Source organism: Aequorivita echinoideorum (assembly GCF_018476645.1).
GTDB lineage: Bacteria > Bacteroidota > Bacteroidia > Flavobacteriales > Flavobacteriaceae > Aequorivita > Aequorivita echinoideorum.
Map to the genome: position 1 here is coordinate 576717 of NZ_JAHCTB010000002.1, position 91995 is coordinate 668711.

Annotated in this window: 88 protein-coding genes, 1 tRNA gene and 2 pseudogenes (1 of these 91 cut by a window edge); 47 read left to right on the plus strand and 44 right to left on the minus strand. The window is 39.8% G+C overall.

Features of this window, described 5'->3' with window-relative positions; genetic code table 11:
• The 3 genes from KIV10_RS06450 to KIV10_RS06460 form a co-directional block, all read left to right on the plus strand.
• Positions 1–342: the 3' end of a chloride channel protein gene (locus tag KIV10_RS06450; protein ID WP_214112657.1), read on the plus strand. It extends 1458 nt beyond the left edge of the window; the window shows 342 of its 1800 coding nt (coding positions 1459–1800); the start codon falls outside the window, past its left edge; it ends in the stop codon at positions 340–342.
• 20 nt (positions 343–362) lie between these two features.
• Positions 363–608, plus strand: coding sequence for a hypothetical protein (locus KIV10_RS06455; RefSeq protein ID WP_214112658.1), 246 nt, complete (start codon positions 363–365; stop codon positions 606–608).
• A gap of 96 nt (positions 609–704) precedes the next feature.
• Complete coding sequence (locus KIV10_RS06460) at positions 705–902, plus strand: cold-shock protein (RefSeq protein WP_214112659.1); 198 nt, start codon at positions 705–707, stop codon at positions 900–902.
• A 49-nt stretch (positions 903–951) separates the two neighbouring features.
• Here the strand turns inward: KIV10_RS06460 and KIV10_RS06465 are convergent, their stop codons facing one another.
• Positions 952–1401, minus strand: a complete 450-nt coding sequence (locus KIV10_RS06465; protein WP_214112776.1) for a nucleoside deaminase — start codon at positions 1399–1401, stop codon at positions 952–954.
• Between the two features lie 101 nt (positions 1402–1502).
• Here KIV10_RS06465 and KIV10_RS06470 point away from each other — a divergent pair, with 101 nt between their 5' ends.
• Positions 1503–3281: a 1-deoxy-D-xylulose-5-phosphate synthase gene (locus KIV10_RS06470; protein ID WP_214112660.1), complete on the plus strand. Its 1779-nt coding sequence runs from the start codon at positions 1503–1505 to the stop codon at positions 3279–3281.
• A 48-nt stretch (positions 3282–3329) separates the two neighbouring features.
• On the opposite strand, the gene KIV10_RS06475 is transcribed toward KIV10_RS06470, so the two are convergent.
• Both KIV10_RS06475 and KIV10_RS06480 read right to left on the minus strand, forming a co-directional pair.
• Complete coding sequence (locus tag KIV10_RS06475) at positions 3330–5951, minus strand: T9SS-dependent M36 family metallopeptidase (RefSeq protein WP_214112661.1); 2622 nt, start codon at positions 5949–5951, stop codon at positions 3330–3332.
• Positions 5952–6097: 146 nt separating this feature from the next.
• Complete coding sequence (locus KIV10_RS06480; RefSeq protein WP_214112777.1) at positions 6098–7432, minus strand: deoxyguanosinetriphosphate triphosphohydrolase; 1335 nt, start codon at positions 7430–7432, stop codon at positions 6098–6100.
• 175 nt (positions 7433–7607) lie between these two features.
• Between KIV10_RS06480 and KIV10_RS06485 the strand changes: the two genes are divergently transcribed.
• Together KIV10_RS06485 and KIV10_RS06490 are read left to right on the plus strand one after the other, a co-directional pair.
• A complete protein-coding gene (locus KIV10_RS06485) occupies positions 7608–10433 on the plus strand; it encodes a TonB-dependent receptor (RefSeq protein ID WP_214112662.1) in 2826 nt (941 codons plus the stop codon).
• A gap of 345 nt (positions 10434–10778) precedes the next feature.
• A complete protein-coding gene (locus tag KIV10_RS06490; RefSeq protein ID WP_246516215.1) occupies positions 10779–11795 on the plus strand; it encodes a hypothetical protein in 1017 nt (338 codons plus the stop codon).
• 79 nt (positions 11796–11874) lie between these two features.
• Here KIV10_RS06490 and KIV10_RS06495 read toward each other — a convergent pair whose 3' ends face one another.
• A complete protein-coding gene (locus KIV10_RS06495; protein WP_214112664.1) occupies positions 11875–12234 on the minus strand; it encodes a toxin-antitoxin system YwqK family antitoxin in 360 nt (119 codons plus the stop codon).
• 409 nt (positions 12235–12643) lie between these two features.
• Between KIV10_RS06495 and KIV10_RS06500 the strand changes: the two genes are divergently transcribed.
• Positions 12644–13843: a porin gene (locus KIV10_RS06500; protein ID WP_214112665.1), complete on the plus strand. Its 1200-nt coding sequence runs from the start codon at positions 12644–12646 to the stop codon at positions 13841–13843.
• A 79-nt stretch (positions 13844–13922) separates the two neighbouring features.
• The gene (locus KIV10_RS06505) at positions 13923–16166 is read left to right on the plus strand and encodes an inorganic phosphate transporter (RefSeq protein WP_214112666.1); all 2244 of its coding nucleotides are present in this window, start codon (positions 13923–13925) and stop codon (positions 16164–16166) included.
• 76 nt (positions 16167–16242) lie between these two features.
• On the opposite strand, the gene KIV10_RS06510 is transcribed toward KIV10_RS06505, so the two are convergent.
• From KIV10_RS06510 to KIV10_RS06550, 9 genes and pseudogenes are all read right to left on the minus strand, one after another.
• Positions 16243–18657: a ribonucleoside-diphosphate reductase subunit alpha gene (locus KIV10_RS06510; RefSeq protein ID WP_214112667.1), complete on the minus strand. Its 2415-nt coding sequence runs from the start codon at positions 18655–18657 to the stop codon at positions 16243–16245.
• A gap of 136 nt (positions 18658–18793) precedes the next feature.
• Positions 18794–19069 (minus strand): annotated as a pseudogene (locus KIV10_RS06515) (four helix bundle protein); the annotation flags it as partial.
• A gap of 204 nt (positions 19070–19273) precedes the next feature.
• Positions 19274–20251 (minus strand): ribonucleotide-diphosphate reductase subunit beta, encoded by a 978-nt coding sequence (locus KIV10_RS06520; protein WP_214112669.1) that lies wholly within the window; start codon positions 20249–20251, stop codon positions 19274–19276.
• Between the two features lie 375 nt (positions 20252–20626).
• Positions 20627–21898: a serine--tRNA ligase gene (gene serS, locus KIV10_RS06525; protein ID WP_214112670.1), complete on the minus strand. Its 1272-nt coding sequence runs from the start codon at positions 21896–21898 to the stop codon at positions 20627–20629.
• A 36-nt stretch (positions 21899–21934) separates the two neighbouring features.
• Positions 21935–23272 carry an HTTM domain-containing protein gene (locus KIV10_RS06530; protein WP_214112671.1) on the minus strand — a complete coding sequence of 446 codons (1338 nt, stop codon included), beginning with the start codon at positions 23270–23272 and terminating at the stop codon, positions 21935–21937.
• Positions 23265–24197 (minus strand): bifunctional riboflavin kinase/FAD synthetase, encoded by a 933-nt coding sequence (locus tag KIV10_RS06535; protein ID WP_214112672.1) that lies wholly within the window; start codon positions 24195–24197, stop codon positions 23265–23267. The genes KIV10_RS06530 and KIV10_RS06535 overlap by 8 nt, the downstream gene beginning before the upstream one ends.
• A gap of 2 nt (positions 24198–24199) precedes the next feature.
• A complete protein-coding gene (gene pth / locus KIV10_RS06540) occupies positions 24200–24832 on the minus strand; it encodes an aminoacyl-tRNA hydrolase (protein ID WP_214112673.1) in 633 nt (210 codons plus the stop codon).
• An 81-nt stretch (positions 24833–24913) separates the two neighbouring features.
• Positions 24914–25549, minus strand: a complete 636-nt coding sequence (locus KIV10_RS06545) for a 50S ribosomal protein L25/general stress protein Ctc (protein ID WP_214112674.1) — start codon at positions 25547–25549, stop codon at positions 24914–24916.
• Positions 25550–25680: 131 nt separating this feature from the next.
• Positions 25681–26619 carry a ribose-phosphate pyrophosphokinase gene (locus tag KIV10_RS06550; protein WP_214112675.1) on the minus strand — a complete coding sequence of 313 codons (939 nt, stop codon included), beginning with the start codon at positions 26617–26619 and terminating at the stop codon, positions 25681–25683.
• Between the two features lie 122 nt (positions 26620–26741).
• Here KIV10_RS06550 and KIV10_RS06555 point away from each other — a divergent pair.
• Positions 26742–26823: transfer RNA gene (locus tag KIV10_RS06555), tRNA-Leu, on the plus strand.
• Positions 26824–27024: 201 nt separating this feature from the next.
• Here the strand turns inward: KIV10_RS06555 and KIV10_RS06560 are convergent.
• Both KIV10_RS06560 and KIV10_RS06565 read right to left on the minus strand, forming a co-directional pair.
• Positions 27025–27237, minus strand: a complete 213-nt coding sequence (locus KIV10_RS06560) for a VF530 family protein (protein WP_214112676.1) — start codon at positions 27235–27237, stop codon at positions 27025–27027.
• Position 27238: 1 nt separating this feature from the next.
• The gene (locus tag KIV10_RS06565; protein WP_214112677.1) at positions 27239–27925 is read right to left on the minus strand and encodes a T9SS type A sorting domain-containing protein; all 687 of its coding nucleotides are present in this window, start codon (positions 27923–27925) and stop codon (positions 27239–27241) included.
• An 89-nt stretch (positions 27926–28014) separates the two neighbouring features.
• Here KIV10_RS06565 and KIV10_RS06570 point away from each other — a divergent pair, with 89 nt between their 5' ends.
• The 3 genes from KIV10_RS06570 (at position 28015) to KIV10_RS06580 (ending at position 30761) form a co-directional block, all read left to right on the plus strand.
• The gene (locus tag KIV10_RS06570) at positions 28015–28593 is read left to right on the plus strand and encodes a HupE/UreJ family protein (RefSeq protein WP_214112678.1); all 579 of its coding nucleotides are present in this window, start codon (positions 28015–28017) and stop codon (positions 28591–28593) included.
• A gap of 131 nt (positions 28594–28724) precedes the next feature.
• Positions 28725–29156 (plus strand): deoxycytidylate deaminase, encoded by a 432-nt coding sequence (locus KIV10_RS06575; RefSeq protein ID WP_214112679.1) that lies wholly within the window; start codon positions 28725–28727, stop codon positions 29154–29156.
• Between the two features lie 6 nt (positions 29157–29162).
• Positions 29163–30761 (plus strand): S41 family peptidase, encoded by a 1599-nt coding sequence (locus tag KIV10_RS06580; protein ID WP_214112680.1) that lies wholly within the window; start codon positions 29163–29165, stop codon positions 30759–30761.
• Here the strand turns inward: KIV10_RS06580 and KIV10_RS06585 are convergent.
• Positions 30758–30961 (minus strand): hypothetical protein, encoded by a 204-nt coding sequence (locus KIV10_RS06585; protein WP_214112681.1) that lies wholly within the window; start codon positions 30959–30961, stop codon positions 30758–30760. The two genes, KIV10_RS06580 and KIV10_RS06585, sit on opposite strands and share 4 nt — an antisense overlap.
• Before the next feature lie 36 nt (positions 30962–30997).
• The gene (locus tag KIV10_RS06590; RefSeq protein WP_214112682.1) at positions 30998–31579 is read right to left on the minus strand and encodes a MarC family protein; all 582 of its coding nucleotides are present in this window, start codon (positions 31577–31579) and stop codon (positions 30998–31000) included.
• Positions 31580–31703: 124 nt separating this feature from the next.
• Between KIV10_RS06590 and KIV10_RS06595 the strand changes: the two genes are divergently transcribed.
• From KIV10_RS06595 to KIV10_RS06660, 15 genes are all read left to right on the plus strand, one after another.
• The gene (locus KIV10_RS06595) at positions 31704–32285 is read left to right on the plus strand and encodes a DUF3109 family protein (RefSeq protein ID WP_214112683.1); all 582 of its coding nucleotides are present in this window, start codon (positions 31704–31706) and stop codon (positions 32283–32285) included.
• Positions 32286–32394: 109 nt separating this feature from the next.
• On the plus strand, positions 32395–34176 hold the full coding sequence (locus KIV10_RS06600) for a tetratricopeptide repeat protein (protein WP_214112684.1): 1782 nt from the start codon (positions 32395–32397) through the stop codon (positions 34174–34176).
• Positions 34177–34235: 59 nt separating this feature from the next.
• Entirely contained in the window at positions 34236–34547 is a 312-nt protein-coding gene (locus tag KIV10_RS06605) for a DUF4286 family protein (RefSeq protein WP_214112685.1), read from the plus strand.
• The gene (gene rsmA, locus KIV10_RS06610; protein ID WP_214112686.1) at positions 34544–35332 is read left to right on the plus strand and encodes a 16S rRNA (adenine(1518)-N(6)/adenine(1519)-N(6))-dimethyltransferase RsmA; all 789 of its coding nucleotides are present in this window, start codon (positions 34544–34546) and stop codon (positions 35330–35332) included. Before KIV10_RS06605 ends, rsmA begins: the two co-directional genes overlap by 4 nt.
• Complete coding sequence (gene mgtE / locus KIV10_RS06615; RefSeq protein ID WP_214112687.1) at positions 35313–36665, plus strand: magnesium transporter; 1353 nt, start codon at positions 35313–35315, stop codon at positions 36663–36665. The genes rsmA and mgtE overlap by 20 nt, the downstream gene beginning before the upstream one ends.
• Complete coding sequence (locus KIV10_RS06620) at positions 36662–37057, plus strand: acyl-CoA thioesterase (RefSeq protein WP_214112688.1); 396 nt, start codon at positions 36662–36664, stop codon at positions 37055–37057. The genes mgtE and KIV10_RS06620 overlap by 4 nt, the downstream gene beginning before the upstream one ends.
• 74 nt (positions 37058–37131) lie before the next feature.
• Positions 37132–38637 carry an oligosaccharide flippase family protein gene (locus KIV10_RS06625; RefSeq protein ID WP_246516216.1) on the plus strand — a complete coding sequence of 502 codons (1506 nt, stop codon included), beginning with the start codon at positions 37132–37134 and terminating at the stop codon, positions 38635–38637.
• A gap of 59 nt (positions 38638–38696) precedes the next feature.
• On the plus strand, positions 38697–39143 hold the full coding sequence (gene dut / locus KIV10_RS06630; protein ID WP_214112779.1) for a dUTP diphosphatase: 447 nt from the start codon (positions 38697–38699) through the stop codon (positions 39141–39143).
• Between the two features lie 48 nt (positions 39144–39191).
• Complete coding sequence (locus KIV10_RS06635; protein ID WP_214112689.1) at positions 39192–40208, plus strand: sugar nucleotidyltransferase; 1017 nt, start codon at positions 39192–39194, stop codon at positions 40206–40208.
• Positions 40209–40218: 10 nt separating this feature from the next.
• Complete coding sequence (locus KIV10_RS06640) at positions 40219–40518, plus strand: nucleotidyltransferase family protein (RefSeq protein ID WP_214112690.1); 300 nt, start codon at positions 40219–40221, stop codon at positions 40516–40518.
• Positions 40511–40858: a HepT-like ribonuclease domain-containing protein gene (locus tag KIV10_RS06645; protein ID WP_214112691.1), complete on the plus strand. Its 348-nt coding sequence runs from the start codon at positions 40511–40513 to the stop codon at positions 40856–40858. The genes KIV10_RS06640 and KIV10_RS06645 overlap by 8 nt, the downstream gene beginning before the upstream one ends.
• On the plus strand, positions 40851–42224 hold the full coding sequence (locus KIV10_RS06650; protein WP_214112780.1) for a tetratricopeptide repeat protein: 1374 nt from the start codon (positions 40851–40853) through the stop codon (positions 42222–42224). Before KIV10_RS06645 ends, KIV10_RS06650 begins: the two co-directional genes overlap by 8 nt.
• Positions 42225–42226: 2 nt before the next feature.
• A complete protein-coding gene (locus KIV10_RS06655) occupies positions 42227–42991 on the plus strand; it encodes a DUF4292 domain-containing protein (protein ID WP_214112692.1) in 765 nt (254 codons plus the stop codon).
• Positions 42992–43219: a hypothetical protein gene (locus KIV10_RS14035; RefSeq protein ID WP_317194707.1), complete on the plus strand. Its 228-nt coding sequence runs from the start codon at positions 42992–42994 to the stop codon at positions 43217–43219.
• A 21-nt stretch (positions 43220–43240) separates the two neighbouring features.
• A complete protein-coding gene (locus KIV10_RS06660) occupies positions 43241–44269 on the plus strand; it encodes a murein hydrolase activator EnvC family protein (RefSeq protein ID WP_317194708.1) in 1029 nt (342 codons plus the stop codon).
• 10 nt (positions 44270–44279) lie between these two features.
• On the opposite strand, the gene KIV10_RS06665 is transcribed toward KIV10_RS06660, so the two are convergent.
• Both KIV10_RS06665 and KIV10_RS06670 read right to left on the minus strand, forming a co-directional pair.
• Positions 44280–44792, minus strand: coding sequence for an acyl-CoA thioesterase (locus tag KIV10_RS06665; protein WP_214112693.1), 513 nt, complete (start codon positions 44790–44792; stop codon positions 44280–44282).
• Positions 44793–44888: 96 nt separating this feature from the next.
• Complete coding sequence (locus KIV10_RS06670; protein ID WP_214112694.1) at positions 44889–45824, minus strand: HU domain-containing protein; 936 nt, start codon at positions 45822–45824, stop codon at positions 44889–44891.
• A 108-nt stretch (positions 45825–45932) separates the two neighbouring features.
• Between KIV10_RS06670 and dprA the strand changes: the two genes are divergently transcribed.
• On the plus strand, positions 45933–47036 hold the full coding sequence (gene dprA / locus KIV10_RS06675) for a DNA-processing protein DprA (RefSeq protein WP_214112695.1): 1104 nt from the start codon (positions 45933–45935) through the stop codon (positions 47034–47036).
• Positions 47037–47051: 15 nt separating this feature from the next.
• Here the strand turns inward: dprA and trpS are convergent, their stop codons facing one another.
• Entirely contained in the window at positions 47052–48020 is a 969-nt protein-coding gene (gene trpS, locus KIV10_RS06680; RefSeq protein WP_214112696.1) for a tryptophan--tRNA ligase, read from the minus strand.
• 73 nt (positions 48021–48093) lie between these two features.
• On the opposite strand from trpS, the gene KIV10_RS06685 reads away from it, so the two are divergent.
• Positions 48094–48834 carry a lysophospholipid acyltransferase family protein gene (locus KIV10_RS06685; protein WP_214112697.1) on the plus strand — a complete coding sequence of 247 codons (741 nt, stop codon included), beginning with the start codon at positions 48094–48096 and terminating at the stop codon, positions 48832–48834.
• Positions 48835–48916: 82 nt separating this feature from the next.
• Here the strand turns inward: KIV10_RS06685 and KIV10_RS06690 are convergent, their stop codons facing one another.
• From KIV10_RS06690 to recA, 3 genes are all read right to left on the minus strand, one after another.
• Entirely contained in the window at positions 48917–50476 is a 1560-nt protein-coding gene (locus tag KIV10_RS06690) for an outer membrane beta-barrel protein (protein WP_214112698.1), read from the minus strand.
• Between the two features lie 62 nt (positions 50477–50538).
• The gene (locus tag KIV10_RS06695; protein WP_214112699.1) at positions 50539–51075 is read right to left on the minus strand and encodes an RNA polymerase sigma factor; all 537 of its coding nucleotides are present in this window, start codon (positions 51073–51075) and stop codon (positions 50539–50541) included.
• Between the two features lie 124 nt (positions 51076–51199).
• Positions 51200–52207 carry a recombinase RecA gene (gene recA, locus KIV10_RS06700; protein WP_214112700.1) on the minus strand — a complete coding sequence of 336 codons (1008 nt, stop codon included), beginning with the start codon at positions 52205–52207 and terminating at the stop codon, positions 51200–51202.
• Positions 52208–52373: 166 nt separating this feature from the next.
• Between recA and trhO the strand changes: the two genes are divergently transcribed.
• The 6 genes from trhO (at position 52374) to KIV10_RS06730 (ending at position 59208) form a co-directional block, all read left to right on the plus strand.
• Positions 52374–53405 carry an oxygen-dependent tRNA uridine(34) hydroxylase TrhO gene (trhO, locus tag KIV10_RS06705; protein WP_214112701.1) on the plus strand — a complete coding sequence of 344 codons (1032 nt, stop codon included), beginning with the start codon at positions 52374–52376 and terminating at the stop codon, positions 53403–53405.
• Positions 53406–53603: 198 nt separating this feature from the next.
• Positions 53604–54842, plus strand: coding sequence for a PSP1 domain-containing protein (locus KIV10_RS06710; protein ID WP_214112702.1), 1239 nt, complete (start codon positions 53604–53606; stop codon positions 54840–54842).
• A complete protein-coding gene (locus KIV10_RS06715; protein ID WP_214112703.1) occupies positions 54835–55320 on the plus strand; it encodes a gliding motility lipoprotein GldH in 486 nt (161 codons plus the stop codon). The genes KIV10_RS06710 and KIV10_RS06715 overlap by 8 nt, the downstream gene beginning before the upstream one ends.
• Before the next feature lie 5 nt (positions 55321–55325).
• A complete protein-coding gene (locus KIV10_RS06720) occupies positions 55326–57638 on the plus strand; it encodes a penicillin-binding protein 1A (protein ID WP_214112704.1) in 2313 nt (770 codons plus the stop codon).
• A 123-nt stretch (positions 57639–57761) separates the two neighbouring features.
• The gene (locus tag KIV10_RS06725) at positions 57762–58460 is read left to right on the plus strand and encodes a CoA transferase subunit A (protein WP_214112705.1); all 699 of its coding nucleotides are present in this window, start codon (positions 57762–57764) and stop codon (positions 58458–58460) included.
• A gap of 91 nt (positions 58461–58551) precedes the next feature.
• The gene (locus KIV10_RS06730; protein ID WP_214112706.1) at positions 58552–59208 is read left to right on the plus strand and encodes a CoA transferase subunit B; all 657 of its coding nucleotides are present in this window, start codon (positions 58552–58554) and stop codon (positions 59206–59208) included.
• Between the two features lie 387 nt (positions 59209–59595).
• Here the strand turns inward: KIV10_RS06730 and KIV10_RS06735 are convergent, their stop codons facing one another.
• The gene (locus tag KIV10_RS06735; protein ID WP_214112707.1) at positions 59596–61284 is read right to left on the minus strand and encodes an ABC transporter ATP-binding protein; all 1689 of its coding nucleotides are present in this window, start codon (positions 61282–61284) and stop codon (positions 59596–59598) included.
• 163 nt (positions 61285–61447) lie between these two features.
• Between KIV10_RS06735 and KIV10_RS06740 the strand changes: the two genes are divergently transcribed.
• A complete protein-coding gene (locus KIV10_RS06740; protein WP_246516217.1) occupies positions 61448–64795 on the plus strand; it encodes a GEVED domain-containing protein in 3348 nt (1115 codons plus the stop codon).
• A 76-nt stretch (positions 64796–64871) separates the two neighbouring features.
• On the opposite strand, the gene KIV10_RS06745 is transcribed toward KIV10_RS06740, so the two are convergent.
• The 8 genes from KIV10_RS06745 to hemB all read right to left on the minus strand — a co-directional run bounded on the left by KIV10_RS06745 (position 64872) and on the right by hemB (position 70915).
• Positions 64872–65264: a hypothetical protein gene (locus KIV10_RS06745; protein ID WP_246516218.1), complete on the minus strand. Its 393-nt coding sequence runs from the start codon at positions 65262–65264 to the stop codon at positions 64872–64874.
• Between the two features lie 51 nt (positions 65265–65315).
• Positions 65316–66029, minus strand: coding sequence for a 3'-5' exonuclease (locus tag KIV10_RS06750; RefSeq protein WP_214112708.1), 714 nt, complete (start codon positions 66027–66029; stop codon positions 65316–65318).
• Between the two features lie 44 nt (positions 66030–66073).
• On the minus strand, positions 66074–67222 hold the full coding sequence (locus tag KIV10_RS06755; RefSeq protein WP_214112709.1) for a serine hydrolase domain-containing protein: 1149 nt from the start codon (positions 67220–67222) through the stop codon (positions 66074–66076).
• Positions 67223–67699 carry a methylated-DNA--[protein]-cysteine S-methyltransferase gene (locus KIV10_RS06760; RefSeq protein WP_214112710.1) on the minus strand — a complete coding sequence of 159 codons (477 nt, stop codon included), beginning with the start codon at positions 67697–67699 and terminating at the stop codon, positions 67223–67225.
• The gene (locus tag KIV10_RS06765; protein WP_214112711.1) at positions 67696–68811 is read right to left on the minus strand and encodes a CNNM domain-containing protein; all 1116 of its coding nucleotides are present in this window, start codon (positions 68809–68811) and stop codon (positions 67696–67698) included. The genes KIV10_RS06760 and KIV10_RS06765 overlap by 4 nt, the downstream gene beginning before the upstream one ends.
• Before the next feature lie 105 nt (positions 68812–68916).
• Entirely contained in the window at positions 68917–69390 is a 474-nt protein-coding gene (locus KIV10_RS06770; protein ID WP_214112712.1) for a hypothetical protein, read from the minus strand.
• A gap of 89 nt (positions 69391–69479) precedes the next feature.
• Positions 69480–69839, minus strand: coding sequence for a hypothetical protein (locus KIV10_RS06775; RefSeq protein WP_214112713.1), 360 nt, complete (start codon positions 69837–69839; stop codon positions 69480–69482).
• An 89-nt stretch (positions 69840–69928) separates the two neighbouring features.
• Entirely contained in the window at positions 69929–70915 is a 987-nt protein-coding gene (gene hemB, locus KIV10_RS06780) for a porphobilinogen synthase (protein ID WP_214112714.1), read from the minus strand.
• A 57-nt stretch (positions 70916–70972) separates the two neighbouring features.
• Here hemB and KIV10_RS06785 point away from each other — a divergent pair, with 57 nt between their 5' ends.
• Positions 70973–73624 (plus strand): DEAD/DEAH box helicase family protein, encoded by a 2652-nt coding sequence (locus tag KIV10_RS06785; RefSeq protein WP_214112715.1) that lies wholly within the window; start codon positions 70973–70975, stop codon positions 73622–73624.
• A gap of 5 nt (positions 73625–73629) precedes the next feature.
• On the opposite strand, the gene hemF is transcribed toward KIV10_RS06785, so the two are convergent.
• The 11 genes and pseudogenes from hemF to hemA all read right to left on the minus strand — a co-directional run bounded on the left by hemF (position 73630) and on the right by hemA (position 83588).
• Complete coding sequence (gene hemF / locus KIV10_RS13900; RefSeq protein WP_246516227.1) at positions 73630–74532, minus strand: oxygen-dependent coproporphyrinogen oxidase; 903 nt, start codon at positions 74530–74532, stop codon at positions 73630–73632.
• 291 nt (positions 74533–74823) lie between these two features.
• Positions 74824–75174: pseudogene (locus KIV10_RS13905) on the minus strand (transposase); the annotation flags it as partial.
• 29 nt (positions 75175–75203) lie between these two features.
• Positions 75204–75992, minus strand: a complete 789-nt coding sequence (locus KIV10_RS06795; RefSeq protein WP_214112717.1) for an EI24 domain-containing protein — start codon at positions 75990–75992, stop codon at positions 75204–75206.
• 93 nt (positions 75993–76085) lie between these two features.
• Positions 76086–76580 (minus strand): DUF6973 domain-containing protein, encoded by a 495-nt coding sequence (locus KIV10_RS06800; RefSeq protein ID WP_214112718.1) that lies wholly within the window; start codon positions 76578–76580, stop codon positions 76086–76088.
• 6 nt (positions 76581–76586) lie between these two features.
• A complete protein-coding gene (gene hemE / locus KIV10_RS06805; protein ID WP_214112719.1) occupies positions 76587–77615 on the minus strand; it encodes a uroporphyrinogen decarboxylase in 1029 nt (342 codons plus the stop codon).
• A 125-nt stretch (positions 77616–77740) separates the two neighbouring features.
• Positions 77741–78100, minus strand: a complete 360-nt coding sequence (locus tag KIV10_RS06810) for a four helix bundle protein (RefSeq protein WP_214112720.1) — start codon at positions 78098–78100, stop codon at positions 77741–77743.
• A gap of 112 nt (positions 78101–78212) precedes the next feature.
• A complete protein-coding gene (locus KIV10_RS06815; RefSeq protein ID WP_214112721.1) occupies positions 78213–78893 on the minus strand; it encodes a uroporphyrinogen-III synthase in 681 nt (226 codons plus the stop codon).
• Positions 78871–79575, minus strand: a complete 705-nt coding sequence (locus KIV10_RS06820) for a potassium channel family protein (protein WP_214112722.1) — start codon at positions 79573–79575, stop codon at positions 78871–78873. The genes KIV10_RS06815 and KIV10_RS06820 overlap by 23 nt, the downstream gene beginning before the upstream one ends.
• Before the next feature lie 28 nt (positions 79576–79603).
• Complete coding sequence (locus tag KIV10_RS06825) at positions 79604–81355, minus strand: TrkH family potassium uptake protein (protein ID WP_214112723.1); 1752 nt, start codon at positions 81353–81355, stop codon at positions 79604–79606.
• Positions 81352–82323: a hydroxymethylbilane synthase gene (hemC, locus tag KIV10_RS06830; RefSeq protein ID WP_214112724.1), complete on the minus strand. Its 972-nt coding sequence runs from the start codon at positions 82321–82323 to the stop codon at positions 81352–81354. The genes KIV10_RS06825 and hemC overlap by 4 nt, the downstream gene beginning before the upstream one ends.
• Complete coding sequence (gene hemA, locus KIV10_RS06835) at positions 82320–83588, minus strand: glutamyl-tRNA reductase (RefSeq protein WP_214112725.1); 1269 nt, start codon at positions 83586–83588, stop codon at positions 82320–82322. The genes hemC and hemA overlap by 4 nt, the downstream gene beginning before the upstream one ends.
• Positions 83589–83780: 192 nt before the next feature.
• Between hemA and KIV10_RS06840 the strand changes: the two genes are divergently transcribed.
• Entirely contained in the window at positions 83781–84689 is a 909-nt protein-coding gene (locus tag KIV10_RS06840; protein ID WP_214112726.1) for an AraC family transcriptional regulator, read from the plus strand.
• Positions 84690–84880: 191 nt separating this feature from the next.
• On the opposite strand, the gene KIV10_RS06845 is transcribed toward KIV10_RS06840, so the two are convergent.
• The gene (locus KIV10_RS06845) at positions 84881–85636 is read right to left on the minus strand and encodes a hypothetical protein (protein ID WP_214112727.1); all 756 of its coding nucleotides are present in this window, start codon (positions 85634–85636) and stop codon (positions 84881–84883) included.
• Between the two features lie 38 nt (positions 85637–85674).
• On the opposite strand from KIV10_RS06845, the gene KIV10_RS06850 reads away from it, so the two are divergent.
• From KIV10_RS06850 to KIV10_RS06890, 9 genes are all read left to right on the plus strand, one after another.
• A complete protein-coding gene (locus KIV10_RS06850; RefSeq protein ID WP_214112728.1) occupies positions 85675–85854 on the plus strand; it encodes a hypothetical protein in 180 nt (59 codons plus the stop codon).
• A 133-nt stretch (positions 85855–85987) separates the two neighbouring features.
• Complete coding sequence (locus KIV10_RS06855) at positions 85988–86155, plus strand: hypothetical protein (RefSeq protein WP_214112729.1); 168 nt, start codon at positions 85988–85990, stop codon at positions 86153–86155.
• Positions 86156–86228: 73 nt separating this feature from the next.
• Positions 86229–87845 carry a tetratricopeptide repeat-containing sensor histidine kinase gene (locus KIV10_RS06860; protein WP_214112730.1) on the plus strand — a complete coding sequence of 539 codons (1617 nt, stop codon included), beginning with the start codon at positions 86229–86231 and terminating at the stop codon, positions 87843–87845.
• 13 nt (positions 87846–87858) lie between these two features.
• Positions 87859–88515: a helix-turn-helix domain-containing protein gene (locus KIV10_RS06865; protein ID WP_214112731.1), complete on the plus strand. Its 657-nt coding sequence runs from the start codon at positions 87859–87861 to the stop codon at positions 88513–88515.
• A 71-nt stretch (positions 88516–88586) separates the two neighbouring features.
• Positions 88587–89090 carry a hypothetical protein gene (locus KIV10_RS06870; RefSeq protein ID WP_214112732.1) on the plus strand — a complete coding sequence of 168 codons (504 nt, stop codon included), beginning with the start codon at positions 88587–88589 and terminating at the stop codon, positions 89088–89090.
• Positions 89091–89136: 46 nt separating this feature from the next.
• Positions 89137–89871 (plus strand): hypothetical protein, encoded by a 735-nt coding sequence (locus KIV10_RS06875; protein WP_214112733.1) that lies wholly within the window; start codon positions 89137–89139, stop codon positions 89869–89871.
• A gap of 187 nt (positions 89872–90058) precedes the next feature.
• Entirely contained in the window at positions 90059–90433 is a 375-nt protein-coding gene (locus KIV10_RS06880; protein WP_214112734.1) for a hypothetical protein, read from the plus strand.
• A gap of 309 nt (positions 90434–90742) precedes the next feature.
• Complete coding sequence (locus KIV10_RS06885; protein ID WP_214112735.1) at positions 90743–91087, plus strand: hypothetical protein; 345 nt, start codon at positions 90743–90745, stop codon at positions 91085–91087.
• Positions 91088–91166: 79 nt separating this feature from the next.
• Positions 91167–91715, plus strand: a complete 549-nt coding sequence (locus KIV10_RS06890; RefSeq protein WP_214112736.1) for a toxin-antitoxin system YwqK family antitoxin — start codon at positions 91167–91169, stop codon at positions 91713–91715.
• Positions 91716–91995: the final 280 nt, after the last annotated feature.

Here is a 91995-nt window from a genome sequence, read left to right on the forward strand (position 1 = left end):
ATGGTGCACGAGGCAATCGTAAAATCGAAACGGAATATTTTTCCCGTCTTAAACCGAAATACCAAGACACTGGAAGGAATTATTCTGCTGGACGACCTAAGACCGGTCATGTTTGATCAAGCCCTATACAAAGAATTAAAAGCCAGCGAATTAATGCACAGCGCGCCCGATACTATACTTTTAAATAAAGATAAAATGACCGATGTTATGAAGAAATTTCAAGATACGGGCGCTTGGAACCTTCCCGTAATCAATGATGGCGTATATTTTGGTTTCGTATCAAAGTCAAAGCTTCTTACGGCATACAGAAGGAAGTTGATTGATTTTTCGGGAAGACAATAGTAAATTAGAATAACATAAAAATGAAATACATAATTTCTATCCTATTTATAGCTGTGCTTATCGCTTTGGCAATAGGTTTTTATATTCAATCTGAAAATGAAACCACGGGAAATTTAATAATCGGCCTGTCGCTGATGGTCGGCTTTTTTGTCGTTATGCCCTTATTTATTTATCATCGCTGGCGCGGAAAAAATGTGAAAGACTACATGCTCACGAAAGAAAACATTGAAAAAATGCAGGCATACCAAAGAGACAACAAAAAATAATTCAATTTTTTATCCAAAAAAAAATTATAATTTCATTAACATTTCAAAAGAGATTTATTATACATTTGTAGCTAATTATTAATTTATTTTTTTACAATGGAAGGAACAGTAAAGTTTTTTAACGAATCTAAAGGGTACGGTTTTATTACCAACGATGAAACCGGAAAGGACATTTTTGTACACATTACGGGCCTTAACGGCGAAGCTTTAAACGAAGGTGATAAAGTGGAATATGTGGAAGAAGAAGGCAGAAAAGGACGTGTAGCGGCGCAAGTTCGCGTAATCCACGATTAAATATATAGAATTTTATTTTTACAAAAAGCTCTTCAAACGAAGGGCTTTTTTAGTTAAGATTTCTTTTTTCGATAAAAAAACGCTTCAATAACTGAGAGCACTCTTCGCTTAAAATTCCGCCAATCATATTCGTTTTAGGATGCAGCTGGGTATTTAGATTTATACATCCTCTTTTTTCATCGCGCGCACCATACACGATTCTCGATATTTGGCTCCAAAATAATGCTCCCGCGCACATTTGGCAGGGTTCAATGGTAACATAGAGCGTGCAATCAATCAAATATTTTCCGCCCAAAAAATTCGCAGCGGCGGTTATTGCTTGCATTTCGGCGTGGGCGGTTACATCGTTTAAGGTTTCGGTTAAATTATGGGCACGAGCGATTATTTGGTTATTGACAACAATAACGGCACCAATGGGAATTTCATTTTTTTCAAAGGCCGTTTCCGCTTCCTGCAAGGCCCGCTTCATAAAAAACGTATCGTCAAATGGTTCAATAATACTCACAAAAAATTCTTTTGAATCGCAAAACTACAAATTAACTTTCCATAAATTATTCGGTTAATAAAAAAGTAATTTCGCAATAAACGTATCTTTACATCGTGCCAAAAAATATATTAGATACCATACAATCCCCAAAAGATCTTCGCAAAATTCAGAAGCAAAAATTGCCACAACTGGCACAGGAACTTCGCGACTTTATTATCAACATTGTTGCAACAAAAGAAGGACATTTGGGCGCGAGCCTTGGGGTTGTAGAACTTACCCTGGCACTCCATTATGTTTTTAATACGCCCGAGGATTTATTGGTCTGGGATGTAGGCCATCAAGCATACGGACATAAGATTATTACCGGCCGAAAGGATATTTTCCACACCAATCGTCAACTGCGCGGAATTAGTGGTTTCCCGAAGAGGGACGAAAGCGAATATGATACTTTTGGGGTGGGCCATAGCAGCACCGCGATTTCTGCTGCGTTGGGAATGGCCATTGCATCTCAATTTAAGGGAGATTTTGCCAAACAACATATTGCAGTGATAGGCGATGCATCCATTGCCAGCGGGATGGCGTTTGAGGCATTGAACCACGCAGGGGTTACAGATTGCAATCTACTTGTTATTTTGAACGATAATGCTATTGGAATTGATCCTAGCGTAGGGGCTCTAAAAAATTATTTTACCAAAGTGAATTTGGATGTCGCCCCGGAAACCGATAATATTTTTGAAGCGTTAAATTTTGATTATTCCGGGCCTGTTGATGGCCACGATCTCGACATTCTGATTTCTGAATTGGAACGTTTGAAAAAAATTACGGGGCCTAAATTGCTTCACGTAATTACAAAAAAGGGTAAGGGGTTAAAACAAGCCGAAGAAAATCAAGTAGTGTATCACGCACCCGGAAAGTTTGATGCGTTGACCGGGGATTTGGAACCAAAAAGCAATGATTCTCTTCCCCCGAAATTTCAGGATGTATTTGGAATAACCCTCGTAAAGTTGGCCGAAAAAAATGACAAAATCATAGGCGTGACCCCGGCAATGCCCACAGGGAGCTCACTTAAATTTATGATGGATGCATATCCGAAGAGAGCTTTTGACGTAGGCATTGCAGAACAGCACGCCGTTACATTTTCTGCCGGGCTTGCCACGCAGGGATTTACGGTATTTTGTAATATCTATTCCACTTTTTTGCAACGCGCTTACGATCAAGTGATCCACGATGTGTGCCTACAAAAAATTCCAATCGTATTTTGTTTGGATCGCGCCGGACTTGTGGGAGAAGATGGAGCAACGCACCACGGAATTTTTGATTTGGCATTTTTGAACTGTATCCCAAACGCAATTATCTTCGCTCCGCGGAATGAGGTTGAACTACAAAACATTATGTACACAGCCCAGCTCGGCTTACCGCTGCCCATTTTTATTCGATACCCGCGTGGCAGAGGACGAATAATTGATTGGGAAAAGCCATTTCAGAAAATGGAAATTGGTAAAGGTGAAGTTTTAAAAGAAGGTTCAGAAATCGCTATTGTTTCAATTGGAACCATTGTAAACAATGCCCTTGAAGCTATTTATCGGCTTTCAGAAACTGAAAATGAAAAGGTTGGAATTTTCGATATGCGCTATTTAAAAACTATTGATGAAGATTTGCTGCATCATATTTTCAGAAATTACAAAACCATAATAACGCTGGAAGATGGGACTATAAAGGGCGGTCTTGGCAGCAGCATTTCAGAGTTCGGCGCAAAAAATATTTATAAAAATAGGATTGTACAACTGGGTATTCCAGATATTTTTCCGGAACATGGAAGCATTGAAGAGTTGCAGGATATTTGCGGGATTTCTTCAGAAAAAATCTTAAGCACCATTCAAAGTTTTATATAAAAAAAGAGGCCCGAAGGCCTCTCTTTTTTATTCTCAAAAGCTTTAATCTTAATTAATTATAAGCTTACTGGTGTGCGAATAATTTTCACCATCTATTTTGATTAGATAAATACCAGATTTTAAACCACCTGCATTGATATTCACAACGTTGTGCATTTCAACTTGCTGGTTGAAAACTTCTCTTCCATTCATATCAAAAATAGATATTGTAGCATCACCTGCAGCGTATTTCGCTTTAATGTTCACCTCACCATTTGAGGGGTTTGGATAAATTATGAAGTTATTATCAAGGTTGCCCTGATCGTCAACTCCTAATACGCAATCTGCAGGAACATCAAACGCTTGTGCTCCATCGCTTCTACTAAATGAACTACCTTGGTTAGCGCTTAACCCCAGACCTCTTCTTGCAAAAGCCCTCCAAATGATACATCTATTGGCGCCACCATTTGCAATTTCATCAGCCTCAAGAATGGCATCACGTCCTGATACAAAACCTGGATTACAAGGTTGTAGTTTAAGACCATCAACTACTAACTGCAAAGCAATGTTATTGCCACCAGTTCCATTGTAAATATCAGGATCAAAACCATATTCATCAATTAAATCCCAGGTAAGATCCCATAACATTGTAGCCCAAACTGAACCAACACCGTGTGGTATAGATATAGATGGGGATTTAATATTATCATAGGTAAAGTTATTTACTGTAAAATCTGTACTATAACGTTTTGTTCTTAAACCTAATCCATTTAAAGGTTGGCCCAAAACGTATGTTGCGAAACCTCTACCATCTTCTCCAGCATCACCCTCTTTCATAGTTAAAATAAGTCCAAAATAATCACTCCATCCTTCTCCCATTTGCTCATCATTTTGAAGGCAACCGGCAGCATTTGGACCGCCTGTAAGACGATTGGAGATTCCATGTCCGTACTCATGAGCAATTATACTGTTGTCAACATCTCCATCAATTTGAAATGGTCCCGCTTCAACCAATGTTCCATTTACGGTTGCCGGAGCTAAAAGCTGAGCAATAATAGCATCTCCATCTGCTTGCGAAACCATTATCGAGGGAATAGTAACTTGGTCACCCGCAGCTCCTGGCCCCATTGCTATTGGTGCTCCAGCTACATTGTTTACCACAATAACCGCTATGGCACCTGCATTTTCAGCATTTAAAACCTTTACGCCGAATTCACAGTCGCCTCTTCTAAGAACTGCAATTTTATTATTAATAGCGGCCGCGTTTGTAATTACATCGCAACCATCGTAAATATCTGTGGAAGTCCCACCAGAATTATCATCTACAACCAAAACCAAATCACTTGTTATTGGAACATTTGTAAGAGGAGCGCCAAATTGTGCAGGCACGCCGGTATAACCACCGGCAAGCGGACCATTGTTTATAGTCAAAGGTTCCCCCGGAGGGCCATTAGCATTCCATAAAAACATTTGCATTCTGCCTGATCCGCCATCTGGAGGTGTTCCAAAATTTGCGTTATTCAAACCGCTTCCATCCTGAGCATCCGCGATTACAAAATCCCCGGCATTACCGCCATTTCCATAATTATTTTGCTGAAAATTACCGCTTGCCTCATCAAAGCCATAACGATACCAAACATCGTGCATGATATTATTCAAATAAAACAGGTTCACTGTAGCGGCATCAAGCATATTTACTGGTTGTGTACTGAAATTGAAATCGTAATCGAAATCCAAATCAGCACCACCATCAGGGGCAGAACCAAATCCATTGTTCCCGTTAATATCATCCTGTGCATATACATTATTTCCCCTAGTTATCGTAAATTCTGCTCCCGTGGCGCCGTTGGTATCATGCCATCCAAAAGGAGATGCTATAGGGTCTGCTGGTTCAGAAACCAAAGCAGCGACACCGTGATTGGGAGATTCTACCGGTATTGGAAAAACCCTGTACTGGGAGCCATCAACCATTATGGATTGTTTAGCTGGGGCAAATAATATGCTCTGAGAATTGATATTTTGTGAACTTACTTCTGTTGAATGTGAATGTTCCTTGTTGGGATCATCAAAATTACAGCTCACTACCCAATCATCCGTAGCAAGTATAGTTCCCGTTTGAGCATCTACGCGCACACTGTAATAATGGCTTCCATCCAAAAGATAAATACTTAAATTCCAAGCAAGTTTTAGCGTATTGGAATCTTCTAATTTTTGATAGACCAATTCTACCGGAATATTTTCCAACGATATATTTCCATTGGTAAAAATATAATTATTGTCATCGCCTGTTTCTAATAACGATAGACCACTAGGTGCTTGCAAACCCAATTGATTGGCGGCATTTGTTATTGCCGAAGCTGCAGAAATTGTTGGAGTTGCAGCATTTGCCTTTGAAGCAATGTTCTGGATAAAAGAAACCTTCGCGCTTATGACCTGACCATTTTTTAAAACAAATGGCGAAACGGAATTAAAGATTCTTATATCCTGATAACGTTGCTCAACATATACGTTATCTGCATTTAAGCTCTTCGAAAAACTTTGGGAAGCGATAGATATTTCTGAAATGTCTTGGGACTGAAGCTGTAATTGCGTTCGATTGTTTTCAAGATAAGACTTTATTGGAATCTTAGATTCTTGTCCCGTTACAAGAGAAACGGTAAAAAATAATAATAAGTAAAAAAATTTTTTCATGTCTTTTATTGAATTTAAATTATGGAGTTTAACCAAAAGTAGGTTTGAGATTTGTTCGGCACATCCTTGTACCGAATTCATAAAAATATAACAAAAAATATAAAAAACACTTTCAATCCGTCGGATTTAACACAAATGCCTTATTTTCAAAGACTTCCTTTTATCTTATGGAATATTTGTAGAGCATTCCCATCCGTAAGTTTTGAAATATAGAAACAACTCTCCATAAGGTAGTCATAAACAGATATTTCATCCTTATTAAAATTTCCAACCAATTTCAAAACGAGTTTATCGTAATGGGTTTCGCTACTATTTTGCTTATTTTCAAAAGCAGTAGTAATTGCGTGCAAAAGCGTATTTAGAATAGTGTAACCAGCAATTTCCTTCTCCAGCACTTCCTTGCTTTGATAAATTTTTGCAACACTCAATTTAATGATGTCATCTATCTGCGCTGTGTATTTGCTTTTGGATAGCAAAGGCACAGAAAATTCCCCTTTTAAAATTGATTCTTCATTCTCAATAAAAATGGAGGCCGCTTCCTGAATCAATGTACTTATGGCTAGGGAACGAAGGTATGCCAATCGGTCTGCAGTGTGTTTCAATTCTTGGTATTTGGAAGTATTTATATTTTCCTTTACCAAATTTATCAAATACTCCAGCGCAAATTCCTCTTCAATTAAACCCAGGTTTATTCCGTCTTCAAAATCAATAATAGTATAGCAAATATCGTCCGCCGCCTCAACCAAATATGCTAGCGGATGACGGGAAAAACTAAGTGAATTCCCATTTCTTTTAAGCATTCCCAAATTGGTGGCCACCTCTTCGAAAAATTCCTTTTCAGATTGGAAAAAACCAAATTTTTTATCGGCTACGTGTGCGGTTGGTTTCTTCGGAAGTGATTCTTTGGGATATTTCATAAATGCCCCAAGCGTTGCATACGAAAGCCGAAGGCCGCCCTCCACACCATTTCTGGTCTCGGTCAATATTTTGAAGCCATTGGCATTTCCTTCAAAATCTACTAAATCTTGATATTCCTTTTCAGTTAAATTATCCTTGAAACGTTTTCCTTCACCATTTAAAAAATAACTGCCCATAGCCTTCTCGCCGCTATGTCCAAATGGCGGATTTCCAATATCGTGCGCAAGCGCCGCTGCGGCTACAATAGCGCCGAAATCGTTGAAATGATGTCCGTGGATTTTTGAAAGGTGTGGATGCTTCTCAATAATTGCCTTTCCCACCGTTCGCCCTAAGGAACGGCCAACAACCGAAACTTCCAGACTGTGTGTTAACCTGGTGTGTACAAAGGATGTTTTGGACAACGGAATTACTTGTGTCTTGTCCTGTAAGCTTCGGAAAGCGGAAGAAAATATTATTCTATCATAATCCACTTCAAACCCTAGCCGGGTCTCATTTTCCTCGGTTCGCAAGCGCTTGTTTTTAACTCCCTGTTTTTGGAGGGAGAGCAACCTTTCCCATTGCATCATATTTTTCAGATTTTGGAAAAGCAAGATACTATTTTAAGCCATGAAACCAATGGCCGCAAGCAAAGTTGTTGTTAACGTTTAGCTAACACTATGGTGACGAATTGGTAATGCGCAATTAACATCGTCTTTACATAGCAGAAGTTCCTTTGCACCATAAAATCAAACGACAAAAATGAAAACTTTAGTACAATTATTTTTCTTTCTTTTTACTGTAATTTCAGTAGCCCAAAACGGCTCTATCGTTGGGAAATTGACCGACACAGATTACAATAACGAGCCGCTTCCATTTGCAAACATTTTTATAAAAGGAACTACAAAAGGGGTGACGTCTGACATTGACGGACTTTATTCCATTGAAAATGTGGGACCCGGTACTTATACCGTAGTGTACAGTTTTGTAGGGTATGAAACCGTTGAAATACCGAATGTAAAGGTTGTAGCCGATAAAGTTACGAATGTAGATGTACCTATGGGTGCAAGTGCGGCAGCCCTAGATGAAGTTGTAATTAAAACCACTACGCGCCGCGAGAGTGCGGTTGCACTTTTATTGGAACAAAAAAAGGCCGTGGGAATTACACAATCTATTGGTGCTGAAGATTTATCCCGCAAAGGAGTGGGCGATGCGGAAAGTGCGGTAACCAAGGTTACGGGTATTAAAAAGCAGGCCGGAATAAAAAATGTTTTCGTCCGTGGATTGGGCGATCGTTACAACTCTACTACTTTAAATGAATTGCCTTTGCCATCAGAAGATCCAGAGTATAAGAATATTTCATTGGATTTCTTTGCTTCCGATATAATTGAGAGTGTTGGTATTAATAAAACATTTTCTACTCCAATTTATGGTGATGTTGCAGGAGCGAATATCAATATTGTAAGCAAAGAACTCAATGGTTCCGGCAGCTTGCAGTTTTCAATTTCTCCGGAGGTTAACTCACGTGCCATCGGCAAGACCTTCCTTACAATGGATAACGCCAAGTATATTGGGAATATCCACAATGTTTCGGTTCCTATTAAAGATTTAGGTGTGCATTCTTTCGACAATAATTATAAGCCAGAAATGCAAAATGCGCAGTTGAACTCGAGCTACTCTCTTTCTGGCGGAAAGCGCTTCGCTTTGGGCGATAATAGCTTGAGCGTGTTTTTTGTCGGAAAATTTGATAACAAATATGAATTCAGGGAAGGAACTTCAGATAGGATCAATGCATCCGGAAATTACAGACAACAGTTTGACCGGACTGAATATATCTATAATGTTTCCAAACTTGGAATGGGAAATATAAAGTACCGCTTCGCCGGTGGTGATTATATTGCCGTAAATAGTCTTTTCATAAAAAATAATGGACAAAGCGTTGCTGATTATTATGGCCTTAGAGCAGGTTTAACTGAAAATGACGAGCCTGGAAACCCCGTACGCGCGCTTATTAGAAGGCAACAAGAAAATGAAAACAACCTTTTTGTAAACCAACTTCTTACCTCATTTACGCTTACCGAAAAATTAAGCCTGGAAGCCGGCGCTTCTTATAATACCATACGCGGTTATGAACCGGACAGAAGAACAAACACGTATGTTATCGATGTCAACGAAAATATAGCACGTGCTGCTTCCGGTAGTGCGCTTAACAACAGATTTTATTCAAATCTTGAAGAAAATGACCTTGCCGGCAAGCTCTACTTAGATTATGCCCTCAATGGCAAAAACGAGGACAGTAATAACAGTCGCGTACGTTTGGGCTACAATTATCGCGATACCGATAGAACTTTCAACTATACGCAAATCAATTACCTTTTCGACAGCCCAGCCGTTGTGGATATTGACAACCCGGACACGTCGCTTTTCAATCAGGAATCACTTAATGCCGGAATTTTCAGGCTTACCACAAACCGTGGCGATGGCCGTGATGGCACTGATCCTTTCAGACCATTTTCATATAGTGGTGATAGAAAAATTCATGCAGGACTGGCCGAGGTTGCCTATGATTTTTCAGATAAATTTTCAGCGAATGCCGGGGTGCGTTACGAGCAAGTGAAGCAAGAAGTAACTTTTGATACAAACCTTGCCAGCACGGACGATCCCAACACAGATCCTTCACTAATTGACGAAAATTTCATACTGCCAAGCTTCAACTTAAAATATAATTTCAACGAAAACAGTATCGTGCGTATGGCAGGTAGTAAAACCTACACGCTTCCGCAGTTTAAAGAGGTGGCGCCATTTTTATATGAAGATGTAACCTTCAACAGTTTTGGTAATCCTTCATTATTAACTGCTGAAAATTACAACGTTGACCTTAAATATGAATATTATTTCAGTCCAGGTGAAATAATCGCGGTAACTGGTTTTTACAAGAATATCAAAAATGCGATCAATAGAATTGAAGTAAACTCTGCCGCAAGTGAACTTTCTTATGTAAATACTGGTGATGCAAATGTGGGTGGAATTGAATTCGAACTCAGAAAAGACCTAATTCGATTTGCAGATGAGTCTGGAGCAGAAAAATCCTTGACATTTGGATTGAATGGTTCCTATCTCTATTCAAATCAAAAATTGGAAGATGTTCCTACGGATGATTTAACTGTTCGTTTTACGAACCAAGAAGATGAACTTGAAGGTTCTTCACCTTTGGTAATCGGGTCAGATTTAACGCTCAATCTTAAAAAAGGCTCTACTGGAATTACCAGCTCGTTGGTTTTCAATTATAACAGTGAGAGTATCTATTCTTTGGGAACTGGTGGTGATGATGCCAATCCAGGATCGGGTAAAAACAATATCATGCTTTCATCTATTGCCACTTTGGATTTCATAAATAGAATAGCAATCAATGAAAACTTTGGAATCAAATTGAATATTAAGAATATCCTCGACCCGGAGTATAAATTGAGCCAGGACGTAAATAACATTGGGGTAGCAAATCCCACTTTGCCAGATGGCCAAGAAACCACAATCGAAACGTTTAAACGTGGGGTATTGTTCAGTGCTGGAGTATCATACAGTTTTTAATTAGCAATTAACAAAAGCATAATATTAACCTAAACGTGACGAAACAACACAATTGTTTCTTTGCACCAAACTTTTAAAATCAGACAAAAAATGAAAAAAATTCTTTTATCCAGCCTTTTATTAGCAGCCTTAGCAATCTCCAGCTGCAGTAAAGATGATGATGGCGGAACACCCGAACCGGTAGCAACTTGTAATGACGGAATTCTTAATGGGGATGAAACTGCTGTAGACTGCGGTGGTTCTTGTGAGCCTTGTGAGATCGCTGCCGAAAAAGATGGTATTATCGCTGGACAGGACGATCCAGATTTAGATCCAGAAGATCTTAAAGGAGATGTTACTGCAAATGTGTGTTTAACTTCAGATACAGTATGGACTCTTAATGGACCACTAAGCGTTAAAAACGGAGCAACCCTTTGTATTGAGCCGGGAACAGTAATCAGGGCTACCGCAGGGGGAACTGATGTATATGTAGCTATTGAGCAAGGTGCAAAAATTGATGCTCGCGGAACTGCCAATTCACCTATTACATTTACTTCCAATGCCGGAAATCCAAGATCTGGTGACTGGGGTGGTATTTTGATTATTGGTAAAGCACCTATCAGCGGTGGTGGAACAGCTACAACAGAGGTTGTAAACTTAACCTATGGTGGTACAGATGCAAGTGACAATTCTGGTGTAATGACTTATGTACAGGCATTATATACTGGCGCGCGTATTAACGGTGATAAGGAATTCAACGGTATCACTTTCTACGGAGTTGGTAATGCAACTGTTGTTGAAAACGTAGGTGTATTCTTCGGTGATGATGATGCCTTTGAGTGGTTTGGCGGAACGGTAAACGTTCGTAATGCAATTGCTGTAAACATTAAGGATGATATGTTTGACTGGACACAAGGATGGACCGGTACTGCTACAAATCTTTATGGATTAAGAGAAGCTAGCTATACCGCTATAACTGAAGACCCGCGTGGTATTGAAGGAGACGGTAACCTTGACGGACAAAATCCTGGAGATTCAGGTCAATCTAACCCAACAATCAATGGACTTGTATTGATTAATGGAGCTCCTGTATCTATGGCAGATATGATCAAAGTACGAAGAGGAAGCGGTCTTACCTTAACAAATGGCTACGTTGCATTTGCAAATGAAAATGCTGAGGCAAGTGATTTTATCGATCTATTGGACGGTGCTGGTGATGCAAACGGTGCAAACATCAATATGTCTTTAGTAGGTGATGCAGCTTCAGGATTGGATATTACAGATATTAAGTCAGTTTCTGGCGCAACAATCAATGTAACTGAAGGAACAACACCAACAGTTGACAGAAACATCTTTAACTGGACTGGTTACAGTTTTGAATAAATAGTGGATTAGCAAAAAATAAAATCCCCGGGCCAAAGGATGACCCGGGGATTTTTATTTATGCAATAAAGAAATTTAACTAGTTTGATACAATTTGGGTATTTTCAGATTTCCAGGTAACCACTTTCGCAATACGCGCATCCGCATAGGTTACTTCTTGAATATTTTTATTTGAAAAGAAATACCAAGTGCCAGTTTTAGCGCCATTGTTATATTTAGCTACGGCAGTTTTGTTTCCATTTCTATCAAAACTTACCCACTCACCGTGAAGTTTGTTTTCTTTTGTGTAAAAACCAGTTTGTGCAACCTCACCATTATCGTGGTAAAGTGTAGCTTGAATAACATCACCATCTAGATAGAAAGTGTCTTTATTGTTTTCTTGTGCCAAAGCAACTGAAGAAATAAGTGCTATAACCAAAAGGGACAATATATTTTTCATACGTTTAATTTTTTTAAATTTTCTGAATACTCAAAGTTAAAAAATTAACCCTAATTAAACAATTACATAACGTTGAATTAACATTAAGCCTATAATACATTCATTATAAGATATTTAATAATTATAATATTCAATATATTCAAAAAATTTTATCTCTTAATGATTTAGTAAACATCTGTTTACGGTAAAGGAACATTGAAAGTTTTCCTTTGTAACCGCCTTATAATAGGCAACATTTAAAATCGTTTAGTTTTTGTCGACTAGATTTTAAAAACTGGGCTGTCCATTTGGGCAGCCCTTTTTTCATTTGAAAAGTAGTAAATTGTCCCATCACTTAACATTAAGGAAACATTAGAGACGTTAAAAATTGTGTTCTTTGCTCCCGACAAAAACTAAAATTCGAAATTAAATGTACCGCACCAGTTGTCTTCTTGGCCTAATGCTTCTTTTCGCCTACACCGTACCGGCACAGGAAACCTCTTCAAAATTCGGCAACGGAATGGTGAATTATGTGGCGAAGGATAGTTCCTGGAGCGTAAAATTTGCCCCCCGTATCCAGTTTAGAGCAAACTCATTGTGGCTGTATGAAGGCACACAATTCGGCAAACCAGAGCAAGATTATCAAATTCGCCGGGCGCGATTAAAGTTTGATGGCTTCGCTTATACCCCAAAGCTTCGATATAAATTTGAGCTTGGCCTTTCCAGTTTAGATATGGCTGGCGCTTCAGAATTTACCGCCAACGCGCCACGTATTATTTATGACGCCGTCATAAAATGGAAATTTTATAAAAATGTGGAATTATGGGCCGGACAGACCAAACTTCCCGGAAACCGTGAACGCGTAATTTCTTCGGCAGATATGCAACTGGTTGACCGTTCGGTTTTAAACCGGGTTTTCAATATAGATCGTGATGTTGGTTTTCAACTTCGACACTTCTTTTCAATTTCAGAAGAAATAATTATCCGCGAAATTTTTGCGCTTTCACAAGGTGAGGGAAGAAATGTGGTTACGGGAAACCTGGGAGGCCATCAATATACGGGCAGGATTGAAGTGCTGCCTTTTGGAAACTTCACAAAAAGGGGTGATTATATTGGCGGTGATATTTATAGGGAAAAAAATCCTAAATTGTCAATCGGCGCCACATATGATTATAACGACAATGCCGTAAAAACCCGAAGTAATATGGGTGCGTATATGCGAAACGACATCGGTTTTTTTGAAACGGATATTTCAACAATATTTGTGGATGCCATGTTTAAATATGAAGGATTTTCATTTATGGGAGAATATAGCCATAGGCAAGCGGATAATCCCATAGCAACCAATAGTGATGGCACTTTGACAGGACAGGAGGTTTACGAAGGAGATGGGCTTAATCTGCAATGCGGTTATCTTTTTGATTCAAATTGGGAAGTAGCCGGAAGATATAGCACCGTACTTCCGGATACCGAATTTTTTCCCACTGAAAGCATCAATGAATATACCTTTGGAATTTCAAAATATATTGTGGGCCACAAGCTCAAATTCCAAACTGATATAACGTATGGAACCATAGGAAATACAAGCAACTTAATTGAATACAGAATGGGTTTTGACCTCCATTTTTAACCAAAAATACAGTTAACAATTTGGTAACAATCAATCCTAATTTATATGGGAAATTTGTGCCAGTTTAATAAAACGAGCAATGGATAATATTTACTTAATGATGATTATTGCCTTGGGGGTTCTAGCCATCGCAGACTTGGTGGTAGGCGTTAGTAATGACGCTGTTAACTTCCTGAATTCGGCAATAGGTTCAAAGGCTATCCCCTTCAAAACCATTTTAATCATTGCCAGTATAGGCATATTTATTGGCGCCAGTTTTTCCAGTGGAATGATGGAAGTAGCCCGAAAGGGAATTTTTGTCCCTGGCGAATTTTACTTCGATGAGATCATGATCATTTTCATGGCTGTCATGATTACGGATATCCTCCTTTTGGATTTTTTCAATACGTTGGGCCTTCCCACCTCTACCACTGTTTCTATTGTATTTGAACTTTTGGGTGCGGCCGTGGTTATGGCATTAATAAAGGTTGGATACTCAGACACCGAAAATATTACCAACCTTGCAAAGTACATCAACACAAGCAAAGCTTTGGAAATTGTCACGGGTATTGTTGTCTCCGTCGTGGTCGCGTTTACGGCGGGTAGCATTGTTCAATATATTTCGCGTCTTATTTTTACCTTTCAGGCAGAACCCCGGATGAAATATTTTGGCGCAATATTCGGTGGTATCGCGCTCACGTCCATAAGCTATTTCATTTTTATGAAAGGTTTGAAAGGCACACCCTTCTACGGAAGTTTTGAAGGAATTGTAGACGGAAATACGTGGCTTACCATAGGTTTAAGTTTTATATTCTGGGTAGTGTTCTCCCAACTTTATATGATGATTTTCAAAAGAAATGTTTTGGTAATCGTAATTGCCGTTGGAACTTTTGGTCTTGCACTTGCATTTGCCGGAAATGATTTGGTGAATTTTATAGGAGTACCTATGGCTGCCTACCATAGTTATGAAGCCTGGGTAAATTCTGGCGTTGCAGCTACGGATTTTGAAATGACCAGTTTGGCGAATGCCGTTCCCGCAGAACCCATTTTGCTTTTTATAGCTGGAGGCGTTATGGTTTTAACGCTTTGGTTTTCAAAAAAAGCACAAACTGTTTCTGATACGGAAATCGATTTGGCACGCCAAGGCGAAGGACATGAAAAATTCAACCCGAATATGCTCTCCCGCTTGCTGGTAAAAGGAGGAACGCAACTCGCATATTTCTTTGAAGCCATTATCCCACAAAGCTTGCAGGCCAAAATAGATAAACGTTTCGAAAAACCTGTTGTGGCACTTCCAAAACATAAAACGTATGAACTACCTGCGTTTGATATGATTCGTGCCTCAATAAATCTTACCGTTGCAGGGGTACTTATTTCTACCGCAACGTCTTTAAAACTTCCGTTGTCCACAACCTACGTAACCTTTATGGTTGCCATGGGTACTTCGCTTGCAGACCGTGCTTGGGGCCGTGAGAGCGCCGTTTACAGAGTTGCGGGTGTATTGAACGTAATTGGCGGTTGGTTTTTCACAGCATTTGTGGCATTTGTGGCAGCGGGAACATTGGCGTACCTCATTTACATAGGAAGAGGGGCTATGATAGCCGTTTTATTGCTTCTTGCGATATTGCTATTGGTTCGCAATTATATTTCACATAAAAATAAAGTGCAGCTTAAACTGAGCAAATCAAAATTGAAGAAGACTGAAAGCAAAACAGTACAGGGAATTATCCAGGAAAGTGCCGAAAACATTAGCAATGTTGTTTCGCGTTCCAATAAAATCTATACTGATATGCTTCGTGGCCTCGCAAAACAGGACACCAAAAAGTTGAAGAAAAGCAAGAAAGGCGTCAAGAAGCTTAATGATGAGGTTGAGGAACTTCGGGACAATATTTTCTATTTCATAAAAAATCTTGATGAAAACAGCGTCCGCGGAAGTAATTTTTACATAGTGGTACTCGGATATCTCACCGATGTTGTACAATCGCTGGAGTTTATTTCAAAAGCCAGTTATAAGCACGTAAACAATAATCATAAAGCGTTACGATTCAATCAAATTAAGGATCTTCAAGAAATTGATCAGCATTTGGAAGCGTTATTTAAGGAAATTGAAGATATTTTTGAAAAGAAAGATTTTATCAGAATTGAAAAAGTGCTTCAAAATCAAGATAAGATTTTTACGAGTCTTACTAATAAAATTGAAAAACAGATTGCCAGAACAAGAACTGAAGAATCAAGTCCAAAAAATACGACCCTATACTTCAGTCTTCTGTTAGAAACAAAAGATTTGGTCACTGCACTTATGAATTTGATGGGAGAGTACTACGGTAGCTATAAAAAATCATAACACCCAGAAAATACAATGCAAAACAAAACCCTTACTTTTCGGTAAGGGTTTTTTATTTGTTTCAATATTTAAGAAATTAAGACCCACACATCAAGCAATCATCATCTGCCCCATTTTTGGATTGCGCCAACATTTCACGAAGTTCCTGCGGAGTTATAGGTTTTGTTGAAATTTCTTCCGCTACAACTGCTTCAACCTGCGCGCCCACCGTTTCCTTCTTTTCTTCTTTTTTGAGGGTGAATTTAATGGCATCCACCGCGCTCTTCGTGCGCAAATAGTACATTCCAGTTTTAAGGCCACTTTTCCAAGCATAGAAATGCATTGAGGTCAGTTTCGCCATATTTGCATTCTCCATAAAAAGGTTCAATGATTGGCTCTGGTCTATGAAATACCCGCGGTGGCGGCTCATATCTATAATGTCTTTCATTGAAAGCTCCCATACGGTTTTGTACAATTCCTTCAAATCCTGCGGAATAATTTCTACATCCTGAATAGAGCCGTTCGCACGCATAATTTCTTCCTTTAAGTCATCATTCCAAAGCCCAAGTTTCACTAAATCTTCCAGTAAATGTTGATTCACTACAATAAATTCTCCAGAAAGTACGCGGCGTGTGTAAATATTTGAAGTATAAGGTTCAAACGCTTCGTTATTGCCTAAAATCTGTGAAGTTGAAGCTGTTGGCATCGGCGCCACCAAAAGTGAATTTCGCACGCCGTGCTTCTTTACATCTTTTCTCAGTTTTGCCCAATCCCAACGGCCGCTCAATTCCTCATCTTTTATTCCCCATAAATTATGTTGAAATAATCCTTCGGAAATAGGCGATCCCTTATAGCTTTCATAAGCGCCGTCTGCTTTGGCTTCTTCCATAGACGCTGTGACAGCCGCAAAATATAGCGTTTCAAAAATTTCTTGGTTCAGCTTTTTCGCCTCATCGCTGGTAAAAGGCATTCTAAGCATAATAAACGCATCTGCCAAGCCTTGTATTCCCAGACCAACGGGACGGTGGCGGAAATTCGAATTTTGCGCTTCAATCACGGGATAATAATTTCTGTCAATTACCCGATTCAGGTTTTTGGTAACGCGTTTTGTTACTTTAAAAAGTTCTTTGTGGTCAAATTCGCCATTTTTGACGAACATTGGCAATGCAATGGAAGCCAAATTACACACCGCAACCTCATCCGGCGATGTATATTCCATAATTTCCGTACACAGATTCGAGGATTTTATGGTTCCCAGATTTTTCTGATTGCTCTTGCGGTTTGCCGCATCTTTGTAAAGCATATATGGCGTACCGGTCTCTATCTGCGATTCCAAAATTTTCTCCCAGAGCTCACGCGCTTTTACGGTTTTTCTACCTTTATTCTCTGCTTCATATTTTTGGTAAAGCGCCTCAAATTCCTCACTATGGCAATTGTGCAGTCCGGGACATTCATTTGGGCACATAAGTGTCCAAGTGCTATCTTCCTCCACACGTTTCATAAATAAATCTGGAATCCACATGGCATAAAAAAGATCGCGGGCGCGCATTTCCTCTTTTCCGTGATTCTTTTTCAGATCCAAAAAGTCAAAAATATCGGCATGCCAGGGCTCCACATAAATGGCGAAGGATCCTTTTCGCTTTCCGCCGCCCTGATCCACGTAACGCGCGGTATCATTGAAAACACGAAGCATTGGTACAATTCCATTTGAAGTGCCATTGGTGCCAGAAATATAGGATCCCGTTGCACGAACATTGTGTATTGAAAGCCCAATTCCACCGGCAGATTGCGAGATTTTTGCAGTTTGCTTCAGCGTGTCATAAATTCCATCGATGCTATCATCTTTCATTGCAAGCAGAAAGCAGGAAGACATTTGCGGCTTTGGCGTACCACTGTTGAAAAGCGTTGGTGTGGCGTGGGTAAAGAATTTTTTCGACATTAATTCGTAGGTTTCCTTGACCGCCGCAAGATCATTCAAATGAATTCCAATGGAAACGCGCATCAACATATGTTGTGGGCGCTCCACAATTTTCCCGTTCAATTTCAACAAATAAGAACGCTCTAAAGTTTTAAAGCCAAAATAATCGTACCCAAAATCACGATTATAAATTATGGTGGAATCCAGTTCTTCAGCATTGTTTTTTATAACCTCGTAAACCTCATCGCTCAGCAATGGTGCCTTTTTCCCGGTACGCGGATTAACATATTCGTAAAGATCCGTCATTACTTCAGAAAAAGTTTTCTTGGTGTTTTTATGAAGGTTTGAAACAGAGATTCTAGCCGCCAAACGCGCATAATCTGGATGCGAAGTGGTCATTGTTGCGGCAATTTCAGCCGCAAGATTATCCAGCTCGCTTGTGGTTACGCCATCGTAAAGTCCTTCAATAACGCGCATCGCTACTTTTACGGGATCTACCAATTCATTTAAACCGTAGCACAGTTTGCGCACGCGTGCCGTAATTTTATCGAACATTATAGGTTCTTTGCGGCCGTCTCTTTTTATTACATTCATAATTTTGGGTTTATGGGGTTAGATACTTTTGATTCTATTGTGACTATTGATACTATGAATTCTATTGTCTTAATTGAAATGTATAAATCTTAAAATAATATCCAACTTAGCATCCATAGTACTAATAAACATCATATTATTCATCAAACTTATTGTGATTCTTTTCGATGCTTTGCAAAAAATTATTTATTTTAATTCCTAACTGCTGGGATCTTTTATGTAGATCTTTGAATAAATCTTCATTATTTAAAGATTTTGTTTCAAATAAAGTTTCTAAATGGACAATAGTTTCATCATTTGAAGAAAGTGCAAAAACCATAAATCGAATATATTCTTGCTTATATCTTCTTCTGCCATAACCTTCAACAATATTTGATTTCACAGATTTTACTGACCGTCTAATTTGACTTCCAACTTCAAATTTTTAAAAAGAGGGCAAATTCAGCGACATATTATGAACGTCAATCACCAGCAATCTTGAAAGTTGCCATATCTGTAAATTCCTATAACTCATTTTGAAATGATACTATTTATTCTATGGATACTATTGTCGCTATTGTTTTTTCAAACTATAGTATCCACTAAGAATCTATAGTATCAACTTAGAAACAATAGTTTAAAAATCCGCGTCGAAACTGATTTTGTTCGAATCTTTGTCCTTATTGGTAACACCAGCTTTTTGATATTCGCCTACACGTTTTTCAAAGAAATTGGTTTTTCCCTGAAGTGAAATCATATCCATAAAATCAAACGGATTGCCCACATTATACTCTTTTTCACAATTCAATTCTACCAAAAGTCTATCGGTTACAAATTCAAGATATTGCGTCATCAATTTTGAATTCATCCCGATTAAACTCACGGGAAGTGATTCAGTAATGAACTCGCGCTCAATGTTTAAAGCGTCCACGATAATTTCACGGATGCGCTCCTTTGGGACTTTGTTTACCAAATGGTGGTTGTGCAGATGCACGGCAAAATCGCAATGCACGCCTTCGTCGCGGGAGATCAATTCATTGGAAAAGGTAAGTCCGGGCATCAATCCGCGTTTTTTCAACCAAAAAATAGAACAAAAAGCACCCGAAAAGAAAATGCCCTCTACTGCCGCAAAGGCTATCAATCGCTCAGCGAAGGAATCGCTTTCAATCCATTTTAAAGCCCAATCTGCTTTCTTTTTGATTGCGGGAAACGTTTCGATTGCGTTGAAGAGTTGGTCTTTTTCCTTGTCGTCCTTCACATAAGTATCAATCAAAAGCGAATAGGTTTCACTGTGAATGTTTTCCATCATAATCTGGAAACCGTAGAAGAATTTTGCCTCGCTATACTGAACTTCGTTTACGAAATTTTCGGCTAGATTTTCATTTACAATTCCATCCGAAGCGGCGAAAAATGCGAGAATATGCTTTATGAAATAACGCTCGTCGTCTGTTAGTTTTGAGTTCCAATCGGTAAGGTCCTGGTGCAGATCAATTTCCTCAGCTGTCCAAAAACTAGCTTCGCTCTTTTTATACCAATCCCAAATATCGTGATGCTGGATGGGGAATATTACGAATCTGTTTTTATTTTCTTGAAGAATTGGTTCAATTGCACTCATTTGTCCTTTGTTTTTAGATTAAAATTTGTCGCTACTCGGGACTAACAAATATGAAAAAATTAAAAGGGAAATGCGGAGAAAATTCGTTAAGGTTTTTAACAAAGTTTTCAACACGTGAAAATCAAATGTTTACAAATTTTTTAAAATTATAAATTGCAACTAATTTATTTTTAATTAATTACAAATTTTTTACTGGCTTTGCGCAGGCAAAAAGTTTACAAAAAATGATAACAGAAATCATTTTTTTTGAAACTTTGGAAAGTGTTGTAAAAGGGGAATTTTTTGAATGTAAGACAATACAAATTCACGAATTTTATTTCTTAAGAGAAGCATATTTGAAGCCCTAAAAAAATATTCGTGAATTCGTGTTAAAAATTATTTTATAAAATCAAATCCACAATACGGCACCAAAACCTCGGGGATTTTTATTCCATCCTCGGTTTGGTAATTTTCAAGAATCCCCGCCAAAACACGCGGCAGAGCCAAAGCGCTTCCGTTTAAGGTGTGGGCAAGTTTATTCTTTCCGTCGGTATCCTTAAAGCGAAGTTTCAATCTATTCGCCTGAAAGGTTTCAAAATTTGAAACAGAGGAAATCTCCAACCAACGATCCTGCGCGGTAGAAAAAACTTCAAAATCATACGTCAACGCTGAAGTGAAACCCAAATCGCCTCCGCAAAGACGAAGGATTCGGTATGGCAATTTCAATTCGCGAAGAATTCCTTTTACATGTTCAACCATTCCGTCCAACGCTTTATAGGAATTATCGGGATGCTCGATGCGTACGATTTCCACTTTATCGAATTGGTGCAAACGGTTCAACCCGCGCACGTGCGCGCCGTAGCTGCCAGCTTCTCTTCGGAAACAAGGCGTGTAACCCGTGCAGGTAATGGGCAGCTCGGAATGGTTCAGTAAATCGCCACGGAACATATTGGTAACGGGAACTTCGGCCGTTGGTATTAAATACAAATCGTCCATTTCCACGTGATACATTTGCCCTTCCTTGTCCGGCAATTGCCCAGTTCCGTAGCCCGAAGCTTCGTTCACCAAATGCGGAACTTGGTATTCGGTATATCCTGCGGCGGTGTTTTTATCCAAAAAATAAGCAATCAAAGCACGTTGCAAACGTGCACCTTTCCCTTTATACACTGGAAAACCTGCGCCAGTGATTTTTACGCCGAGTTCAAAATCGATGAGATCGTATTTTTTTGCAAGTTCCCAATGCGGAAGCGCGCCATCAATCAATTTAGGTATTTCGCCTTCTTTGTAAACTTCCTCATTATCATTTTCATCGGTTCCGGCGGGCACCAAATCATTCGGGATATTGGGCAAAGTGTATAAAAGTTGCTGCAGTTTTTCTGCCGCAGCAATCATTTGTTCGTTAAGCTGTTTTGAAGATTCCTTCAGCGCTATGGTTTTTTCCTTTAATTCGTTGGCTTTTTGTGCTTCACCACTTTGAAAAAGTTTCCCGATTTCCTTGGAATAGGAATTGCTTTGCGCCAAAACCTCATCCAGTTGTGCTTGAAGACCACGGCGTTCTTCGTCCAGCGACAATACTTCATTTAAAACATTTTCAGTTTGCAGTCCACGTTTTGCCAAGCTTTGTACATACTTGTCCTTGTTTTCACGGATATCGGTTACTTGTAGCATATTAATTATTTTGAAAGCAAAGTTAGAAAATAGCCGTTATTCTTTTACGGGCTTTTTATTATAATCCTCTGGCGAAGGTAAAATCCAATCGTGATGTTTAAATGGATGCCATTCTTCTGAAGCCAAATCTACATTAGGGTCTATAAATGGGAAATAAACACCATTGTTTACCATCACCAAACAATCCATGTATACCGCAACGTCATTACCCTTTTCGGCCTCCACTTTTTTTATACGCTGCGCAAGCTGCCATAGCAAATCCGGTTTGGTCTTTACCGCTCTCGCCTGTTTATCTCCCAGCAATTCCTGGTAATTATAGCGCTTCTTGACGCCACTTTCTTTATCCTTGACGTAAACGGTAAGATTTCCACTCTTCGAGCGCAGCATCATGCGCCAACTCAACCTATGCCCTTCCTCCGTCCACAATACGTCATCCTTAAAAAACCAATGCCGTAGTGGAAGACCAATTTGTACCAAAAAATAAATTGAAAATACACCAATGATGATATTTCTATTTTTCGGAATAATCACTTCACCTTCCGTGTATAATTTTTTCTTCGGAAGAAAACGTTTCTGAAGCGTTTCCGGTGAAAAGAAAAATAAGGCAAAAGCAATAGACATATACGGGAATATTCCTATTTGGAACACAATGGAATTAAAAAGATGGAAAAACACCGAAATAACGAAGCCCAAAAGGCGGGTGCGCTTCCAAAGCATGAGCGGGACGATCAACAGATCGAAAAGGATGCCTACATAGGCAATGCTCCAGTGCACCCAATTTTTTTGAAGAAATTCGCCAATAAGCCAATAGTGTTTTTTCCCCTGCATAAATAGTGCGGGAACGCTGGCATTCAACCATTCTGGATACCACTTTGCCACGCTGGCGTAGGTATAGACTATCCAAACCTGTAAGATTAAAATCAATAATACCCATCTGGGCATGGCTGGATTCTTAATCCCAGGATTAATCTTTGCGTCCAGTGAAAACCATCTATTTGCGGGCAAAAACGCCATAATCCAGCAAAGCAGCATCATTAAATAATAATGATTGTTGTAGCTACTTTTCTGCATTAAATAAACACAGGTCCACATAAGCGCATACGCCACCATGCTGAAACGGTATTTGAACCCTAGCATCACGAAGATGCCGAAAAGCCCCATCACCACAAAATAATAATAAAGCAGCGGCCCTTGCAGATTTTGTAAAAAATCGAACCCAATAAAGTTGAAAGTAAAGGGCGTATCTACTAAAGTCCTGCGCAACCAGCCCGTAAAAATAGCGCCAAATGCTTCGGTTGCAATGAGCGCACCAAATACTACCCTAAAGAGAACAAGGCCAGTGTTATCAATATACTTGAAGAGAAATTTATTCACGGTTTCTTAAAAATTCTTTAGCAAAAGATTCGTCTTTTATAATTGCCTGTCGTAAAATTTCAATGGATTCAAAATTTTCTTCATCACGGATGTTTTTCAGAAATTCGATGGTCAAATTATTCCCATAAAGATCTTCATTGAAATCAAGAAAATGTGTTTCTATGGTCCTATCTATTCCGCCAACGGTAGGATTTGTACCGATGCTTGTAATACCAAAAACCTTGCGTTCGGCGATTTGCGCCTCTACTATATAAACTCCATTTTTCGGAATAAGCTTATATTTTTCTGCGGGTTTCAGGTTTGCGGTTGGATAATTTATTGTTCTTCCCAGTGCTTTTCCTTTTACAACTTCGCCGGAAATCATAAAATTATAACCCAAAAAACTATTGGCCGTTTCAATATCGCCAGCATCGAGTGCCTTTCTTATTTTTGTGGAACTTATGGCAACGTCATCTATTTCCTTAGCGGAAATTTCCTCGACTTCAAAATTGAATTTCTTCCCATATTCCTTTAAATCTTCAATATCAGCATTCCTATTCCTTCCAAAGCGATGGTCGTACCCAATGATTATCTTTTTCGCCTTTAAGTTTTTTACCAAAATATCACGCACATATTCCAGTGCCGTCAAACGTGAAAATTCCTGGGTAAAAGGGTGGATTACCAAATGGTCTATACCGGTTTCTTCAAGCAGATTGGTACGTTCATCAATAGTATTTAGCAATTTTATTTCCGTGTTTTGCTGAAGCACCATACGCGGATGCGGAAAAAACGTGAGCACCACGGAATCCAAATAGTCATTTTTTGCGGTGGCCACCAACCGTTTCAAAATAGCGTTGTGACCTTGGTGCACGCCATCAAAAGTACCAATGGTAACAACACTTGGCCGTTCATTTTTATAGGTTGAAGCTGCGGAATGTTTCTTCAAAATTATTTACCGTTAAATGTGTTCATGGTTGTATTCATTCCTGCCAGCGCGAAGGATTCAATAATTTCAGCACTAAGCTCCAAACGTTCGGGCAGTTGCTTTTCTTCCTCTGCCTCCCACTCGCCCAACACGTAATCTACCTGTCTTCCTTTAACAAAAGCGTCGCTAATCCCAAAGCGAAAACGGTTGTAATTGGTGGTCTGTAACATTTGCTGAGTATCCTTCAAACCATTGTGGCCGCCGTCGCTACCTTTTGTTTTTATGCGAATGGTGCCAAATGCCAAATTCAAATCATCTGTAATTACCAAAATATTCTCTAAAGGAATTTTTTCCTTTTCCATCCAGTATTTTATAGCCTTTCCGCTTAAATTCATAAATGTGCTCGGTTTCAGAAAAATGAAAGTTCTTCCCTTTAATTTATTCGAAGCAATGTCACCCAACTTTTCCGTTTGCCACGAAAGCAAATTTTTTTCGGCGTAAAAATCAAGGATTTTGAAACCAATATTGTGGCGGGTGTTTGCATACTTGGGGCCTATATTACCGAGGCCAACAATAAGAAATTTTTTCATTGGATCTATTTCTGAAACAATACTGGCGGGTTTTGTCCGTAAAATTTTTTTGAGAAATGGGAACATACTGCCGTTAATCTTCTGTAAAAATAAAAAAAGCACCCCGAATTAATGGGATGCTTTTCAGTTATATTTAAAAAGAAAATGTTATGCTTCAGCGGCTGCTTCTGCATTTTCCTCGGCACCTTCAGCGGCTGCCTCATCTCCTTCTTCAGCTTCTTCCTCAACATCAGCCACAGCAGTACGTGAAGTTCTAATCTGGCAGATAACGGTGTTTTCTGGGTGCATGATTTTGTAGTCTTCCGTTTTTAGCGATTTTGTGTACATTTTGTTGCCAATACGCATTTCAGTAATGTCCGCTTCAATAAAATCAGGAAGGTTTTCTGGCAATGCCTTCACGCGAAGTTTTCGGTTTACTACACGTAAAACCCCGCCGTTACGAACACCGCGAGAGTTACCAACGGTGCGAACAGGAATTTCCATAGTTACTTCCTTATCATCAAAAATTTGATAAAAATCGATGTGGAGAATACGGTCAGTCACTGGGTGAAATTGGATATCCTGCAGGATAGCGTTGATTTTTTTGCCGCCCAAATCGATTACAACTGTGTGTACGTCTGGAGTGTAAACCAAGTCTTTGAAGGCAATTTCATCTGCTGAAAAACTGATTGGCTCTTCTCCTCCGTAAACTACGCAAGGAACCATTCCAGCATTACGTAGGGCTTTGGTCGCCTTTTTGCCCACGCTTTCTCTTTTTGATCCTTTAATTGTAATAGATTTCATTTTTCTTAAAATTATTTATGAATAAAAACTCCCTAAAAAGCTGTTTTTTAGGGAGTGCAAAGATAAATTTTATTTTGGATTATCTATTTTGTATTTCAATTTTTTACTTCTGAAATATAGTTTTCCATACATTACATCAAGAACTTTGAACTGATTGATTTATTTGCGTTTACACTTAGCATCACGTCGGCAAATAATTTGGCACAGGTAAGAACCCTAATTTTACTATGTGGTTTCGTGGGAATGGAATCTGATACAATCAATTCCAACATTTTTGATTTTTCGATTCGCTCATACGCATTTCCGGATAGAAGTGGATGCGTACATACGGCGCGCACGCTCAAGGCACCGCGCTCCATCATTAAATCTGCAGCCGTGGTAAGTGTTCCCGCAGTGTCTACCATATCATCAACCAACACGACATTTTTCCCTTTAACGTCTCCAATCAATTCCATATATGAAATGACATTCGCTTTTTCCCGCTGTTTGTAGCAGATTACGACATCACTTTCAAGAAATTTTGAATATGCATAGGCCCTTTTTGAACCTCCCATATCTGGCGAGGCGATGGTAAGATTATCAAGATTTAGGCTTCGCAAGTATGGCAGAAAAATACTTGAAGCAAAGAGGTGATCTACAGGCTTTTCAAAAAATCCTTGAATTTGGTCTGCGTGCAAATCCATAGTGATTATTCTAGTAGCGCCGGCCGTTTCCAGCATTTTCGCTACCAATTTTGCTGCAATGGGAACACGCGGCTTGTCCTTTCTATCCTGTCTGGCCCAACCAAAGTAAGGCAAAACCGCCGTAATATGTCTTGCCGAAGCGCGTTTTGCAGCATCAATCATCAGCAAAAGCTCCATTAAATGGTCGCTATTGGGGAATGTAGACCCGATCAAGAAAACCCTGCTTCCACGTACAGACTCCTCAAAAGAAGGCTGAAATTCACCATCACTGTAATGTGATGTTATAATTTTTCCCAATGGAATCCCGAAGGATTTGGCAATATCCTGAGCGAGCGCCTCGCTTTGTTTACAGGCAAAAATCTTTGGTTCGGGAGTGGCGGAAGACATAGTTTTATGTTTTTGGAAGGTTTGGCTGCAAAGGTAAAAATTTATGGCACTAAATTTTTAAAAAATACCATTTCAAAATATAAAGCATATTCTAAATAATTGTTTATTTTTGCCTCCCGCTTGCTCGAGTGGCGGAATTGGTAGACGCGCTGGATTCAAAATCCAGTTCTTTCGGGAGTGTGGGTTCGATTCCCACCTCGAGTACAAAGCCCTGACGGATATGTCGGGGCTTTTTTTTCTAAAAATTCCAAACCAAACAACACAAAAAATACCGTGGCGGTCCCGATAGCTATCGGGATGGTAGACGCGCTGGATTCAAAATCCAGTTCTTTCGGGAGTGTGGGCTCCCCCGAAGTCTCGGGGCCACCTCGAGTACAATGCCCTGACGGATATGTCGGGGCTTTTTTATTTTAAGCTTTTCAGATAAAGAGCTTCCACTTTATCCCTTGCCCAAGGTGTCTTTCGAAGAAAAACCAAACTCGATTTAATGGAGGGATTGTGCGTAAAACAGCGAATATTTATTTTTTCGCCTAAATATTCCCAACCGTATTTTTCTTCTAAGTGCAATAAGATATCGGCTAATTTTACTCCGTGTAATGGATTATTGGGCTGTTGCATTTCAATTTTTAATGAATTTTTTGATAGTTTTTCCTTCAGCTGAAATAATCTCCAAAAAGTACATTCCTTTTGGAAATGAAGAAACATCAATATTATTTTCATTTGAAATTTCCATCATTTTTTGGCCTGTCATTGAATAAACAATCAAGCTTTCCAACAAAGATTTTTTAGATGAAATGAATAATTTATCTGAAACAGGGTTTGGGTAGATTTTGAATTCACTTATGAAATTATCAGAAATTGACAGCGGCTCGTTTTGGTAAACCAGATCAAACCCGGGAGAAAATGAAAGAACCAATTGCATAATTCCAGAGTTAAACTCGCTTATATCAAATTCATAGCTATAGTCCACCTGAAAATAACTGAAATAATCAACCTCAAAATTATTATGCTCTTCAAAATTGCAAAGTCCTAAAGTAGAATCGAAACTATTAAGTATTAATTCATTTGAATTTGAATCAAAAGCAAAATTTCCAATGTAGGAATTGCATGCTCCTTCTCCCAAAAATTCTAAATTTTCATCAATAATTATATATGGAGATACTGGTGGTTGTATTGCTGAAATAAAATTAGGATCCTCCATGTCTGCCGTATAGGAGGCTAAATACCACGTCCCAAACAATTCCGGGTCTTGCGCAAAACCTTCAAAAGCACAAAGCGTAAGAGCGAAGAGTATAAATTTTTTCATCTTTTAAAAATTATTATTCCTTTAACAAGATAACAAAATCTTCAATACAATCATTATATTTGGGCAAACCTTGAAAACCCAAATCCCCAATGTCAGATTTCTGGTTGTATTTTAACCTTGGCCTGCACCACGTTCTAGATTGGCAGGCGTACGATCATATTCTTTTTCTTATTGTTCTCTGTGCCGCCTACACGTTTTCTTCTTGGAAAAAAATATTGATCCTTGTAACCATGTTTACCATTGGGCACACGCTTTCACTAGTTTTGGCCAGCTATGGCGTAGTGAAAGTCTCCAGCAGTCTTATTGAATTTTTAATACCTATCACTATTTTAATTACCGCTCTTTTCAATCTTTTTACCGCTGGCAAAGAGAAAAAGGTAGAGAAACTGGGAATTTTTTACATGGTGACCATTTTCTTCGGAATCATCCACGGACTGGGCTTTGCCTCATTTTTTACGGCTTTGGACACCGGCGGGGGAATCTTGAATTTGCTTGAATTTGCCCTTGGGATTGAGGCCGCCCAAATAATAGTTGTCATTTTAATCCTAATAATCGCCTTTATTTTCCAAACCATCTTTCGTTTCAATAAAAGGGATTGGGTGTTGGTGGTCTCCTCACTTGTAATTGGTATGATAATCCCAATGCTTATTGACAATTGGATTTTCTGAAATTAAAACTTTATACATAAAAAAATCCACTTTCAGAATTATAACCTTATTACCCACTTTGGCAAATAGTTAACAGCATTTTTTTTGGCAGTGCTGTAACTTCCTTTTAATTTCGTTGCCTATTTATTAGAATGAAAGACAGCAAACAAAGGCAATACGATGTTGCTTATCTACGGATGGCGCTTGAGTGGAGCAAACTCTCTTACTGCAAGCGAAGACAAGTTGGCGCGCTTATTGTTAAAGACAAGATGATTATAAGCGATGGGTACAATGGTACGCCTACCGGTTTTGAAAATATATGCGAAGATGATGAAGGGTACACCAAGTGGTACGTACTCCACGCCGAAGCGAATGCAATTTTGAAAGTGGCCTCCTCAACGCAAGCCTGCAAAGGTGCAACGCTCTACATAACCATGTCGCCCTGCAAGGAATGTAGCAAGTTGATTCACCAAGCCGGAATTAAAAGATTGGTGTATGCTTCAGAATACAAAGACAATTCCGGCATTTCTTTTTTGGAAAAAGCAGGCGTAGACATTCAGCATATTACAGATTTGGAACTTTAATATTTTATGGGAAATCAAAAAAAATACTTGCCTTTGTGGATTGGTTTGGCGCTGGCCGCAGGTGTTTTTATTGGCTCTAAGCTCAATTTTAACGATACCACAGAGAAAATCTTCGCTACAAATTCCAAAAAAGACAAGCTCAATAGACTTATAGACTACATTGATTATGAATATGTGGACAATGTAAATACGGATAGTATTGTGGACGTTACCGTAAACGGAATACTCGAAAATCTGGATCCGCATTCCGTATATATTCCCAAAAGCGAATATGCCCACAATGCAGACGATATGCGCGGGGCTTTTACGGGAATTGGCGTAAGCTTCTACGTTTATAATGATACCATCGCCGTAATTAGGCCTATTGAAGGCGGTCCAGCCGAGCGGGCCGGAATTAGGGGTGGCGATAGAATTCTATATGCAGATGGCAAAAAACTATATGGCCAGCTGGTTGAGCGGGATAGCATTACCAATTATCTGAAAGGTGATATAAATAGCAAGGTTGAACTGCAAGTATACCGCCCCAGCGAGAAGAAAATTCTTGATGTAAAGGTGAAAAGAAAACAGGTGCCATTGGTAAGCGTTGATGCTTCCTATAAAATTACAAATGACCTTGGCTACATAAAAGTGAATCGTTTTTCTGAAACAACCTATAAGGAATTTGAATCTGCACTTGAAAAACTGAAAGACCAAGGCATCAAAAAATTGGTTCTCGATCTTCGAAACAATCCCGGGGGCTATATTTCCACTGCGGAAAGAGTGGTTGATGAATTTTTGGAGGACGATAAATTGGTGCTCATCACAAAAAACAAAAGCGGGGACATCAATAAAACTTTCGCCACTGGGCGTGGCGATTTTGAGCACGGCAAATTATATGTGCTGATTAATGAAAATTCGGCTTCCGCCAGTGAAATTGTGGCGGGAGCGCTTCAGGATAATGACAAAGGGACTATTATCGGCAGGCGGTCCTTCGGGAAAGGCCTTGTGCAGCGCGAGATGGCTCTCGGCGATGGGAGTGCAATTCGCTTAACAATTGCCCGCTACTACACGCCTACCGGCCGTTCCATTCAGCGCCCGTACGGAAAAGGGAACGAAAATTATTACAGTGATTATGAAAAACGGTACCGAAACGGCGAACTTATTCACGCAGACAGTATCAAAGTTGCCGATTCTTTGAAATACAAAACCCCAAAAGGAAAAGTGGTATACGGCGGCGGCGGAATTATCCCAGATGTTTTTGTGCCGAAGGATACTAGCATCGAAAACGAAACGCTTCAGTATGTTTCGCGAAGCGGGTTTATGAGTTATTTCATCTTTGAATATCTTGAAAAAAACCGAAAGATTTTCAAAGGAATGAGTTTTGAAGATTTTAAAAACACCTATACTGTTGACGACAAACTTTCGAAGGAATTTATTGAATATTCAAAATTCAATGAAGCTCAGATTGATCTTTCAAATTATACCGAAGAATTGAAAAAAACACTGAAAGCCAATCTTGCCCAGCAACTGTACGGCCCAAATGAATATGAAATAATCTTAAATGACGGTGACCCTATGCTCTTGAAGGTCCTAGAGCTTGAAGCCGAAAATCATTTGGACAATTAAATTTTTCGCTTGCTCTTTTTAGCAATTTTCTGCGAGATAAGTAAAATTACCAACAACAAAATAGAGCAAAATCCCGCCAGAATGCTTATCACGGCAATGGAACTGTCATCCTGCAAAAGATTGTTAAAATCAAGCTGAAATGCATTATAAATCACTAATGCAGCAGCTGCGGCGATAAGTATGTAGATTAAAGTTTTCATTTTGTTTCTTTAAAAATTTTCTCGGATTGTTCAACCTTACGCAAACAATTCCTGAATGTTTGAGGTAAATAACTTTACCGCTATCGCCAACAAAATTACACCAAATATTTTTTGGATAATAGCAATTCCGGCTTTTCCAAGCCAATTTTGCAGCGTTCCGGACGTTCTCAAAACCACAAAAACCACAACAATATTTACGATAATTGCGATGATAATATTTAAAATATCATATTCCGCACGCAGGGACAATAGCGTGGTCAAACTTCCGGGTCCCGCCACAATTGGGAATGCAATGGGAAAAACCGTGGCAGAAGTGGGCGCATTTTCGCCTTCCTTAAACAAAGTGATATTCAAAATCATTTCAAGCGCAATAAAGAATAATATAAATGAACCTGCCACCGCAAATTCATTCACGTTGATGCCTATCAATTTCAAGATTTCCTCCCCTAAAAAAAGAAACACAATCATAACAACGGCGGCAATAATCGCCGCCCTGCCACTGCGAATATTTCCAACCTTTGAACGTAGCGAAATCACCACCGGTATACTGCCAATAATATCAATAACCGCAAAAAGTACCATAGTTGCAGTCGCCATTTCCTTAAAATTGAATTCCATGCCAAAAAATTTGAGCCGGCAAAAGTAAGTCTATTGTTTTGTCTTGCGAAACAAAAACCACTTTGTTTATTCAGTTTTAAATTGAATCGGTTATTCTTAGCTGGTAATTTTATAGTTTTGCGCCATGTTTCAATTAGGCAAAACAATAGTTTCCGAAGAAATTATAGAAAAGGATTTTGTGTGCAATCTCAATGCATGCAAAGGCGCTTGTTGTATTGAGGGCGAGGCCGGTGCTCCCCTTACGGAAGAAGAGGTCGGAATTTTGGAAAACATCTATCCCCAAGTCAAACCATTTTTGCGTCCGGAGGGCATCAAGGCAATTGAAGCGCAGGGGACCTCCATAAAAACCGATCTTGACGAACTGGAAACACCGCTCGTGGACGGAAAGGAATGTGCCTACGTAACATTTACTGATAAAGGTATTGCCAGTTGCGGTATCGAGGACGCTTTTAACGCTGGAGCGATAGACCTGATAGCTAAGGGCTTCAGAAAACCGATTTCCTGCCACCTTTATCCAGTTCGGGTTCAGGAATATAGCGAGTTTTCTGCGGTAAATTACCACAAATGGCCCATTTGTAATGATGCTTGCACCTTGGGCAAAGAACTTCAGGTTCCCGTTTATAAATTTGTAAAAACAGCACTCATTCGAAAATTCGGTGAAAACTGGTATGCCGAACTGGAAAAGGTGGCCACTTCACTTAAATAATTGTCTTTTTTCTTATCTATTTCTGAAATATGAAGAACAACACGGCGTTGTTTTTGATAAATATTCTTTGAAACCAAAAGCTCTCCGGGCATTTGCTTATATTTACCCCATGCGGAATTTTCAATTTATCATTCTTCTTTTTTCTTTCTCCACGGGCATTTCGCAGAGCGATATGCTTGCCAAAAATTATTTTGAACAGGGCGAATACGAAAAAGCGCTCGTTATTTATAAAAAACTGAACGATGAAAACCCGTATCGTCTGGACTATTTTATGGCGTTGGTGGAGACCAACCAACAACTTGAAAATTTTTCGGAAGCGGAAAAACTGCTGAAGGATAAATTGAATTCTGGTAGAAGCTATCCGCAATTGTACGTGGAATTGGGCTATAATTTTTCGCTTCAGAATAAAACTGAACTTGCCAATGATAGTTACGCCAAAGCGATCCAGAGCTTGGATGAAAACCCAAGTTTTTCGTACACCGTTGGTTCAACGTTTGAAAAATACAGCCTTTTGGACGAAGCAGTAAATACGTACGAAAAAGCGATGTCACTCGATGAAAAAATGGATTTCAATTCACAGTTGGCGCGTATTTACGGTGAACAGGGAAAACTGGAAAAAATGTTCACCAGCTATCTGGATATTGTTGAAAAAAACCGAAGCTACAAAGGTCTGGCGCAACGGTATTTCAGCCTTTATGTCACGGAAGACCCTTTAAATGAAGCTAATGGAATTCTTCGAAAAACGCTTTTGATGCGCTCACAGGAAAATCCAGATCTGCTCTATAATGAATTATTGAGCTGGCTTTTTATTCAGCAGAAAGAATACAAAAAGGCTTTTACGCAGGAAAAGGCCATCTACAAACGTACCGATGAAGACATCACTGGCGTGCGTGACCTTGCGTACATTACCATTGCAGATGAAGATTACGAAACCGGACGGGAAATTGTAAATTTCATAATTGAAAATAGTTACACTCCTGAAGCACGCCTGCAAGCCTACCAAATTTTAATGAATATTGAAATTAAAACCGCTACTGCTAAAGATTATCCGCAAATTGAGAAAAAATTTGAAGATCTTTTAAATGAATTCGGCCGCGGTCGCGAAACGTATTTGCTTCAAACGGATTACAACCATTTTCTTGCATTTCAGAATAACAAAAAAGATTTGGCAATTTCAAATTTAAAAGAACTTTCTAGGCAGCAACTTACCGCCTACCAAGAGGCGCACGTAAAAATGGAACTGGCCGATATTTTAGTTTTTGATGAAAAATTCAACGAAGCGCTAATCTATTATTCCCAAATCCAAAAGAAAGTCCAAAACGATGTCCTAGCCCAAGAAGCCCGATTTAAAGTGGCACGAACCAGTTATTTTAAAGGGGATTTTGAGTGGGCGCAGGTGCAACTGGATGTATTAAAAAAATCCACTTCGCAATTAATGGCAAATGATGCCATGCAGTTGAGTTTGATGATTCGGGATAATTCCTTGGAAGACAGCACACAAACAGCGCTGAAAAAATACGCGCGTGCAGATTTGCTTGAATTTCAGGAAAAACACACAGCTGCCATCGCCGTTTTGCAGGATATTCTCACAAATAATAAAGGCGAAAAAATTGAGGATGAAGCCCTGCTGAAAGAAGGAAAAATCCAAGAAAAATTAGGGGAATACGGCAAAGCCGAAGCAAATTATCTGAAGATTATCGAGTTTTACGGCGATGATATTTTAGCGGATGATGCGCACTACTTGCTTGCAAAGCTTTATGAAGAAAAGCTGGAACAACCCGAAAAGGCAAAAGAGCAATATGAAAAATTGATTTTCAATTTTGCGGATAGTATTTATTTTGTGGAAGCACGGCAGAAATTCAGGTCACTTCGCGGAGATTCCATCAACTAAAATTCCTGCGAGGTTTTTTAAAATCTTGAAGGTTTATTTGAAAATTTAGAATGTAAGAAATGTATATCTACAACGTCACCATCAACATTGAAGAAAGCATCCACGAGCGCTGGCTGGACTGGATGAAAAACGAACATATTCCTGCGATGCTTGCTACGGGAAAATTCAGCAAGGCGTTGATGACGCGTGTAATGGTTGAAGAAGAAATGGGAGGCGTAACCTATGCAGTGCAGTACACGACCGAAAATAAGGAAATGCTAGAAAAATATTATGCTGAAAATGCTGACGAACTTCGCGCGCAATCCAAACAATTTGCCGGAAAATTTGTGAGTTTCAGAACCGAACTGGAAATCGTGAGCGAACAATCATGAAAGAAGTACGCGCAAAAAAGCACCTAGGCCAGCATTTTCTAAAAGATGAAAACATAGCCGAAAAAATTGGCGATACGCTAACCCTGCAAGGCTATAAGAATGTTTTGGAAATTGGCCCTGGAATGGGCGTTCTTACCAAATATTTAATACAGAAAAACGTGGAAGTGGTTGCGATGGATCTGGACACGGAATCCATTGCATATTTGGAAAAAAACTATCTAAATACAAACCTGAAAATCCTTGAAGCAGATTTTTTGAAATACGATCTTTCGCAGCTTTTTGGAGCCGAGCAATTTGCTATTACAGGTAATTTTCCCTACAATATTTCAACCCAAATCGTTTTCAAAATGCTGGAATGGAAAGCACAGATTCCAGAATTTACGGGAATGTTCCAGAAAGAGGTAGCGCAGCGCATCTGCGAAAAGGAGGGCAGCAAAACGTACGGTATTTTATCCGTTTTGGCACAGGCCTTTTATGATGCGGAATATCTTTTTACGGTGCCGCCCTCGGTTTTTAATCCGCCGCCAAAAGTCGATAGCGGTGTGCTTCGGTTGAAGCGAAAGGAAAATTTTACCCTTCCGTGTGATGAAAAAATGCTTTTTAAGGTTGTAAAGACCGCCTTTCAGCAACGCAGAAAAACGCTTCGGAACAGTTTAAAATCCTTCAATCTTTCAGAAAAAATAAAAGAAGATACTATCTTTGGGCAACGCCCGGAACAACTTTCTGTTTCGCAATTCATAGCACTTACCCAAAAACTGGAAAACGATGCAATTTCAGCTCACTGAAGTATTTATCGAACAGATAGAACAGCTCATTTCGGAAGACAACCGGACCGCGCTCACTGAACTTTTGCAGGAATTCCACTTTGCCGATGTTGCCGAATTACTTGAGGAATTAAATACCGAAGACGCCACCTACCTTGTGAAATTGCTGGATAGCGAAATTACCAGCGAGGCGCTCATGGAATTGGATGACGATTCCCGAGAGCGGATTTTGGACAACCTCTCCCCTTCTGAAATTGCCGATGAGCTCGAGGAAATGGACACCGATGATGCCGCGGACATTATCGCGGAACTCGATGACGATATTCAAAAGCAGGTAATAGACCACATTGAAGATGAGGAACATGCCGCAGATATTGTTGACTTGTTGCGTTATGATGAAGACACCGCAGGTGGTTTGATGGCTAAAGAATTGGTGCGCGTAAAGGAAACTTGGACCGTAGCCGGCTGCGTTCGTGAAATGCGCAGACAGGCTGAAAATGTTACCCGCGTACATTCCATTTATGTTACGGATAAACAGGGGAAATTGAAAGGAAGGCTTTCACTCAAAGATCTATTGACCGCTCCCGAAAAATCACACATTAGCGATATTTACATCCCAAAAGTGGATTATGTAAACGTACATACTGAGGGCGAGGAAGTGGCCAGAATTATGCAGAAATACGATCTTGAAGCCATTCCCGTGGTTGATGACAATGGCATTTTAGTGGGTCGTGTTACCATTGATGATATTGTGGATTTTATAAAAGAGGAAGCCGAAAAAGATTACCAAATGGCGGCCGGTATCTCAGAAGATGTTGAAGCTGACGACAGCATTTGGCAGCTTACCCGCGCCCGGCTTCCGTGGCTTATCTTGGCACTTATCGGTGGTTTTGTGAGTGTTTCGGTATTGGGCACATTTTCTGGTGCAATGGCAGACCACGCGGCACTTTTCTTTTTTGTGCCACTTATTGCGGCAATGGCAGGAAATGTGGGCGTTCAATCCTCGGCGATTGTTTTGCAAGGGCTTGCCAATGATAGCTTGAAAGGTTCGCTCTTCAAAAGATTGATCAAGGAGGTTTTACTTAGCCTTTTAAATGGACTCATACTTTCTATCATTTTAGTTGTTGGAGGAATGTTTCTGCTGGGGCTTGACTTACTTTTTGGAGTTACAATTGCCATCTCACTGATTTCAGTAATTGTTACCGCGGCACTCATTGGAACCTTTGTACCCATTATGCTCGATAAGCGCGGAATTGATCCCGCAATGGCCACGGGTCCATTTATAACCACAAGCAATGATATTTGCGGAATTCTAATCTATTTTACCATTGCAAAATTAATTCTCGGCTTTTGAAATCTTTCGTATTTAAACAGAAATTCAAAGTACCGCAATCTGCAATTGATGCCTTGAACCACGTCAATAACGTTACGTATCTGCAGTGGTGCCTGGATATTGCGGAAGCGCATTGGATATCAAAAACGGATGAAAAGATGCGCGAACAATATGTTTGGGTGGTTCTAAATCATTTCATTTCCTATAAAAACCCTTCATTTTTAGGTGAAGAACTTGAAACACAAACTTGGATTGAAAATCACGAAGGCGTAAAATGCGAAAGGCATTACAAAATTATTAGAATAAATGATGGGAAAACCATTGTGGAAGCGCAAACGCTTTGGTGCCTTCTCGATGCTGAATCATTTCGGCCCACCAAAATCACTGATGAAATTGCATCGCTTTTTACCTAATTTCCCTAAACCCAATTCATCTCGAAAACCAATATTTTCAATACTTTTGCTATACCCGAGAGGTTTTCCAAAATATGACTTTTCCTGCAAGGTTTTCAAAAGCTTGTAGGCTTAAACCCAACAGCTTGAGCGTTTTCAAAAAACTTTTTAAACAAACCTTTATCTACGGGTTGGCCACCGTGCTACCAAGAATCTTAACGGTACTTCTCGTTCCGCTTTATGTGAAGGTTTTATTGCCGGAGGAATATGGAATCTACTCTACCGTCATGGCCTTTCTTATTTTGGGAAATGTACTGCTGAGCTACGGAATGGAAACTGCATTTTTCAGATTTGTCACCAAAGACAAAAGCCAACAAAATGTCGTGCAATCCACCACGCTTACTTCGCTTACCGTTTCCACTCTTGTTTTCTTGGGAATAACGCTATTGTTCAGAAATTTTATTGCCGAGGTTTCCGAATTCAAAACGGAATATGTAACCTACGGATTGTTCATTTTGGCTTTGGATGCTTTAGTAGTTTTGCCATTTGTTTGGTTTCGCGCCAATGAAAAACCGATGCGCTACGCCATTATAAAAATTTTCAACGTTGTTATCAATCTCGTATTCAATTTATTTTTCCTGTTGTTGCTTCCAAAACTGGCAGAAAGCAACAATTTTTGGAATTCCCTTTGGTTTCCTGAAAATAAAATAGCCTATGTTTTTATTGCGAACGTCATTGCGAGTGCGGTAACGCTTCTGATTTTGTTGCCCCTTTACGTGAAAATTGGATTCGGATTCAGCAAAACTATCTGGAAACAAATGATGAAATATGCTATTCCAGTACTAATCGCTGGAATTGCCTTTAGCGTAAATGAAGCTTTTGACAGAATTCTTCTCAAATACCTTTTGCCCGAAACTATTGCCGAAAGACAGGTTGGGCTTTATTCTGCGTGCTATAAATTGGGTATGTTTATGACGCTTTTTGCAACTGCATTCCGTTTGGGGATAGAGCCGTTTTTTTTCAATCACGCCGCCCACGAAAACGCAAAAGCCATCTACGCCACCATCACCAAATATTTCACGCTTTTTGGTTGTTTTATTCTTTTGGGAGTGGTTGCGTATATTGATATTTTAAAACGCATTATAATCCCGAATAGCGAATACTGGGAAGCGTTGAAAATTGTGCCGCTCATCCTTTTGGCGAATCTTTTTTTGGGCATTTACCACAATCTTTCCGTTTGGTACAAAGTTACGGACCGCACTAAATTTGGTGCGTATATTTCAGTTTTAGCAGCCGTGGTCACGCTGATTCTCAATTACATTCTAATCCCAATTATTGGCTATATGGGTTCCGCGGTTGCCACACTTTCAGCCTATGGCAGTATGATGGTGCTTTCGTACCTTTATGGCCGAAAGTATTACAGTGTGCCTTATGAAATGAAAAAAATAAGCGGATACTTGCTTTTGGCAATAGGTTTTTCTGCAATTTCCTTTTACGCTTTTGACGGAAATATTTGGATAGGAACTGCGTTGTTACTAGTGTTTGCCGTAATTATGTTTTATTCTGAAAAGAATGAATTTTTAAGAATTATCAGAAAATAATTTTCAGGTCTTGCTCCGGTAAGATCTTTTAAAAGTGAACTATGAATAAAAACGAAGAAATGCCTTCCACAGCAATCATAAAAATAATCAACAAATCAAACCATCCTTTACCGAATTATGAAACAATAGCCTCTGCTGGAATGGATTTGAGGGCTTGCGTTGATGCACCTTCAACATTGAAACCGTTGCAAAGGGCAATAATAAAAACAGGACTTTTTATTGAATTGCCCATAGGTTACGAAGCGCAAGTGCGCCCACGAAGCGGCCTCGCGGCAAAAAAGGGCATTACCGTTTTAAATTCGCCCGGAACTATTGATGCTGACTATCGCGGCGAGATTGGGGTGATTTTAGTAAATCTTTCTAATGAAGATTTTACCATCGAGCATGGCGAGCGCATTGCGCAATTGGTAATCGCAAAACACGAGCGCGCCGTTTGGGAAGAAGTGGAAGAATTGACTGATACTTCTCGCGGAGCGGGGGGATTTGGAAGTACGGGGTTGAAGTGAAAAAAAAGTAATTCAAAAATCTAAAATCGTTAATCAGTAATCGTTAATATGAAAATAATTGTCCCAATGGCAGGCCGCGGAAGCCGTCTGCGTCCACATACACTTACAGTTCCAAAACCTTTGATACCTGTTGCCGGAAAACCAATCGTACACCGTTTGGTGGAAGATATTGCCGAAGTATTAAACGAAGAAATTGAGGAAATTGCCTTCATTCTTGGCGATCCCGCATTCTTTGGGGATGATGTTATCGAGAGTTTAAAAAAACTTGCAGAAAATTTGGACGCAAAGCCAACTATTTATCGTCAGCTCGAGCCCAAAGGGACCGGTCACGCAATTATGTGCGCCAAGGATTCACTTTCAGGACCTGCTGTTATTGCGTATGCAGATACATTAATTCGTGCTGATTTTGATTTGGATAAAAATGCGGATGCCGTTATTTGGACCAAAAAAGTGAAAAATCCGGAAGCATACGGTGTAGTAAATCTTAACGAAAAAAACGAAATTATTGAACTGGTTGAAAAGCCAAAGCAATTCGTCAGTGATCAAGCGGTAATTGGTATTTATTACTTTAAGGATGTTTCAAAATTGAAAAATGAATTGCAATACGTTTTGGACAATAACATCATCAATGGCGGCGAATATCAAATAAACGATGGTATCAAACGAATGATGGCGGCCGGAAAAGTTTTCAAAACTGGAACGGTAGATGAGTGGATGGACTGCGGAAACAAAGAGGTTACTGTAGAAACAAACAAAAAAATGCTTGGTTTTTTAGCGGAAGCAAATGAAAACTTGATTTCCCAAAAAGTAACCAAGGAAAACTCAAAAATTATTGAACCTTGCTTTATCGCGGAAAATGTGGTACTTAAAAATAGCACAATTGGACCCTATGCTTCCATAGGAGCGGGCACGGTAATTGAGGACAGTATCGTTAAAAACAGTATAATTCAAACCCACGCCACCATTAAAAATGCGAACTTGGACAACGCAATGATTGGCAATTACGCTATTTTTGATGGAAAATTCACCAACGTAAGCATCGGTGATTATTCGGAATTGAAATAAAATCTATTAAATGATCCTTTCGGAAATTCATAAAAACCAATTGAATAAGTTGTGCCAAAAATTTCACGTGGCACAACTCTATATTTTTGGATCGGCAGCACAAAACGCCTTGAAAGCTGAAAGCGATGTAGATTTATTGGTGAAATTTGAATCATTTGATCTTTATTATTACTTCGATAATTATATCAATTTCCGGAATGAATTAGAAAAACTTTTTAGTAGAAAAGTGGATTTGGTAGAGGAACAATCTTTAAAAAACCCGATTTTAAAGGCATCCATAAATAAAGATAAAAAGCTTATCTATGGATGATAGAATTAGAAAATGGTTGGTGGATATTCAAATGCATATCGCTGAAATAGAGGAATTTCATAATGGAAATTTTACAAATTTTTCGGAATATTTCTCCAATAAACTTTTAAAGAGAGCAACGGAAAGGAATTTAGAAATTATTGGGGAAGCCGTAAATAGAATTTTGAAAGCAGATAAAACTTTTGAGAAAAAAATTTCTGGTTCCAAATCGATAATCGCCCTTCGAAATCAAGTAATCCACTCTTATGATAACATTACGGATGAAATAATCTGGTCAATTTTAATTAACCATCTTCCAAAACTTAAAAATGAAATTGATAATCTTCTGAAATTTGAATAAAAGAATTTACATATTTCTCCTCCTACTCGGAACTCTAATTCCGCAGCATTTTTATTCCCAAGAGATAAAAAACGATTCCATTGAAGCGCAGTCCGATAATTTAGGGATTGTTGCCGATGCTTTTCAGGAAAATTTTTTTGAGGGGCTGAAGCAAAAAGCAATTGAAAATTATGAGTTGGCGCTCATCGCTTTGAACAAAGCGGAAAAAGAAGCGAAAACAGATGAGAACAAAGCTGTGGTTTTTTTCGAAAAGGGAAAAAATTATACTTCGCTTAAAAACTACGCTGAGGCTGAGGAAAGTTTCAAAAAAGTTTTGGCAACGCAAAAAGATCGCCCAGATGTTTTGGAACAATTGTACGATCTATACTACCAGCAGCGCGATTATGAAAAAGCAATCCCAATGGTTCAAAAATTAATTCCGTTTGATGAGGATTACAAAGAAGATCTCGCCAACCTTTACACACTCACAAAGCAATATGACAAAGCTTTGGCGCAGCTGGATGAACTGGATGGTGTGTGGGGCGAAAGTGATATTCGCAATGCGTTGCGGTCACAAATTTATAGGGCAACCGGAAATACAGAGGGTGCCATTGAAAATCTGGAAGAAAAAATAGACAGCAACCCAAAAAATGAAAAGGAATATTTAAACCTCATCTTTCTCTACAGCGAGCAAGGAAATACAGAGAAAGCATACAGCGCCGCCAAGGATTTGCTGAAAAACAATCCAAATTCCCAACTCGTGCATCTGGCGCTTTACAAATTTTACCTGGGTGAATCAAAAACATCCGAAGCTTTACAATCTATGAAAATTGTTTTCGCTTCAGAAGAAATTGACCGTGAAACTAAATACAAAGTTTTGGGTGATTTCATCCAATTTGTTAATGACAATCCCGATTTCGAAGATGAACTTTCAGACATAGTAAATCTTTTTTCAGTTGAAAACGGCCGCGTGTATGAAAAAGTGGGCGATTATTATGTGGCGAAAAACAGGAAAGAAGACGCTCTGGATTTTTACCAAAAAGGGCTTGAGATTGATGATAACAATTATTATTTACTGAAAAACACCTTGTTGCTTCAAATTGAATTGAAAAAATTTAAGGAAGCAGCCAAGGCGAGCGAAGATGGACTGGCAATTTTTCCGGCGCAAGCGTTACTTTATTTGATAAATGGAGTTGCCAATAATTCTCTTGAAAAAAGCGATGCTGCCATTGAAAGCTTGGAAACAGGTTTGGATTTTATACTGGACGACCCAAATATGGAACGGGATTTTTACCATCAATTGAGCTTGGCATATTCAGCAAAAGGCGATTCAAAAAAAGCCGCTATGTATTCTGAAAAGGCTTCAAAAGTGAAACTTCCCAACTAATTATGAAACATACATTTCTATCTATTTTATTGGTTATTATTTTGACTTCCTGCGGCGGCGCAAAAAATGTTTCTGGAGTTGAAAATGCATCAGCACGGGAAGTAATTGCCGCACACAAAGCTGCCGCACCAGATTTTAAAACGCTGGCGGGACGTGTGCAATTGGTTTATGAGGATGACGAAAAACAGCAAAGCATAACCGTAAGCCTGCGGATGGAAAAAGACAAGAACATTTGGATAAAAGCTTCCATTTTGGGGATTACCATCGCCAAGGCACTGATTACGCCGACGCGCGTAAGTTATTACGAAACCCTTGGCGGTACTTATTTTGATGGCAATTTTGCCTTACTGGCGGAATGGATTGGCACCCCTATCAATTTTCAGCAAACGCAAAATTTATTGTTGGGACAGTCCATTTTTACATTGAATCCTTCAGAATATTCGGCGGAGCTTTTTCAGAATAAATTTAAAGTCCAGCCCAAGCAGCAGCCCCAAAATTTTATACATTCGCTGCTACTGAACCCCGAAAATTTCAAAATAATTTCAGAAACACTTTCGCAGCCCAGTGAGGAACGTTTGTTGAGCATTCGTTACGGAGATTACCAAAAAGTGAATGATTTTCTATATCCATCGAATATTACAATTGATACTTCAGAAAAAGGTTCAAAAACAAAAATTGATATCAATTACCGAAAAATTGACATTGATGTGGACGTAAGTTTTCCGTTCGATATTCCGGGAGGTTACGAAGAAATACAGCTTAACTAAATGAAAAACCCACGCATATATTTGCTTTTGCTTCTTTTTTTTATTGCAAACCCCATTCTTTTTGCGCAGGATAAACAGAAGGAATTGGAGGAAAAAAGACAGGCAATTCTCAATGAAATAAAACAGATTAATTCCCTTCTTTTTAAAACGAAAAAAGAGGAAAAATCCGTATTAACCCAAGTTGAAGACCTTAACCAGCGGATAAGCGCTTCAGAAAATTTAATTTGAATTACCAATCAACAAGCTAATTTGCTTACCCGAAACATCAATGATAACATCGATAAAATAAGTACGCTTCGTGAGGAATTAAAAGTGATGAAAGCGGATTACGGAGCAATGATTCAGAAATCCTATAAAAGTAAAAGCCAGCAGAGCCGAATTATGTTTTTGCTCTCTTCGGAAAATTTTCTACAGGCATACAAGCGCATTCAATATATGAAGCAGTATGCAAAATTCCGAAAAAAACAAGGCGAGGGCATTAAAACCAAAACCGAGGAATTACAAGCGCTCAACAACGATTTGATTTCACAAAAGAAAACAAAGCAAAAACTTATTGCTGAAAATGAAGTTGCAAAAAAGAAGCTTACCGAGGAGCGAAAAGACCAGCAGGCGTTAGTTGCCACGCTTAAAAAAGATGAGGGCAAATTTACTTCCCAAATAAAAACAAAGCAAAGACAGGCAGACGAAATTGATCGCCAAATTGATGCCCTAATTAAAGCTGCAATCGAGGAAGCCAATAGAATTGCGAGAGAAAAAGCGCGCGCGAACGCTAAGGAAAGCAATACAAAAACCGCGACCACCACAACAGCAAAATCTACTTCCAGCGAAAAGTTTGAACTTACGGCAGAAGATAAAGCACTTGCGGCAAATTTTACGAATAACAAAGGAAAATTACCGTGGCCCGTAGAAAAAGGAATGGTTGTAAAAAGTTACGGAACGCACCAGCATCCACAATTTCCAAATGTTACCACCAACAGCAATGGTGTTGAGATTGCTACTGAAAACAATGCAACTGCTCGCGCCGTCTTTGATGGGGAAGTGATGCAGATACAACAAATTAAAGGTGCTAACAAAGCCGTTTACATACAGCACGGAGATTTTATTACTGTTTACAGTAATCTAGGCACCGTTTCCGTGAAACGTGGTGACAAGGTTTCAACCAAGCAAAATATTGGTACCGTGGCGAACAGCCCCACAGAAGGAAAAACAGTTTTAAAATTCTATATTTATAAAAACACCACAAAAATGAACCCCGCAGATTGGGTTTATAGAATGTAGCATAAAAAAATTACTCCTCGAACAGTGCCTTAAGCTCCGTAGCCTCGTTCGGTTTCATTTTTCCGGCAAGAACCAGGCTTAATTGTTTTCTTCGCAATGCAGCTTCAAACCGTATTTTTTCGGTTTCGGTTTCGGGAACGAGCGGCGGAACACTAACGGGATTTCCCATCTCATCTACAGCTACAAAAGTGTAAATAGCTTCATTTGAAATGCTGCGCTTTCCGCTTTCGCGGTCTTCAATAAAAACATCCATGAAAACTTCCATGGAACTTGTAAAGGCTCTTGAAACGTGAGCCTCTACCGTAACAACGCTTCCCAACGGAATCATTTTATTGAATGCCACGTGGTTAACCGATGCGGTTACTACAATACGCCTGCTGTGCCTGCGTGCCGCTATACTTGCAGCACGGTCCATTCTGGCTAAAAGTTCGCCACCAAACATATTCCCAATAGGATTGGTCTCACTTGGCAACACTAAATCTGTAATAATCGTACGGGAATCTTTCGGGGTTTTGGGCTCCATTTTCAAATTTTCGGCAAAGATACTCCGTTACGCGGAAAGAGCGGGAAAGAATGATACGAATTTAAGATAGAGTAAAATTTAAACGAATTACTGAAATTACTTAATTTCTTGAACAAGTAACCACGCATCTGCGTTTTCAGTTCTCTTAATTTCATTTAATTTATTGATGGCATCTGTTCGATTTTCAAAACTTCCGTACAAAACTTGGTACAAACCATATTTGGACACATCCATTTTTATGGGTGAAAAGCCCCTTTCGGCAAGTTGTTCCACTTTTTTGTCGGCATTTTCCTCCATACGGTACGCGCCGGCAACCACATGGTAATTCCCAGAATGTTTGTGAAGATTCAAATTCAAGATTGGCAACGGACTTTCAATCACAAAGGTTGCCTCTTGGATTTGATTTTCAACCAATCCGTTTGCTTTTTCACGTTCAGCGTAATTGAATTCCTGAACTTGGTTTTCGTAAAGCTTCAAACTTCCCAGACTTATGGCAGATAGCGCAATTACGGCAATGGCAGCATACTTGAGATATGGTTTAGTCTCACGGATTTCCGGAGCTAAAACAATAGGTTGCTTTTCAGTGGCGGTTAAAACAGTTTTATCACTTTCCCGCGCAACTTTTGGCGAAACAAATGAAGTTAACCCAAATGCAGAAGTGCTGAAATTTTGTTTTTCAATGGGATGGAACTGTACCGATTTTTCTTCGTTCAAAGAAAATTTTCCAATATTCTTGAATTCCACAGTTCTCCCTTCATTTAATTCCGAAGAAAGATTCGCGGTGAAATTTCTTATTTTTTGAAGCGCGGTTTCATAGCTGCATTTTTCTACAGAAGCCACGTAATTTGCGAACAAACCATCGTTTGCCTGTAACTGCTTATTGAACGAAACAATTTTTGAAGGAGGGTAAAATGTATTGGTCCCTTCGTTAATCTGTGCAGATTTGTAGTGGGTCAAAAAAGCCCCGAACCCAGGAATGATAACACATTCGTAACGGTATAGTAGATCGTTTATGTAGGTAGAAAGTTGCATAAAAACAAAAATAGTTTTTTTTGAAATGAATCCAGTTTTTGTTTCGGTAATTTATCAACAAGTTAAAAAAATTGTATTTTTAAATCTTCCCCAGAACAAAAAAACTCCATGCTTACAAAAAACGAACTGCGCTACACGCTTGCTTTACAGCGAATTCCAAATTTGGGAGATATTTCAGCGAAGAAACTTCTGAGGAAAATTGGTTCCGCCGAGGGAATTTTCAAGGAAAAGAAATCCAACCTGCTAAAAATCGATGGAATAGGACTCTTGAAACTGAAGGAAATAAACCTCCAACAGCAATTGGAAGAGGCCGATGCAGAGCTTGAATTTATTGAGAAAAACAATATTGATGTCAGTTTTTTTCAGGATAAAACCTACCCAGAAAAATTGAAACATTGCATAGATGCGCCCATTCTCATATTTACCCGCGGAAATATTGATCTTCAGAATAAAAAAATAATCAGTATCGTGGGAACCCGCAAAATTACTACCTACGGAGCTACATTCTGTACCGATTTGATTTCTGAATTGGCGCCGCTCGATCCCGTCATAATCTCGGGTTTGGCGTATGGCGTGGATATTTGCGCCCATAAGGCCGCAATTGAGAATAATCTGCAAACATTAGGCTGTTTGGCGCACGGCTTAAATCAATTTTACCCAAAGGAGCATTCAAAATTTTCAAAAAAGATTGAAGCGAATGGAGGATTTATTACTGAATTTTGGAGCAGTGACACCTTTGACAGAAATAATTTCTTAAAGCGAAATAGAATCATCGCTGGTCTATCTGAAGCTACAATTGTAATTGAATCTGCCGAAAAAGGCGGAAGTCTAGTAACAGCAGATATTGCAAATTCTTACAATCGCGAAGTATTTGCGGTACCCGGAAGAGCCTCTGATATTCAGAGCAAGGGATGCAACAACCTCATAAAACAGCAAAAAGCACAGGTGCTTACCTCTGCGGCGGATTTGATTTACCAGTTGGGTTGGGAGATCACAAAAACCGAAAAACCAAAGCAGACCCAACTTTTTGTTGAGTTGACCGAAGAGGAAAAAACAGTTTTTAGATTTCTGAAGGATAAAGACAAGGAATTGCTTGACGTAATAGCCATTGAGTGCCAAATTCCCGCTTTTAAAGCCGCGACCATTTTAATGAATATGGAATTAAAAGGCATAATTAGACCGTTGCCGGGAAAACTATTTCAGTTGGTTTAATCGAAAAAAATCAAATTAATATCCAACCTTTTCACGAACTCTCTTTAAAACCGAATCTGCCACTTTTCCCGCCTTTTGGGCACCTTTTGCAAGGGCTTCATCAATTTCAGAATAATTTGTAATATAATAATTGTAACGCTCTCGTTCTTCTGAAAATCTTTCAACTATTACCTCATACAAAGCCTGCTTCGCATGACCATACCCATAATTTCCGCCTTCGTAATTCTTTCGCATTTGCAAAACATCATCTTTGGAAGCAAGAATTTTATATAAGGCAAACACATTGCATGTATCCGGGTTTTTAGGTTCTTCCAAGGGTGTGCTATCCGTCTCTATGGACATAATTTGCTTCCGAAGTTTTTTATCATCTTGAAAAATATCGATGATATTTCCTTTGGATTTGCTCATTTTAGCGCCATCGGTTCCAGGAATATACATTGTTTCTTCCTGTACTTTCCCCATAGGCAACACAAATGTTTCACCCATCTGTGTGTGAAAACGTGATGCTACATCGCGTGTAATTTCAATGTGCTGCATTTGGTCTTTTCCCACGGGTACAATTTCCGCATCGTATAATAAAATATCTGCCGCCATAAGCATGGGGTAGGTAAAAAGCCCCGCGTTTACATCTTCCAGCCTATCTGATTTATCCTTAAATGAATGAGCCAACGTTAAGCGCTGAAACGGAAAAAAACAACTTAAATACCACGAAAGCTCCGCAGTTTGGGGTACATCACTTTGCCTATAGAACACAGCTCGATTAATGTCCAACCCGAATGCAAGCCAAGTTGCGGCTACGCTGTACGTATTTGCACGAAGTGTTTCGGCATTTTTTATTTGCGTGAGCGAGTGCATATCTGCAATAAAAAGAAAGGAATCATTTTTTGGGTCATTAGCCATTTCAATGGCGGGAATTATTGCGCCTAAAATGTTTCCTAGGTGTGGTGTTCCGGTACTTTGGATACCCGTGAGTATTCTGGACATTGTTTTAAAAATTTTGGTAAAGGTACTTTTTTTGATTTATTCGCATTGTTCAAATTATTACTTTTGAATTCCGATGAAGCTATTAAAATCCATTTTTGCCACTTTTTACCGAATTTGGTTCTATATAATCATTGCCTTCGCCACGTTAGTGCTTTTTCCATTTCTCATAATCAGTATTTTGAAACGCTCTTGGTACGGATGTTTCTTTAGCATTGCGCGAGTTTGGTCTACTTTTATTATTTATGCAATGGGCTGTCGTCCAATAATTAAGCGTGATATTAAATTTAAAAAAGGAAAGAGCTATCTATTTGTTGCCAATCACACTTCCATGACGGACATAATGTTGATGTTTTATATTAATAAAAATCCGTTTGTATTTGTGGGCAAAAAGGAATTGGCTAAAATTCCATTGTTTGGGTATATATATAAGCGCACCTGCATTCTAGTTGACAGAGGAAATACCAAAAGCCGCGTGGAAGCTTTTCGCAGGGCCGAAATAAGACTGAACGAGGGATTGAGCGTTTGTATTTTTCCCGAAGGTGGCGTGCCAGACGATTTATCGATCATTCTTGATGAATTTAAAGATGGAGCTTTTAGGCTGGCAATTGAGCACCAGATACCAATTGCCCCAATGACCTTTCACGATAACAAAAAAAGATTCCCATATTCCTTCTTCATAGGCAGTCCCGGAAAAATGAGAGCTAGAGTTCACAAACTTGTGGAAACTTCCGGCCTCACCTTGGAAAACAGAAAAGAATTAAAAAAAGAAACCCGGGAAGTTATTTTAAATGAACTTCTAAATCCATCAGTCTGAATAAAAAAAAACCGTCCCTATGGCGAAGAACGGTTTTTTTGTCCTTGTTTGATCGCTCAAACGAAACCAACTAAAAACTAACCTAAAACCTAAAACTAAAACCACTGTAAACACCCAAATAATAGGGCCTAAAGTTTACCGAGGAATCTGTGTAAGGGTTGAGCTGGTATTTAAACATAGGCTCAATATTAAACGTAAACTTTCTGGAAAATTTATAATCCAGGCCCAGCCCAACGTTAGTCGTAAAACTTATAGTTGAGAGATTGTTAGCTTCTCCCAAGACGCTATTAAAATCACCCGCGCGAACGGAAATATCATTATCCCCAAGAAATAAGGTACTCAAACCACCAATTACATTTACCCCAAATTTTGAGTCCAGAAAGGCATATTTCAATTCAACGGGAACTTCGTAATAATTTATATTTTGGATAAGTCTTGCATCTGGTGCGGTGGACTTTGTCTTCAATAATCCAAAATCATTACCACCGGGAACGCCTTCCATTATCGCACCCTTATCAACAGCAGTAATTATTGTGCCTCTTCCACCATAATCAACTGAATTTAGTGCAAACGCCACGGGTCCGGAAGCAATGTCAATACCGGAAGTTGAGTAGCTTAAATTTACATTGCTCACTCCAGTGCGTACACTCAACCGCTCGTTTACAGCGTAACTTACCTGCACCCCATAACTTAAATTTACATCCCCACTTTGGGAATTATCCGCAAAATCTGGGTCAATGGAAGAACCGTTTCCTAGACTGCTGTAATATACCGGCGCCACATTTGGCGAAACCATCCAGCGATTTGTAGGTTTTTCGTTTTCATCTTTTTCCTTTTCCCCATTTTGTTCGGCAATGGCGTCAAGGATTGATTTTTTATTTTCGGATTTTTCAGAATTTATTTTTTCAGTTCCTCCGGTTGAATTTTGTTTTTCTGAAAGACCGTCGGCAACAATTGTATTTTTGCTATTCTGAATTTCATTTTCTTTTTTAATTAACCCATTATCATTGAAATTTTCTGAAGATTTCTTATCGACATTTTCGTAATTTTTTCTTTTATTTTCTTTCGAAGTGCTTGTGGATGCTACTCCGTCATTTTCAGAAATGGAAAAATCAGAATTTTCTTTTTTACCTTTTTTGGTATTCTTTCTATTAGAATTTTGAACGGCAACGGCATTTTTATTTGCTTTTGAAGAAGCGGGATCTACGATGGAATTGCGATCGTAATCATCATTATTGGAAGCATTTTTTTCCGAAGATTTATTATTTGAAAACCCTTCGGATTCGCCGTTGAGCGGGGTAGTTTCTACTTCCGAAGCTATTTTGACATCATTTGAAGTATCAGCATCAATCTCACTGTTATTTTTCAGAATATTTTCTGAATTCACATCATTATTTTCTTCAACGGTAATGGCTGGCTGATTTTCTTCAGAAGAATTAAAAACAAAATTTCCCACGCCAAAGAACAATGCCAAAAGTGCAGCAACACCGCCAAGTTTTACCCATAATGGTATAACCTTTCCTTTTTCCTTATCCTTAGCCAGATTCGCCTGTATATTATCCCAAACGCGCGGAGAGGGTGTAGCCTCAAATTTGCCGAGACGCTCCTGAAAAATTTTGTCTATGTTTTTTTTGTCCTTCATAGTGAATCCCCTGCCGAAGCAGGGGCTTCCTTTTATTAATCTAAATAATCAAAAACAATGCTTTAAGTGTTATGTTTAGCATTATAATCTTCAATCTTGTTTTTCAAAATCATTCGCGCCCGAGCCAAATTGGATTTTGATGTACCGTCTGTAATTTCAAGCATTTCTGCTATTTCCTTGTGCGAATAGCCATCCATCACGTACATACTGAAAACCAATCTATAGCGCTCTGGCAATTCCTGTACAATTTTCAAAAGAAAATCAAGCGGAATTTCATCATTCTCCAATTCTACATCTTCCTCATCCTCGATTTGTTCCTCTCTAACAATGTCAAACGTTTTCTTCTTTCTATATTTTTGAAGAACCGTATTTACCGCCACGCGTTTCATCCAGCCTTCAAAAGAACCTTTGCCATTGTATTGACCCACTTTTTTAAAAATGGTCAAAAACGAATCTTGCAAATTGTCTTCAGCCTCAACATAATTGGGCGAATATCGAAGGCAAATTGAAAAAAGTGTACTGCTAAACTGCTTGTACAATTCTCCCTGCGCCTCAGCATCCTGCTTCTTACATTTTATGATGAGCTCTTCTAAAGTCAACTGCGGTACCGTGATTTATTGTTTAGTAAATACCTCTTTTATTAAGAGGGCAACCATAATAATCAAGGTTCCTACATAAAGTAGATACGGGGTGATAAAAAAGGTTGCGCGGGGAGATTGAAAATTATTGGTTTAAGGCAGCAATGGCTTCCTTAATTTTCTTTTCCAGCTCGTCCATCAACTCAGGATTGTCGAGTAGCAAAGCCTTTACGGCATCCCTTCCTTGACCCAATTTAGTATCATCATAACTGAACCACGATCCCGCTTTTTTTATTATTTCAAAATCCACCCCAAGGTCGATGATTTCTCCCACCTTCGAAACACCCTCACCATACATAATATCAAATTCTGCTTGTTTGAAAGGAGGTGCAACTTTGTTTTTGACAACTTTGACACGCGTTTTGTTACCAGTAGCGTTACTTTCATTATCCTTAATCTGTGTAGATCGGCGAATATCCAACCGTACGGAAGCATAGAATTTTAGCGCATTTCCGCCCGTTGTGGTTTCTGGATTACCGAACATTACGCCTATTTTTTCACGTAATTGGTTTATAAATATTACAGTACATTTAGTCTTGCTAATTGAACCTGTAAGTTTTCTGAGTGCTTGGCTCATCAATCGTGCGTGGAGACCCATTTTACTGTCGCCCATTTCGCCCTCAATTTCACTTTTAGGAGTCAATGCCGCAACAGAATCAATAATTACGATATCAATTGCACCGCTTCGGATCAAGTTGTCCGCAATTTCCAATGCCTGCTCTCCATTATCGGGTTGAGAGATGATTAAATTTTCAATGTCAACCCCAAGTTTTTCGGCATAAATTCTATCAAAAGCGTGTTCGGCATCAATAAACGCTGCAATCCCGCCTTTTTTTTGTGCTTCCGCTATTGCATGAAGCGTAAGCGTTGTTTTACCAGAAGATTCCGGACCGTAAATTTCGATCACTCTCCCGCGTGGATAACCACCTACGCCCAGCGCAACGTCTAGACCCAGTGAACCAGTAGGTATCACCTCCACATCTTCCACGGCGCTATCGCCCATTTTCATTACGGTTCCTTTTCCGTAGGTTTTGTCAAGTTTATCGAGAGTTAGCTTTAAAGCTTTCAGTTTTGCATCTTTTTCGGTGCTCATTTTCAGTATGTTTTATGATGGAATTTAATTAGCTAAAATACTATTTCTTTATGCTCACGGCAAATGTAAAAATCTATGGGGAGATGTATTGTTGTTAACAATAAATATAATGATTAATTTTGCCCAATCTATTAAAATCAATTTTTTTCACCTAAAAAAGTATAGCATGCAACTGTACAATAAATTAAGTGCAAAAGAAAGGGAAAAACTTTTGGAACAGGCTGGCGAGGAGCGGCTTACCCTTTCTTTTTATCAATACGCCAAAATTGGCAATCCGCACCTTTTCAGAAACCATCTTTTTATAACTTGGCACGAGCAGGATGTTTTGGGCCGTATTTACGTTGCCCACGAAGGCATCAACGCCCAGCTCTCAGTTCCGGCAAAACGATTTATTGATTTTAAGCAATTTCTGGATGGTATTTATTTTCTGAAGGACGTTCGATTGAACATTGCGATTGAGCAGGATTTAAAATCTTTCCTAAAACTGAAAGTAAAAGTGCGCGATAAAATTGTTGCCGATGGTCTAAACGATGCAACATTCGATGTAACAAATATTGGAACACACGTAGATGCGTTGAAATTCAACGAATTGATTGATGACCCCAATGTAGTTTTAGTAGATATGCGAAACCACTACGAAAGCGAGATTGGCCATTTCAAAAATGCTATTACGCCAGATGTGGATACCTTCCGTGATTCTTTGGATATTATTGAAAACAATCTAAAAGACTACAAGGAAGATAAAAAATTGGTAATGTACTGCACGGGCGGAATACGCTGTGAAAAAGCCAGCGCATATTACAAACACAAAGGTTTTAAAAATGTTTTTCAGCTTGAAGGCGGCATTATTGAATATGCCCGCCAAGTGGAAAATCAAGGTTTGGAAAATAAATTCATCGGAAAAAATTTCGTCTTTGACCACCGTCGCGGCGAACGAATTACGGATGACGTAATTTCGCACTGCCACCAATGCGGTGAGCCTTGCGATACACATACCAATTGCGCAAATGAAGCCTGCCATCTGCTTTTCATTCAATGTGAAAAATGCGCGGTAGCAATGGAAAACTGTTGCAGCAGTGAATGCATTGAGATCATCCATTTACCCGAAGACGAACAAAAAAGACTACGCCAAGGAATCCCGAACAGCAATAAAATTTTCAAAAAAGGCCGTTCGGAGAAGTTGAAGTTTAAGAAATAATCCCATCCCTAACCACTCCCAAAGGGAATTGAAAATTCATGAAGCCTTCCCTCCTTTACTTGTGCGGGGGAAGAAACTTCAAAAATCCAAAATCCGTAATCGTAAATCGTAAATTAAATTGGTATCTTTACTGATTGAATTTTTAGTTTCACTCTCGTCCCAAATTTCTACGGAAAATCGGGCTATATATATAAAAATATGAGCTGTACCAGCTGTGCCACGGGCGCCAACGGACAGCCAAAAGGATGCAAGAACAATGGTACTTGCGGAACCGATGGCTGTAATAAATTAACGGTGTTCGATTGGCTTTCAAATATGCAACTTCCTACCAATATGGAACCCTTCAATGCGGTGGAAGTGCGCTTTAAAAACGGAAGAAAGGAATTCTTCCAAAACCCAGATAACCTTACACTGAGTATTGGTGACACAGTGGCTACAGAGGCATCGCCCGGCCACGACATTGGCATGGTAACGCTCACTGGAGAATTGGTGCGGGTGCAGATGAAGAAGAAAAAAATTCCCCTAAAAATTGAATCTCTCCCGAAAATCTACCGGAAAGCTTCGCAAAAAGACATCGATATCTGGCAGGGCGTTCGTGATAAAGAGGCAGATGTGCAAAAGCGCTCGCGCGAAATAGCCATCCGTCTGGGCCTTCAAATGAAAATTAGTGATGTGGAATTTCAAGGAGATGCCTCAAAAGTTATATTTTATTACACAGCCGAAGAACGCGTTGATTTCAGGGAACTTATAAAAGAATTTGCCCGCACCTTCAATACACGTATTGAGATGAAGCAGGTTGGTTTTCGGCAGGAAGCTTCACGTTTGGGCGGAATTGGAAGTTGCGGTCGCGAACTTTGTTGCTCCACGTGGTTGACAGATTTTCGCTCGGTAAATACTTCCGCAGCGCGTTATCAGCAACTTTCATTAAATCCTCAAAAACTTGCCGGACAATGTGGAAAATTGAAGTGTTGTTTGAATTATGAACTCGATACCTATTTAGAAGCTCTCGATAGTTTTCCAAATACTGAAACAAAACTTCAGACCGAAAAAGGAAATGCCACGTGCCAAAAAATCGATATTTTCAAGGGTTTGCTCTGGTATGCTTACGAAAAGGAATTTATGAATTGGCACCAACTGACCGCTGAAAAAGCCAATGAAATTATTGAACTGAATAAGAAAGGTAAAAAACCCATGGCGCTGGAGGAATATATAATTGAAGCGCCAAAGGTTGAAAAGGAACCTTTCAGCAATGTGGTTGGACAAGACAGCTTAACGCGGTTTGACAAACCAAAACAAAACAATAAAAAGCGAAGAAATAAAAACCGCAAAAAAACACACTCAAAAGTTGGTGCTGAAACTAGCGGGAATCCCAAATCGGGTAATAAACCAAAAAACAAAAGCAGAAACAGGAACCGAAAGCCAAAAAACAATGGGTAAAATTGTGGTGTTTTTTTTAGGAATCTTCATTATAGCTTCCTGCGAATCAAAAACGGTTTTTAGCGAAACACAGGCACTTTCCGGGCACTGGGGTGAAGATGAAACACTTCTTTTCACAATCCCGCAATTGGATTCCCTTAAAAAGTACAATGTCTTTGTAAATGTAAGAAATACAAACGATTACAAATACAACAACATTTTTTTAATAATTTCCATGAATTTTCCCCACGGAAAAACGCTCACTGATACACTTGAATACAAAATGGCGTATGCGGACGGTTCGTGGATGGGCCAAGGCATTACAGACGTAAAGGAAAACAAACTGTTTTATAAAGAAAATGTAACTTTCTTTGAAGACGGAAATTACACACTTACCGTAAACCAAGCTATGCGCAATAACGGCTCGGTGGAAGGCGTTACAAGACTCGAGGGCATAACCGATGTAGGAATAAGTATTGAAGAAGCTACAAAACCGTAAAAATTATGGCAACTAAAAAAGCACCGAAAAAAACCAAAAAAGACAATAGCAACGCCAAGCACATACGGACATTCTGGAAATTGTTTGCAGGTTTTTTGGGAATAATTCTTCTCTTTTTCCTCTTGGCTTCTTGGGGCGTCTTCGGTAGTCTCCCAGATGAAACAAGCCTTGAAAACCCAGAAAAAAATCTTGCGACTGAAATTGTTTCTTCAGACGGAAAAACCATTGGAAAATTTTATAAGGAAAACAGGACTCCTGTCCCCTTCGATTCACTGCCGGATCATTTGGTTAACGCGCTTATAGCAACTGAAGATGCCCGGTTTTACGACCACTCCGGTATTGATGGCAAAGGAACACTTCGCGCGGCCATCTTTTTGGGCTCACGCGGCGGGGCGAGTACTATAACGCAACAGTTGGCAAAACAACTTTTTACCGAACAAGTTTCAAGAAACATCATACAACGCGGACTTCAAAAAATAAAGGAATGGATTATCGCAACACGTCTGGAACGCCGTTACACAAAGGAAGAAATCATCACCATGTATTTCAATGAATATGATTTTGTGAACCAAGCCGTGGGGATTGAATCTGCCGCAAACATTTATTTTGATAAACCCCCAATGGCTCTCACCACGGTGGAATCTGCAACTTTGGTGGGAATGTTCAAAAATGCTTCACTTTATAACCCCATACGGAATGAGGAAGGCGTGAAAAACAGAAGAAATGTGGTTTTGGCACAAATGGAAAAGTACGGCTATATTTCTGAGAGCGTGATGGATTCGTTACAGGCGCTTCCGCTGGAAATTAAATTTACCCCGCAAGGCCACGACGAAGGAAGCGCGACTTATTTTCGTGAATACGCCCGCAGTTTTATGGAAGACTGGATAAAGGAAAATCCGAAGCCCGACGGCAGCAAGTACAATATTTATCAAGACGGGTTAAAGGTCTATGTAACTATAGATAGTAAAATGCAGGAATATGCTGAAGAAGCCGTAAAAAAACACATGGCAAAGCTTCAAATTATATTTGATGAACAGAATGAAAATAACAAAACAGCACCTTTCCGGGATATTTCAGAAAAGGAAACCGAAGGTATTTTAAATTCCGCTATGCGAAAAAGTGATCGCTGGCGCGAAATGAAACAACAGGGAAAAGACGAGGATGAAATTATTGCGAGCTTCAACAAGAAAACCAAAATGCGCATCTTTTCATGGAAAGGGGATATTGATACGTTGATGACGCCTATGGACTCCATACGTTACCACAAATCAATATTACAGGCCGCAATGATGTCCATGACCCCACAAACAGGTGAGGTTAAAGCTTGGGTGGGAGGCATCGATTACAAGCATTTTAAGTACGATATGGTAAAAAAGGGGAAAAGGCAAATAGGCTCTACCTTTAAACCATTTGTGTATGCCACGGCAATTGACCAAATGCACATGTCTCCCTGCGATACGCTTCCCAATACCTTATATACCATCCCTTCCGGAAGACATAATTTAATTGAGCCCTGGACACCAAAAAATTCTGGTGGCACTTACGGTGGCATGGTAAATTTAAAATACGCGTTGGCCAATTCCATAAATACCATTACTGCCAGGTTGATTGACAGAGTTGGACCAAGACCGGTAATTGATTTGGTTCAAAAAATGGGCGTGGATACTGAAAAAATGCCAGAAGTTCCTTCAATTGCTTTGGGAACGCCAGACGTTTCGGTATACGAAATGGTGGGCGCATACAGCACCTTTGCAAATGAGGGCGTATATGTAGAACCGATTTTAATTCAAAGAATTGAAGATAAAAATGGCACCGTGCTCTACCAGAATGTTCCAAAAACAAAGGACGTAATAAGCAAAGAAACCGCATATGTAACAGTCAGCCTCATGGAAGGTGTTACGCAATCTGGAACCGGAACCCGTTTGCGGGGCACGTGGGCAACTGGCTCTCCGGTTTACAAAAAAGCAATGACGGGCTACCCCTACGATTTCAAAAACCCGATTGCGGGTAAAACCGGTACAACACAGAATAATAGTGACGGTTGGTTTATGGGTATGGTTCCAAATTTAGTTACTGGAGTTTGGGTTGGAGGAGATGACCGCGCAACGCATTTCGGCTCAATTACCTATGGACAGGGGGCAACTATGGCGCTCCCTATTTGGGGAATGTATATGAAAAGTTGTTATGAAGACAAAGACCTGAACGTCTCCACGGCAAATTTCACGAAACCCGAAGAGCTTTCCATTGAAACGGATTGTGCCAAATGGCGTGAGGGCGCATCAGATATCGAGGGAATTCCGGATGAGTTTGATTTTTAACTTTATTTGAAATATTCAAAATAGACGAGACCGTTTCAGCAATGAAGCGGTTTTTTTATGAAACAATTTTAGCTTCAAAAGGAACTCTGATTCAAATTTTGTATTTTTCAGAAAAATTAAAAAATGATAAAAAAAACAGTTGAAAACGTTCGCGAGGCCTGTGCAGGTATTGAGGACGGAATGACTTTTATGCTCGGCGGTTTCGGTCTTTGCGGCATCCCCGAGAATATTATAGGTGAGCTCGTTCGCCGAAATGTCAAAGACATAACCTGCATCTCAAACAACGCGGGCGTGGACGATTTTGGCTTGGGACTGCTTCTGAAAAAACATCAGATTAGAAAAATGATATCGTCCTATGTGGGTGAAAATGCCGAATTTGAACGCCAAATGTTGAGCGGTGAAATGGAAGTAGAATTAATTCCGCAGGGAACCTTGGCGCAACGCTGTGAGGCCGCCCGCAGCGGGATTCCGGCATTTTTCACACCGGCCGGTTACGGAACTGAAGTTGCGGAGGGCAAGGAAAGCCGGGAATTCCACGGAAAAATGCACGTTATGGAAAAAGCCTTTGAAGCAGATTTTTCATTCGTAAAGGCATGGAAGGGTGACGAAGCCGGAAATCTTATTTTCAAAGGAACCGCACGAAATTTTAACCCAGCAATGTGCGGCGCTGGCAAAATTACCGTTGCCGAAGTAGAGGAACTTGTGCCCGCAGGTACGCTTGACCCCAACCACATCCACATTCCAGGAATTTTTGTTCAAAGAATATTTAAAGGTGAACGGTACGAAAAACGTATTGAACAACGTACGGTACGAAAAAGATAATTTGAAGAAATTATTATTTCGAGTAAAAAAATAAACTAAATCGAATGGTAAAATTGTCAGATTTATCCATTTTAAAATATTCAAATTAAATATGGCGCTTTCAAAAGAACAAATAGCACAACGAATTGCAAAGGAAGTTAAGGATGGATACTACGTAAACCTTGGTATTGGAATTCCCACGCTGGTCGCCAATTTTGTACGCGGTGATATAAGTGTAGAATTTCAAAGCGAAAATGGGATTTTGGGGATGGGCCCATTTCCGTTTGAAGGCGAAGAAGATGCAGATTTGATAAACGCTGGAAAGCAAACGATAACGGCTTTGCCGGGTGCCTCCTTTTTTGATTCGGCAATGAGTTTTGGGATGATACGTGGTCAACACGTGGATCTCACAATCCTGGGCGCAATGGAAGTTTCGCAAAATGGAGATATTGCCAATTGGAAAATCCCCGGCAAACTGGTAAAGGGAATGGGTGGCGCGATGGACCTGGTTGCTTCTGCCGAGAATATAATTGTAGCGATGATGCATACCAACCGCGAGGGAGAGTCTAAACTTTTGAAATCCTGCAGTCTTCCTTTGACCGGTGTTAAATGCGTGAAAAAAATTGTGAGCAATCTTGCGGTATTGGAAATTATCGACGGAAAATTTCATCTTTTGGAACGCGCACCTGGAGTATCTGTGGAAGAAATTAAACAGGCAACTGAAGGCGATTTAGTTATCGATGGTGAAATTCCAGAAATGAATTTATAAACATTTTTTAGCAAACTTAAACAAACCACTGATAAATTTCAGTGGTTTTTTATTGCCAAAAATAGCCAAAATTATAATAAATGTTAAAGTTTAGTGTATTTAATCGAATTTATTGACACTTTATCTGGTTATTTAAATTTTCCTCCGCATCTTAGCAGTCCCAAATCTTACCAACTTAACCTCATATGAAAAGAGCAGTTAGATCATTGAAAAGCACAGTTGAATTATTGCAGAACGTTATGTTCATCGTTAAAAAAGTTTTTCAACTGGTCTAATTCCTTTTTATGGTTGTTTATGCCCCAAATCTGTTATAAAAACAGATACTAAAGTAAAGCCCGTTCTTAGTGAGGTTAGAACGGGTTTTTTATTTTCAATATTTTGATTCGATCAAATTCCCTTCGGAATGGCAGAAATCAATCTTTTGGTGTATTCCCGCTGCGGATTTTCATAAATTTCATCTGCATCGCCCAATTCTTCAATCTTGCCTTTATTCATTACCAATAATTGATCGGCCATATATTTTACCACCGCAAGATCGTGCGATATAAATATATATGTGAAGCCAAAATCTTCCTTCAAACTGTTCAAAAGATTGAGAACTTGTGCCTGCACCGAAATGTCCAATGCCGAAACAGACTCATCACAAATAACGAGTTTGGGCTGTACGGCAATCGTTCGTGCAATACCCACGCGTTGTCTTTGACCGCCGGAAAGCTCATGCGGATATCGGTAAAAATAACTTTCATCCAGGCCAACCCTGCTTAAAAGCGTAAGTACACTTTCCTTTCTCTCTTTTCTATTTTTCGCCAGTTTGTGGACCTCCATCGGTTCCATCAATGATTCCCCAATCATAATCCTAGGATTTAGGGAAGAATAGGGATCCTGAAAAATAATCTGTATTTCTTTTCGTAAGTTTCTTATCTCTTTCTTTGAAAGCGTAGTTAGTTCCCTGCCCCTGTATTTTATACTTCCGGCAGAAGCCTTTTCAAGTTGCAAAATAGTTCTTCCCAAAGTTGATTTTCCGCAGCCGGATTCACCAACTAGACCCAGAGTTTCACCTTCAAAAACTTTAAACGAGACATCATTTACCGCTTTTATTTTTTCTTTTTTACGGAATAAACCAGCATTGCTGAAATATTTCTTTTCCAGATTGGTTATTTCCAGAATAGGCGTTTGGGTATAAATTTGCTTATGCCTTTTGGCACGCATAACGGGGCTCACAATCTTTTTTTTGAACGAATTATCGGCAATGGATGCAATGGTTGGCAATTTTTCCAGCCGAACATCGAGTGCCGGACGTGATGCCAAAAGTGCCTGTGTATAATTGGCTTGCGGATTTTTAAAAATTTCTTCTGAAGTCGCTATTTCCTCAACATCGCCTTTGTACATAACCACCACCCTATCCGCAATTTCAGAGACCAGATTGAGATCGTGTGAAATAAAAAGCAAGCCCATCTTTGTTTCGCGCTGAAGATTTTTCAAAAGTAAAATTATTTCCTTTTGTACTGTAACGTCCAGTGCCGTTGTGGGCTCATCTGCAATCAATAGTTTCGGTTTGCAGGCAATGGCCATCGCAATCATCACGCGCTGCATTTGCCCACCACTTATCTGGTGCGGGTAACTTTTGTAAATTTCCCGAGGTCGCGGCAGTTTTACCTTTTCAAAAAGGGAAACAGTTTCTTTTTTTGCTTCGGAAGCATTCATCTTTAAATGCTGTTTCAGGATTTCCGAAACTTGATATCCACACGTAAGTGATGGATTCAATGCACTCATCGGTTCTTGAAAAATCATTGCAATTTCCTTTCCCCGAATTTTTCGGAAGGCTTTTTCTTTTAAAGAAAGTAATTGTTGTCCTTCAAAAGTAATTGCTCCATTTATTTGAGCATTTTTCTTTGGAAGTAAGCCTATTATCGCTAATGAGGTAACTGATTTGCCGGAACCGGACTCGCCAACAATTCCTACAATTTCATTCTCATAAATATTAAATGAAATAGAATGCAATACTTCTACTTGCTTCTTTTTTGTTCCAAAGCTTATGCTCAAATTTTCAACTGAAAGTAAAAGGTTGTTCTGCATTGTTCCAAAGATAAATGGAATTTACATTACAGTTTTATGAAACTTCAACAATAAGTAAATATAAATAATACCCAATTGTCGAAATTATTTGTTGTTTAACGGAATTTTTGTAATTTGTTATGCATAATTTAACATATTCATTAATTCTTTAACAAACTTATTTATGAAGACAAGTAACTTTAAAATGAAAGGGAAAATTTTCCTTTTACTATTCCTTATTTCTGGAATGGCATTTTCGCAAACCGAAAGCGAAAGAGAGCAAATTACAAGTCGCTATAATCTGGCAGACTTGAACGCTCTTGAAAATAGGTTATCAGCGAAAAACCAACAACAGAAAAACATTGCCCGTACCGAAGCGCAACGCCGTAATATCCCCAATACGGTAGCTTTACCAGACGGCGGTTTTGCTGAACTTCAATACATTGCTGAAGATGGTAGTCCTATCTACTATCGTACCTTCAATGTAAGTGCGGCAATATCTACACGCGCCAATTATTTGAACAGCGGTGGCGGCCTTGGCCTAACGGTGGACGGGCAAAATATGACAGCCTACGTGTGGGATGGCGGTCACGCGCGTGTAACGCACCAAGAGTATGACGGTACTGGTGGAAACAACCGCGTGACCGTAGAAGATGCCGCTTCAGAAGGTGGCACCCAATTGAACTTTCACGCAGCCCACGTAACTGGTACAATAGCCGCATCTGGCGTTCAAGCTAATGCAAAAGGGATGGCCCCACAATCCCGCGTAAGAGGCTATATGTGGAATAATGATATTGCTGAGGCCACTTCGGCGGCAGCTAATGGAATGTTGCTTTCAAACCACAGTTATGGATACAGATCAGATTTGGTTCCTGATTACTATTTTGGGGCATACATTACGGAATCCCGCGATTGGGACCAGCTTATGTACAACGCTCCCTACTATCTAATGGTAGTGGCAGCTGGAAATGATGGAAATACCAATTACAATGGAAATCCACTGAACGGAAATAGCGCCTATGATAAACTTACCGGGCATTCCACATCTAAAAATAATTTGGTAGTAGCCAATGCAAATGATGCAAATATTAACGGAAGTGGAAACCTCGTAAGCGTAAGCATTAATAGTTCAAGCAGTGAGGGCCCTACGGATGACCTTCGTATAAAACCGGATATTACTGGAAATGGAACTTCCGTAACATCAACCTATGAAACCAGTGATAGTGCCTATGGTACCATAACCGGTACCTCAATGGCCTCACCCAACGTTACCGGAACATTATTACTTCTTCAGCAACACCATAATAATGTAAATGGAAATTATATGCGGGCAAGTACCTTAAAAGGCTTGGCCATGCATACTGCGGACGATGCCGGACCTACAGGCCCAGATGCCGTATATGGTTGGGGACTTCTGAATGCAAAACGTGCCGCAGAAACCATTACAGCTGAAGGAACAAATTCAAAAATAGATGAATTGACGCTTTCTGCTGGACAAACATATACCATAACCGTAAATTCTGACGGAATCAACAAATTAATGGCTTCCATTTCCTGGACGGATGTTCCAGGGGTAGCCACAACGCAAGCCAATTCGTCAACCCCACGTTTGGTAAACGATTTGGATATTCGCGTAACCAAGGGAGGAACTACTTTTATGCCATATAGATTAACATCCATTACAAGCAATGGCACAGGCGACAACAATGTTGATCCTTTTGAAAGAATTGATGTTTCTGGCGCGTCAGGTACGTATACTATTACCGTAACCCATAAAGGCTCTTTAAGTGGTGGCAGTCAAAATTTCAGCTTAATTATAACAGGTATCACAGACGAGGCTGCGGTGTGTCAGGCAATAACCCCTTCAGATGTGAATGTTTCCGGAGTTGGTTCAAATTCAGCAATTGTACAATGGGATGCCGTAGCAGGCGCTACATACGATGTACGCTATCGCCCAACTGGCTCTTCAACTTGGATAACGCAAGCTGCGAGCAGCACTTCTTCAACGCTCAATGGCCTTAATCCAGAAACCGGATATGAAGTTCAAGTGCGAAGCAAATGCAATGATGGCAGCACATCCACCTATTCAGCTTCGGTTAATTTTACAACTACTTCGGTGCAGTTATCGTATTGCGCTTCAAAAGGAAACAATGTAAATGATGAATACATTGGGCGCGTACAAATGGGTACGATAAATAATCCGTCTGGCTCTGGAAATGGTTATTCAGATTTTACAAATATCAATACAGCACTAAGCAAAAACAGCAGCGTTTCCATTACCATTACCCCTACTTGGACTGGAACTGTTTATGCCGAAGGATATTCGGTATGGGTAGATTATAACCAAAACGGAAGTTTTACCGATGCCGGTGAACAAGTTTGGACCCAGGCCCCGACGACGAGCGCCACCGTTACCGGTAGTTTTACAATTCCTGCCACTGCCCTGGACGGCAATACACGGATGCGTGTTTCAATGAAATATAACGGAATTCCAACCTCTTGTGAATCTTTCAGTTATGGGGAAGTCGAAGACTATACCATAAACCTGGGAGGTGGCGATACGCAGGCGCCTAGCAATCCATCAAATTTGGTCGCATCAAATATTACCCAAACTACCCTAACCCTCTCTTGGAATGCCTCCTCCGATAATATTGGCGTGACTGGATATGATGTTTTCCAAGGCAATACAAACCTGGGAACCGTAGCATCAACTTCGGCGAACATCACTGGATTGACGGCTTCAACAGCATATTCATTTAAAGTAAGGGCAAAAGATGCCGCTGGCAACACTTCTGGTTTCAGTAATATTGTAAATGTTAGCACGCCAGGCGCGAGCGTGAATTATTGTGCTTCCTCAGGAAATGACTCCAGCTACGAATGGATTGATCTGGTTCGTTTAAATAATTTGAATAACCCTTCGGGCAACGACGGTGGCTACAGAGATAATACCAATTTATCGGCTAATGTGAATTACGGCTCAAACACGATTCAATTGAGTGCAGGATTCGCAAGTTCCAGCTACCGCGAATACTGGAAAGTTTGGATTGATTATAACCGAAATGGCACGTTTGAGTCAAACGAATTGGTTGTAAATTTCAATTCTACTAGTAGCGGAACCCTAAGCCGAAGCTTTACGGTTCCCACTTCTGCATTGGCTGGACCTACAAGAATGCGGGTTTCTATGAAATATAATAGCGGTCAAACTGCCTGCGAAACATTCAGCTATGGAGAAGTTGAAGATTATACTGTGAATATTGGTACAAACCCTACCCAGATGGCGACCTCTAATGGCAATACTTTTGAAAATTTAAAAATGACAATTTATCCGAACCCTGTGAAAGGCGATATTCTTAATATTTCAATCATGAATGCAGACGCAACCGATTATGTGCTCTACAATCTAGTAGGGCAAATAGTTGGTAAAGGTGCGTTTACTGAAAGCATGGACGTTTCACAATTACAGGCCGGCGTTTATATTCTTGAAGTTAGAACCCAACAAAACAAATTTGTACAACGATTTATTAAAGAGTAACCCATTAATTTTTAATTATGAAAAAACCCGTTTCAATTAAATGAAACGGGTTTCGTTTTTTAGGTAATTTTAAAATCTACAACGGCGCACCCACTGCAATATCACAACGATGACCGGGCTGTCCGTGTGGAGGGTTTACATTACTGTTAGTTGTTGTGTTAGTAGCAGGAGTTTGGGATTGTGCCTGTTGGGCATTTCCGCCATTCAATGGCGCTCCAACCGCTATATCGCAACGATGGCCTGGCTGACCGTGTGGCGGATTGAGCCCATCTTGTGTTGTACTTGACGCTGAATTTGCTGATGGCGAAACTTGTTCCAGCGCGGCTTTATTCTGCTCGAGTGTAAATTCTGTTGGTCCGGCGGGCGTTGCTTCCTTTTCCACTTTGTCATTGCAGGAAATCAAAAAAGCTAGCATCGCAACCAATGGAAGCATGAAATATTTAAAGGAATTTTTTGTTGAATTTTTCATAGCGAATCACTTTAGAGTATTGGGTAAAGCTACTCATTTTATTTCGAAAATTTAAACCGAAAGAATTTCATCTTCGGTTAAAATGGGTTCGTTGCGAAGTCTTAATAGAATTTGTGCAACCGTTACTGTATCTTTTTCGCAATAGATTATAATTCTATCAATATCACCTTCGTTATAAAAAACATTTCGCACTTGGCTTCCGTCGATATCATCTTTTGGGGAGGGAATTCCTAAGATGTGCGCCATCAATTTAAGGGAAGTAAATGTTTTGTAATCCCCAAATTTCCAGAGTTCCAAGGTATCCAGATGAGGCACTTCCCACGGCTTTTTCCCAAAAAGATCCAGCTTAAACGGAAGCGATATAGAATTGATAATCATTCGCCGCGCGATGTACGGAAAATCAAATTCCTTACCGTTGTGGGCGCAAAGAACGTGGTGGGTTTTGTTGAAATGCGTTTCAAGCAGAGTTTTAAATTCTTTTAAAATCTTCACTTCATCGCCGTGAAAACTTGTTACCCTAAAATTTCGAACATCGCCTTTCAACACAAAATAACCTACCGAAATACAAACAATCTTCCCAAATTCTGCCCAAATTCCCGCCCGCTCATAAAATTCCTCTGCCGAGATTTCTTCCTTACGTTGATATTGACTTTTCAGTTCCCAAAGCATTTTTGAAGTATCATCCAATTCCTCAAAATTTTCGTGCTGTGGCACAGTCTCAATATCCAAAAAGAGAATATGCTCCAAGTTGATACGCTTGATCATAGTTTTCGAAAATTACTAATGGGGAGAATTAAATCTAAGGAAAATTAGGGAATTTCAGCCATCATCCCATAAACTTCCGATACAAAAACATAAAAATCTGAACTAAATGGCTTTTCGGTTTTTTCGCCGCGCTTGTGCCCCAAACGAACGATTACTATATCATCTTCAGGAATTACTATAACATACTGCCCAAGAATACCGCGCATGGCAAAGATTTTCTTTCCCATAAAATAGCTGAGCCAAAAACCGTAACCATATTCCTGACTTTCAGCAAAACGAGGCTCAATGGATTTTGCCACAAATGTGGAGTCCAGCAATTGCCGGCCGTTCCATCTACCGTAGTCTTTATATAGTTTTCCAAAACGTGCGAAATCACGTGCATTGCTTCCCAAACAGCAATACGCCTTTACCAATTTGTTTTCAGCATCATCTACTTGCCACAAAGCCGGATTTTCCGCGCCCATTGGTTGCCAAAAACTTTCACGCATATATTCAGCCAATTGCTTTTTGGTCGCTTTCTGAATAACCATCGCCAAAAGCTCCGTATTTCCGCTCAAGTATTTGAACGCTTTACCGGGCGTTTCGGTTACTTGTAGATTCAAAATTGTTTTGCTTAAATCGCTGCCGTAATAGGCGCGTGCAGTCATCCCAAAAGGATTGGAATACGATTCATCCCAATTTAATCCCGAAGCCATGGATGAAAGATCGCCAACAGTTAAACCTGTATCCTGGAACTGCGGATAAAAATCTCCCACTGGTTGTTCCAAACTTTTTATAAAACCATCATCAATTGCTTTTCCCAATAAAGCCGATGTGATGCTTTTTGCCATTGAAAAGGAATTGGTCTGCGATTTTTCGCTGTAACCGTCGGCATATTTTTCATATAAAATACTATCGTTTTTTATGATAAGAAATGCAACTGTCCCCAATTTTTTATTGGTTTCCGAAAGTTTTTCCGAAGCCTTTATAGCATTGTATTTTTTATGAAGCGGCCACGGCTGCGGATTTGTACTGGCAGGAATCTCCTCATTTTCAAAATATTGAAAATCATCAATAAAGGCCGTAGTGTGCCCTGTGAGATATACTACGCGAACACCCTTTAAAATATAACCATAACCCGAAATATAGAGACCAAGCACGAAAATTATAAGCAAAATTGCCAGCCACTTAAAAAATCCAATAAGTTTTTTCATTTAAAATAAGCGTTGTTGTGTAACAGGATTTTCAAGGTTGAGGAGAAACTTTTTTCTGTGCAGCCCGCCAGCATATCCAGTGAGCGAGCCATCTGAGCCTATCACCCTATGGCACGGAATGATTATGGAAATGGGGTTTTTACCGTTTGCGGAAGCCGCAGCCCTTATCACTTTTGGGTCGCCAAGCCTATTTGCCACTGCTTGATACGAAGTAGTTTTCCCGAAAGGAATCTCCATTAATTCTTTCCATACTTTCTTTTGGAAATCTGTTCCCTGCGGATTTAGTTTTAGTCTGAATTTCGTTCGGGTGCCTTCAAAATATTCTTTGAGTTGTGATGCTGTTTCGGCCAATTCAACAGGCATGTCGGTTTCAGAATTTTGATCGGAATCATTTAAAAAACAAACGGAAGCAATCCCGGCATCATCTCCGGTAATTTCCATAAAACCAATTGGAGTATGGATTACAGCACTTTTCATGGTTGCTCTTCTTCGTCTTTGTTTTTTGAATTTTCCGCTTCGTTATTTATTTTTATTCCCATACGCTTTGCCCTGCGTTCCCAATTTTTGCGTGCCTGTAATTGCATATCTTCCACACTATCGCTTTCATCCATAATCTCAAGCCCTAAAAGAGTTTCAATGATGTCCTCCATAGTAACCACACCTATAGTATTGCCAAAATCATCTGCCACGGCAGCAATGTGTACACGCTCTTTTATGAATGTTTCAAACAGATCTGGAATCGGTTTTTCGGCACTTACCACGTACATATCGCGACGAAGGTCTGCCAAGATTTTATCGCCATGGGTTTCAACGATTTCCTCCAGAACCTCATCCCGAAGTACAAATCCCGTAAGATTGTGGGTTTTATTTTTATACACGGGAATTCGGGAAAACTTTAAATTTTTATGGCTGTTGTGAAAATCACTCAGGCTCATCCGTTCATCTTCAAGTGTAACAACCGGGAAAGGCGTCATTACATCCTTTGCCTGTACGCTTTTAAAAACCAATAGATTCTTAATAACTGTAGTTTCATTTTCCTCAAAAACGCCCTCCTCTTCGGCAGCATCGGTAATTGCCAAAAATTCCTCGCGGCTCATTGTGCTTACGTGGGCTGATTTGCCCACCAAACGTGTAATGAGCATCAGCAACCAAAGTATCCCTGTATATTTTAAGGGTAGAATGATTGCTTTCAAGAATAGTGCAGTGAAAGGCCCGAGCTTCTGCCAATAGGTAGCACCAATGGTTTTCGGGATTATTTCTGAAACTACTAAAATTAGCATCGTCATAATGGCCGATACTATCCCGACAATGTTCATGCCCCAGACTTCCACTTTATACGGAAGCTTTTCCGCCTGTACTCCAACCAGTATTGCGCCTACGGTATGCGCAATGGTATTCAGCGTGAGGATGGCAATTAAAGGTTTGTCTATATCTTTTTTGAAATTGGCCAGCACGGTGGCATATTTTTTACCCTCGGCAGTTTTCATACGTATGTATGTAGGTGTAAAACTGAGAAGTGCAGCCTCAAGAATGGAACATAAAAAGGAAAAGAATATTGAAAGTATTGCGTAAAGTAGTAACAGCGCCATGGTTGGTTTTAAATTTCCAACTAAAATAAAGATTTAAAAAACGCTAATACAATAACAAGTTGTTAATTACAAAAAAACCGCCCTTTTCAGGGCGGTTTGGGGAGTTTAACTGGCCTTTACAAAAGGCCTAATGATGCCTTCCCACCGTTTTGCATCCTGAAGACACACAAACGGATCTTTGGAAAGACTATCATCTTCATCATTTTCAACGTAAAAAACAATGTCACTCCTATTGTCCTTCGCTAAAAGTTCCATGGCTACCAAATCCAAAGTTTTTTCGGAGTTTTTTATGGATTTTAGGCGACATTCTTTCACATCGTCCATATTTACTAAGACAAAATCTGCTACCGCATTTCTTTTTGATGAATACACCAGTTTTCGCGAAGCCTCGTCCACGCCTATTACCAGCCGGCCTATCACATCAATTTTATTGAGGTTGGCGCCACGTTCGCCCGCCAGTTTCGTTACTTGTTTTTTTACGTTTTTGTCGCCACTTGAAGCGCTCACTATTAAATAAATGACGGGTATAAATATTAAAAGCACAATAATTGCGCCCACTACTGTTGAATTAAATTCCATGGTTTTAAATTTTTTAAGGTGAAATATTTTAATATCAAAGAGGATTTGGCTTAAAAAAAACCAATCCTAAGCCAATGAAATAATAGAAATCACCAAAAAAAATGAAACGGAAAAAGCAACTGCCCTATCAAGCGGCGTCTGTCTTTTCTGTAATAGGAAGAATATTGAAGCGAAGAAATTTCAACGGTAACAAAGTTGAAATGAAGCTGAAGACTATTGAAAATACCAGCCCCAAAAGTTTCCGTCTGCGGGATGGTTGAAGATACTTCTGAAATAGTGGGTACTTCAAAGAAACTTGATTTTGAACCTTCATCAGAAGATAAAATGGATCCTTCTTTATTTTGAAAAGATTCCGCCAAAGGTGAAAACCCAAACGCTGAAGCTGCAAAGGCTACGAAAAACCCAATGCATAATAACAAGCGCGATAAATGGGAATCAACTCTTTTCACGCAGCAAATGTATGTCAAAATTTAATTCAAAGAATAAAAAATTTAGCCAAGAATTAAAACTTCAATTCAATCTATTTCTTCCTAAACCACTACAGAAGTTTTACCACATCCTTCGCAAAATAGCTGGCGATCATGGTAGCTCCAGCACGTTTTATTGCATTTACCTGCTCCATCATTACGGCGTTGTGGTCAAGCCAACCCCTCTCTGAAGCAGCCTTGATCATGGCGTATTCACCGCTAACCTGGTACACCGCAACGGGTACGTTTACGGCCTCCTTTATATCACGTACGATGTCCAGATAGCAAAGTCCCGGTTTTACCATAACAATATCGGCTCCCTCGTCAATATCCATAAGGGTTTCCTTGATGGCCTCGTCCCTATTTCCATAGTCCATTTGGTACGTCTTTTTATCCTTCGGAATATCTTTCACATCCACTGGCGCAGAATCCAACGCATCCCGAAAAGGCCCATAAAAAGCAGAAGCATATTTAGCGCTGTAACTCATAATAGCCGTATCGCAAAAACCCTCGTCTTCCAAAAGTGTACGGATTTCAAATATGCGTCCGTCCATCATATCGCTTGGGGCCACAACATCGGCTCCTGCTTTTGCGTGGCTTAGCGCCATTTCTGCCAAGACGGCGTTTGTATCGTCATTAATTATTTTTCCTTCTGAAATTATGCCGTCGTGGCCATATATTGAAAAGGGATCCAAAGCCACATCGGTCATGACCACCATATTTGGCACGGCGTCCTTAACCGTTTTTATGGCGCGTTGCATCAGTCCATTTGCGTTCAGTGCTTCCTTGCCGCTATTGTCCTTCAGCTTATCATCCACTTTGACAAACAGCAAAACCGATTTCAAGCCTAGTTCCCAAAGTTCTTTCACTTCCTTTTTCAGCAAATCGAGGCTTAGCCTGTAGTAATTGGGCATGGATGCGATTTCCTCACGTACTCCCGTTCCCTCAACCACAAAAAGCGGGACAATAAAATCATTGGGTGAAATTATCGTTTCCCGCACCAAGCTCCGCATACTTTCACTGGTTCGCAATCTTCGGTTTCTTCTCAATGGGTACATAATTATTGTTATTTTTAGCAGCACAAATTTACCATTATAATCTGAGCCTTCCATCATTTGAACCCGCTATCCTCACTTCATTTTAAATATAACTGGCGCGCATATCAGCAGCGCTTTCTGGATGATTTTCCATTGCATCTGGAGGATGGCCATTTGCATTTAGTAGCGCCTCCCGGGTCAGGCAAAACTGTTTTGGGGTTAGAAATGGTTCGCCGGATAAATAAGAAAACCCTTATTCTGGCACCTACGCTCACAATTAGAAATCAATGGAATGAGAGGATGCAACAGTGTTTTGTAAAAGGTGAAAATTCAATCTCAATTTCCTTTGATATAAAAAACCCTGCTACGATAACTTTTTCCACCTACCAATCGCTTCATTCATTTTTTAAAAAGGATTTGGATGGCTCGCACGAAAAAATTGAAAATCATTTTAAAAAGTCGGGAATTGAATGCATTGTTTTAGACGAAGCGCACCACCTTAAAAATGAGTGGTGGAAGCCTCTTTTCGCATTGAAAAAATTACCCGATTGTATTCTTATTTCATTAACCGCCACCCCTCCCTATGATAGTGATTTAAGTGAAATTGCAAACTATTTTCAACTTTGCGGACCCATTGATATGGAAATTAGCTTGCCGGAATTGGTAAAGGCAGAAAATCTATGTCCCCATCAGGATTATATTTATTTTTCCGAACCCGAGCAAGAACAGATTCGCTACATAATAAAATATAGGGAGCAATTAGTTTCTTTTGTTTCAAACCTAAAAAGCAATATGCAATTCCAAGATTTCATCCTTCGCCACCCATATTATCGTAATACAGAGGATAGCTTGGAAGAAATCTATGAAAATCCAAGTTTATACTCGGCTATACTTATATTTTTAAACTCAATAGATTTCGTTATTCCTTCAGAAAAAATTGAAATTTTAGGTGTAAAATCTAAAAACATATCATTTCCTTCACTGAATTATGAATGGGTTGAAGCTTTGTTACAACCTATTTTAATTGTAAACAGAACCGAATTTATTGAAGACGAGGCACTGCTGGACACAATTGAAAAAGACCTGAGAAAAATTGGTGCCTTTGAAAATAAGCGTATAAATCTTGTTGGTGAAAATCGTTTATATCGCACATTATCGCAAAGTCCCACTAAACTTAAAAGTATTGCTGAAATAGTAAAGGTTGAAGCTTCAAATCTTAAGGAGAATCTGCGGATGGTAATCCTCACGGATTATATCCGAAAAGAATTTTTAGACTTTAAGTATGGTGATTCCATTTCAGAAATAAACAAATTGGGGGTCGTGCCTATATTTCAGTTTTTGCGTCATACCATAAAAAGAGATTCAGAATTATCCTTTCAAAAAAGTAAGCTTGCCGTGCTTACAGGTTCGCTTATTATAATACATAATTCCATTGTTCAAAAATTGAAGGACAAATTCCTTTCGGATGCCTTCTCACAGGAAATATTGTGGGACAGCGAATATGTTTTGATAAAACCTACCGAAAGCGGTAAAATGGAAATGGTTGGCGCAATAACGCAATTGTTTGAACAAGGAAATATTGAGGTGCTTATTGGGACAAAATCATTACTTGGGGAAGGTTGGGATGCACCCGCAATCAACACATTAATTATGGCCTCATTTGTAGGTTCGTTTGTAACGTCCAACCAAATGCGTGGGCGCGCCATACGTATAAATCCGAAGAATCCCGAAAAAATTGCAAATATTTGGCATATTGCCTGTATTGATAAAACTAGCGAGATGGGCGGGGCAGATATAGAGATGCTCATCCGAAGATTTAACGCCTTCTGCGGAATTTCATTGGAAGGAGACTTATTTATAGAGAACGGAATCGATCGGCTGGAAATTGTCCCAAAACTTCCAAAAATTGAAGAATTAAATGAAAAAATGGTTTCTCTGGCTAAAAACAGAAAACAATCAAAAGTTCGCTGGAATGCGGCAATAGGTAACGGAAAAGTTTTGATACGTGAATTGAAATTGAACTTTAACAGAGAATCAAAAGCTAAAAAAACTCGAAAATTCTATTATCGGGATTTGGTTAAATATTCATCCATAGAGCTTTTTTCTCTTCTGCTTCTTTCTCTTCCACAGCTTGTAATAAATAACATCGTAACCTTATTTTCCAAAGGATTGGTTTATTTTTTCTATGCAATTATGAGTGGAATTTTTGTATTGTTTCTTCCCAAAACTATTAGTGCGCTTAAGCTTTATTTGAAGTATGGTAGGCGCCACAAGCAATTGTACAAATTTGCCCAATCCTTAAAAGGAGCAATGCTGGAAAAAGGAATTATTAAAACCCCCAGTTGTGAACTAAATATTATTATTGAAGAAAGCAACGATGGTGGAATTGCATGTTTTTTGACAGGTGCTTCCGTTAAGGAAAGCTTATTATTTGTTGACTACTTGGAAGAAATTTTAGCACCAATTGAAAATCCCAGATATTTGATAACCAAATCCGGGTGGCTGCGTAAAAAAGTCGGGGTTTCAAATTATTACAGCGTTCCAAAGGTATTCGGTGAAAGAAAAACGGACGCTGAAATATTTTTTGGGCATTGGCAAAAATTCCATAGCAATTCACATTTAAGCTTCACCAGAAATAAAGAAGGCAGAAAATTATTGCTGAAAGCCCGGTTTCATTATTTTCAAACGGAAGAAAAATTAATTTCCAAAAAAGGATTGATTTGGAAATAAAAAAATTAAACCCACTCCTTCGGATTCTGTAAAACGGCAACCAACTTCGCTTCCTCGCTTCCCGCTTTCGGATGATGATCATATTTCCACTGCACTACCGGTGGCAAACTCATTAAAATACTCTCAATGCGGCCATTGGTCCTTAACCCGAACAGCGTGCCCTTATCGTGAACCAAATTGAACTCTACATACCGCCCACGGCGGATTTCCTGCCAATCCCGTTGCTCTTTGGAATATGGTATATCCTTTCTTTTTTCAACGATGGGAAGATAGCAATCCAAAAAACTGTTGCCCACCTCGGTCACAAAATGATACCAATCCTGCATTTTCATCGCTTCATTTTCCTTCAAATAATCGAAAAACAATCCGCCAATGCCACGTGCCTCATTCCTGTGCGCATTCCAAAAGTACTCATCGCACCGTTTTTTGTAGTTCTCATAAAATGTGGGATTGTGTTTATCGCAAGCATTTTTGCAAATTTTATGAAAATGTTTGGCATCTTCCTCAAAGAGATAATAGGGCGTTAAATCTTGTCCGCCGCCAAACCAGCTATCTACAATATTACCTTCGGCATCGTACATTTCAAAATAGCGCCAGTTAGCGTGAACCGTGGGCACAAAGGGATTTTTCGGGTGAAGCACCAGACTGAGTCCGCAAGCAAAGAAATCGGCATCCTTTACGCCAAAATATTGTTGCATGCTTTCCGGCAACTTCCCAAATACCTCGCTGGTGTTTACGCCGCCTTTTTCAAAAACAGCACCGTTCTCAAAAACGCGTGTTCTGCCGCCACCACCTTCGGGTCGGGTCCAATTATCTTCCTTGAATTTTGCCGAACCATCCATTTCTTCCAAAGCGGAAGTGATCTGGTTTTGGAGATTTTTAATGTATGTAACAAATTGTTTTTTCATAAAAGTTTCTTTTTCTGCAAAATTGTTCACTTTATTCTTTGTAGATGAATCTCCTGCAAGGTGTTGCCGCAGGCCACCTTGTAGGTCTTCACTGCCCAAAACTTCCTCAATTACATCTATTTTTCCTTTGTGCGAATCTTTCATATTTTCTAATGAATCGAAGAGATTGTTTATGACATATTCCTTAGAGATATTAAAATATTCTGGTTGACTCTTTTTCAAATAATGATGAAATGAAGAATATTTAAAATTTTTGTAATCCTCAAATTCTGATGGATTTTTATGTATATAAATCAATAAATTTTTTAAATAATTCTCATCCGTTATTTTTTTTCTTTTGAAATGCTTTTCGAATAAACTTCCAGTTCTTCCTACAAATTTGTTATATGCCTTTGCATAGGCATTTAAAAAATTGGAAATGTTTTTGGTAAATTCATTTCCTTGAGAATCAACTTTTATTAGAAAGTGAAAGTGGTTATCCATCAAACAATAAGCATAAACCTCAACATTTGATGACATATATTTTCCAAATAACTGAAGAAAATAACGCTTGTTCTCATCAGTTTTAAAAATAGTAGCTCCATTTATTCCACGGTTGTATATATGGTAATAATGCGATTGTTCTATTTTTTCTATCCTCATAATAATCGTTAAATTAAACCTACAAGGTCTTAGAGACCCTTGCAGGATGTCTTGGAGACCTTGCAGGATGTCTTAGAGACCTTGCAGGAAGAGTCGATAACCTTCAACGTTTCCGTACTCGCAGCGGTTACAGATAGCGGCAACACCATAATAATTCCAATAACGGGTATTAGCAGCATCAGCATGAAAACTATTCCATTACCAATAGCCAAACCGCGATTTCTCTTAACAAATTGTATGCTTTCCCGATACTTGAAATGTCGTTCCAAGGTATAATCCATATTCCCAAAACCAGCGTAGTAACTTTGCATCACAAATAGCAATACCGAAGAAATTACACCAACCACAGGGATAAATCCTATCAAAATTATGGGAATGGTAAGCAGTAATTCCATCAACAAATTGCGCACATTAATGCGCACTCCGCGCCATAACTGTTCCGTATTTGTGGTTTTTCTATGTGAATGATTTTCCCCAAAAAGGTGCTTTTCAATTTTCTCCGAAACCGGACTCATAAAAGGTGCGCTCAAAGCCATAACTATATGGCGGTAGAGAATTATTCCCAATGTGACGATGATAATTCCCCCAATGAAATTACTTATGGATCTAAAAGTTTCAGCACCCCACTCCCAAAACCAGATTTTAGAAATAATGGCTCCCAAATTATCGCTCAAGCCCCACGCTGAAAAACCAATCAAAACCGCAGTTAAAAAACTGATTGCCATAGGCACGCCAAAATACTTCCAAAGCTTAAGTTTATTGATAAGCGCAAAAGTCCCGCCGTATGCTTTTATTGCTTTTAGAATGTTTGTGAGCATATGCATTTTTTATTTCGACTTGCAAGGTTTTTTCTTTATACCTACAAGGTCTTGGAGACCTTGCAGGATGTCTTGGAGACCTTGTAGGATAGATTATTCAATATAAACCAATTTATTTCTGTGACTTTCAATTTCCTCAACATTTGCAACCCTTTGCGCTTCATCCATTTTAACTTTCAGAAAATCAATAACTTCTTCTTCGGAAGCATCTTTAAGTTCTTTAAAATAATTTCTTCCCATTTTATTGTTATGAAGGTCCATAGCCTTTTCCAAAGGTTTATTCGGCATTAATTTTTCGTGAAATGAAGTTATCTTTTCCGCCCACGCAATCGATTTGTTAGTCCTACTTGGTTTTAATGACCTTCCACGAGCAGTAGTGTATTTGCATATCAAAATATTCCACAGCGCATGCCTAAAAGCGTTGGTACTATTGTTTTTGTGATGTTCCTTTCCAAAAAGAGAATCACAGATTTCCATCGTTTTTTTCGTTGCCTTGAATGTGGGCCAAACCATCAACGGGTTTTGCAGACCCACCGCCGCCAGTCGCCATAATTTAGCGAAATTCAGCTCACTTATGCGCGACAGCATATTCATTTACCCAACCCGGTATTCCTTTACTGCTTCAATAAAAGCACCGGCATTTTCCAACGGAATATTCGGTAAAATACCATGTCCGAGGTTTACAATATATCGGTCTTTTCCGAATTCATCAATCATTTTCTTTACCATCTTCTTTATTTCTGAAGGTGGGCTAAAGAGTCGCGTAGGGTCAAAATTTCCCTGAAGGGTGATTTTTCCGCCAGTCAAATAACGTGCGTTTTTTGGTGAACAGGTCCAATCCACGCCCAACGCCGAGGCGCCACTTTTTGACATTACATCCAGCGCAAACCAACATCCTTTCCCGAAAGCGATAACGTGTGTTTCATCTTTTAGGGCATCAATAATCTGCTGAATGTATTTCCAACTGAATTCTTGATAATCCGAAGGCGAAAGCATACCGCCCCAACTATCAAACACCTGCACGGCATTTACGCCAGACTTCACTTTTTCCTTTAAATAAAGAATGGTGGTATCCGTAATTTTTTGAAGCAATTGGTGCGCTTCTGTAGGTTTTGTAAAGCAGAATTGCTTTGCGATGTCAAAGTTTTTGGAACCTTGCCCCTGCACACAATAGCACAAAATAGTCCACGGGCTGCCCGCAAAACCAATCAGCGGAATCTCATTGTTCAATTTTTCCTTTGTCATTTTTATGGCGTCCATCACATACCCCAATGTTTCGTTGATGTCTGGCACAATAACGCGTTCCAAATCTTTCGCAGCGCGGATGGGGTCCGGTAGCCAAGGCCCCACACCGGGCTTCATCTCTACGTGAATATTCATCGCCTGCGGAATCACCAAAATATCGCTAAACAATATCGCGGCATCCATTCCGTATCGGCGGATGGGCTGTACGGTAATTTCGCTTGCAAGTTCAGGCGTTTGGCAGCGCGTGAAAAAATCGTATTTCTGTTTTATTTCTTGGAATTCCGGTAAATACCTTCCTGCTTGGCGCATCATCCAGACGGGCGGTCTTTCCACGGTTTCACCGCGTAGTGCTTTTAAAAATAGGTCGTTTTTTATCATTTTTTTTTAGCTTTTGGCTGTTGGGTTTTGGGTTTTGGCTGTTGGGTTTTGGCTGTTGGCTTTTGGGTTTTGCTTTTGGCTTTTGGCTCTTGGCTCTTGGCTCTTGGCTCTTGGCTGTTGGCTCTTTAACTATGTGTTTTTATTTTTGTTATTAGACTATTGATCATTTTTGCTTCAGAATTTAATATTTGAAATAAATCATTTAGCTCTGTTTCCTGTAAAAAATCCAACCGTATGCAAATAGTTAATTGGGTTTCTACTTCAAACAATGAACCCATGGCAATTTCCAAAAATCGTTTAAATTCTATTTCACTATTTCTGCTACAGCCCTCAGCTATGTTTGAAGGTATAGAAATGGCAGCTCTTGTAATTTGACTTTTTAAACCAAATCGTTCATCAATAGGGAGTTTTACCGAAATTTCATATATTTTTTCAACAATGAAAATTCCATTTTTCCATATTTCAAGCTCTCGGAAGTTTCTCATTATTTTCGCAATTAAGTGTGTTGGCTCTGTGTCGCTAACTTATTCTGTTATTTGATAGTATTTGTAATTTTGGATTTTTTGGATTTTTTTTCTAAGAGCTAACGGCCAAGAGCTAAAAGCCATTCAAGCTTTTCACCGTTTTCGTAATTACACTTTCTATAGTCGTGGTGTTTGCTATTACCACGTTTTCTGTATATTTTTTGGCTTCATTGGCAGTTGATTTTCCTATACAAATCATCATTGTTGAATATATATGGTTACCTGCGGCATTACCTTGCAGGTTTGCTTCGCAATAGCTTCTCACGCCACTTGGACTGAAAATAAGAATGGCGTCAAAAGTTCTTTGGAATTTCTTCGGATTCAGTTTCGTTTTATATACTTCAATTTCTTTCAATTCAATACCGTTCTCTCTCAATTTTGAAGGAATTTCATCCTTTCGAATATTTCCGCAGAAAAAATGAAACGATTCATTTTTATGATTCTCCACGATAAAATCTGCCAATTCGGAAGCATATTCACTCATTTTATTCACCTTAAAACCATTTTGCTCCAAAAGTGATTTTGTTTTTTCACCCACACAGAAAGCGTTCTCGACTGCGCTCGAATGGACATTTCCAACGAATGACTTGATGGCATTTTGGCTGGTAAAGATTGCATTTTCAATACTTTTAGGCGCTTCAAAAGAAACAAGGTCAATATTTATGGCATCGTATTCCACCAGCGAAATCCCCGCGTTCAGCAATAGCGATTTTTGGTTCAGCTTCAATTTTTTAGTTGATAAAACCGTCGGCATTGCTTTTTAGATATTTTTTGATGTCGCTATCCTTTCCAAAAACCACCAATATATCGCCCCGCTGGTACACCACGTCTGGCGTGGGGAGCCCAGCCACTTCGCGCTTTTCCAATTTTCTTCCCAAGAGATTGGTATGCTGTTTTTTCCGGATGATGGTAATGATGTTCAAGTTGTGGATTTCACGGAAGTTTGAGGATTGAATGGTTTGCCCCACCAATTCCTTACTAACCTCAACTTCGGAAACCAGATATTCCTCATCAATTTCGAAATTGTCTATACTTCCCTTCAGGTTTATTTTTTTGGTAAACCGCTCGGCATATTCCTGCTCTGGGTGGATAATCTGATCCACGCCCATAGCTTCCAAAATAGTATCTTCCAACGCAGATGCAGAACGTGCGATGATCTTTGCCTTTGTGAGTTTCTTGACGATTGCCGTGCTCATAATGGAGGCTCCGTTACGCTCGCCAATGGCAATAATTGCCAAGTCTGCATTGTTGAGCGGCAGCGCATTGTAGGCAGTTTCATTGGTTGCGTCGAGCGCTACGGCGTGGGCAACCTTGTTCTTTACAAGCTCCACTTTTTCCAGATCGTGATCTGCCACAATCACCTCATTCCCAGTGTTGGATAGGTTAATGGCGAGGGACATTCCGAAGTTTCCGAGACCAATGACTACAATTTTCATACTCTATTTTTTTCCGGCGGTAACCGATTTAATTTATTAAAATATTCTCCTCGGGATAGGTATAATCCGTTTTCCCGACACTTTTCAGCAGACCTATCATTAAATTGAGCAGGCCAATCCTTCCAAAAAACATCAAAAAGATAATTACATATTTGCTGTTTTCCGAAAGTTGGGAGGTAATGCCCAGCGAAAGCCCAACGGTACTGAATGCAGAAAATACTTCAAAAGCAATCTGTAACAGCGAGAATTCTGGATTAAAGATAAGCAACAGCAGGATACCCGTGCCAATGCAAGCAAGCGAAATGGATATAATGGCGAAAGCGCGCTGAACGGCTTCGGTGGCCACGCGGCGTGTTCCTATTTCAATGTATTTTTTGTCCTTCGCAATGGAAAATATATTTAGGGTTGCCAATGCAAAGGTGGTCGTTTTAATCCCGCCACCCGTGGAAGCTGGCGAAGCCCCTATCCACATTAAAAAAATCATAAACAGAATTCCGGGAATGGTAAAATCTGCGAAATCTACTGTATTGAACCCCGCAGTACGTGCCGTCACCGAAGAAAACATAGCCGTGGTAAACTTTCCGAAAGCGGTTTGATGGTTCAATAAATGCGTACGCTGTTCCGAAAAAAGAAAGAACAATGCCCCTGCAGCTATGAGGATTGCGGTGGTGTACAGAACGATTTTCGTGTTCAGATTTATTACGCGGGCGATAAAAACCTTTTTCTTTTTGTTGAGAATGTTATGTATAAATTGCTTGAGGTACTGAATGATGTTATCCGCAATATGATAGCCGAGGCCACCAAAAACGATGAGCGCCATAACCACCCACTGCATATAGTAGTTAAAACGAAGGCTTATATCGTAAAGTCCATTTGATGCCAAGGAAAACCCAGCATTGCAATAGGCTGAAATGGCGTGGAAAATAGCAAAAAATCCTTTGCTTTTAAAGGAAGCGTTTTCTTCCAGGGAATGATAGATAAGCGCAGCACCAATGGCTTCCAGTACCAGTGAAAAAAGCACTATCTGCATAACCGTTTTCATTACACTGTTCAGTTTTTCGTGGCCAATAATGTCTTTCATATAGAGACTTTCCTTGAAAGAAGCGCCACTTTTGAAGAAATATGCGAAGAAGGAGGTAAAGGTAAGCATCCCCAGACCGCCCACTTGGAACAATATCATAATAACCGTTTGGCCGAAAGGTGTAAAATCCTTTGCGGTATCTACTACTATCAGGCCTGTAACGGCTGTGGCGCTGGTAGCGGTAAAAAGCGCATCAGTAAATGTAATGCCCGCGGTGGTGGCGCTTGGCAATAACAGCAAAAACGTTCCGGCAAGTGCAATAATGGCAAAACTACCCACGAAGAGAATGGCGGGATTGAAGTACAGGCCATATATTTTCCGAAGAAAAAAAGTGAGGCGGATAAAAAAGTAAATGAGAAGTCCATATTCTATGACGTAGCGCGCATTGAAAAAAGTTTCCACGAAAGAGGTTTCGTAGTTGGCCAAAATAATAATTACTTCCAGAAATACGAGAAGCAATAGTATGATTAGGCTTATACGCGTGCTTCGCCTGACCGTAGTTTCGTTTTTAAACCTGTAATATTTGTAGCAATTGAAGGCGATAAGCGCAAAAAGTAGGGTGGGCAACACAATGAGTTTATAATGCCTAAAATCCTTGAAGTTTTCGTACCCAAAATCGAAAATAAGAAATGCGAGAAGAATCAAGTCCAGAAACCAGACTGCAATGTCTGTGGTCTTTGTTTTGTTCCAAAGACTCATACAAGTTTTTCTTTAATCGATGCCATCAATTCCGCGCCGCCGTTGCCCAAAATTTCCAGGGCGCAATCCCTGCCAAGACGGAGGTTATCCTTAAAATGGGAAGTTTTCAATTGCTCTTCAGTTATTGCTGAATTCTTTTCCAATTCAATCTTCGTTTTTCCATCCAATGAAAAGAGGCAGCCCTTAAACCGTATTTCAGAATCCATAATTTCTGCTGAAGCCCCAATGGGAGCGGTACATCCGCCTTCGAGGGTGCGGAGGAAGTCACGTTCCAAAAAAGTAGCCAATTCAGATTCCGGATGGTTCAGTTGCGCTGTGGCTTCCCTTGAAAATTCATCCTTTTCCAAAGCCACTACGACCATAGCTCCCTGCGCCGCGGCGGGAAGCATCCAGTCAAGGTCCTCCCCAACCCCTCCAAAGGAGGGGCTTTTAATACGTTTGCCATCAACAAATCCCAGACGCTCCAATCCTGCTTTCGCAAAGATGGCTCCTTGCCAATTATTGTCATTTAATTTTTGAAGGCGTGTGTTTACATTTCCACGTAAATCCACAACAGTGTGGTGCGGGTATCGGTGGAGCCATTGCGCTTTTCGGCGTAGGCTTCCCGTGGCAATGGTGCAGGGACTCTCAAAATCGACCGTGCCTTTTGTTACCAAAATATCTTCCGTAGCCTCGCGCTCCAGGACGGCAGTCTGCACGATGCCTAGGGGCAATTGGGTAGGAACGTCCTTCATACTGTGCACGGCGATATCCACGGTGCCGTTGAGCATGGCAACATCCAGCGTTTTGGTGAATATTCCGGTAATTCCCATTTCGTACAGCGGTTTGTCCAGAATAAGATCGCCTGTGGATTTTACGGGAACCAATTGGGTGGTGTAACCCAACGCCTCGAGTCTGGATTTTACCGTGTTTGCTTGCCAAAGCGCCAATTCACTGTCGCGCGTGCCAATGCGGATTACCTTTTTCAATGGGTAGAAGTTTCAAGTTGGAAAACCCTTCGAATGAGTTCAATACTTTCGGAAGAACCTTCATCGCCTTTAAGATGATTGGCGAAGTGGGTCGTAATTTTCTGTATTAACCTATTGCTGATTATTTCGGCCTGTTCTTCATTGAACCCGTTGATTTTCTTTCTTTGGAAATCAATTTCACCTGCCTTTATTTCTGATAATTTTGTCTTTAAAGCCTTGATGGTAGGGGCAAACTTTCGGTTTTCCGCCCACTGATTGAATTCGGTTTCAATTTCAGCAATGATACTTTTGGCCAAAGGCAATTGGGAAGTCCGCTTTTCCAGCGTTTGGTCCGTTACCGCGGAAAGATCGTCCAAATGGACCAAGGTAACCAGTTCGTTTTCCAGCACATCATCCGAAACATTTTTTGGGATGGAAAGATCCAAAATGAGCAACGGCTTTTTGATGTACAGCAATTCCTTTGAAATGGTGGGCTGCTGTGCGCCGGTTGCGACTACAAGTACATCGGTCTGGGCGATTTCACTCTGTATGTCCGCATAGTCCTTTACTATTAGGTTGAATTTACCCGCCACTTTTTCGGCTTTGTCTTTAGTCCTGTTTATAAGGGTAATGTGTTTGTTCTTGGTGTGTTTTATCAAGTTTTCGCAGGTATTTCTTCCTATTTTTCCTGTTCCGAAGAGCAGAATATTTTTTTCAGAAACATAGGGAACGCGGGCAATAATGTACTGCACAGCCGCAAAGCTCACAGAGGTTGCGCCAGAGGAAATGCCCGTCTCGTTCTTGATGCGCTTGCTTGCCTGTATTGCGGAATTTGCCAAACGCTCCATAAATGGGTTGATGATCCCCATTTTCTTTGATCTTTTGAAGCTTTTACGCAATTGGCTTATAATTTCAAAGTCGCCCAATATCTGACTGTCCAAACCTGTAGCCACGCGGAAAAGGTGGGACACTGCCTCTTTATCTTTGTGAACGTACGCCACTTTTTCAAATTCCTCCACGGTACCGTTGGTATGCTCGCAAAGCAATTTTATGAGTTGGAATGAATTCTGCGCAAAGCCGTATAATTCGGTGCGGTTGCAGGTGGAGACTACGGAAAGGGACGGAATCCCCTCAGCTTTGGCTTGCTCGAGAATACGCTGGGTGGCCATTTCAGAAATGCTGAAATGTCCACGTATCTCGGCATCTGCCTTTTTGTAATTGAGGCCGATGGCGTAGAAATGACCTTCGGGAACTATTGAAATATATTTTTGGGAAAGGTTCTCCATATAAAACAGGGCAAATGTAAGGGCATCCTTTTTTAAAAAATAACGCCAGCGGTATCTTTTGTGTCGCTACCTGTTAATTTTCCTTAAAATTTAGATATTTCCCTTCTTGAATGCAGTAAATTCGCAGTTCAAACGGCCATAGCTAACCGATTAATTTAGAACTATTCTAAATAGAAATACATATAGATTGCCATGGAAGCACAAAAAAATGTCGCTACAAGTTTACTTGCCGAAAAGGTAAGTTTTTATGAAGAGACTACCATCGATTCTGGTTTCTTTATTTTGAAATTCAGTAATGAAACCAATGAAAACCAGCATTTTAAAAGAGAGGTAAGTTCCAATTTTGTGCAGTTCCATTTTTGTATCAAGGGCTCTGCGGCGTTTATATTTAATGAAGGGAATTATGTGCTTCCGCTAAAGGAGGAAAATTCACTTTTACTCTACAACCCGCAGCGCGATCTACCCCTGGACCTGACACTACACCCCCATTCCTGGGTACTTTCGGTGTTGCTTCCCATCAATAAATTCCACGGCTTTTTTTCTTCGGAAGCCAATTATATTACCTTTTTGAGCGAGGAGAACAAGGACCGAAAATATTACAAAGATGCCACTATTTCACCCTCGATGGCCATTGTGCTCAACCAATTGATGAACTACAATCTGCACCCGAGCGTAAAATCGCTTTATTTTAAGGGAAAAGCCTATGAACTTATAAGCCTCTATTTTAATCGCCCTGCGGATGCCGATGTGGAGCAGTGTCCCTTTTTGGCCGATGAGGAAAATGTTTCAAAAATAAAGAAGGCGAAGCAGATTATGGTCGCACGAATGGCGGAACCTCCCACGCTGCAAGCGCTTGCGGACGAAATAAACCTGCCCATAAATAGGCTAAAGGAAGGGTTTAAACAAATTTACGGGGATTCGGTTTTTAGTTTTCTTTTTGATTATAAAATGGAAGTGGCGCGACAACTTCTGGCCACCGGCTCACACAATGTAAACGAGGTGGGACTGAAAGTGGGCTACAGCACGGCAAGCCATTTTATTGCTGCGTTTAAGAAGAAATTTGGTACTACTCCTAAGAAGTTTTTGATGGGGATTAGTTAGGTGGTGGTTGATGGTTGATGGTTGATGGTTGTTGGCTGTTGGCCTTTGGCCTTTGGGTGTTGGGGGTTGGGTGTTAGCCTTTAGCCTTTGGCTGTTGGCTGTTCTCTGTTCTTTGTTGTGGGTTGTCTGTTCTCGGTTGTCTGTTTTCTGTTGACTGTTTTCTGTTGTGGGTTGGCTGTTGGCTGTTGGCTTTATTGGCATATATGTTTTTTGATGATATATTCTGTAATTGGTTTTAGGGTCTTTCCTGTTTCGGGATGTTTGGCAAGAGCAGTAAAATATTCATAATCATTCCTTGCATTTTTTCCATACCAAATACGCTCCGTGCCATCGTTATTAAAAAATTTTGTCTTGCAGCTGGGTCTTATTTTCTTTAAATACTGATAGTGCTCCTCGTTATATAATTTCAAAATTCCATTTTTAAACAAGTCCGCATCAAATGAGCTCAGTTCGTAATGATCTTCTTTCCAAACCATCCATTTTTGTCTGCTTGTATACAGATAAATGGAAGTAACTACCACAATTAGTACGGCTACAATTGCCAAAATATTCCTCGTATTCCATTTTCCCTTGGTTGAATTTTCTAATCTATTTCTATTCTGTGCTTTTGTTTCATTATTTGCGAGCAATAAGGCATCCTCGTCAATAGCTTTCATTTCTCTTTCTTTTCGTTTTTCATTTTTCAATACAAAATCCTCATAATTTTCATATCCCAAATACTTAGCCAATGCCAAAAGCACTTGGGGTTGGGGTATTTCTACTTCCTTTTCAGGATTGTTTTTGGCCTCTTTATAATAAAAACCTAACCTTTTTTCGCCGTAGATAAAATCCTTGGAAATGATTGCGGAAAGTTCTTTCGCACACCTATGGTCTGAAGGGGTTACTCCATCTTTTTTTAATTCGGTGCGAACCTTTTCAAAAGCGTTAATTAATAATTTACAGTGCATAAACCTTGTTATTCAACTTTTTAAAACTACAAAATAGCATGGAAAATCTTTGGAAAATCTTTTCCACATCCTTTCCACGTTCTTTCCATCCTTTCCAAACCATTCTTCCTTCATTTGCCTCAGTATTGCAATGCCGCCTTTGGTGTAAGAAGGTTTACAAAGCATTCAATACCACTACTGGAGAGCAGGGTATGGCAAGGGCCATTTTTGAGAAGTAACCCAAAACCTTACCACTACGCTCCACACTTCTCAAAACTGAAAGGCCCCACCTTTCCCTTAACGTGTTGCCTACAATATATCTGGAAAAATTTCCGGACGGCCACACCAGTATCCATTTTTAAAAATTCAACAATGAAAAAAATAGTATTTATTTTATGTGCGGTTTTACTGAATATGGGATTGTTTTCCTGTACACCGCAAACTCTTTCGGAAGAAACGAAAAACACCCAGGCCTGTTGTGGCGATGATGGCGATTTACCGCCTCCGCCTCCACCGCCTCCACCATATACTGGCGGGTAGAAACAGGTAATATTTGTACATTAGGGGAATGAAAACATATCTGTTTTTATTCCTCTTTTGTTTTATTCTGATTTTGCCAACTATACTCCTTAATGCGCAAAATCCGTTGGATAGCACCGCTTATTATTACAATACTATTCTAAACCCGAAGCAGAGAACGGATATTCCCAATGCCATTCAGTTTTATAATCTTCAAAAAGAAAAACATCTTAAAGAGAATAAAGTTTATAAGGCCATTGCCGATTTAAGGTTGATTGCCATTGGCCAACTTCACCTTGGGGAAAGCAATGAGAGTGAAAATACCGTAGTGGCGGCCCTAAAACTTATTGATGCCTCCCCTCAAAGCGACACAATCAGGGAATCCAGAAAAGGACTTTACAACCAATTGGGAAAAATTTACCGCAGTACTCTGGATTATAACAAGGCACTTTCAGCCTACGACAGCGCCCTTCAATTTTCAAAAACCGAAATTGACAGTATCACGATCCATAACAACAGGGCAACCATCCATAAGGACGCGGGCAATTATAGGAAAGCGCTGGATGAACTGAAACTAGCACTAGCAAAAAACAATATTCACAGCAACCCGGTTGCCTATGCCATGGTTCTCAACAACCTAGGTTTCATACAATCCCAAATAGATGACCCCCAAGCGCTTCAGAATTTGGAAAAAGCATTGCAGATTCGGGAGGAATCGAACTATCTGCCAGGCCGTTATTCCAGTTATCACGATTTGGCGGAATATTATTTTCAAAGAAACGAAAAGGAAACTGCCCTTCTTTATGCCGGCAAAGCCTATGAAGTAGCCAAGACACTCAACAGTATTTCGTATTTAGAGGATGCGCTTTCCCTGTTTGCGGTTATGAGCGAAAATCCAGAAATAACAGCCTATAAAACCATTCGCGATAGTTTGGAAAAGCAACGGCAACTGGCGCAGAACAAATATGCTTCAGTAAAATACAACGTGGAAAAAGAACAGAAGAAAACCGCGGAAGCAGAATTGGAACGGGAAAAGGAAAAATCGCAAAAAAGATTATACCTGTTTCTTGTGATAGCGGTAGGGTTGGTAGCCATCATCATCTTCAAACGTCTGCATGAGCGGCACAAAAGGGAAAAACGCAAGCAGATACGGCAAACCGAAGCCCGCATTTCAAAAAAAATACACGATGAGCTGGCAAATGGCATCTATCAGGTTATGGACCAGGTGCAGATGGAACCCTCCCAAAAAGCTATAAGCAATCAGCTGTATAAACTATATAGCCTTGCCCGGGACCTCAGTAGAAATTACGCACCCATTGATACCTCAGCCGCTTATCCACAGACCCTCGAGGAAATGCTTACCCAACACACGGGCGCAACCGCCAAACTGATTTTGGCAGGACTTCATGAAATTTCCTGGGGAAAATTTTCCGCCTTTCAGAAAGAAACGCTATACCGTGTGTTACAGGAATTGATGGTGAATATGAAAAAACACAGCGCCGCCAGCCTCGTGGCAATTCGCTTTGAAATGCTACCTAAAGCCCTTGTTGTACACTATTCAGATAATGGCAAGGGCGTGGATTTTTCACAGACAAAAAAAGGATTGGGACTGGCGCATGTGGAAAACCGTATGGAAAACATAAAAGGGCAGGTTACCTTTGGGAGCAAACCGGGGGAAGGTTTTCTGGCACGGCTGGAAATTCCCCTTTAAAAAAAAGCTGGATATGTTTACAAAAGTTTTGGTAGCGGAAGATATGGACCACATAAGCGGTGGGGTGGAGCGAATGCTGAAGGAAATGGGCGTGCGGGAAGTTGCCTTTGCCCAGTATTGCGATGATGCCCTGCTCCTGCTCCGCAAGGCGCAAATGGAGGGTAGCCCCTTCCCGTTGCTTATTACCGACCTCAGTTTTAAACCCTCCCACCGTGACGAAAAATTAAAGGACGGAGCGGAGCTTGCCTTGGCTGCCAAAGCGGGGGATGCCCATCTGCGCTGTATCATCTATAGTATGGAAGACCGCCCCGGTACGGTTAAACAACTAGTGGAGCGCACGCAGGCAGAAGGCTATGTATGCAAGGACCGCAATGGGCTAAGGGATTTGCAGGAGGCCGTGCACCGTGTGCATAATGGACAGCCTTATTTTTCACCCCAAATTGAGAGTGTACAGAATCCACTATCCTTAACCGCTTTGGATATTTGCATACTGAAGTTGCTGGCCGACGGAAAAAACCAAGGGGATATTTCAATACATATCCAGAAAAATAAATTGGGTGGGCACAGCCGCAGCTATATAGAAAAAAGAATCCAAAATATGCGGGAGGTGCTGGGCGCAAAATCTACCCTGCAAATGGTGCTATTTGCGCGCGACCTTCGCATTATATAGCACAGCACCTTGCCATACTATTCCCAGTTATGCCGTTACCCTCTGTTTCTTTTTGAAGTATTTTCATCCTAGTGTGGATTTCCACAGTACACCCAAGACCATTCCTCAGTAGCTTCGTACCCAACGCGGCAAATCATTCTGGGGAGATGTTTGCCGCTCCCCACCCCGCAGTACGGGCCAGCGTAGGGCCCGTGGCGGTGGGAAAATTTAAAGCAAGTTATATGAAACAATTACAACTACTCCTTATCGTCTTACTTATGGGCTGTGCCAGTGGGAATGCCCAAGAATACAGCTGCCAGGAAATTTTTGAATTTGTTACTGAAAACTACGATTCGCGGGATAACGTATCCTGCATTGGCAGCAGTATGTTGGTAAAAGCCAACTATTATAAAGTTGATGGAGTTGGTTTTGTAGTGGGTTATTTTAAAAGTAATGATTACGATTTTACAGGCGAACCCTACATTTTCTGTGGTGTAAGCAGTACAGCTTGGAGCAATTTTAAAATATATGGTATAAGCTCATGGGGCAAGGCCTTTCACACTTATATTTTTGATTGGAAATGTGATTGCTATTAACAATATAACCTAAAATATAACTAACTAATCTTTAAAATTAAATAAAATGAAAACAACCAACCGAATACTCTTCTTAATGCTCTTTATAACCCTTGGCTCGTGCAGCTTACAGCAGGGTTATGTAAAACTCAATGGCAAAAATCAAAAAGAAATAATTACTACTGAAGAAATTAAAAAATATATGAGGGCCAATCCTAACCCAAGTATTGTTTTAAAGGCTCCTACTTCAGAAGACAAATCCACACAAGCTGACCAAAATTCTTATCTGTACAATGCAATAGAAAAGCAATTGTTGTTGGAAGGGTTCGATGTAAAGGATCGTGGTTTATTCAATGAAGTTATTGGTAAATCAAAAGATATTAATTATGCTGAAATTAAAAACCTAACGGGAACCGACTTAATATTAGAACTTGTACGGTTAGATACAGAAGTTCCTTACAATACCAATATATATTACCAAAAAGATGGTAAAGAAGCGGTAGCAGAAGAAGAAAATTTTTTATTGAATGGCGCCACGATTGAATTTAAAATAACTGTAATAGACGGCAACAAGCATGGCGGTAGCTATCTATTTAATTACGTGCCTTGTATAGAAAAAACTGATGACTGCTACTGTAATGTAGCTTATAAGAAAAATCCAAATCGGGTATATCCACGACTAAGTTTTTGTAAAGGGGAGAAAAGATCGAGTTCTAAAGGCTATGAAATAATCCCAGAAGACAAACTCGAAAAATTTGTACGAGAATATGTAAGTGTTATGGTAACAGCCATTCGTTCCTAAATGAAAAATAATTTCTTTCAATATTTTTTTACTAACCCTTAAACTTCAAAAAATCATGCAAAACCTAAACATCAACCTTTTAGACGAGACGATAGATCCGGCTATCATTACCACTGCCATCGATGCGCTCAATGCGCTACTGAGCGCACTGCCGCGTATTGCCCTTACGCCCGAACAGCTGCGGAGCATGCTGTCCATAAACGTGGACAACAAAATATTTGTGGAAGATGTACTTACCGTTATTGGCAATGGGGGCGATTCCTATTTGCCGAACTACCTCAACGAGACCGCCATGCGCAAGGATCTGGAGGTGAAAAATGCGCTGGCCCCACTTTTGAACAAGCTACAGACCGCCCTTACGCGTGTGAACGATTTGGATCGCGTTGCGGGTCACGAGAGTTATGCCATGGCCTTGGGAATTTACAAGATTACCGAGGCGGCCGCTATGGCAGGCGTACCCGATGCGCGTACGGCGTATGAGTCTTTGAAACCCAGGTTCGAGCGCCAAGGGGGCGGCAGGCCGGCAACCAACTTTGCTCCGCCAGCACCGCCCGCTGAATAGACAACATAGCCAAAGAGGGTCCTCCGGGGCCCTTTTTTTGCCAATAAATCAACCGAGAAACGGATATAATAAAGGCATTTTGTACCCGTAAAAAGGAATATAAAGAATGTGTTGCAGGTATATAAACGATCTTTTAAAGGAATATAAACAATGAAACAAAGGAACGGTAAGAATGTAATACAGGAATTAGATAGATGTTTTACAAGAATTTATGGGATGATTTACAATACTATAACGGATGTAAAAAAGGAAAAGAACGTATGTTTTTAAGGAATAAAATAACAAACTAATAGATAGCAGTAAAAGTTTATGGCCACAAAACCAATAGCACTACCCAACGTGGGCGAAATGCTGAATGCGCACCTCACCGCCCAGAATGTGCCAAAGGCAGCACTGTGCAGAAATATGGACCGCCACCCCAAATATTTACAGGCAGATGTAAAAAAGACGAGCCTGAAAACGGAGCTGCTCTGGCATTACAGCCTAGCACTGGGCCATAATTTTTTTGCCGACCTCGCCGCGCAACTGCCCGACTATTTTACCACCAACGTCCCAGACCCAACCCTGCCCTTTAAACAGCGCATCGACCAATTGGAGGAGGAGGTTAAATTGTTGAACGTGAAGGTGGAGATTTTGGAGGGAGTTTTAAAATAAAGGTTATATTTGAAATAGTAATTATAGAGATGTGTGAGAGATATATAATGGTGGTTTATATATGCATGTTGCCCACAATATGACAAAAATCGTAATATATAGCCTAATTGTTCTGATTTTAGTGAGTTGTAATGGATATTCACAAAAAACTGACCCGAAATCTGCCGACTCTTCTCAAATTGAAAAAATCGACACAATTACCAAGCTTCGTTCTGACGGAACTAAAGAATTTGAGGTCCAAACTAAAAACGGCTTTAAAACTGGAAGCGGATTTTTATTCGACCGAAACGAAAATATTGTCGGACTAAAGCATTTCGAAAATGACACACTGAATGGTTTCGGACTTTTACTTTACGAAAATACGTTCAAACCTCAATATCTTTACGAATCGAATAATGGAAAGCGAGACGGAGTATTAATTGACTTTTATGAAAATGGAGTTATAAAATCATTTAGAAGTTCCGACTTATTTAACGACAGCCAACATATTAAATTTCACGAGAACGGAACAATAAAGGAAATCGGAAAAACGAAAAAAGGAAAAGCAAACGGAATTTGGTTATATTTCGACAATAATGGAATTTTAGAGAAAAAAGTAGAATACGAAAACGGAAATATAAAAAAATAAAAATACTGTGGGCAACACCGTATATAAGCTATGGCTTGGTCAGTCCTCACTTGGAAAATCCTGCGGATTTCCCAAAGCCAGTTTTTATCAGGAAAGGTCTGTCCCGAGACACGCCACAGCTCATATACATAACCGTTGGCAATAATTAAGACCAATGTACTTTCCTGAAATAGGTTGACTAAAAATTAAACCTTTTAGTACTAGACTTAATGAAAGACAAAAAACAGCACTGCCGAAAAACTTCCTACAAAAAAGTAGGTTTCGATTTAAAACTTTTGAT

Coding starts and splice junctions, on each gene's coding strand:
- KIV10_RS06455 (WP_214112658.1), top strand. CDS start 363: ATGAAATACATAATTTCTATCCTATTTATAGCTGTGCTTATCGCTTTG.
- KIV10_RS06460 (WP_214112659.1), top strand. CDS start 705: ATGGAAGGAACAGTAAAGTTTTTTAACGAATCTAAAGGGTACGGTTTT.
- KIV10_RS06475 (WP_214112661.1), bottom strand. CDS start 5,951: ATGAAAAAATTTTTTTACTTATTATTATTTTTTACCGTTTCTCTTGTA.
- KIV10_RS06480 (WP_214112777.1), bottom strand. CDS start 7,432: ATGCAATGGGAAAGGTTGCTCTCCCTCCAAAAACAGGGAGTTAAAAAC.
- KIV10_RS06485 (WP_214112662.1), top strand. CDS start 7,608: ATGAAAACTTTAGTACAATTATTTTTCTTTCTTTTTACTGTAATTTCA.
- KIV10_RS06495 (WP_214112664.1), bottom strand. CDS start 12,234: ATGAAAAATATATTGTCCCTTTTGGTTATAGCACTTATTTCTTCAGTT.
- KIV10_RS06500 (WP_214112665.1), top strand. CDS start 12,644: ATGTACCGCACCAGTTGTCTTCTTGGCCTAATGCTTCTTTTCGCCTAC.
- KIV10_RS06505 (WP_214112666.1), top strand. CDS start 13,923: ATGGATAATATTTACTTAATGATGATTATTGCCTTGGGGGTTCTAGCC.
- KIV10_RS06510 (WP_214112667.1), bottom strand. CDS start 18,657: ATGAATGTAATAAAAAGAGACGGCCGCAAAGAACCTATAATGTTCGAT.
- KIV10_RS06520 (WP_214112669.1), bottom strand. CDS start 20,251: ATGAGTGCAATTGAACCAATTCTTCAAGAAAATAAAAACAGATTCGTA.
- serS (WP_214112670.1), bottom strand. CDS start 21,898: ATGCTACAAGTAACCGATATCCGTGAAAACAAGGACAAGTATGTACAA.
- pth (WP_214112673.1), bottom strand. CDS start 24,832: ATGTTCCCATTTCTCAAAAAAATTTTACGGACAAAACCCGCCAGTATT.
- KIV10_RS06545 (WP_214112674.1), bottom strand. CDS start 25,549: ATGAAATCTATTACAATTAAAGGATCAAAAAGAGAAAGCGTGGGCAAA.
- KIV10_RS06550 (WP_214112675.1), bottom strand. CDS start 26,619: ATGTCTTCCGCCACTCCCGAACCAAAGATTTTTGCCTGTAAACAAAGC.
- KIV10_RS06560 (WP_214112676.1), bottom strand. CDS start 27,237: ATGCAACAGCCCAATAATCCATTACACGGAGTAAAATTAGCCGATATC.
- KIV10_RS06565 (WP_214112677.1), bottom strand. CDS start 27,925: ATGAAAAAATTTATACTCTTCGCTCTTACGCTTTGTGCTTTTGAAGGT.
- KIV10_RS06570 (WP_214112678.1), top strand. CDS start 28,015: ATGTCAGATTTCTGGTTGTATTTTAACCTTGGCCTGCACCACGTTCTA.
- KIV10_RS06575 (WP_214112679.1), top strand. CDS start 28,725: ATGAAAGACAGCAAACAAAGGCAATACGATGTTGCTTATCTACGGATG.
- KIV10_RS06580 (WP_214112680.1), top strand. CDS start 29,163: ATGGGAAATCAAAAAAAATACTTGCCTTTGTGGATTGGTTTGGCGCTG.
- KIV10_RS06585 (WP_214112681.1), bottom strand. CDS start 30,961: ATGAAAACTTTAATCTACATACTTATCGCCGCAGCTGCTGCATTAGTG.
- KIV10_RS06590 (WP_214112682.1), bottom strand. CDS start 31,579: ATGGAATTCAATTTTAAGGAAATGGCGACTGCAACTATGGTACTTTTT.
- KIV10_RS06595 (WP_214112683.1), top strand. CDS start 31,704: ATGTTTCAATTAGGCAAAACAATAGTTTCCGAAGAAATTATAGAAAAG.
- KIV10_RS06600 (WP_214112684.1), top strand. CDS start 32,395: ATGCGGAATTTTCAATTTATCATTCTTCTTTTTTCTTTCTCCACGGGC.
- KIV10_RS06605 (WP_214112685.1), top strand. CDS start 34,236: ATGTATATCTACAACGTCACCATCAACATTGAAGAAAGCATCCACGAG.
- rsmA (WP_214112686.1), top strand. CDS start 34,544: ATGAAAGAAGTACGCGCAAAAAAGCACCTAGGCCAGCATTTTCTAAAA.
- mgtE (WP_214112687.1), top strand. CDS start 35,313: ATGCAATTTCAGCTCACTGAAGTATTTATCGAACAGATAGAACAGCTC.
- KIV10_RS06625 (WP_246516216.1), top strand. CDS start 37,132: ATGACTTTTCCTGCAAGGTTTTCAAAAGCTTGTAGGCTTAAACCCAAC.
- dut (WP_214112779.1), top strand. CDS start 38,697: ATGCCTTCCACAGCAATCATAAAAATAATCAACAAATCAAACCATCCT.
- KIV10_RS06635 (WP_214112689.1), top strand. CDS start 39,192: ATGAAAATAATTGTCCCAATGGCAGGCCGCGGAAGCCGTCTGCGTCCA.
- KIV10_RS06640 (WP_214112690.1), top strand. CDS start 40,219: ATGATCCTTTCGGAAATTCATAAAAACCAATTGAATAAGTTGTGCCAA.
- KIV10_RS06645 (WP_214112691.1), top strand. CDS start 40,511: ATGGATGATAGAATTAGAAAATGGTTGGTGGATATTCAAATGCATATC.
- KIV10_RS06655 (WP_214112692.1), top strand. CDS start 42,227: ATGAAACATACATTTCTATCTATTTTATTGGTTATTATTTTGACTTCC.
- KIV10_RS14035 (WP_317194707.1), top strand. CDS start 42,992: ATGAAAAACCCACGCATATATTTGCTTTTGCTTCTTTTTTTTATTGCA.
- KIV10_RS06665 (WP_214112693.1), bottom strand. CDS start 44,792: ATGGAGCCCAAAACCCCGAAAGATTCCCGTACGATTATTACAGATTTA.
- KIV10_RS06670 (WP_214112694.1), bottom strand. CDS start 45,824: ATGCAACTTTCTACCTACATAAACGATCTACTATACCGTTACGAATGT.
- dprA (WP_214112695.1), top strand. CDS start 45,933: ATGCTTACAAAAAACGAACTGCGCTACACGCTTGCTTTACAGCGAATT.
- trpS (WP_214112696.1), bottom strand. CDS start 48,020: ATGTCCAGAATACTCACGGGTATCCAAAGTACCGGAACACCACACCTA.
- KIV10_RS06685 (WP_214112697.1), top strand. CDS start 48,094: ATGAAGCTATTAAAATCCATTTTTGCCACTTTTTACCGAATTTGGTTC.
- KIV10_RS06690 (WP_214112698.1), bottom strand. CDS start 50,476: ATGAAGGACAAAAAAAACATAGACAAAATTTTTCAGGAGCGTCTCGGC.
- recA (WP_214112700.1), bottom strand. CDS start 52,207: ATGAGCACCGAAAAAGATGCAAAACTGAAAGCTTTAAAGCTAACTCTC.
- trhO (WP_214112701.1), top strand. CDS start 52,374: ATGCAACTGTACAATAAATTAAGTGCAAAAGAAAGGGAAAAACTTTTG.
- KIV10_RS06710 (WP_214112702.1), top strand. CDS start 53,604: ATGAGCTGTACCAGCTGTGCCACGGGCGCCAACGGACAGCCAAAAGGA.
- KIV10_RS06715 (WP_214112703.1), top strand. CDS start 54,835: ATGGGTAAAATTGTGGTGTTTTTTTTAGGAATCTTCATTATAGCTTCC.
- KIV10_RS06720 (WP_214112704.1), top strand. CDS start 55,326: ATGGCAACTAAAAAAGCACCGAAAAAAACCAAAAAAGACAATAGCAAC.
- KIV10_RS06725 (WP_214112705.1), top strand. CDS start 57,762: ATGATAAAAAAAACAGTTGAAAACGTTCGCGAGGCCTGTGCAGGTATT.
- KIV10_RS06730 (WP_214112706.1), top strand. CDS start 58,552: ATGGCGCTTTCAAAAGAACAAATAGCACAACGAATTGCAAAGGAAGTT.
- KIV10_RS06735 (WP_214112707.1), bottom strand. CDS start 61,284: ATGCAGAACAACCTTTTACTTTCAGTTGAAAATTTGAGCATAAGCTTT.
- KIV10_RS06740 (WP_246516217.1), top strand. CDS start 61,448: ATGAAGACAAGTAACTTTAAAATGAAAGGGAAAATTTTCCTTTTACTA.
- KIV10_RS06745 (WP_246516218.1), bottom strand. CDS start 65,264: ATGAAAAATTCAACAAAAAATTCCTTTAAATATTTCATGCTTCCATTG.
- KIV10_RS06750 (WP_214112708.1), bottom strand. CDS start 66,029: ATGATCAAGCGTATCAACTTGGAGCATATTCTCTTTTTGGATATTGAG.
- KIV10_RS06755 (WP_214112709.1), bottom strand. CDS start 67,222: ATGAAAAAACTTATTGGATTTTTTAAGTGGCTGGCAATTTTGCTTATA.
- KIV10_RS06760 (WP_214112710.1), bottom strand. CDS start 67,699: ATGAAAAGTGCTGTAATCCATACTCCAATTGGTTTTATGGAAATTACC.
- KIV10_RS06765 (WP_214112711.1), bottom strand. CDS start 68,811: ATGGCGCTGTTACTACTTTACGCAATACTTTCAATATTCTTTTCCTTT.
- KIV10_RS06770 (WP_214112712.1), bottom strand. CDS start 69,390: ATGGAATTTAATTCAACAGTAGTGGGCGCAATTATTGTGCTTTTAATA.
- hemB (WP_214112714.1), bottom strand. CDS start 70,915: ATGTACCCATTGAGAAGAAACCGAAGATTGCGAACCAGTGAAAGTATG.
- hemF (WP_246516227.1), bottom strand. CDS start 74,532: ATGAAAAAACAATTTGTTACATACATTAAAAATCTCCAAAACCAGATC.
- KIV10_RS06795 (WP_214112717.1), bottom strand. CDS start 75,992: ATGCTCACAAACATTCTAAAAGCAATAAAAGCATACGGCGGGACTTTT.
- KIV10_RS06800 (WP_214112718.1), bottom strand. CDS start 76,580: ATGCTGTCGCGCATAAGTGAGCTGAATTTCGCTAAATTATGGCGACTG.
- hemE (WP_214112719.1), bottom strand. CDS start 77,615: ATGATAAAAAACGACCTATTTTTAAAAGCACTACGCGGTGAAACCGTG.
- KIV10_RS06810 (WP_214112720.1), bottom strand. CDS start 78,100: ATGAGAAACTTCCGAGAGCTTGAAATATGGAAAAATGGAATTTTCATT.
- KIV10_RS06815 (WP_214112721.1), bottom strand. CDS start 78,893: ATGCCGACGGTTTTATCAACTAAAAAATTGAAGCTGAACCAAAAATCG.
- KIV10_RS06820 (WP_214112722.1), bottom strand. CDS start 79,575: ATGAAAATTGTAGTCATTGGTCTCGGAAACTTCGGAATGTCCCTCGCC.
- KIV10_RS06825 (WP_214112723.1), bottom strand. CDS start 81,355: ATGAGTCTTTGGAACAAAACAAAGACCACAGACATTGCAGTCTGGTTT.
- hemA (WP_214112725.1), bottom strand. CDS start 83,588: ATGGAGAACCTTTCCCAAAAATATATTTCAATAGTTCCCGAAGGTCAT.
- KIV10_RS06840 (WP_214112726.1), top strand. CDS start 83,781: ATGGAAGCACAAAAAAATGTCGCTACAAGTTTACTTGCCGAAAAGGTA.
- KIV10_RS06845 (WP_214112727.1), bottom strand. CDS start 85,636: ATGCACTGTAAATTATTAATTAACGCTTTTGAAAAGGTTCGCACCGAA.
- KIV10_RS06850 (WP_214112728.1), top strand. CDS start 85,675: ATGGAAAATCTTTGGAAAATCTTTTCCACATCCTTTCCACGTTCTTTC.
- KIV10_RS06855 (WP_214112729.1), top strand. CDS start 85,988: ATGAAAAAAATAGTATTTATTTTATGTGCGGTTTTACTGAATATGGGA.
- KIV10_RS06865 (WP_214112731.1), top strand. CDS start 87,859: ATGTTTACAAAAGTTTTGGTAGCGGAAGATATGGACCACATAAGCGGT.
- KIV10_RS06875 (WP_214112733.1), top strand. CDS start 89,137: ATGAAAACAACCAACCGAATACTCTTCTTAATGCTCTTTATAACCCTT.
- KIV10_RS06880 (WP_214112734.1), top strand. CDS start 90,059: ATGCTGTCCATAAACGTGGACAACAAAATATTTGTGGAAGATGTACTT.
- KIV10_RS06885 (WP_214112735.1), top strand. CDS start 90,743: ATGGCCACAAAACCAATAGCACTACCCAACGTGGGCGAAATGCTGAAT.
- KIV10_RS06890 (WP_214112736.1), top strand. CDS start 91,167: ATGACAAAAATCGTAATATATAGCCTAATTGTTCTGATTTTAGTGAGT.